Here is a 114,008-nt window from a genome sequence, read left to right as displayed (position 1 = left end):
CGCTGCACCAGAAAGGAAGTCTCCATGGGAACCCTTGAAGGAAAAGTTGCATTCATTACCGGAGCCGCACGGGGCCAGGGACGCAGCCACGCGCTGCGACTGGCCCGGGAAGGCGCCGACATCATCGCCGTCGACCTCTGCGGGCCGGTGGACAGCGTCACCGACTTCTATCCGCCGTCCACACCGGAGGACCTCAAAGAAACCGTCCGGATGGTCGAGGCCTTGGATCGCCGGATTGTGGCAGTGGAGGCGGATGTCCGGGATATCGGCGCGTTGACGACGGCCGTGAATCAGGGGGTGGCGCAGCTGGGGCGGCTGGACATCGTGGTGGCCAATGCCGGGATCTTCACCTTCGGCTCCGATACCCATCAGATCGACGGGCAATCCTGGCAGGACCTGATGGACATCAACGTCACGGGCGTCTGGCACACCTACAAGGCGGCAGCCGAGCACCTGATTGCCTCGGGAGCGGGAGGATCAGTGATCATCATTTCCTCCCTGGCCGGTTTCAAGGGACTGGCCAACGTTGCGGCCTACACCACGACGAAGCATGCAATCGTGGGCCTGATGAAGGTGCTGGCCAATGAACTCGGTCCACTGGGCATCAGGGTGAACACCATTCATCCCAACTCCATCGACACCCCAATGGTGAAGAACACCCATACCTATAAGTTGTTCCGCCCCGAACTGGACGATCCGCAGGCCGACGACGCCGAACCGGCCTTCGCCGGCCTGAACCCGATGGGCAAGGCCTGGATCGAGCCGGAGCACGTCTCGAATGCGGTGGCCTGGCTGGCCTCGGACCAGTCGTACTACGTCTCCGGGGGCCAGATCCCGGTGGACGCGGCCGCGGCCGTCCACTGACCGGGTTGGGCGGAAAGGAACCCCTGTGCACACCACTGATCTAACGGAGACCCGGACCCGGATCGCCGCGAAGCTGGTCGGCCGCGAGCGGGAGCTGGAACTGACCCTCGCGGCCGTCGCCGCCGGCCGGGACATTGTCCTGGAAGGCCCTCCGGGCACCAGCAAGACCACCATGCTCCGTGCCATCACCGATGAGTGGGGCATTCCGCTGCTCTTCGTCGAAGGCAACGCGGACCTCACGCCCGCGAAGCTGGTGGGCCACCACAATCCGGCCCGGGTGTTGCGCGAGGACTACAGCGCGGACAATTTCGTCGCCGGACCGCTGGTCGAGGCCATGCAAACCGGCGGTTTCCTCTACATCGAGGAGTTCAACCGCGCCCCGGAAGACACCCTCAATACCCTGCTCGCCGCCATGGCCGACCGTTCCATCGCCGTGCCCCGGGTGGGCAGCATCGCCGCGCAGCCCACCTTCCGGGTCATTGCGTCGATGAACCCGTACGACAACATGGGCACCACGCGGCTCTCCACCTCCGTACACGACCGGCTGAACCGGCTCGCCATCGGCTACCAGGACGACGACGCCGAACGCGGCATTGTCACCCTGCGCACCGACGCGGACGGACCGTTGGGCCGGGACCTCACCGTCGACGCCGTCGCGCTCACCCGTGCCACGCGGGAGCATCCGGATGTGCGGCAGGGATCCAGCGTCCGCGGTGCCATTGACTGTGTGCTGGTCGGCCTGCAGCTGGCAGGCCTGCGCGGGGTGCGGGACGCCGGCGATCCGGGCTATCCCGCCCTGGTCTACGACGCCATGGTGGTCTCCCTCTCCGGACGCATCCATCTGGACGAAGCTGCCGAAACCACGCCCGAACGGGTACTGCGGGAAATCTGGGAGGACCGGTTCATCCTCAACCCTGCCGCGGCGGCCCCCGGATGAAGAGAAGTCCCAGCCGATTCACCGCTGGAACGGCGGAGCAGCCGTACGCCAGCGGCGCGGGCCCCGCTGCGCCGTACGCCGAAGCAGCTCACCGAGGAACCCACGGTGTTTGAACCGGTGCCCGGATCCGGCGGCGCGGTCATTCAGCCGCTGTCCGCCGGCCGGCGGCCACCGGCAGGCGCCCGTCCGCCAGGGGTGTCGCGGCCTGGTTTTACCGATGAGCCCGCCGAGCTGACTGACGCCGGCATCTCCGCAGCGCCGGTGGACCCGGCGGTGCAGGCCCGGATGCGGCAGATCGCTGCCCGCCTGGCCATGCCTCGTCCGCGCCGGGATTCCACTGCCCGCCGCGGCAGCGGTGCACTGGACAGCCTCCCCTACCGAGGGGGAAGCGATGACATCGATCTGGACCGGACACTGGAGGTCCTGGCTGAACGCCCCGTTCCGGAGGACGAGGACATTGTGGTGCGGGACCGGATCCGCACCCGGCGTTCCGTGGTGCTGGCCGTTGACGTCTCCGGATCCATGAAGGGGGAACGCCTCCAGACCGCGGCGGCCGCCGTCGGGGCGCTGGCCGCCGAACTCCACCAGGACGCACTGGCCGTCATCGCCTTCTGGTCCGATGCGGCCCTGCTGCTGCCCCTGGGAGGTGAGCTGAAACCGATGGAGCTGTTGGACACGCTGCTGCGGATGCCGGCACGCGGACTCACCAACATCAGCTTCCCGCTGGAACTTGCCCACCGCCAGCTGGCCCGGATCCCGGTCCGGGACGCCCGGGTGCTGCTGCTCTCGGACTGCGTCCACAATGCCGGCCCCGATCCCCGGGTAGCGGCTGCCCGGCTGCCCCGTCTGGATGTCCTGATCGATACGAGCGCCGAGACCGACGTCGACCTCGGCCGTGAGCTGGCCCGGTCCGGCCGCGGCACCGCCCGGACGATCCGCACCTACCGGGATGTCGCCCCGGCCGTCAGCGCGGTCTTCAGCACATGAGCAGCCGGCCGACCCACTTTTCCAGTCTCACCGAACTCTCCAGTCTCACCCAAGAAAGGCAGTGCCATGTTCAGGAACCCGTGGTTTGAAACCGTTGCCGAGGCGCAGCGCAGGGCCAAGCAGAAACTCCCCAAGTCCGTGTACGGCGCCCTCGTGGCCGGATCCGAGCGCGGTGTGACCGTGGAGGACAACATCACTGCCTTCTCCGAGCTGGGCTTCGCCCCGCATGTGGTCGGCCAGACCGAGAAACGGGATCTTTCCACCACGGTCATGGGACAGCAGATTTCCCTGCCCGTCATCATCTCCCCCACCGGAGTGCAGGCGGTCCATCCGGACGGCGAGGTGGCGGTGGCGCGGGCAGCGGCCGCCCGGGGCACCGTCATGAGCCTGAGCTCGTTCGCCAGTAAACCGGTGGAAGAGGTGGCTGCCGCCGGCGCGCCGCTGTTTTTCCAGATGTACTGGAGCGGATCCAGGGAAGCGATGCTGCAGCGGATGGACCGGGCCCGGTCGGCCGGTGCCACCGGCCTGATTTCCACCCTGGACTGGTCCTTTTCCAACGGGCGCGATTGGGGCAGCCCGGTCATTCCGGAGAAAATGACGGTCAAGGCCATGGCCCGCCTGGCTCCGGAGGTGATTCCGCATCCGCGGTGGCTGCTGGACTTCGCCAAGTCGGGCCGGATCCCCGACCTGACCGCACCGAACCTCACTCCGCCGGGCGGAGAAGCCCCCACCTTTTTCGGGGCCTATGGGGAGTGGATGCAGACTCCTCCTCCGACCTGGGAGGATGTTGCCTGGCTGCGCGAAGCCTGGGGTGGGCCGTTCATGCTCAAGGGCGTCTCGCGGGTCGATGACGCGCGGCGCGCGGTGGACATCGGCGTCACCGCCCTTTCCGTGTCGAACCACGGCGGGAACAACCTCGACGGCACACCGGCAACCATCCGGATCCTGCCGTCGGTGGCCGAAGCGGTGGGCGACCAGGTGGAAGTCCTGCTCGACGGCGGCATCCGGCGCGGGTCCGACGTCGCCAAGGCCCTGGCGCTGGGTGCACGGGCGGTGCTGATTGGCCGGGCCTATCTGTGGGGGCTGGCAGCGAACGGCCAGATCGGCGTGGAGAACGTGCTGGACATCCTGCACGGGGGGCTGGACTCTGCGCTGCGTGGCCTGGGCCGTTCCTCCATCCACGAGCTGGTGCCCGAGGACCTGGTGATCCCTCCGGGGTTCACCCGGACGCTGGGCAATCCCCTGCCGGTCCGGGAGTACTGAGTGCTGTCGGAACTTTCGGCCTTGTCCTGGCCGGAGGTCCCCGGTGGTGCCACGGTGCTGGTGCCGACCGGTTCCACCGAACAGCACGGACCGCATCTGCCGCTGGACACCGACACAGTGATAGCCGTGGCCGTCGCCCGGGCGGTAGCAGCCGAGCTGGCAGGGCTCGGCGGGGAGGACGGGGCCGCCGTCGTCGTTGCCCCCGCACTGCCCTACGGCGCCAGCGGCGAGCACCAGCATTTTCCGGGAACGGTCTCGCTCGGAAGTGAAGCCCTGCACGCGGTGCTGGTGGAGCTGGTGCGGTCGCTGTCCACCTGGGCCCGGCGCATTGTGTTTGTGAACGCGCACGGCGGGAACGTTGCGCCGCTGGCCCGTGCCGTCATGCAGATGAACCGGGAGGGTCACCGGACGGCGTGGGTGCCGTGTGTGGCCGGGGCCGCGGATGCGCACGCCGGGCGCACCGAGACGTCGCTGATGCTGCACCTGGCGCCGGACACTGTGGAGCTGAGCCGCGCCGTCTGCGGCAACACCACCCCGGTGGCCGAGCTGATGCCCGCCATGACGGCCGGCGGGGTGGCTGCAGTGTCGGTCTCGGGGATCCTGGGTGACCCCGCGGGGGCCGCTGCCGCCGAGGGCGAAGCGCTGCTGCGCGCTGCCGTATTTTCGGTGCTGGGCCGGCTGGACGGCACCCCCGACAGGCATGGCTGCCTGCAGCCGCGTGCCGTGGTGTCATGACGGTGGCGTCATGAGTCTGCTGCCGATCGGGTTCCGGGTGCGGCTGGCACCGGATGTGCGGGTCAGCGGCGGCGGAACAGTGCTGACCGGAGGCGCTCCGCTGCGGGTGCTGTTTCCCGGAGCGGCGGCACGGGCACTGCTTGAAAACCGGGAATTCTCCGTGACGGACCGCCGGTCCCGTGCCCTGGCGGACAAACTGCTTGGCTACGGCATAGCCGAGCCGGTGACCGCATCGTTGCCGCCGGTGTCTCCTGCACAGGTGACCTATGTGGTGCCGGTGCGGGACCGGCCCGCGGCGCTGGAACGGCTCCTGCACAGCATCGGCTCGGGCAAGGCGGTGGTCGTGGTCGACGACGCCTCCCAGGACCCGGACACCATTGCCGAAGTGGCGGCTCGCCACGGGGCGGACTATCTTCCCCTGGCCGAAAACGTCGGTCCTGCCGGTGCCCGCAACGCCGGGCTGTCCCGGGTCCTGACACCCTTTGTGGTGTTTGCGGACTCGGATATGGTGCTGGATCCGGAGACGGTTCCGCAGCTGCTGCACCATTTCGCGGACCCGCTGGTGGCCCTGGCGGCACCGCGCATCCTGGGCTGGAATCCGGGCGCGGATCGGGGCTGGATCTTCCGGTACGAGGATTCACGTTCCTCGTTGGATTTGGGTGCCCGGTCGTCGCTGGTGCATCCCCGGGCGAAGGTGTCCTGGCTGCCGGCCGCCTGCCTGGTGGGCCGGGTCGAGGCCCTCGGCAGCGGGTTCAGCCCCGAACTTCGGGTCGCAGAGGACGTTGACCTGGTCTGGGCCCTGGTCCGCGACGGGTGGCGGGTCAGGTACGACGCGTCGGTGGCCGCGCGGCATGAGCACCGCCGGGAACTGGTGCCGTGGCTGGGCCGGAAGGCGTTTTATGGAACCGGAGCCTACGAACTGGCGCTGCGCCACGGCAGTAATGTGGCTCCGGCCGTGTTGTCTCCGTGGAGCGCGGCAGCCATGCTCGCGCTGCTGGCGCAGCGGCGCTGGTCGGTCCCCGCCGCGGCGGCCTTGGCCGGGTGGACCACGCTGCGCCTGGCCAGCCGGCTCCGGCGCGGCCCGCAGCCGGTGGTGCTGGCAGCTTCACTGACGGGCCAGGGGATGCTCGCCGCACTGGGCCAGACCTCGGCCCTGCTGCTGCGGCACTGGTGGCCGCTGACCGCCGTCGGCGTTTGTGTCTCGCGGCGGATCCGGCGGGCGGCGCTGGCAGCCGCGCTGGCCGACGTCGTGGTGGAATACGTGCGGACCGGAACCGAGCTCGATATTGTGCGGTTTGCCGTGGCCCGCCGCCTGGATGACCTGGCCTACGGGGCCGGGGTGTGGCTGGGAGCGGTCCGCGGCCGGTCACTCCGGGCACTGATACCCGAAATCACCGGCCGCCGGACCTGAATATTCGCCCGGCCGCGTGGCCAGCGAAGACCGCATTAGTGAATGACGACGCCTTCGGGCAGCTCATTCGTAGGGCGGCGGACCAGGAGCGAGGCCGCCACCGCCACCAGCGAGATGACCGCACCCCAGAAGAAGGCGGTGTGCACCCCTGAGGCGGCAGCCTCAATGGCGCCCGCGCCGTCGTTCAGGGCCGCGGTGGTGCCGGTGGTCATCAGGGTGATGAACACGGCTGTTCCGGCGGCACCGGCCAGCTGCTGCAGGGTATTGATGATGGCACTGCCGTGGGAGTACAGCGACTTGTCCAGGGACCCCAGCGCCGAGGTGAAGAGCGGGGTGAAGATGAAGCCCAGGCCGGCGTTGAGCAGGCAGTGCATCAGGATCACGAGGCCCACCGGGGTTTCATCCGTCAGCAGGGTCATGCCCCACAGGGCGGCGCTGAGCACCACGGCGCCGGGAATCACCAGCGGGCGGGGACCGAACCGGTCAAACAGGTTGCCCACGATCGGCGACAGGATGGCCATCACGGCGCCGCCTGGAAGCAGCAGCAGCCCGGTGTGCAGTGTGTCCAGGCCCAGCACGTTCTGCAGGTACAGGGGAAGGACGATCAGGCAGCCGAACAGGGCCATCATGGAGACCAGGACCAAAACGATCGCCACCACGAACGGCCTGCTGGTGAACGTGCGCAGGTCCATCAGGGCACTGTCAGTGCGCTGGAGCACCAGCTGGCGCAGGACGAAGCCGGCCATGGCAACGACGCCGGCAGAGAGCGGGATCCACAGCGGCATCAGTTCCTTGCCCTGCGCGGCCTCGCCGATGCTGCTGAGGCCGAAGATGAGTCCGCCGAAGGCAAAGGTGGACAGCACGATGGAGAGCACGTCGAAGGGAACGCGCTTGGTTTCGGTGAGGTTCTGAACCTTCATTGCACCCACAGCCAGTGACAGCAGGGCAATCGGGAGCACCAGCCAGAACATCCAGCGCCAGTCGAGCGCGTTGAGGATGATGCCGGAGACCGTGGGGCCGATTGCCGGTGCCACCGCAATGACGATGGAAATGGTGCCCATCATCTGGCCGCGCCGGTGCGCAGGAACCGCGTTCAGGACCGTGGTCATCAGCAGCGGGAGCATGATGGCGGTACCGCCGGCCTGGATGATCCGTCCGCCGAGCAGCGTGCCGAATCCCGGGGCCAGCGCTGCCAGCAGCGTACCGGCGCTGAACAGTGACATGGCGGTCATGAACAGCCCGCGCATGGAGAAGCGCTGCAGCAGATACCCGGTGGCGGGAATGACCACGGCCATGGTCAGCATGAAGCCGGTGGTCAGCCACTGCGCGGTTCCGGCGGTGATATTCAGGTCCGCCATCAGCCGTGGCAGGGCCACGCTCATGATGGTTTCGTTCAGAATGACAACGAAGGAGGAGACCAGCAGTAGGCCGATCACGGTCTTCGTGCGTGGGTCCAGTGCATCGGAAGCGGGTGCGACGGGACGCGCGGTTGGGCTGGTTGAGGGGCGTTCGGCGGGACGGTCAATACTCAAAAGGGAATAATCCTGTTCGCGTGGGGTGGGTCTGTAATCCTATGCGGTGGCCCTCGGGGAGGAGGAATCAGCCCCGGCCTTCCCTCACCCCGTCCGCACCGGCCGCAGCGCGGCGTGCGTCGCCACGGCCACCGAGCCCAGGCCCAGGACCGCCGCCGTTCCGGCAATCACCGCGTAGACCAGCGGCACGACGGTCGGGACCGGCTGTCCGGACACGCTGAACGCGATACCCGCCAGCGGCGGCAGCGCCAGGACTGTTCCAAGCACCACGGCAGCGAGCACCATCAGCCCCGACTCCACGCCTGTCATCCGCCGCAGCTGCCGGTCCGAGGCTCCCAGCGCCCGCAGCAGCTCCAGCTCCGGACGGCGCCGGGCTGTCGCCATGACCAGGGTGTTCACCACCGACAATCCCACGTAGCCCAGCAGGACCAGCAGGGCGACAACGTTGATCCAGGACTGCGCGTTTCGTTCCTGCGCTCCGGCGGCGCCCATTCCCTCACGGTCCAGCAGTGTCAGGCCCAGGGCGGCGACGGCGTCGGACAGCTCTCTCGGATCCTCCTGCGATGACACCAGCAGGTAATCGTTCAGGCCGGTGGAGGTGTGCTCGCGCAGGGTGTCGTTGGCGACGGTCACGTCACCGAATCCCAGCCCGCGCTCATAGACGGCGACGACGACGGCAGTCGCCTCGGTGCCGTCGCCGAAGTGGAATCCGAAGTCCTTCCCTACATCCGCACCGGACTGCCGGGCAAGGTCTTCGCTCAGGGCAACGGTCCCGGGTTCGGCCAGCCGCTCCAGCGACCCCCGGCTTACGCCCAGGTCAAGGGCCCGGTCCACACCCTGCGGTTCGACCCCCTGCACCGCGTAGGCTTCCACGGCGTCATCCATGCCCAGGACTCGGGTTCCAGCCAGCACCGCCGACCGCACCACCGGCGTGACGCCGTCGACGCCGGGCAGTTCGGCGACCCGGGCGGCCAGGTCGGCCGAGATCCCCGAAGCGGGGGCGCTGACCAGGTATCCGGCAACCATGCCGTCGCGGGACTGCCGTCCGGCTTCGGTCTCGATGGTGGCCGGCATGAACAGCTGCACCGATCCCAGGGCCACGGCCAGGGCCAGGGGGACGATTCCGGCGGCCAGCCGGCGCGGAAAGGCCGACGCGTTGGCCCCCGCCAGGACCATCGACGCCGAGGGGCTGCGGCGCAACACCGGTCCGGCGAGCCGCAGAGTCCCGGTCACGATCCACGGACCCAGGACGCCGGCGGCGATGATCAGCAGCAGCGCGCTGGCTGCAGCGGCGGTCAGGCCGGCGAGGCCAGGCACGGCAAGCGGGGCGAGGGCAGACACTAATCCCGTTCCCAGCAGCACCAGGCCGGTCATGACCCGGCGCCTGCCCAGGCGTGGAGACTCGGTGGCTGCCTCCCGCAGTGCCGTGGTCGGTGCCGTCCGGACAGTGCCGCGGGCGCAGAAGAGCGAGGCGCCCACGGCACTCCCCACACCCAGGAGTACGGCTGCGAGCGCCGGAAGCGGACTGTAGGCCAGGGCGAAGTCCTCGGGGAGGATGCCGCCGGCAGCGAACTGCCGCGCCAGCAGATGCGCCAGCCCGTACCCGGGCGCCGCGCCCAGCACCGCTGCGCCCCCGGCAACCAGCGCCACCTCCCGGGCCACCAGGCCCAGGGTCTGTCCGGATCCTGCTCCCACCGCACGCAGCAGCGCAAACTCGCGCCGGCGCTGCAGGATGGAGAGCGACAGCGTGCCTGCCGTAACAAACACCGCGGTCATCAGGGCTACCCCGGCCAGCGAACTGCTCAGCAGCAGGAGCATGGACCGGGCTGCCGATCCCCCCAGCGACTCCACATCGCCGCGCGCGTTGCCGGTATAGCCCACGACGCCGGCCACCTGGCCTTCGATCGCGGCGGACAGCTCCTCCGCAGCGACCCCGGGCTCGGCCAGTACGCCCACGGCAGCAACCGTGCCCCCGTGGGGCCAGAGCGCAGCTGCGCCGGCGGAGCTCAGGAAGACAGCGGGGTGGGCTGGGGAGTTGTTCGCTGGGGAGTTCTCCGTGGCGGCGATACCGGAGACCGTGTACGAGGCAGGTACTCCCCCATGTGAGAGTTCAACTCTGTCGCCCGGGGCGACCCCAAAGGATTCATCCACGACGACTTCCGCTTCCACGCGCGGTTCCCGGCCCGAAACCAGACCATACGGTGCCAGTTCCGCAGTTTCCCAGGCGGATGCGTCAACGCTCTGGCCGGTCCCGGTGAGCAGGGGAAGGCTGTACGTGCCGACCGCCCGCTGCACGCCGGACACGGCCGCTATCTCGTCCACCACGGTTTCGGGCAACAGGACCCGTTCGGGAAAGGGCGCCGCCACATCTTCGGGAACGGGCATCGACTGCGGGGCGCCCACGACGACGTCGGCTCCCCGCAGCCGCTGGACCTCCGTGCCGCCGCGCAGCCCGGATTCGATCAGCACACCCATGCCGGTCATCAGGGCGGCGCAGAGGAACACGGCCACAAACACTCCGGCGAACCCGCCGCGGTTGTGCCGGATTGAAGCTTTGGCGAGGGTCCACATATCAGCGCTCTCCCAGATAGGCCACGCGTTCGGTGACATCCCGGACGCTGGCGTTGGCCATGCTGCCGTCCAGGTGCCCGTCGGCGAGGAAAATAATGTTGTCTGCCGCGCAGGCGGCCACCGGATCATGAGTCACCATGACTACGGTCTGTCCCAGTTCCGATACCGTGTGGCGCAGCAGGTCCAGGACCTGGCGGGCGGTGGCGGAGTCGAGTGCTCCGGTGGGTTCATCGGCGAAGACTGCCTCCGGGCGGGTAATCAGTGCCCGGGCGATTGCCGCCCGCTGCTGCTGGCCGCCGGAGAGTTCCTGAGGCTTGCGCTCCCCCAGTCCGCCCAGTCCCACGGCCTCCAGGACGTACCCGAGCCATGCCGGGTCGGGGGCGCGGCCGGCCAGCAGCAGCGGCAGGGTGACGTTCCGGGCCACCGACAGCTGGGGCAGGAGGTTGTAGGACTGGAAGACGAAACCCACGTGGTCGCGGCGGAACCGGGTCAGGGCCTTGCTGCGCAGCCGGGAAATCTCGGTGTTGCCCAGCAATACCTGACCGCTGTCCGGGGCATCCAGGCCGGCGGCACACTGCAGCAGCGTGCTTTTGCCGGATCCGGAGGGGCCCATGACCGCGGTGAAAGTGGCGGGCGGGACGGTCAGGGTCACGTCGCGGAGGGCCGGCACAACGGTGGTGCCGGAGCGGTAGCTTTTGGACACTCGGTGCAGCTGGAGGGCAGGGGCTGCGGGGTAGGCGGTGGTATCGGAAGGTGCGGTGGTATCGGAAACCATCGGGTTCGTCCTTGGGTCGGTGGTGGGCTCTTAGTTCGGTGGCGAAAGCGGCGGACTGCCGGTGCCGGTTCTGCCTTCGACGCTACGGATCCGCGGCAGCGGTTCCGATACAGCCACCGCCCGGGTTCTTGGTATAGCTGGCTATACCAAGGCCCGCCCCGGTCTCCGGCATAATCAGGCAGGTGAGATTCCCCGACCGTTCCGCGCTGGACGCCCGCCTCCAGGCCCTGGCCTTCCTCCTGCGGGAGGGCAGGGCCTGGTTGGCGTCCCTGGGGATGATGCTGGCGGCCCTGGTGCTGCTGCCGTTTCTCCCGCTGGGGGTCGGCCTCTATGGGGTACCGCGCCTGCTTCAGGTCCTGAACCAGCTGGCAGCCCGGGCCCAGGGGCGGGCCGCCGGGTTCGCCGGCGCCGTCATTCCCTTTGACCGCCGCCGCCTGTCCGGCCGGCATTCCTTTGGAGAGCTGGCTGCCCTGGTGAGCGCCGCCGAAACCCGGCGCGACGTTTCCTGGCTGCTGTTCCACTGTGCTTTTGCCCTGGTGGCAGGCGTCCTTGCCGTGGGCCTGCCTGCAGCTGCCCTTCTTAATGTGGCGGCAGCGCCGTTCTGGATGCTGTTTCCGGCGGACGCTCCGCTGGACCTGGCGTTCCCGGTCACCAGCTGGGCGTCCGCGGGAATGACGGTGTTGTTGGGCCTGGCCTACGGCGTTGCCGCCTGGCTGTTGCTGCCGTGGATGGCGCGGCGCCTCGGGGACGGGACGCTGGCCATCCTGTCGCCGCGGCGGTACGCCGAGCTGTCCCGCCGGATCTCCGACCTTTCCGCCGCCCGGGCCAGCGCGCTCACCGCCCACGCTGCCGAGCTGCGCCGGATTGAGCGGGAACTGCACGACGGCGCGCAGAACCGGCTGGTCGGCGTCGTCATGATGCTCGGACTGGCCCAGCGCGCGGCCGAGACCGACCCCGCAGCCGCCGTGCCTTTCATGGCCCGCGCCCAGGACGCCGCCACCGAGGCCCTGGCCGGCCTGCGCGAAGCCGTTCATGACATCTATCCGCCCATCCTGGACGAGCTGGGACTGGACGGGGCTGCCTCGGCACTGACCAGCCGGTCACCGGTTCCGGCCGCGCTGGACGCCCGCGGGCTGCGGCGGGCTCCGGCCGCCGTGGAATCGGCAGCGTACTTTGTCCTGGCCGAAGCCCTCACGAACGCCGCGAAACACTCGGGCGCCTCACAGATTGAGGTTCTCCTGCACACCGATTCGACGCAGCGGGAGGATGTCCTGGTGGTCCAGGTCAAGGACGACGGGCGCGGCGGCGCCGCAGTGCCGGCCGGGGATGGCGCCGTCGTCCCGGTCCGGGGTGCGCGGAACGGCCGGGGCACCGGACTGGACGGCATCGCCCGCCGGGCCGCTGCCTTTGGCGGCAAACTAATCCTGGCCAGCCCCGAGGGCGGACCGACTGTAGTAAGGGTGGAACTGCCATGCGCCTTCTGATCGCCGAGGATGATGCCCTGCTGCGCGCCGGGCTGGAACTGCTGCTGCAGGGTGAGGGCTTTGAGGTGGTCGGCTCCGCGGACAACGCCGAGGACCTGCTGGCGGCCTTTGAGCCCGGCAGCGCCGACGGCGCGGTCCTGGATGTCCGGATGCCGCCGTCGTTCACCAATGAGGGGCTGCGCGCCGCACTGGAACTGCGGTCCCTGGTGCCGGACTTCCCGGTGCTCGTCCTCTCCGCCTATGTGGAGGACCGCTATGCGAGCCGGTTGCTGGCCTCCGGAGCCCAGGGCGTGGGGTACCTGCTGAAGGAACGCGTGGGCAACGTGGGGGAATTCGTGGATGGCTTGCGGCGCGTGCTGGCCGGCGGCACCGTGATGGACCCGGAAGTTATCGCGCAGCTGTTCAGTCGGCGCAGCACCCGGGATCCGGTCCGGTCGCTGACGCCGCGGGAGTTCGAGGTGCTGGGGCTCGTGGCCGAAGGCCTGGGCAATACCGAGATCGCCCGGACCATTTCGGTATCCGAGACAGCGGTCAGCAAACACATCGGCAACATCTTCGCGAAGCTGGGCCTTTCCCCCTCGGACACCGGCCACCGCCGGGTGCTGGCCACGCTGGCGTACCTGCGGTCCTAGCCTGGGCCGGCCTCACACTGCCAGAGGTCCTCGCCGTCAGCGTCACGGATTCCGGTCCGCAGTAGTCCCAACCGTTCCGCAACACCCGCCGAGGCCCCGTTGCCGGGATGGATGCTCGCGGCAAAACGGGCCACCCCGCACCGGGTCAGGGCAATTACCATGGCCTGTGCTGCCTCGGTGGCATAGCCTCGTCCCTGATGCTTCCGACCCACTACCCACGCCAGTTCCGCCGTTGTTTCGTTGTCCGTTTTTCCGCCGCGGCGAACTGTGGCCTGGACAAAGCCCGCAGCCAGCGCCGTGTTACGGGTCCTGATGATCCAGTTCAGCCAGATTTCGGGTTCGTCCAGCGGCTCGGGCTTCTGTGTACTGCCGTCGGTTGCCCGTGATCTGCTGCCCGGCCCGAGTGATTGAAGGAGATAGCGGTGAGTGAGTTCTTCCACTGTCGGGGCCCGTCCACCGGTGAATTCATACAGCGCGGGATGCGCGAGCACCGGAACCATTTCGACGGCGTGCCCCGGCACCAGGGGTTCCAAAATGAGCCGTGGTGTTTCCAGGACGGATGTTCGGCGATTTCCAGCCTCCATCACACCGCCATTCCCTTGGGACTACCCGTTGTGTCTGTTGATGTTTCATCATGGTGTGCCGATGACGACGATTGGCTCAGGCTGGCGCGCAACAAGGACGTGTCGCCGGATTGCGCCTGCCGTTTGCGGCGGACAAACACAGGTACGCTAAGAGTTCTCCCGGGTTCAGCCGATAAACGCGCTGCCCGGCAAGATGACGAAGGAAGAGAAAGTTATGCCAGTGCCTAAGCGGAGCGACCCTGACAGCATTCGACATGATTTTGGATTCCTTACTGTTGCGGAAGTGCTCCAGCTTTGTTCCAGCCAGCAGATTCTCGACCCGTCATCGACCCTGATTTCCCGAAAGGCCCAGCTGGGCGAGGGAAATGTCTTTTACCCGGGTGTTGTTATCCAGGTCGACACGCAGAGTTCCTGCGTCATTGGATCTAAGAACGTCTTCTACCCGTCCACGTTCCTCTCCGCCCAGGACGGCGGAATGATCCTCCTGGGGTCGGGAATCCTCATCGGGCCCGGAGGGGTGCGGATTGAAGCCGGCCGCGCCGATGCCGTGGCAGTGGGCGACGGCGCCCGGCTGGGCAATGGTCCGCTGATCACCGGACGGTCGGTGCTGGGATCCGGATCGCAGATCCTGGGCGCCGTGCAGGCCGAGTCCGTGGTCCTGGCCGACGGCGGCGACTACGCCTCAGCGGACCCCGACAAGCGCGGTGCCGTGCTGAACGGCTCCGGTTTGGCCCGCGGGCTCCGGCTCGCGCCGGGCGACCTGGTGCAGACCTTCGGCGACTTTGCCAAAGCCCCCGTCCAGCGCCAGGCCGACGTCTCGGCCTGGTCGGACCGGTAGCGCCGAGCGCCCCAGTCCGCGGGCAAAGGCCCCCCCATTAGCAGAGAGCGGCGCCACTCACACCCATCTGCGAGCTTCGTTACTAAATAGTTATCCTTCCGTAATGGTCTTGTAGCTTTGAACCTGTGCCGCTGATTGAAGCGGTTCCCTCGGGCTTGTTACCTAACTCTGCCGCAGACCTGAGGTCCTCACGAATCACCACTTCGGCAGAGGCGGGGGAACCAATTACGGGTTCCTTTTGAATCCTTGGGGTTAAGTCAGCCGAAGGTTTCTTCGGCTGACCGGGTGTCTCCCATCCGCATCCGACAGCTCACCTCGCAGGTATCGGGAGAGGTAACTCAATGTCTTTCAGCAATACTTGTGGACGCCACCGTGCCGATTCAGGACTGTGGGCCACACTCACCAGCGGTAAAGCGCGCACCATCGGCACCACTGCTGCCGTTGTCGCCGCCGGCTCCGGCCTGATGCTCGGCCTCGCGGCCCCCGCTTCTGCCGGCGTCACCGCCAACGACTCGGCCGAGTCCTACAGTGCCCCCGCCGTGGCAGCAGCACCGGCCGCAGCTTCTGAGGCCGCAGCCGCATCCACCCACGTAGTCGTCTCCGGCGACACGCTCAGCGCCATTGCCGCCACCTACGGCGTCACGCTGGACGACGTCCTCGCGCTGAACGGCCTGGCGCTGGAATCCGTCATCTACCCCGGTGATGTCATCACCTACGCCGGCGGTGCCGCTGTTGCCGTTGCCGCCGCCGCACCGGCCGCGGCCTATGCCGCACCGGCTGCTGTTGAGCCTGCCGCTGCAGACTTCAGCAACATCAGCACCCAGGCCTCTTCCGTTACCCCTGCCGCCGCATCCGGCGCAGCTGTCACCGGAACCAACCAGATCATGCTGAACTCCGCGTACTCCCAGCTGGGTGCCGCTCAGGACTGCACCGTCCTGGTTGAGGTTGCGCTCCGCGCAGCAGGCCACTCGGTCGGCGATCTGGCACCCGCACAGCTCGCTGCCTACGGAACCCAGGTTTCGGACCCCCAGCCCGGCGACATGATCTACTACGCCGACGGCGGCATGGGCCTGGCCCACATCGCCATCTACACCGGCAACGGCCAGGCCATCCACAGCGGATGGAACGGCAACCAGACTGTCGAGCAGAGCGCCAACGTCGGATCCGGCCCTGTCTACTACCGCGTAGCGTAATTCCTGCCGCGCCGGCGCGTCGGGTCTGACCCGACGGGAAGAACGGCTCGTTCTCGGGCACGACGCGCGGACGGCATGGATTTATAAAAGGAACGCCCGGCCATTGGCCGGGCGTTCCTTTGTGCAACGGGGTCCATCCTGCGGCAGCGTCTCTGCTGCGGCAGCTGAGTTACACGGCAGCTGAGTTACACAGCGCCTTCGTCCTGCCCGGGGCCGCCGTCCTCCTCGTCGTGATGGTCGCCGTCGTCGTGGTGGTCACCGTCCATCGGGTGCCCGCCGGGATGGCCGGGGCGCCCGTCGCGGTCCGGCTTCGTTCCCTTGTCCGCTTTGGTTCCCTGATCCGGCTTCGCGCCCCGATCCGAGTCTTCGGATTCCGGCCCGGATTCGGCGCCGTCTTCGGCGTCCTGGTTCCGGGTGTCCTCCTGCTGCTCGGTCACTGAAGCCTGTTCCTGGTCCACGGACGTGTCAGCGGCTGCCATGCCGGCGAAAAAGGACCCGAGCAGCAGCGCCAAACCGCCGACGACGCCCAGGATCCAGCCCAGTGGCCCCCTGACCTTGTCGCGGAAAGCCATAGTGGTTTTCACCTCCCGATAGTGATTACTTACGGTTCCATTTTCGGATCGGTTTCTTCGAGGATTCTTAGAGCTGGGCCTGCTTCCCCGCCAGCGGAAGGCGGACCTCCAGCCGGGCGCCCCGGCCCTCCGACGCCGTCGCGGCCCGCACTGTACCGCCGTACCGGGCGGCGATTTCCGCCACCAGGGCCAGTCCCAGCCCGTAGTGCCGGGGTGCTGCAGCGGATTCGTTTCCGGTGCCACTCTCGGAGTCTCGGGCAGAGGCAAACCGGTCGAACGCATGGCTGCTGAACCCGGGCGGAAAGCCGGGGCCGTCGTCCTCCACCGCGATCACCGCCTCCCGGCCGCTGCGGCCCACGGAAACCCGAACCCGCGTCCGGGCGTAGTCCATGGCATTGTCGCCCAGGGCGGTGAAGATCCGTTGCAGGGCGGCCTGTCCTCCACGCACGGTCACGTCGGAGGCCGGTGCCTCCAGCTCCAGGGCCAGCCCGCGCCGCTCGGCCTCCGGTTGCAGGAGCCCGACGGCGCCGCGGGCCACGGCGGTCAGGTTCACCGTTTCGGTGCTTGCCGGCTGCCGCGGATCGGCGGCTACCAGCAGGTCTTCCAGGATGCCGGTCAGGACCTTGGTGTCGGTGACGACGTCGTCAGCGGCTTTGATCGCTGCCTCTTGCTTGGCTGCCTCGTCGGCAGCTGATCCGGATTCCTGGCCGCGGGGGTCGGCCAGCCGGCGGCGCAGCAGCTGGGCCCGGGTGCTGAGCAGGGTCAGGGGTGTGCGCAGTTCATGGCTGGCGTCGGCGACGAACCGCCGCTGCAGGGCCAGCGACTCCGCCAGCGGCCGCATCGCGGCCCGTGCCGCAACGGCCGAAACGGCGCCGGCCAGGATTCCGGCCGTCAGCACGGACACCACCAGGGACCATGCCAGCCGGCGAAGCTGCTCTGCGGCCTCGTTGGTGTCCACCGCGGCCTGCACCACATCGGGGCCGCGGCGGGCGGTCAGCACTTCATAGGTCCGGCCGCCGACTGAGACCGTTCCGCGGCGGGAAGTCCCGTCACGGGCCACCTCGGCCAGGGCCTGCTCGTCCGGAAGGCCGGCGGGCATGTCGCGCGAGACGGCGAGCCGGCCGTCGTCGTACACCGCCAGGAAAACGTCCAGCGGGACATCGCGCGGGGAGTCGTTCCGGACGGCGGATTCCAGTGTCTGCTCCGCCGCCTGGCGGGTCTGGGTAGCCACGATGCCGTAGACCAGCAGCCCGCCCAGTCCCAGCAGTCCCACCATCAGGGCGGTAAACAGGGCGGCCAGGCGCAGGGACGCCCGGCGCAGCTCGGCCTCCTCCCGGCTGCCGCGGGGACGAGGGAATCCGCTCATCAGCTCACGCCGAGCCGGTAGCCGAGGCCGCGGACGGTCAGGACCGACTGCCGTCCCAGCTTGCGTCGCAGGTAGTGCACATAGGTGTCCACCACGCCGTCGTCGTCGGCGTCGGGGAACACGGTGTCCAGAAGCTCTCCGCGGGTGAACACCTGCGCGGGCCGCCGGGCGAGATGTTCCAGCAGGGCACCCTCACGGTCGGACAGGACCACCACCTCCCCGTCCCCGGTGGTGACGGTGCGCCCGGTAGTGTCCAGCGTGCCGCCGGGCACGGGCAGTACCGGAGTGCGGCTGATGTTCCGGCGGCGCAGCGCCCTCAGGCGGGCCAGCAGCTCGTCAATGTCGAAGGGCTTGCCCAGGTAGTCCTCGGCGCCGCGGTCCAGCCCCTCGACGCGGTCGGCGGGATTCCCCAGGGCGGAGAGGATCAGCGCCGGAGCCAGCACCCCCTTGCTGCGGAGCCGGGCCAGGACATCCAGGCCCTCGATCGCGGGCAGTCCCCGGTCCAGGAGCAGGACGTCAAAGGGGCGGGTCAGCCCTTCATGCAGCGCCCGCCGTCCGTCGAAGGCCAGCGTGACCTGGTAGCCCTCGGACTCCAGCAGATCAGCGAGCATCCGGGCAAGGCTTCGGTCATCTTCAACGACCAGGATCCGGGGCTGCTCGGCCATGGAAAAAGTCTAGCGGCGCAGCACGTTCACCGGCTGGGTGCCGGCGGCTTCGGAGCGGTTTTTCGGTGTAGTCAGCAGGACGACCGCGACGGCCACCACCGCCCCGATGGTCGCCTCAAGCGCCCGGTCCAGGGTCAGCTCCCAGACGGGTTGTTCGGAGATAAATCCGGTCATCAGCAGGGCCACCGGGGTCAGGAACACCATGGCAAGGGCATAGTGCCGGATCACGTAGACCTCTCCGGCGAATTGGAGCAGCGTCAGCAGCACTGCCAGCTGCACCGGGGTCCAGTCCGGCTGCAGCAGCAGCGCCGACAGCAGCACCCCGGCGTAGGTGCCGAGGATAAAGTGGCCCGCCCGCACCCGGGCATTGGCCGCGTCAGCGGCGGCCAGCGGGGCGCAGGCGGCGAGCATCGCCCAGTAGCTGTGTCCCGTGCCCAGTGCCACGGCCAGGGAACCCGCCGCCGCGACGGCCGCAATATAGCGGCCGGAGTGCTGCAGGATCCGCCCCCAATCCGCGGGCTGGGACGGCGGCCGCGGCAGCACAGGGGTGTGCCGGCGGGCATGCACCCGGCCGGCTATGCCAAGCACCAGGGCGGTTAGGACGCTGCCCGCGACAGTCAGCGATGCCTCGGCCAGGGAGCCGGTAAAGGGGGCAGCGGAGGTGGCGGTGAACGCGAAGATATAGGTGAACGGTCCGGCGGGACGGACCCGGAGGTAGTCTGCGGCTACGGAGATGCAGCCGGCGATAAGCGTCGCTGCCGCCACGATCTCCCAATCGGAGCGCCCGGCCATCGACATCGCATCGCCGAGGACCACGGTCAGGCACATCAGGGCGCCGGACTGGGCCTGGTGCCGCAACCGGCGCCAGTGCGGTTCCGACCGGCCGAACACTCCGGTCAGCGAGCCGAAGATGGCGCACATGGTCAGGTCCGGGCGGTCGAGCAGGAGGAGCACGATCAGGGGTATCAGCAGCCCGGCGGCAACCCGGACGGCGGGCGTCCGGTGTCCGCGCCCGGCAGGGACAGCGAGGAATTCACGGAGGTGGTGCATCAATGCGGTTACATCCGCGCTTTCGTCTTGGCTGTTGCCTTCGCCGACCAGGGGTCCTCCGGCCAGGGGTGTTTGGGATATTTGCCCCGCATCTGCGCCCGGACCTGCAGATAGGGTCCGGACCAGAAGGAAGCCAGGTCATCGGTTACAGCCAGCGGGGCCCGGGCCGGGGAGAGCAGATGGAAGAGCACGGGCACCCTCCCCTGCACCAGCCGCGGCGACTCGGCCCAGCCGAAGCACTCCTGCAGCTTGACTGCGACGACCGGGCGGCCGCCGTCGTCGTCCACCTCCGGATACGTGATCCGCACCTGCGAACCGCTGGGCACGGCCAGCCGTTCCGGGGCCAGCTCTCCCAGTTTGGCGGCGTCGGGCCAGGGCAGCAGCCGGCGCAGCGGCTCGGTCAGGTCGATCCCGTTCACCGAAGCCCCGCCCGCCAGGGCCTGCAGCTCGGGCGACAGCCAGTCCTCCAGGCGGGCCAGCAGTGCCGGCTCGGAAACATCGGGCCACGGAGCGCCCAGTTCGCGGTGCAGCAGCGCCATCCGGCGGCGCAGGGAGTCAGCGGCAGGCGAGAACCCGATGACGCCGAGCCCTTCAGCGGCGAGCGCACGGGACACAGCTGCGCGGCCCTCGGCTGCGCTCGGACCAACCGGTGTGGAGGACAACACGATGGCGCCCATCCGGCGTTCGCGGCGGGCAGTGACGCGTCCGGCGCTGCTAAATGAGGCCTCGACCGTATCGGTGAGCAGGTGCCCCGCGGCTGCCTCGGCGGTGTCTTCGCTCAGCGGTGCGGCCGAGCGGATCACGGCTCCGGTTCCCGCGGCGTCGCGGCCTTGCGCCCGGGACACCTCGGCAACCGCCAGCCACTCGTATCCGCTCAGGGAGCTGCCGGCCGGAAGCCCCGCCCGGGTACCCGATGAGAGCAGGTAGCGGTCGCCTCCCGATGCCGGCCCGTCGCCTGGCACGCGGCGGGCAATGCGGTCCGGAAAGGCCAGGGCGACGACGAAGCCGGTTGCCTCGGGTCCGGGAACCGCAGCGGGCGATCCGGCTGGGGTGGCCGGGGTGGCTGCTCCGGATTCCCGGCGGACGAGGGACTGCATCCGCCGGACGTCCTCGGACCAGCGCCGCTCCCCCGGATCCCGTCCTGACCGCAGGCCGGTCAGCAGCCGGGAAAGATCAGCCCCGGGAGCCCGGTGGTCTCCGGCCACCAGTGCCACGGTTTCAGCGGCCGTGCGGGCACCGACAACAGCGGAACCGTCCAGCAGGGCGCGGGCAAGCCGCGGATCGGCAGGAATCCGGGCCAGGGTTTTGCCCAGCCGTGTCACTGCCCCGGCTGCATCCACCGCGCCGAGGTCCCGCAACACGGCCTGCGCATCGGCCATGGCGGCGGCAGGAGGCGCGTCGGGCAACGCCAGACCGGCTCCGCCGGGCGCACCCCAACAGGCCAGGACCAGTGCCGCGGCGGTCAGGTCCGCTACGGCGATCTCGGGTGTCTGGTGGGCCGGGGCGGCGCCGAAGGTGCGTTCGTCGTAGCAGCGGACCACGCGGCCCGCTCCTTGGCGGGCCGCCCGGCCGGCCCGCTGCACGGCCGAGGCCCGCGAGCAGGAAACCGTCACCAGGCCCGACATGCCGCGGGCTGCATCCCGGCGCGGTTCCCGGGCCAGGCCGGAGTCGATGACCAGACGCACCCCGGGAACAGTCAGTGAGGACTCCGCGAGACTGGTGGACACGATGATCCGGGGCGGATCCTTCGGGCCGCGGCCGGAGACGGCCCGGTCCTGCTCCCGCGGCTCCACCTGGCCGTGCAGTTCGAGGACTTCGGTCCCGGTCCCGACCTGGTTGCGGATCCGGGAGGCCACAAAGGACACTTCCCAGGCACCGGGGACAAAGACCAGGGCATCAGCCTCCGGATTGGCGGCGACCAGTTTGGTGTGCGCGGCCGCGGCTGTGTCGGCAACGTGGGTGAGGAAGTTCCGGGTCACCCCGTGTTCATCCAGCCGCAGCGAGGGTGGCGGTGCCCATGCCACCTCCAGCGGGTGCAGCGCGGACGGGCAGCCCACCACTGGAGCCGGAATGCCGTCGTCGCCGATCAGTGCGGCGAACCGCGGCGCGTCCAGCGTGGCGGACATAGCCACCAAGGTGAGGTCTCCGCGCAGCTGGCGGACTTCGGCGAGCATACCCAGCAGCAGATCGGTCTCCAGGCCGCGCTCGTGTACTTCGTCCAGGACGACGGCGGCGGTGCCATCCAGTCCGGGGTCGGCGAGCAGGCGGCGCAGCAGGATCCCCGGGGTGACGAATTCAATGACGGTATCCGGGCTGGTATGGCTCTCGCCCCGGACCGTGTAACCCACACGGTCACCCAGCCGGGAGCCATCAAGACTGGCCAGCCGGCGGGCCGCGGACCGGGCGGCGACGCGGCGCGGCTGGGTCACGACTATGCGCGGAGGCCTCTGGACGTTGCTAAGTGGTGGATTCGCGAGGATCAGGTTGGCGAGCAACGGCGGGACAAGGGTCGTCTTTCCGGTGCCCGGTGGAGCTTGGACGACGGCGGCGCTTGCCGTGTCGGTGCTCTTGGCCGGTGCCAATGCGGCGGCCAGGTCCGGCAGCGCCTCGGCAAAGACCAGCCCGGCACCGATGGTCTCCAGATCAAATGCACCCGCGATGGAGGCTGCATCCGCGCTAGGGGACATCGGGTTGAGGCCAGGGATCCGGGGTCCATTCGATGTGCTCACCGTTCCATTGTCCCGCCCATGACGAGGCGCAATGTCCCACTCATCGTCGCAGTACCGGACGTGGCGGCGGCGGAGCCGTGGATCGGTAGACGTGACCGGTGGGGGTGGTGGTCTCCACCGTGTGCCGGTCGGCCGGAACATCCCGCGAGCTCCAGCCCGGCGCTTCCTTGGCCTGGTTGCAGGCCTCGCACAGGCCCTGGATGTTCTCCGCACTGGTTTGTCCGCCCTCGCGGAACGGTTTGATGTGGTCGTAATGCCGGATTGGCGCCCCGCACCACGGCATCCGGCAGATCTGGTCCCGCGCCGCGATGAACCGGGCCAAACCATCCGGCACCAGCCGTGCCCGGGAATCCATGGCCGTCAGCCGGCCGGTATCCGGTGCCGTGTACAGGCGGCGCAACCAGACCCGTGTGCGTGGATCCGGCCGGATATTGCCGCTTTCGCTTCCCCGCCCGTTCTGGTTGTCCTGCCTGTTGGGCTCGCTACCGGCGCCTGCGCCTTGAAAACCCCTGTTATCGGAACCTGTGCCGGTGGAGCCGGCATTGCGGATCAGGTCCCTCGCCCACTGCGCGGGCACGATCCCGTAGCCGGCCAGCACCGCAGGCTCGGCACCAGGAGGGACCCATGGGACCAACACATCAGAAGCGGCGGTCGCGGCAGGGTCGCCCGAAACGCCCGGATTGGCGGGTGCTTCCCGGCCGCCTGCGCTTGCACCGCCGGGCTCGGACAGGATGCCGTGGAGCAGGGTCTGATCCGTCATGATCAGTTGCACCTCAACGCGCACATCCTCCGCCCGCGCCTGACCCGTGACCCGCTCCACCAGCGTGTCGGCCATGATCTGCCCCCTGGAGCGGGAATCCCCCGCAGCCCGCAACCGGTCCGCTTCCCGCGTCAGTGCGGCAAACACCCCCACCCCCTGGGTCACCGGCAGCAACCCGGTCACATACGTCATGGTGTCCGGCGCCGGGCGACAGGACACATACCTGTCAGCTACTGCTTTCGAAGACCGATTCACCACGCTATGCGGATCCAACCCATACGAGAGCTTCTTGATCTTTGCGGTCAGCTTCCTGTCCCCGAGCTGTTCCAACCCGGCCAGGTCCCCGGCCACCACCTCATCCACCCGCGCCCTATCCTCCCGGGACAGGCAGGCTGTTTCCTTTACCAGGATTGTGGCCCGCCATTCATTGATCACCCCGGTACTGAGCGCGTGCAGGGTATGGGGCATCTCCGTACTCAGGATCCGAGCCAGCCCCAGCAGCCGGGCACCGGCATGCGGTGACACCCTTCGCGCCAACGCAACCTGCCCGGCAACACCCCGCCCCAACTCATCCTGCTTCACACCCGCCCGGGCCTGCGCCTTCCGGGTCGAGACATCAAAGGCTGCAGCAGCCCGGGCCTGCGCGGCAGCGGCTGCGCACTTCAACTCCTCCAGGCCCCGGATCTCATCTATCAACCGTGCCCGCTCCTCAGCCTCACCGTCGAAGTCGGCAGTATCGACGGAGAGATCAGCTGTATCGACAGACAGGTCAGCCGTCCTGTCGGCCGGGCCCGCACCCGGTCCAGGGACCCCGTTGCTCTCATCACCAACACTTGAGTAGTACATATCTTCGATTTTAGTGAGGAAGGCCACCATGTGAGGCTTTTCTAGCTACGGGAGGTTTACGCGGAAAAAGTACCTGCCAACCACGGCCGGCGGCCACCCCTCCTGCCCAAGCCCTCGCAGGATCTCCTCGGGGCCTGGACCGGCAGCGACGCCCCACCGGACATCCGTTGGACGGAGCCCTAAGCACTCTCGGCTGGCACGGAAAGCGGCTTGAAGGCCCGTCCGCTGCGCACCCACTGGTCTTCGAGAGCACCACCGAAGGTCGATGCGGCCACCGTGCCGGGGGCCATGGACATTCGGGGCAGGCGGCAGCCCTTCATGTTTGCCCTACACCGCGAGGGGGCGAGCAGGGTATTGCCGCACGGCCGATAGTCCTGTGACATGTGATGGTGTACCCCAACCCCCTTGAAGAATCGCTTGCGCTCCGGCTCCGCACCGCCGGCAGTGTGTTCGCAGAGGCCGAAGCCCGCCTGCTGGCAGCTGAAGCCTGGAACTCCGCAGCCCTGGAGAGCATGGTGTCCCGCCGGACCGCCGGAGAGCCGTTGGAACAGGTCCTGGGATGGGCGGAATTCTTCGGCCTCCGGGTGGCGGTCGCGCCCGGTGTCTTCGTGCCGCGGCGGCGCACCGAGCTCCTCGCCGCCCGCACCATCGCCCTGCTGGCAGCCGGCACCGACCCGCTGGCCCTGCCGGCAGGCAGCCCCAATCAGGTGGTGGCCGAGCTGTGCTGCGGATCGGCCGCCGTCAGCATGGCCATAACCCGGCACGCCCCGACAGCCTCGCTCTTCGCAGTCGATATCGACCCCGCCGCAGTCCGCTGCGCCCGCCGAAACCTGGACGAGCCGGCCGTCGTCCTGCAGGGTGATTTATACGAGGCGCTGCCGGCTCACCTTCGCGGCGGGATCGACGTCGTCGTCGCGAACGCTCCCTATGTTCCCTCTGCGCAGCTCGGCACCATGCCGCCCGAAGCACGCGATCACGAACCCGCCCTGACCCTGGACGGCGGCGTGGACGGGCTGGACATCCAACGCCGCATCATCGACGAAGCACCGGTCTGGCTCCGTCCGGGCGGAACCCTGCTGCTGGAGTGCAGCGAGCGGCAGGCGCCAATGGTCGGGCAGCTCATGACGGCGGCAGGATTCGTCCCGGAAATCCTGCACTGGGAGGATCCGGATGCCACGGCTGCGTCGGGCCGCTGGAGTCCGTGTACGGCGCGGACGCCAGGATAGGGAAGACTGGAAGCTCGCAATCTCTAAAGGTGGAACCACTTGATCAATCTTCAGCAGGACAACGACGGCTTTGTCCGCATGCCCCGGCACTTCCCCCAGTCGGCCTCGGTGAGCATCACGTTCACCGACGGAACCACCGAAGTCCTCACCGGCGCCCGGATCAATAAGGCGTACGACGACGCCCTGGCCGACTTCCGCGCCAAGAACCACCTGGACGCGAAGGGCTTCCCCCGTCACCCGAAGGTCTTCCCCGGCGGCGGCAACAAGATCGACTTCGTGCCGGTTCACCCCGGTATGGGCGAGTAACACCCGCCGAAACCTATGGCTTGGCACCGGGCATTTGGCGGACTGATCCCAGATGCCCGGTGACGAGCCGCAGCAGTTCCGGCACCACGGCCGGATGGAAATAATGCCCCATGCCCGGGATCGTCACGTGACGGGACCCGGCTATGGCGGCGGCCGTCGCCGCTCCCCCGCTCGGGTGCACAATCGGATCCCGGTCACCGTGGATCACCAGCGTGGGTGCGGTAATTCCAGCCAGGTCAGCCGTACGGTCCTGAGAGGCGTTGATGGCGCCAAGCTGCCGCGACCGTCCCGTCCCGCCGTCGGGAAAAGCGCCCCGGTCCCAGGCCGCACCGGCCAACTCCTCCTCCACGGCAGCATCCGCGGGATAGGTCCGGCCGGCCAAATGCTGCATCATGCCCACACGCGCGCGGACAAATTCCTCCCGGGTCCGGGCCGGCCGGGCCGCCAAGCGACGCTTCGTCGAAAGTGCCGCAGCACCCGCTTCCCGGGCACCGGTGGTGGAAATCAGCGACGTCAGGCTCAGCGTGCGGTCCGGATGATGGGCGGCCACCGACTGGGCGATCATCCCGCCCAGGGACATCCCCATAATGTGCGCCCGCTCCAGGCCCAGGTGATCCAGGAGCCCGACGACGTCGTCCGCCATGTCCTCGATCCGATAGGCACCCGGCACCGGCCGCCCCAGGGCCTGCATCAGAAGGGAAGGTGTGGGCGTCTGCATCCGGCTGGACCGGCCGGAGTCCCGGTTGTCCGGCCGGATCACCCGGTAGCCCTGCGCCGCCAGGCCCTCCGTGAACTGGGCCGGCCAAGACGTCAGGTCCATACCGAGCCCGGACAGCAGGACCACCGGTTCGCCGTCGTCGGGCCCGTCCTCCCGGTAGCAAAGCCGCACCCCGTTGGCCAGGGTGGTGAAGCGGTCCGGGACCCCGTTTAGCGGCGTCAACCCGTCTGGCCCGTGAAAATGCAGGTGCTCGTCGACCAGCGCGCCCTTCTGCAGGTCCTTGCGGTCGGCGAGGAAGTTCATGGTCATCAGCCACGGTGCGTGCGTTCCCTGCCGCGGCAGCGCGTCCAGGCTGCGTTGGACGTAGCCGGCGCCGAAGTCCAGCAGCGGCCGGGTCGGCAGATCCGCCGGCGTCACCGGGACCGCCGGCGTCACCGGGACCGCCGCCGTGTAACCATGCCGGTCCATATGCGTCAGCAACCGCGAGAACCATTGGGTCAGCAGCCCGATCTTGAGGGTCCAGGACGCGTTGGTGTAGCCGATGGCGAAGGCCATATTGGGCACACCGCTGAGCATCACACCCCGATACGCGACAGTCTGCGGCAGCTGCACCGCCGCGCCGTCCACCCGTAGTTCCATCCCGCCCAGCACCTGGATGGTGAATCCGGTGGCGGTCACGACGACGTCGGCCTCCACCTCAGCGCCAGACGCCAGCCGGATGCCGCGTTCGGTAAACGCGGTGGTCTGACCAGTCACCATCTGCGCCCGGCCGGAGCGCAGGGCGGCAAAGAAGTCGCCGTCGGGCACCGCGCACAGCCGCTGGTCCCACGGTCCGTACGGCGGATTCAGATGGGTTTCCAGATCAAATCCCGCAGGCACCGCCCGGCGCTGGATGGCGCGGATCACCGAGCGGGCGGCTCGGGGCCAGCGTTGGCAGAGCGACCAGATGGCGCGTTGCCGGCGGGCGCTCACTTCCGCCATGATCCGCCCGGTACGTTTGGGGCCGACGACGCCGCGCAGCCGGCGGGCGATCGGATCCTCCGCGGGAATCGGGAGGATGTAGGTGGGGGTGCGCTGGACCATGGTTACTTCAGCGCCCAGCTCGGCCAGCGCGGGAACAAGGGTGACGGCAGTGGCGCCGCTGCCGATGACCGCGACCCGCTTGCCCTCCACGGCCAGGTCTTCGGGCCAGTGCTGCGGATGCACCACCCGGCCGGCAAAGCGTTCCGTTCCGGGAAGTTCCGGAGCATAGCCCTGGTCGTAGCGGTAGTAGCCGGCGGCGTTGAAGATCCAGCCGGCAGTGAGGTCCAGGAACTCACCGGTTCCCACCGGTTCCGGCACTGACCCGTCCGGCGCCGGCACGGCCTGCCGGGTCCGTTCCACCCGCACCTTCCAATGGGACTCCTGGCTGGAGAAGTCCGCTGACACCACCCGCTGGTGATAGCGGATCAGGGCATCCACGCCGTACTCTGCCGCGGTGTCTTCGAGGTAGCGCAGGATGCCCGGCCCATCGGCGATGGCCTTCTCCTCGCGCCACGGCCGGAAGTCGTAGCCAAAGGTATAGAGATCGGAGTCGGAACGGATCCCCGGATACCGGAAGAGATCCCAGGTGCCGCCCGCCCGTCCCCGGCTCTCCAGCAGGGCGATGGTGCGGCCGGGGTGATCCTTGCGCAGGCGGCAGGCCGCACCGATCCCGCTAAGCCCGGCGCCGACAATCAGCACGTCCAGGTGTTCCACGGCCTGCTTGGATTCCATGACTCCCCGTTTCATCCGCCGGCACGTCCTTATGCCGCTGAAGTTTCGCCCTTGGAAGCGACCCTATCGAACCCCTCGGACATTTTCGCCTGCGGGAAGTCTTCCAGGTGCACGGCCATGCGCCTGACGCCGCGGTACCGGTGGCTCGGCCAGCGGCTCTACTCCTCGGATTATCAGACCTGGTGCACGGCGGAGGGAACCGAGCTGGCCTGCGAGCCGGAAAAGTGATTAAACGGGAGGTTCGGGGTCGTACTGGATGCCGCGCCGGACCTCCCGGGCCCGCTGAACCCCGGCCAGCCGCCGGACCAGGTGCAGGGCCATGTCGATGCCGGCACTGACCCCGGCGCTGCTGACGACGTCGCCGTCGTCGACCCAGCGATCGTCAGGACGGACCTGGATGCTGGGATCGAGTTCGGCCAGGGTGTCCAGGGCGTCCCAGTAAGTCGTGGCCGGGCGGCCCTGGAGCAGTCCCGCCGCCGCGTACACCAGGCTGCCGGTACAGACACTGGTCATCAGCGGGACCTGGGCGCGCAGTGTGCGCATCCAATCCAGATGCCCGTCGTTCCGTGCCAGCGTGCGGGTGCCGTGCCCGCCCGGATGCAGGAAGACCTCGAATCGCGGCGCCTCAGCGCGGGAGGTATGCGGTGTCAGCAGCAGCCCCTTGGCCGCCATGACGGGCAAGCCGTCCCCGGACAGCATGACGACGTCGTACCCGTCTTCCGGGTAGTTCCGGGTCCAGTAGGCCAGGACCTCCCAAGGTCCCACGGCGTCGAGTTCCTCCAGGCCGTCAAAGAGCAGGATGCCGATGTGTTTGGGGCCCTGATCCTGTGACATTTCCGGATCCTGGGACGTTCGCTCATCCTGTGTCATGCCCTGATCCTTCCAGTGCCGCAGCGCAGCGGCAACGAACGTCATTTCCGTGTCCCAATGCTGTATTCGGAGGCAGCCGGCGAAGGCTTGCGATCCTGCTGCTCCACGGCGGATTCTGCTCGCTGGAATCCCTGCGGGCTCAGTCTGATGCGCTGGTGGCGGAGCGCCGGGTGTATGCCTTCGAACGTCCCGGCCATGGACGGTCGGCGGATATCGACGGCGGCTACAGCTATGAACGCAGCATCGCCGACACGCTGGCCTACGCGGATCTGGTCCTGGCGAAGCTGGTCCGGCTCTGGACCGAGGAGCCGCGGATCAACCCCGCGGTCCTCTCCGCCATCACCGCCCCCACTCTGGTGATGTCCGGGGACCGCGACACCATCCGGACCACAGCCTGCTGATCGCCGCTTCCATTCCCGGTGCCCAGTTGTGCATTGTGCACGGCGCCACCCACGGACTCGTGGCTGAAAGCCCGGAGCTGATCAGCGCGGTCGTGCGGGAATGGCCTAAGTAACGAATCGAGTCGATGCCGGTGCCCGTATTCGCCTTCGCCTGCATTTAGCTGGCCTGATACGGTTTTTGTGGCTGAATTCGGCCCTTACCTAGTCCCCCGCTCCCCCCAGCAGTGAGATGTGAGAACGCACCATGAACAAAGAAACAGCAGTATCAGAGCATCCGGGAACGGTCCCGAACCCCGAGCGCACCGTGACGGTCTGGGATGACGGTGTGCAGCTGGACTTCACCTTCGCGGACTGCATGAAGTACCACGGTCCGGGATTCCCGGGTGGCGTCGCGCATGCCTTCGCGGTGCTTGGCCGCGCGCTGCCCGAGCTCGCGGCCCGCACTCCGGGCGGCCGGGTGGAACGCCGCGGGCTTAGGATCCGCACCCCCTTTGGCGGCCCGGGCGCCCGGGATGCCTTCGAACTGGTGACCCGCGCGGTCACCGGAGACCGCTACGCCGTCCTGCCCGAACTGGCCCGCCCCGAGCGCGGAAACACCCTCGCCCGCTATGTCTTTGAGCTGGCCACAGACGCCGCGAGCGTTACCTGCATCATCCGCGACGACGGCATCGTTGCGGAGGAGTTCATCAACCTCACCGCGAAGCCCGACAAGACCGCGGAAGAGCTCTCGCATCTGGAGGACCTGAAGGTCGAAATGCGCGACCGGATCCTCAGCCGCGACCCGGCCAGCGTTTATGACCTGGAGGGCTAAACCCTGGGACGGGTTTTTGGCCGCTGTCGGGTAGGTTGTCCCGAGAGCGGCCACCGGGCCGGCAACTCCTCCTCGTGGAAGGGCCTTGAGACCATGCCTGTGAGATTCAGCGGTGCAGACCGATGAGGCATAACCCCGTGTACGCGCTGGAGGAGATCGCGGCCATTAAGGACCTGATTCGCGCCAATCCGTGGTGCACGTTCATTACGCATGTTCCCGGCAGCGGCCTGGTTGCCTCGCACTATCCGGTGCTGCTGGATGAAGATGCCGAGGGCATTGTCCTGCTCAGCCATATGGGCCGCCCGGACGAAGAACGGCACCGGCTGGGTACGGAGGAGATGCTGGTTATCATCCAGGGACCGCATGGGTACATTTCCCCTGGCTGGTACGGCTACCGTCCGAATGTTCCCACCTGGAATTTCACCACGGCCCACCTTTGGGGCACCCCCGAGGTTTTGTCGGATGCAGAGAATCTCGACGTCCTGGACCGTTTGGTGACGCATTTCGAATCGGCGCTGCCTGATCCCCATCTGCTGCATGCCACCAGCGGCAACAGCGAGTACGCCCACCGCATTGTCAAAGGAACGGTGGGGTTCCGTTTGCCTGTTGTCCGGATGGAGGGCAAGGAAAAAATGAACCAGGACAAAGCGCCGGAGACCATCCGCAGCATCATTGACCATTTGGAGTTGCCGGGACCGTATTCCAACCCGGCCCTGGCCGCCCGGATGCGGCAGGCCAATGCTTCGGTCTTGAACGACGTCTTGGATGAGTCGGGCCTGGACGGGTAGGACCAGCCTGAACTGCTTGTGCTGCTTCCCCTCGACGAACAGGAACACCCGGTGCCGGATAATCTCCTCCTAAAAAATGCCTCGCTCCCGAATACTGGCGGGCGATTCGATGTCCTGCTGAGCGGCGGGATCATTGCTGCGCTGGTGCCGGCCGGAAGCCCTTTGCCCGACGGCCCGTGCCTGCGCGACCACGGAGGCACCGCCGTCGTCGGCCCTGGAACGCAAACGCATGACCTTGACGGCCGCTATGTGATTCCGGGGCTGTGGGACAACCACGTCCATTTCGGCCAGTGGGTCACCCGGCAACAGCGGCTGGACCTAAGCGCTACCGCCAGCGCCGCTGACGTGCTGGACATCGTCCGGTCGGCTGCCGGGGGCCGTGCGGAGATGCTGGTGGGGTTTGGGTTCCGTGACGCGCTCTGGCCGGACTCCCCCACGCTGGCAGCGCTCGATTCCGTGTCCGGGTCAACGCCCGTCGTCCTGATCTCTGGCGATCTGCATTGCCTATGGGTCAATTCGGCGGCGCTGGGCATCCTGGGACTGCCCGGCGCGCGCGACGGCGGGAACGACGATGGCGGGAACGACGATGGCGGGAACGACGACGGCGGTGTCGGCGCGGACGGCAGCGGCCTGCTCCGCGAAGGTGCCTGTTTTGAGGCGCTGGAAAAACTGCAGGATCCCACCCAGCTTTCACACGCCGCCTATGCCCGGGCGGCTGAAGCCGCGGCACGACGCGGCGTCGTCGGCATTGTGGACTTTGAGAATACGGACAACGTTTCGCAGTGGCCCGAGCGCGTCCGTCACGGCATGGACTCGCTGCGGGTTGAGGTTTCGGTGTGGCCGGACCGCCTCGACGCTGCCATCCGCAGCGGCGTGAAGACCGGCGATGTGTTGGACAGCCGCGGCCTGGTGACCATGGGTCCCTTGAAGGTCATCGTGGACGGGTCGCTGAATACGCGCACGGCCTGGTGCTGGGATCCGTATCCCGGCCTGCCGGCAGCCCATCCGCACTCCTGCGGGGTGGAGAGCGTGCCGCTGGCGGAACTGCAGGGACTCATGGCAGCGGCACACAGTGCCGGGCTGGGCGCAGCGATCCACGCGATCGGCGACCGGGCCAACACCGCTGTGCTGGATGCGTTCGAAGCGCTGGGCATGCCGGGCGTCATTGAACACGCACAATTGGTCAGCGAACAGGACTTTGCCCGGTTCAAGGCGCTGGGCCTGGCAGCGAGCGTGCAGCCCGAACATGCCATGGATGACCGGGATGTTGCTGATGCCTTCTGGGCAGGGCGGACCGGACGAGCGTTTGCCCTGGCCTCGCTGCACCGTGCCGGAGCTGAACTGCGGCTGGGCTCCGACGCGCCGGTGGCTCCACTGGATCCCTGGTTTGCGATCGCGTCGGCGGTTGGGCGGAGCCGCGACGGACGTGCTCCGTGGCATCCGGAACAGTGCATCCCTGCTGCTGCGGCGCTCACGGCGAGCACGCGCGGTCGCTCCGCCGTGCGCGTCGGGGACGTGGCCGACGTCGTCGTCGTTGAGAAGGATCCGCTCACCGTTCCGGCGGACCAACTGCGGACCATGCCCGTTTCCGCGACCCTTCTGGGCGGGCGGTTCACCTGGTCCGATCTCTGACCTCCGCGGCGGCGTCAGCGAAAGAGGCTGCGCAGGCCGCCCACCGGTCAGCGGCTAGTCGTGCAGGAGCACTTGGTAGAGGTTGTGGTCCTGCCAGCTGCCGGCGATCTTCAAGTAGCGCGGCGCCATCCCGATCTGCTGGAAGCCGGCCTTCAAGAGCACGCGTTGGGAGCCGATGTTGTGCAGGAGCGTGCTTGCTTCAATGCGGTGCAGCCCGAGTTCATCGCGTGCCGCTTCCACAATCGCCAGCACCGCGGCTGATGCCAGGCCTCGGCCCGCGTACTGGCCATCAACCCAGTAGCCCAGCCCTGCGCTTTGGAAGGGGCCACGAACTATTCCGGCCAGATTGAACCGGCCGACGATGCGGTCTCCGGCAAACAGCCCAAGGGAGAAGCCCTCGCCTGCTTCGGCTGCTGCAAAGCGTTTGTTGATATCTGCCCGCTGCCACGCCTCTGAGTAGTATTCATCGGCACGCACCGGTTCCCACGAGGAAAGGTAGTCACGGTTGCGGATGTAGGCAGATGCCAGTGCCGGAGCATCGCCCCGACGCAGCACCCGCATGCTGACTTCATCAGTGAGGTGGCAGGGTTTGAGCATCAGGCAAGATTACCCATGATCTTGATTAGCCGGTCATTTGGGGGCAGGAAATCCGGCGGTCAATAGTCGCTGGGACAAAAGCCGCTGCCCGGAAATAGATGTTCGGTACTGTGTAAGGCATGGGGAAATACGAACAGAGACGAGAATCCGCTGCTTGCCTGCGGAATGGCTGGCGGCCTGCCGATTGCGTGGGGCGCGGCATGGGGGCGGCAGATGTCTGAAGAACTCGGGGGTCTGATCTCCCTGTCCTTCGCCCTTGTCCTGCTTCCGGGCATCTGCATTGCCGTTACCCGCCAGGCAGCCGAAGGCCTCGTCGGCATAAACGGTTCCTTCGGGATTCGGACGCGTTATACCCGGGCATCCGATGATGCCTGGGTGGCCGGGCACCGGGCCGCTCTCCCAGTGGTGAAGGCGATGTGGCCTGTTGCCGGCGTTGGGCTGGCAGCCGCCGTTATCGTGCACATTTCCTTTGGTGGTTCCGCGGGTACAGGTGTGGCTTTCCTGGCGCTCATGGCTGAGGTCGCAGTCGTCTTACGTTCCGCCGCGGTCGCTAACCGTGCTGCACGCTCCACTCCGGCCGCTCCGGACCAATAGAATCCGGCCCATTAGATGGCTGTTGCGGCACCCGCGAAAGCCAATCCTCAGGGTGCCGAACGCGCGCAGGTATTCCCGTGCTTTCCCAAGTAATTGGTGCGAAAAAGACGGGTATTTGTAGGACCTGAAAAGGGGCTGTTTGAGCCTGTTTCGGGCTCTTTTTGAGCCGGAAATGTCAGAGGCAGGTGAAAGCCTGAAGACATGGATCAAGACAGGAATGTTCCCGGCACCGAGGCCGGCGACGACGGCGGCGGTGGGGTTGGCGCGACCACTGCCGCGGCCGCGGTGGAGCGCAGCCGGGTGGTTTTCGACGCGGGTCTGGGAGCTTTCACCGGGTCGCTGGTCCTGCAGGGTGTCGAGGTCCTGGATGAGGAGCAGGCCGGGGTGGTGTTGACCCGGCTGGATCAGCTGGGCCGGTGGGTGCAGGCGCAGCAAGCGAAAGTCCTGCACCGGATCGAGGGTATCTTCCGGGACGAGATGTTCTTTGCATCAGGGAAACTCGAGCCCGGTTTGGCGTTCAGCCTCGCTGCCGAGGAAGCCGCGACCATCCTGGGGATTCCCACGGGCACTGCGGCGATGCGGATGAGCGAAGCCGGAACACTCTGTGACACGCACGCGGCCACGCTGGCGAAGCTCGAGTCCGGGGCGCTGAGTTACGGGCACGTGCAGACGGTGCTGGATCAGTCGCAGAACATTCCCGCCGGCGAGCTGCCGGGGTTTGAAGCGGAGCTGTTGGACGTGGCTGTTACGGGGCTGACGGGTTCCCAGTTCCGGGTCAAGGCCCGGCGGCTGCGGGAGAACAAATATCCGGAGACGATTCAGAAGCGGCAGCGCACGGCGTTTGAGAAGCGCCGCGTGGTGCTGGACCCGGATTGTGACGGGATGTCCTGGCTTTCGGCGTTGTTGCCTGCAGAGAAGGCGCAAGCGATCTTCACTCAGCTTTCGAAGGCCGCCCGGGGTGAGCGGTCCGCCGGAGACCCGCGGATGGTGGATCAGTTGCGGGCGGACATCCTTGAGGACCTACTGCTGGACCATGATGATCAGCAGGCCAGCTTCAATGCAGAGAAGGGCGACGCAACCGACTGTGGCGGGAACCCGGGTGATAAAGCGGCTGGCGGCAAGACCCGTGGCCGGGCAAGGGCAAGGGCCCGCGCCCGGACCGAGATCCTGGTGCTGATTAACGCGGAAACCCTCTTCGGTGCCGACGAGCAGCCGGCCGAACTGCACGGTTACGGACCCATCAGCCCGGAAACCGCCCGCCGGATGGCTCGGGAAGCAGCGAAATGGACTCCGGTCGAGCGGGATCCGGAGACTGAGGAAATCCTGCGGGTGGGCCGAAGGCGGAAAGTCCCCGCCGGGCTGCAGCGATGGCTGCGTGCCAGGGATGGAACCTGCCGTTTCCCGGGGTGCCGCTCCAATGCCGTGATTTCCGAGATTGACCACACCCGGCCGTGGGCGCAGGGCGGGAAAACCGACCACGACAACCTCGAACACCTCTGCCGGCGGCACCACATGTTCAAAACCGAAGGGTTCTGGAAGGCCTGCCAACCGGCAGCCGGAATTATCGAGTGGACCTCACCGGGCGGACGGACTTATCGGACCGAACCCCATCTGGCTCTGCTGACCTCGCCGGTCGTGCCGGTGCCAGTCGATTTGCGATTGCCAGCCGATGTGGACGACCTGCCTGAAGCCGACGCGGATCCCCCGCCCTTCTGATCCGGGACGGATCCCCGCACGACTGCCGCGACGGATCCTAGGAACGCTTCACCCTTGCTCGGACAGACACCCCGGCGCAGGCGATCACCGCAGCACCTCCCAACACCGTTGGCCAGGTGAGCTGTTCATGCAGCAGCAATGCCGCCCAGCAGATGCTCAACACCGGCTGGACCAGCTGGACCTGGCTGACCTGAGCCATCGGGCCAATGGCCAATCCCCGGTACCAGGCGAAAAACCCGAGGAACATACTCACAACCCCAAGATAGGCGAGCGCACCCCACTCGGCCGCGGTACCCGTCTGCGGCTGGCGAACCGCCGCGACAACCGTCAGGGCGACCATCAGCGGAGATGCGAGAACCAGGGCCCAGGAAACGGTCTGCCACGCACCAAGCTCCCGCGCCAGCAGTCCTCCTTCCGCGTACCCTATGGCTCCTGCAACCACGGCTCCGAAGAGCAACAGATCCGACCAGTGCAGCCCGCCCAACCCGCCGCCGTGAAGGGATGCAAACAGCACTACTGCGACTGCCCCCGCAGAAGCCATAACCCAGAACAGCAACGGCGGGCGCTCATGGCCGCGCAGCACAGCAGCTATGGCGGTGGCAGCCGGCAACAGCCCCACGACAACGGCACCGTGATTGGCCGGAGCTGTTGTGAGTGCGAAGGAGGTCAGAAGGGGGAACCCGAGGACCACACCGCCGGCAACCGCTGCCAGCCGGACCCACTGCCGGCCGTGCGGAAGAATCTGTTTGGTGAACGCGAGCGCCGCCGCGGCCAGTACTGCCGCAATTACTGCCCGGGCCGAGCCGATGAACAGCGGGGAGAGCCCTCCGTCCTCCACCGCCATCCGGGTGACCGGCAGGGTCACGGAAAAGGCGGCAACCCCCAGCAGCCCCCAGCCGAGGCCGGAGCGAAGGCTGGGTACGCGCTGAACGCCGGATCCAGAGCGAAGGTCGTGTCCGCGCAGAAGACCGGGACTGGAGCTACGGCTGGAGCCTAGGCCGTTACCGGATAGCGGTGGTGTACTAGGAGGAGTAGCGCTATTATGCTGTGACATGTCTCACGATAGCAGTAGTGCCCGGATTGTTGCAGGTCTTCGCGCCTGGATTTCGACTGCGTCACCTGGGGCCATGCTTCCCTCCAGCCGGGCCCTGGTCGCCCAGTACGCAGCCAGCCCGGTCACCGTACAAACGGCCCTGCGCACGCTCACGGCCCAGGGCCAGATCGAGACCCGTCCCGGCGTCGGAACCTTTGTCCGGGCTGTCCGCCTGGCCCGCCCCCGCGACTACGGCTGGCAGACGGCGGCACTGGGATCCCCGCCGGCACGTTTTCCACAGCTCTCAGCCGCCCTGCGGATGGCACCGAACGATGTCATCGACCTGCACTCGGGCTACCCGGACCGCGAGCTCCTCCCCGAACGGCTGCTCCGCACCGCTTTTTCGCGCACCGCCCGCAGTAATTCCGTGGTGAGCCGCTCCCCCGCGGCGGGCCTGCCCGAGTTGCAGGCCTGGTTCGCAGCGGAACTCGAAGCAGCCGCCCCCGCTGGAATCATGCCCCCGGCGCCCAGCGACGTCGTCGTCCTCCCCGGGAGCCAAAGCGGCCTCAGTACCGCCTTCCGCGCACTCGTGGGCGCTGGACGCCCCCTGCTCATGGAATCCCCCACCTATTGGGGCGCCATTCTCGCTGCCGCGCAGGCCGGCGTGGAGGTGATTCCCATCCCCAGCGGCGCCAACGGTCCCGACCCGCAGGAGCTGATCCGTGCGTTTGAACTGACCGGAGCACGGGCGTTCTATGCCCAGCCGACCTTCGCCAATCCCACGGGTATCCAGTGGTCGCCGGGTCTGGCCGGCGAGGTGCTCGACGTCGTCCGGCGGTTTGGGGCGTTCCTGATCGAGGATGATTGGGCGCACGACTTCGGCATCACCGAGGATCCCTCACCGCTGGCGGCACGTGATGACAGCGGGCACGTGGTGTACCTGCGGTCGCTGACCAAGAGCGTCTCGCCGGCCGTCCGGGTTGCCGGCATTGTTGCGCGTGGCCCGGCGCGCGAACGGATTCTGGCCGATACGCACGCACAGTCGATGTATGTCAGCGGCCTGCTGCAGGCGGTAGCGCTCGACGTCGTCACGCAACCGGGGTGGAAAACCCACCTGCGGGGCGTGCGCCAGCAGTTGGCCGGGCGCCGCGACCTGCTCGCCGCCGCCCTGCGGGAGCACGTGCCCGACGCCGAACTGGAGGTGCTGCCGCGAGGCGGCCTGAACCTCTGGCTCCGGCTGCCCGATGCGACCGACCTGCCGCGGCTCGTTCGGGACTGCGAGAACGGCGGCGTCCTGGTCGCCGCCGGGAATGAATGGTTCCCGGCCGAATCGACCGGCCCCTATCTGCGCCTGAACTACTCCGGACCGAATCCGGGCGCGTTTCCCGAAGGAGCAAGTACTATCGGCCAGGCGCTGGCAGCGCAGCAGCAGTAGCCGATCCCATGGGCTGCAGGCCGCCCATCTAGACTTGCAGGCATGGCATTACCGTCGGCGGATCACCGCTCCCAGCACCAGCAGCCCCGCCGTGCCCCCACTTCTACACCACCCGGATCCAGCCGACTCCGGACCCGGACAAGCGCACTCTGGCTCGGTTTGGGGCTCCCCGCCGCGCTGGTGCTGGTGGTCCTCGGAGCGCAGATCCACGGCCTGGACTTCACCGTCTACCGCGAGGGCGCCCGGGCGTTCCTGGGCATGGGCGAGCACCGGCTCTACGATCCGGCCCTGGTCCAGACCGACACGCGCGGCCTGCCCTTCACCTATCCGCCGTTTGCCGCACTCCTGCTGACACCGTTCGCCGTGCTGCCCGAGGCCGTGGGGCTGGTGCTGGTCACGGCGACGTCGTGCCTGTGCCTGGTGCTGACCGCCATCCTGGTCGCCCGGTATCTGCGCGATAACACCGTGCTGCCGGAACGGATAACCGCAGCGCTCGGCGGCTCCGCCGGCGTCGTCGTGCTGGCAACGCTGCTGATCGGCGTGCTGGGACCATGGCGCGAAGGCCTGGGCTTCGGGCAGATCAATCCGATGCTCATGGTGCTGATCGTGGCGGACCTGATCCGCCCCGCCGGCCGCGTTCCGCGCGGGATCCTGATCGGTCTGGCTGCCGGCATCAAGCTCACGCCGCTGGCCTTCGGCCTGGTTTTCCTGGTCCGCCGGGACTGGCGGGCCATCCTCACCATGGGCCTCACGTTTGCCACCACTGTGGCCGCGGGCTGGCTGGCGTCACCGGAACAGTCGCGCATCTTCTGGCTCAGTGCGCTCTCCGATGCCAGCCGGGTCGGCGACACCACTGACATGTACAACGTGTCGCTGAACTCGCTTCTCGCGCATCTGGGCACCCCGGAGGCGCTGCAGCGTCCGCTGTGGCTGCTGGCCTGCGCCGCCGTCGTCGTCCTCGGTTTCCTGGCGATTCGCCGGTCCGATGCGCGCGGCGACATGCTGGCAGCGATCAGCGCGAACGCCGTGGTCATGCTCGCGATCTCGCCGATTTCCTGGTTCCATCACTGGGTCTGGATCGCCCTGGTCCTGCCTGCCCTGTGGGTCAGCGTACGACGACGCCGGGCCGGGGCCCGTGGCCCGGGCATCGCCTTGGGGGTGGTCATGGTGCCGGTGTTCATGCTCTCCTCGGTCACCATCACCATGATGCTGACCGGCGTGGTGAGCGGGCATGGGCCGGCGGCACTGGAACTGTTCACCAGTCTTGGCGTGATCCTGCCGGTCGCTGCGTTGGGTTTCTGGGCAACAGCTCCGCTGGGGCCATCCGTCAAAGAGCAGCAGCGCGCCTAGTCCAGCACCACCGAAACGTGCCGGAGCCAGCGGGCGACGACGGCCAGTTCCTCGGCGCTGAAGCCGTCGGTGATCTTCCCGTTCAACTCGTTCAAGGCGGACTGTACGACGCCGAGCGCAGCCTTCCCCTCAATGGTCAGGTTCACGCGGATGGTGCGGCGGTCCACCGCATCCGGCGCCCGGGTGATGAGCCCTGCCTTCTCCAGCCTGGAGAGCAGCCCACTCAGCCCGGCAGGAGAGGCATCCACGGCTTCAGCCACCTCGCCGGTGCTTGCCCCCGGATGCCCCATCAGATGCAGCAGTACTCCGGCGGCCGACGCACTGATGCCTCGATCGCCGCCCCGGGAGCTGATCCAGCGGCGCAGCCGGCGCTCCGCGGTGAGTGTCAGGAAGATCAGTCGTGGAGCCCGCTTCCGGCCGCCACCACTCCCAACACCGGCGGGCACGCCCGGCCCGTTCCGGGCCCCGCGGCTTCCATCGCTCATGGCCGGGCCGCGATCCGGCCCTCCAGCCAATCGAAGACCTCCGGCCAGAGCTTCTCACGGGCCCCGCGCCGGAAGAAGCCCATGTGCCCGATCGTTGCCATCCCGCCGTCGTCGGGCGTGTAGGTGCGCCGCTGCACCCCGGCGTTGGGAAGACGCCCGTAGATCGCGTCGATCTGCTGCGGGGTGGCCCACGGGTCGTCAGTGAAGCCGATCGACAGCACCTCGGTCTCCACCTTGGCGGCGCAGACGGCGGCATCCATGCTCGGGTCGTCGAAGAAGTAGTTCGGACGCCGGGACCAGCGGCTCCATTCCAGCATGGCGCCGCCCGGCATGTCCTCGCCCAGCCCGATTTTCCGCCCGGGCACCATGCCCAGCACCCGGCCGGTAAGCGGCCCGAGGACCCGCAGCACCAGACCGACCCGCAGCCGTTCCTTCGGATCAATGATGGTCTTGGTGACGCCGGCATGAGAGGCCACGGCGACGAAGCCCAGCAGCCCGTCCGAACCGTTGTTCAGCGCCATGGCATGGCCGCCCAGGCTGTGCCCGACGGCGAGCTGCGGCACCTCGGGGAACCGGCCGGCCATCCAGGACGCGGCGGCCGGAACATCCTGCTGCATCCAGTCGCGTATCCGCAGCCTGCGGTTGGCCCGCGGATCGCCCGAGGCGCCGGTGCCGCGGTAGTCATAAGTGAGGACGGCATATCCGTGCTCCGCCAGGTACTCCGAAAAGCCGGTGTAGAGCCGCTCGGCCACCGCGGTGGCGGGATGGACGACGACGGCGGCGCGGGGCGCGTCGTCGGCCGGAAGGCGCAGCGTGCCGGCGATGGCACCCCCGGCAGGGACGGGAATACTGACTCGTTCGGATGTGACCGCTGCCACGCTGTTATTTCGCATGCGAAGTAATCTACACGGGACTGTGCGTTCGGGATACCCCTCGGCCAAGCGAGGATCGAAGGATCAGTCCGTCATGCGGCCAACAATCGAAATCTTGCCCAGGTCATCAGACCGGGCCAGGTCTCCGGTGCGGAACCAGCCGTCCGAAACAGCCTGGCTACCAACCCACAACCGGAAAAGGGGTCAGTAGCTGGCTCCACCCGGGCGACCGGAAGCTAACATGAACATCACTGTCCATATTGGGAGGTACACGGGATGTCCGATACTCGGGCCACGCGCGGAACGGCCAGTGATGCCGCACCCGCCGCCGGCAAACGGGCGGATGCGCGCCGCAACGTCGAGGCCATTGTGCAGGCTGCCACCCGCCTGCTGGCCGCTGATCCGGATGCCAGCGTCAACGACATCGCCAAGGCCGCCGGGGTTGGCAGGGTCACCCTGTACGGCCATTTCGACTCCCGGACGACGCTGGTGCGCGAGGTGGCGGACCGCGCCATCCGGCACACGGATCTGGTGCTTTCCGGAGAGAATTTCGACGGCGACGCGCGGGAAGCGCTCGGTCGGCTGCTGGAGATGACCTGGCACCTGACCCACGAATTCGGTGCGCTGGTGGTGGCAGCCACGGGCACGCTGCCGCCGGAGGAGATCCGCCGCGTGCACGAGGAACCGGCCGCGCGGGTGCGGATGCTGCTCGAACGCGGACGGGCAGCCGGCCAGTTCTCGGACAGTGTGCCCATTGAATGGCAGGTCAGCCTGATCCAGGCGATCCTGCATGCCGCCTCTGCCTCCGTGCAGCGTAGTGAAATCACGGCCGACGACGCCCCGGGCCTGGTGCGGACCACCGTCCTTGCGGCCCTGGCCGGCTGATCCTGCCGGCTTCTTCGCCGCTGTTCCGGGAACTCGAACACCTATGTTCGAAAAACTCTTGTTGTACACCGGTGTACGAGTTACGTTGGGCGAGCATCATCTTCCAACGCACTGAGAGGGGTGTTTGGGATGCAGGATTTCGACAACTCGAAACCGGGAAAGACCAATCCACAGCCTGAGGCGGCAGAGGCGCACCTGCCAGACCCGCCACCCGGGACGACGCCGCCCGGGACGACAGAGTCACAGCCGCAGACCGCGGCGGTGAAGCCGGATGCCCGCCGCTGGCGAACCCTCTGGCTGCTGGGCGTCGCCCAGCTGATGCTGGTCGTGGATGTCACTGTGGTGGCCATCGCGCTGCCGGACATGCAGGCCGATCTGGGACTCGACCGGGCCGGACTGGCCTGGACCGCAAGCGTTTACGCCCTGGCATTCGGCGGACTGATGCTGCTGGGCGGGAAAGCCGCCGACATCCTCGGGCCGCGCCGGGTGGTGCTCTTCGGACTCGGCCTGTTCATCGCCACTTCACTGCTGGCAGGCCTGGCGACCGGACCGGTGCTGCTGCTGCTGGCGCGGGCCCTGCAGGGGGTGGGTGCGGCAGCAATGTCGCCGGCCGCCCTCTCGGTGATCGCACGGACCTTCACCGGCGATGACCTGTCCCGCGCACTCGGGGTCTGGTCCGGACTCGGCGGTGCCGGCGCGGCAATCGGCGTGCTCCTGGGCGGCGCACTCACGTCCGGGCCGGGCTGGCCATGGGTGTTCTATGTCAATGTGCCGGTGGGGCTGCTCCTGCTGGCCGGGCTGCTGCGGTGGGTCCGCCCCCTGCCGGGCTCGGGCGGACGGCTCGATGTCCTCGGTGCGGCCCTGGTTACGGCGTCGACGTCGGCGGTGGTGTACGGCCTGGTCTCCGCCGGAGATTACGGCTGGATCAGTGCACCCACGCTGATCGCCGGCGCGGCCGGGGTCCTGGGCTACGTGCTGTTCTGGCGGCGGATCCGCACTGCCGGCGCACCGCTGGTGGATCCGGCAATGCTGCAGCGCAAGCCGGTGCTCCTCGGGCTGGGCCTGATTTTCATTGCCACGGCACTGATGATCTCGGTGTTCTTCCTCGGCTCGTTCACCCTGCAGGAGCTGCACGGCTTCAGCGCCCTGGAAACCGGGCTCTCCTTCCTGCCGGTCGCGGTCGGCACGATCGTCGGTTCCAACCTGGCCGGCCGGGTGGTTCCAAGCTGGGGTGTCCGGGCCGTCTACGCGACAGGCCTGTTGATTGCGGCCGCCGGGCTGGCAGCGGCCGCCGGAATTTTCTCCATGACCGTGCTGGTTATCGGCATCACCGTATCCGGGTTCGGTATCGGCGCGGTGTTCGTCGCTGCGGCAGGTAGCCTGTTCTCCGCAGTCCAGCCGCAGGAAGCCGGCGTCGCATCTGCCGCACTGAGCACCTTCCACGAGTTCGGTGCTGCTGCGGGCGTCTCGACGGTCTCCAGCATCGCGGCGGCTGCATTGCTGGTTCCCGGCTTCGCGGCGTTCGCCCCGGGCTACTGGTTCGCCGCCGCTGTCGCCGTGGCAGCCTGCCTCGGTTCACTCGCCTGGCCGCGGAATCCGGCGGCTGCACAGGCCGGCTAAGTACAGCTAGCTGTCATCAGCCCCGTCACCGCCGGCGGGGCTGATGACGGCGTCCGGCCAGCACCGGCGGTGGTATCAGCGCCGGCGCCGGCTACCAGTGGGCGCGCGCGCTACTCCGCCGCTTCCAGTGCCCGCACCCGGGTCCGGAAGCGCAGGGGCGACTCCCCCACGCTGCGCTTGAACGCGGTACTGAAGGCACTCTCAGAGGAGAAACCCAGCTCCAGTGCCAGCGACCGGATCCGGGCATCACCGGAGCGGAGTTCCCGCTGCGCCACGAGCATGCGCCAGTTATTCAGATAGGACCGCGGCGGAGTGCCGGCAACCTCGCGGAACCGTTCGGCGAAAGCGGTGCGGGACATGGCGGCCGCGCCAGCCAGCTCCTCCAGGCTCGGAGGCCTGGCTCCCTGGGTGTGGATCAGCGTGAGCGCGGGCCGGAGCCGTTCGTCCGCGAGCAGTTTCAACCAGCCCCGCGGCAGTTCCGCACTGACCATGAAGGCCCGGAGCACCTGAAGCAACAACAGCTGTCCGTATTGGCGTGCCGCGAAGTCGGACCCGATCCGCCGTCCGGAAACCTCCTCGAACAGCGCCTTGATGAGGCCGTGCAGGTGCGGCGCGGCGTCGGTACCGGAGCGGATGTGCGCCACGGGCGGCAGGGCCTGCAGGAGCAGTTCCCTGCCGGTGGCATTCACGGCCACGCGTCCGCCGATCACGATGTCCTCGGTGCCCGGAGCGCCTTCCCCCACCTTGACGAACGTTCCGCTGGCCGGCGGTTCCAAACGCAGCGGCGCGGCGTCGCCGGTGCCGCCTTCCAGCTTGAGCCAGCGGCGGCCGTTGAGGAGCGCGACGTCGCCGGCGTCCAGGAGCAGTGGCGTGTCCGAACCATCCGTCGACAGACGCATCCTGCCCTGTACAACCGCGAAAAACTTCAGATCCTCATCGAGACTGCTCTCGGTCTTCCACCGGCCGGACACCGCAGTGCTGCCCGAAATAATGCTCCTGACCTCGATGAGGTCGAGCACTTCCGATAGCCGGTCAGTTGTCATGTTTGTACTCTAGGGCAAGAAGTACGGACTTTTCATTATTCCAAGTACAACCAGTGGCGGGCAGACTGAAAGTGCCTTCCCGGTCGGGTCGGCTGCATTTAGCTGCATTTTCTGTAGGAGACCCATGAATGAGCACATGATTGCCCTCGTCACCGGCGCCAACAAAGGCATCGGCCGCCAGATCGCCGGACAGCTGGCCGGGCTCGGCCACACTGTGGTGGTGGCGGCACGGAACGCCGACGCCGGTGAACGGGCTGCGGCGGAACTGCGCGCCGACGGCGGCACCGCCGTCGCCGTCGTCCTCGACGTCACCGACCCCGCCTCGGTGGCAGCGGCTGCTGACGCGGTGAAACGCCAATTTGGGCGGTTGGATGCCTTGGTGAACAACGCCGGGATTGTGGCCACGCCGGGTGTCAGCTTTGCTGCCCAGCAGCCGGGATCGGCCGAGGTGGACGAGATCCGTTCCGTCTTTGAGACCAACTTCTTCGGGGTCATTTCCGTGACGGCGGCCTTCCTGCCCCTGCTGCGCCTCTCCGAGACACCCCGGATCGTCAACGTGTCCAGTGTTGCCGGGTCGCTGGCTGCGGTTTCCGATCCGGCCGCGACAGACCCGATCGCCGCCGGGTACGCGCCTTCCAAAACTGCCCTGACCTCGCTGACACTGCAGTATGCCAAGGGGCTGGCGCCGGAGGGCATCCTGGTCAACGCGGTCTGCCCGGGCTTCGTGGCCACGGACCTGAACGGGTTCCGGGGCACCCGCACTCCGGCCGAGGGAGCCACTGCCGCAGTGCGGATGGCCACCATCGGTGCAGACGGTCCCACCGGCACCTTCACCGACGAGGACGGTCCCCTGCCCTGGTAGCAGCCGGGGCCGTGGTAGCAGCCGGGCGACCGGCCTGCGGCAGATCCGCCCCGGTATCCAGCCGGCGGCGTCTCGGGTTTCAAACCCGCAGCGTCTTCTAGCCGGGGCCGCAGGCTCCTATCCTTTGTGCCATGCCGCATCTGCCGCGTCCGCCCCTTTCCGCTGCACGCATCTCGGATGAAACGCACCGGGTCACCACCTTCGAGCTGTTCTTTGACCTGGTGTTTGTGTTCGCCTTCACCCAGGTCACCGAATTCATGGTGCATGAGCATTCCTTCCTGGGGGTGCTGCAGGGAATGGTCATCCTGGTTCTGCTCTGGTGGTCCTGGGCGCCCTTCTCCTGGCTGGCAAACCAGGCACACGCCGATGAAGGGCTGATGCGCTTCGGGCTGTCCGTCGTCATGGTGGCGGTCTTCATGGCTGCGCTGGCCATTCCGGAAGCCTTCAACGACCTCGACGGCGGCCTCCACGGTCCGCTGGTGCTTGCCCTGATGTACGCTGCGGTCCGCGTCCTGCACCTCCTCCTGTATGTGTATGCGGCCGGGAACGATCAGCCGCTGCGGCGCCAGATCGCCAAGCTGACCGTCGTCGCCGTTCTGGGAGCGGCGCTGGTCATCACCGGCGCGCTGCTGGGCGGAACCGCGCAGACCTGGTTCTGGCTGGCCGGGATGGTGCTGGACACCACCATCACCTTCCTGATCTCGCGGCACGGGAACTGGCGGATCCACTCCGCTGTTCACTGGACCGAACGGTACGGGCTGGTGGTGATCCTGGCACTGGGCGAATCGATCGTGGCCATCGGTGTCGGCGCTTCCCAGGTACCCGTTAGTGTTCCGGTGCTGGCCGGGGCTGCGGCAGGCATCTGTCTCTCCATTGGCCTGTGGTGGCTCTATTTCGATGTCACGGCGATCGCGGCCGAGCACCGCTTTGCGGCGCTGCGCGGAACCGCCCGGTCTTCTGCCGCCGTGGAGGCCTACACCTACCTGCACCTGCCGCTGGTCGCCGGGATCATCCTGGCGGCGCTGGGCGTGGAAGAGGCCCTGGCGCATGTGGAGGAGAACAAGCCCCTGGGGCAGCTCGGGTCTTTCGCCCTGTTTGCCGGCCCCGCCCTGTACGTGCTGAGCAGTACCGCGTTCTGGCGGCGGATGGGCGGCCGGTGGAAGAAATGGCGTCTCGGAACCGGGGCGCTGCTGCTCGTCCTGCTGGCCGTCCGTCCTCCGCTGACTTCCCTGGCGGCCCTGATCCTTGTCGCCGTCGTCATAGCCGTAGTGGTTGGCCTGGAAAGCGTGCGCTACGCCGTGGCGAGGGGCCGCATCCGGGGCATGAACGCGGCAGGATCTGCGGAGTAGGCGTGGTTGACCATGACTAATAATGCGGACCGGACCGTGGCGGTGTCCCTGCCCTTCACCGGCAAATGGAAAGTCGAGAACAGTCCGCTGCGGCGCGTGCCCAGCCACGGCACGCATCTGCTCGCGACCACCTATGCCATCGATTTTGTGGGGGTCGACGACGACGGCCGGACGGCTCCGCGCGTCAGCTGGCGGACGGCGTTCGCCACCGAGGCGCCGGAACTGTTCTTCGCCTTCGGCCGTCCGATCCTGGCGCCGGTCACCGGGAAAGTCGTGGCGGTGCACGACGGCGAACCGGACCATGAGGCCCGACGGTCCCAGCTGGCCCTGGTCCCCTACCTGCTGGGGCAGCAGGAGCGGCTGCGTCAGGGAACCGGGGCAATCGCCGGGAACCACATCCTCATCGCTGCGGACGACGGCGGCGCGGTAGTGGGCGTGATGCACCTGCGGGCCGGTTCGCTCCGGGTGGGCGCCGGCCGGCATGTGAGCGAGGGCGAACATATCGGAGACTGCGGGAACTCCGGGAATTCTACCCAGCCCCACGTGCATGTTCAGGCCATGGACGGCAGGGATCCGTGGACCGCCCGCGGGCTGCCGCTGGTTTTCCGGTCCTTCGGCGAGAAGCCCGCCCGCGGCAGCACGTTCATCACACGTGCGAACATGCTGCCGCAGGAAGGCTCCATCGTGGAGGCGCAGTGAGGACCGGATCTAGCTCCGGGGCTCCGCGTACACGGCGTCATCGGTGGAGACTGCGTCATCCGTGGAAACTCCGCGGCGCTTGTCGAAGATCGTTGCTCCGACCTCCTGCTCCGCCTGGTTCCGGATCGACAGGTCGATGCCCGGACGGTCGCGCAGCATCATGGTTGCGGATGCGGCGAGGATGACCATCAGCAGCAGGTAACCGGACACCGCCGTCGTCGAACCCGTGGCCGCCACCAGTGCCTGCGCAATGGTCGGGGCGAAGGCCCCGCCAATGATGGCGCCGAGGGCGTAGGAGACCGAGACGCCGGAGAAGCGGATCGAGGCCGGGAAGATTTCGCTGTACCAGGCGGCCTGCGGGCCGTAGGTCAGGCCGAGGCCGACGGTGAACAGGGCCATGCCGAGGAACAGCATGCCGAGGTCGCCGGTGTTGATCAGCCAGAACAGCGGGTAGACGGTCAGTGCCAGGCAGGCGAACCCGATCAGGTACGTCTTTTTGCGGCCGATCCTATCTGCCATGAACCCGCTGACCAGGGTGAAGACGAACCACAGGGCGGCCGAGCCCGAGACGGCCAGCAGCACATCGGTGCGGTCCAGGGCCACGACTCCGTCGGGATTGGTGGAGTAGTTCAGGATGAACCCGCCGGTGGTCATGTAGCCGGCGGCGCTGTTGCCCGCGAACACCAGAGCGGCCAGGATAACCAGCTTCCAGTGGTTCTTCATCAGCTCCACGATGGGCATCTGCGTCTGCTTCTTCTTCTCGGCGATTTCCTCGAAGACCGGGCTTTCGCTCACGGACATCCGGACCAGGAAACCGACCACGATCAGCACGATGCTCAGCAGGAACGGCAGGCGCCAGCCCCACTCGATGAACTCGTCGCCCGGCGAGATAACGCCGGTCATCAGCGCGGTGACGCCCGAGGCCAGCAGCATGCCCAGCGGCACACCCAGCTGCGGGAAGGAGCCGAAGAGGCCGCGCTTGTTCCGCGGGGCATGCTCCACGGACATCAGCACCGCGCCGCCCCATTCGCCGCCGGCGGAAATGCCCTGGATGATGCGCAGCAGCACCAGCAGGATGGGCGCCCAGATGCCGGCGGTGGCGTGGGTGGGCAGCACGCCGATGAGCGTGGTGGCCCCGCCCATCAGGAGCAGGGTCAGTACAAGCATGGCCTTGCGGCCGATCTTGTCGCCGTAGTGCCCGGCCAGGAACGCGCCGAGCGGGCGGAACAGGAAGCTCAGGCCCACTGAAGCGAAGGTGACCAGGGTGGCGAATTCCTCGCCGGCGGGCTTGAAGAAGAGCTGGGAGAAGACCAGCCCGGCAGCCGTGGCGTAGATGAAGAAGTCGTACCACTCAACGGTGGTGCCGATCAGGGTGGCCACGGCCACCTTGCGGGTGTCGTTCGGTTTGGAGCGCGGTTTGGTGCCAGGGGTTGAGTGCGGGGTGGAGTGGGGGGTTCCGGGAACGGATGCCATGAAAATCCTTGTTAGTAACTCGCGCGGACGTCGTCGTCCGCGGTGGGGATGTATTTCGCGGCCAGGGCTTCGCTGCCGCGGGCCAGGAGGGCGACGTCGGCGCCGACCAGGATGAAGTCCACGCCTGCCTCGAGGTAGCGGCGGGCGGTGGCCTCGGCAAACGCGTTGACGCCTACCGGTTTGCCGGCGGCCTTCACGGCACGGATGCAGTGCTCGACGGAGGCAACCACCTCCGGATGGTCCTGCTGGCCGAGGTGGCCCATGGACGCGGCCAGGTCGGAGGGGCCGATGAAGAGCCCGTCCACGCCGTCGACGGCGGCAATGGCCGAGACGTTCTCCACCGCTGCGGCGGTTTCGATCTGGACCAGGAGCGTCACGGTCTGCGCGGCGTTCTCCAGGTATCCTTCGATCCGGTTCCAGCGCGAGGCCCGGGCCAGGGCGCTGCCCACGCCGCGGATGCCCTGCGGCGGATACCGTACGGCGCGGACCAGTTCGGCGGCCTGTTCCGGAGTGTCCACCATCGGGATCAGCAGGTTCTGCGCGCCCAGGTCCAGGTACTGCTTGAGCAACACCGGATCGCCCGACGGCGGACGGACCACCGGCATGGCCGGATAGCCGTGGATCGCCTGCAGCTGGGCGAGCAGGGATTCCAGCCCGTTGGGGCTGTGCTCGGCGTCGATGAGCAGCCAGTCCAGGCCGGAGCCGGCACAGATTTCGGCCACCAGCGGGCTGCCGGAGCAGACCCACATGCCGGCCTGCTGCCGGGCGCTGCCGGCAGAGTTGCCGTCACCGTCAGCTCGTCCGGCGGCCAGGCGTGCGCCGAAGGTTTCAGCGGCTTCTACTCGAATCGGCATGTGATGCTCCCCAACGGTCCGTAGTCTGCGTGCACGGTATCCCCCTTGTAGACCCACATGGGGCGGGTGAAGGATCCGGCCAGGATGATTTCTCCGGCTTCCAGCGAGGTGCCGTGGGCGGAGAGTTTGTTTGCGAGCCAGTAGACGCCGGCGGCCGGGTGGTTGAGGACGCCGGCGGCGACACCGGTCTCCTCGATGCCCTGGTTGCGGTAGAGCAGGGCCGAGACCCAGCGCAGGTCCACATCGGCGGGCCGCACCGGGTTTCCGCCCACCACCATGGCGCCCATTGCGGCGTTGTCGGAGATGGTGTCCACGATGGTGCGCCCCTCCATCTGGATCCGCGAATCCAGGATCTCCAGCGCCGGCACCACGTAGTCGGTGGCGTCCAGGACGTCGAAGATGGTGCAGCCCGGCCCGGAGAGCGGCTTGCCCAGCACAAAGGCCAGTTCCACCTCCACCCGCGGGTGGGTGTAGGCATCCCATTCCAGGGTGGCGCCGTTTTCCAGCACCATGTCATCGAGGATGACGCCGTAGTCGGGCTCGGAGATGCCGGTGGCTGCCTGCATCGCCTTGGAGGTCAGGCCGATCTTGTGGCCGGCCAGCCGGCGGCCGGAGCCGAGCATCCGGTCCCGCCACACGTTCTGCACCGCGTAGGAGTCCTCGATGGTCATCTCCGGATAGCGGGCGGTGAGCAGCGGCACCGGTGTCCGGGTCCGCCTGGCTTCGAGCAGTTCATCGGCCACCGCTTCGATGGTCTGGGTATCAAGCATGGTTCTGCTTCCTTGCTGTCCGTGTGGAACTCGTCCTGTTGGAAGGTGTCCTGGTGGAACCGGTGCGACGACGGCGCTCCCCCGGCGCCGTCGTCGTACCGGTTTTAGAGCTGCGAACCGACCTTGAACCCCTTTTCCCCACCCTTTTCGCCGGGCTCGCGGGTGTAGGAGAAGCCGTCGGCGCCGATGGTGACCTCCATTTCGGAGCTGTCCGTCCGCTTGGTCAGCGGCTGCGGGTTGCCGTCCAGGTCCAGGACCAGCGAGGCCTCGGTGTACCAGGAGGGAACAACGGCGTTGCCCCACCAGTCGCGGCGCTGGTTGTCGTGCACGTCCCAGGTGACGGTGGGGTTGTCCGGATCGCCGGTGTAGTAGTCCTGGGTGTAGATCTCGATGCGGTGGTCATCCGGATCCAGGATGTAGAGGTAGAACGCGTTGGAAACGCCGTGCCGGCCGGGGCCGCGCTCGATCCGGTCCGAGATGCGCAGGGCGCCCATCTTGTCGCAGATCTGGATGATGTTGTGCTTTTCGTGGGTAGCGAAGGCCACGTGGTGCATCCGCGGGCCGTCGCCGCCGGTGAGGGCGGTGTCATGCACGGTCTGCTTGCGGTGCATCCAGGCCGCGTAGGTCACGCCGTCGGAATCCTTGATGTCCTCGGAAACGCGGAAGCCCAGGTCCTCCAGGTAGGCGCGGCCGCGGGGAACATCGGGGGTGACCTGGTTGAAGTGGTCCAGGCGCACCAGCTCGCCGGCGGAGTAGAGGTCGTAGCGCTGGGTCAGTCGCTCCACATGGTCCACGTGGTAGAAGAACTCGTACGGGAAGCCCAGCGGATCCTCGACCCGGACCGAGTCGCCCACGCCCTTGGTGAAGCCGCCGGAGCGGCGTTCGGTGCGGCAGCCCATTTCCTTGTAGTAGGCCTCGGCCACGTCCACATCCTCGGGGGTGCGCACGCGGTAGGCGAAGGAGGCGACGGCGGCGATGGGGCCCTTGCGCAGCACCAGGTTGTGGTGGATGAACTCCTCGAAGGAGCGCAGGTAGATGGCGTCGTCGTCCTCTTCGGTGATGTGCAGGCCCAGGACATCCACGTAGAACGCGCGGGACTTGGCCAGGTCGGTGACGATCAGTTCCATGTAGGCGCAGCGGACAATGTCCGGCGGCGCGATGGACGGAGTGGGGGCCGGGTTGGGATTGATGGCTGAAACGCTCATGGGGTTGCTCCTTTGCAAACTGCGGGAAAGAACTGCGGGTTGGGGAAAGCCGGGTTAGCCGTCAACCTTGGCGGCGTCGTCGGTCCCGAACTTGGGGGTGTGGACCTTGCCCAGGGTGATGTGCACGGCCTGCTGGTCGGTGTAGAAGTCGATGGAGCGGTAGCCGCCCTCATGGCCCAGGCCGGAGGACTTCACGCCGCCGAAGGGGGTGCGCAGGTCGCGGACGTTGTGGCTGTTCAGCCACACCATTCCGGCCTCCGTGTTCTGCGCGAAGTTGTGCGCGCGGGTGAGGTCCTGCGTCCAGATGTAGGCGGCCAGGCCGTACTTGGTGTTGTTGGCCAGTTCCAGGGCTTCGGCTTCGGTGTCGAAGGGAGTGATGGCGACGACGGGGCCGAAGATTTCCTCCTGGAAGATCCGGGCGTCGGGGGCGACGTCGGCGAAGACGGTGGGGGCAATGTAGTTGCCCTCTTCCAGGCCTTCGGGGCGTCCGCCGCCGGCGAGCAGGCGGCCTTCGGTCTTGCCGATCTCCACGTAGGAGGCAACCTTCTTGAAGTGCTCGGGGTGCACCAGGGCGCCCACCTGGGTCTTCGGGTCATGCGGGTCGCCGACGACGATGGTCTTGGCGCGGGCGGCGAAGCGCTCGCAGAACTGGTCGTACACCGGGCGTTCCACCAGGATGCGGGAGCCGGCGGTGCAGCGTTCGCCGTTGAGCGAGAACACGCCGAACAGGGCGGAATCGAGGGCGGCGTCCAGGTCCGCGTCGGCGAAGATCACGCAGGGGCTCTTGCCGCCGAGCTCCATCGACATGCCCTTGAGGTTCTCTGCGGCGTTGCGGAAGATCGTCTTGCCGGTGGTGGTCTCGCCGGTGAAGGAGATTAGCGGCACGTCCGGGTGCTTGACCAGCGCGTCGCCGGCTTCCTCGCCGAGGCCATTGACCAGGTTGAAGACACCGGCTGGGACGCCGGCTTCGGTGAAGATGTCGGCCCAGAGCGAGGCGGACAGCGGGGTGAATTCGGCCGGCTTGAGCACCACGGTGTTGCCGGTGGCCAGGGCCGGGGCGAGCTTCCAGGACTCGAGCATGAACGGGGTGTTCCACGGCGTGATGAGCCCGGCGACGCCGATCGGCTTGCGGTTCACGTAGTTGATCTGGGCGCCGGGGACCTTCATGGCGTCGTCGAACTGGGCCACGATCAGGTCGGCGAAGAAGCGGAAGTTCTCCGCCGCCCGCAGGGCCTGGCCCTTGGCCTGGGTGATGGGCAGGCCGGTGTCGAAGGTTTCCATTTCGGCCAGGCGTTCTTCCTGGGCTTCCACGGCGTCGGCGATCTTGTTGAGGATGCGGGCGCGCTCACGCGGCTTCATCTTCGGCCACGGACCGTTGACGAAGGCCTCGCGGGCGGCAACGACGGCGGCGTCGATGTCTTCCTTCTGGCCTGCGGCGGCGGTGGCGTAGGTCTTGTTCGTAACCGGATCCAGGACCTCGAACGTGGCGCCGTTCACGGAGTCCACGAACTTGCCGTTGATGAAGTGCTGGATATGGGTCGGGAGGTTCTCGGGAATGAAGTGTTCAGCCATGGGATTTCCTCTTTCTTGGTGACTTCTTGGTGCGTGGGAGGTTTTGCGGTTCCGGGGTCTTAGATCGGTGACGGGGGCTGGTTGCTCTGGGCCAGGAACGCATTCAGGGTGTTGGTGCGGTGCGCGCGGGCAGCGTGCTCGACGTCGGGCGCCGGGGCACCTGCTTCGATCAGCTCCAGCAGCGCGTCGTGTTCGGCCACCGAAGCGTGCGCCCGGCCGGGTACGTACCGGAAGGTGGACGTGCGCATGCTGCTGAGGCGGAACCAGCCGCGGTGCACCAGGTCCAAGATGTGCGGATTGGGGCACCGGGCGTAGAGCAGGGCGTGGAACTCGGTGTTCAGGGCGGTGAAGCGGACCGGGTCGAAGTCCGCCAGGACCCCGCGCATCTGCTCATTCAGCTCCCGGGCTTTCGCCAGTTCCCCGCTGCTGATCCCGGGCGCCGCCAGGGCGGTGGCTGCGCCTTCGATGATGCTCAGCGTCTGCATAGTGTGCAGGTACAGGTCCGGATCGATGCCGGCCACGGTGGCGCCGACGTTGCGTTCGAAGTGCACCAGTCCCTCGGCTTCGAGCCGGCGGATGGCTTCCCGGACCGGAACCACGCTGAACCCCATGTCGTTGGCGATGCTGCTCAGGACCAGGCGGTAGCCCGAACCCATGTCGCCGCCAAGGATCTGCCGCTTGAGCCGGACGTAGGCCTGCTCCGATTTAGAGCCGGCTTCGGCCCCGCTCATGGAGCCAGTGCTGCCGGAGCCGGCTTCGGCGGCGCTCATGCCTGTTCCGCCGCCCAGGCCTCGTACTTTTCCTTCCAGGCTGCGTTCATCGGGTACAGGCCGTCGACGCTGTGGCCGGCCTTGACCATTTCGGCGATGAACTCCTCCTGGTGTTCCTGGACGATGCAGGCCTGGACCAGTTCCTCGGCGATGGCCGGCGGGATGACCACAATGCCGTCGTCGTCGGCCACAATAATGTCCCCGGGCTGGATGGTGGCGCCGCCGCAGGCAATGGTGATGTCGGTGTCCCAGGGGATGTGCTTGCGGCCGAGCACGGCGGGGTGCGGGTTGGCGCAGTAGACGGGCAGGTCAAAGCTGGCGACGGTGGAGTAGTCGCGGACGCCGCCGTCGGTGATGATGCCGGCGGCGCCGTTGTGCAGGGCGCGCAGGGCAAGGATGTCGCCCAGGGTGCCGGTGCCCTTTTCGCCGCGGGCTTCCATGACCAGAATCTCGCCATCGCGGACGGAGTCGATGGCGCGCTTCTGGGCGTTGTAGCCGCCGCCGTGGGACTTGAAGAGGTCCTCGCGGTTGGGCACGAAACGCAGGGTGCGGGCGGTGCCCACCACCTTGCGGCCGGCCTTGGTGCCGCTGAGGCCATCGATGGAGACGTTGTTCAGCCCGCGGGCGCGCATCTGCGAGGACAGGGTTGCCGTGGCCACCGATTCCAGCTTGGCCTTCAGCTCGGGGGTGAGGGCCGACGCCGGTTCCTGGCTGTCCTGCGGGGCGAGGCCGGCCTTTTCGGCGGAGCCCCAGGCTTCTTCGCGCTGCTTGTCGTCAATCTTGGGCTGCGCGCCGAAGGTGGCCAGCGCCGTCGTGCCCTCGGTGACGGTGGTGGTGAGACGGCCTGTAGTTGCTCCGGTGGCGGGGACGTCCACTTCGATTTCCAGGACGTCGCCGGGGACGGCCACTGAGGCGCCGGCGGGCGTGCCGGTGAGGATCATGTCGCCCGGCTCCAGGGTGAGCAGCTGGGAGAGGTCGGCGACCAGCTGCGCGAAGGGGAAGAGCAGGTCGGCGGTGGTGTCATCCTGGGCGAGGGCGCCGTTGATCCAGGTGCGGACGCGCAGTGCTGCGGGATCGACGTCTGCGGCGTTCAGGATGGCCGGGCCGACCGGAGTGAAGCCGTCGCCGCCCTTGGAACGGAGGTTGGAGCCCTTGTCGGCCCAGCGCAGGTCGTACACGCCGAGGTCATTGCTGGCGGTCACTCCCCCGACGTAGCTCCAGGCGTCCTCGATGCTCACGCGGCGGGCGGTCTTGCCGATGATCAGGGCAATCTCGCCTTCGAAGCCGAGCAGTTCACAGCCGGCGGGGCGTTCCACGCTGCCGCCGGTCAGGGCCAGCGAGGAGCCGGGCTTCAGGAAGTAGGAGGGCTGTTCCGGGGTGCGTCCGCGTTCTGCTGCCCGCGAGGGGTAGTTGATGTGGACGGCAATGACCTTGCCGGCCTGCTTCAGCGTGTCCGTGGTGGCTACGTTGCTCGGGGACATGTCTCTCCTGAATGAAGTACGAAATCGTATATTATCTAGAGTGCCATGTGGTCCGGGTCACGTCAAGGAGCTAGGTTCGCGCTGCCCCTGCTCTTCGGGCAGTCACGGTAGTACTAACCCGCACATCGCGAAATTAGTGGCAAGCGGAGGGCGGAGCTATGCTTCTCCTGCCGAGTGCGCCGCGGAACTGCGGCACCGACCTTCTGGGGGAGATTGCAATGAGTTACCGAAACAAGACCTACGTAGCGTTCGCCAGCGAAGATATCTCGTCATACAGGCTTATGGAAGCTTGGCGGGAAAACAAAAACATTGATTTCAACTTCTACGATGCTCATGATCTTTATGTTTCGCGTGACACCAGCCGTCCAGAAACCATCAAGAGGAACCTCCGGGAACGAATGAAGAATGCAAAACAGCTGGTTCTCCTGGGGAGCACGGCAGCCAAAACCAAAGGTGGAAACGGGATCTCTTTTCTGGCCTATGAGCTTCAGGTGGCCCTGGAGTTCAACCTCCCCATCGTCGTCTCCCACCTTGATGGCTCGCGCAAAGGCAACAGCGCCAATTACCCAAGGCCTCTGTCCGCCGCAAACTACCACACGATCTCAGTCTCCTTCCAACCGAAGATCATCAAATACGCGCTCGACAACTATGCCGCCACGTACGCCAGCAGCGCCACTAAAGGTGAAAGAATCTACAACGCAGACGTCTACTCATCCTTGGGATTGTAAAATACACTTATGAACATAACTTTACCAAGGCGAGCTAAAACTTGGGGCAAAAACTTCTTAGCCGCACTTGGCGTTAGTGCGATCCCGATCGGCATCCTAGCGCCCTTGGCCCCGAGGTGGTTGGAGGGAGCCTGGTGGCTAATCCTTGTAGTAGTTGGAGCGGCCGCAATTTGGGCCTGCTGGAGTTTGCGGGCACGACCTATTCAGCAAATCTATCCAGAGAATGTCACTATCCGACTAGTTATAGGCGACTTGTTCGATCAAAACGCCAGCGCTGTAGTCGGGATGACCACCACTTTCGACACCGCCGTGCCTGACGTTATCGCAAGGAGCAGTGTTCAAGGAAGTTTCTTACACCATGTATACGCCGGATCGCAGCACACGCTAGACAACGACCTTGAAAAGGCACTGCGCTCTGTAGAACCGATAGGGAGCATCAACAAACTAGGGAAGCAAACCATCTATCCCGTTGGCACAGTTGCTACCCTCAGCCCGCCGGGGGGAATTCGCTACTACTGTGCGGCATATTCAAGCATGGACGGGCAGAACAAGGCCACGGGTACAATCCGAGGCATTCTCGATAGCCTGGACGAATGTTGGGAGCAGGCGGACATCCATGGTAACGGTGCCCCAATCTGTGTTCCCCTAATCGGGCAAGGACAGTCGCGAATTTCGGAGCTGACGCCGGAAATTGCTGTTCGATTGATAGCCTTTTCGTTCTTACTGTGCACCAAGCGAGCTCGGTTTTCAAGTGAGCTCCGAATCGTTATTCACGAGGACGAGGAGAGTAAAATAAACATGCCGGAATTCCAAGCATTTTTATCCTCGTTGGTGGCCTAATGACTGAGTCAAACCTCGATCTCCCTGAGGACAACCCCTGCGCCTTCTGTGATTACCTCAGCGGCAGAAGACCCTTCACCATTCTTTGTCGATCAACCTTAGTGGCGGTCCTCGTAACTAGGGACCAAAGGGGCATTGGCCATCTCCTCGTCATTCCCACTCGGCACTACCCAACACTACTGGAAGCAACCGCGGAGGAACGACATGCCCTCATAGACACTCTTGCTGCTGCTGCCGCCGCAATCGACGACAGGTACGAGCGTCCAGGGATTGCCATTTGGCAGAATAATGGAACCGCTGCGCACCAAGCCATCGGACATCTTCACTTCCACGTTGCGGGCACTTTGCCCGGCGGGGGTACGGACTTCGGAGAAGTGCCCGAGCTCAGCATCGCTCAAACGGATCAGATCGCCCGTGAACTTTCAGAGTCCCATAAATTACCGATCTGCGAACGCTGACTCGTTGCTGGCGGCGTCAAGCCAGACAACCAACCGATTCAAGCAGCGCAAACGATGCGACGGCGTCTTGTCGATCCTAGTAACCGATCACGCTGTGACGTCTCCCGCGATTTTGGACTCATAATCAAGGAGATCCTTTATTGCGACTCCGTAACTGGAAAGCGTGTCACTGAGCCTTCTCGTCAGATTGGCATATTGTTTTTCCAGCCGAGCGAGGCGCGTAGGCGATACTTCACCATTGGCTGATATTGCGTCTTCACCTTCGTCCCATTGGTCCTTAACGCCAAAACTGATACCTAAGCCCAGCGCACACTCTTCCAGAGTTGACGTCTTAAGGATAACGCCAGGGGTTGGCTTGCCGCCCATGAACCGCAGGTCGGCTACGACCGAAGATTGCAGCATGTCCTGAAGCAACTTTACGTACAGCCGATCTTCGGAGGTACCAACGGTTCGAAGGATTTGTTCTGCGATTACCTCTACCCGCTCATTGACTTCCTTCAGGACCTCCAAGGTGTCCACGACTTCCGCCTCCGTAGCATCCTTTGTCAGGTATCCATGCATCATCGAAGCCCACTGGTTCCGCAAATACCTTTCGATATCCGCTGCTGAGCTGAATGCAACCAGTGCGTTGTTGGCAGCTCGCCCCTGAACGGATTCTATGAATTCAAAAATCTTGGGGCTGTCTGCGTTCGGGAATAGCATCTGTTCAATAACGGCCGGCTTGTCGGCGTTCACTCTATAGAGCTGATAATCGTTATATGTCCCCTGTTCCACGAGCGCAAATACCGGGATCTGTTTTTCAACAGCCGCTTGAAACTCACCATTTGTCACAGATTCACCCGTGTTGGGGACTTCATGTCCGAACCGTCCGCCGATCAGGAGTACAAGTATGTCTGCGTTCACTACTTGCCTTAGGCAAGATTCCGCAGCGCTTACCTTTGGGTCATAAAACACCGTCCCTTCCTCACTGAGCACGGGTGAATATCCCAGGTCGGTGACGAATCTTTTCAGCGCTTCTCGCGCATATTTTAGGTCGTAAAATGTGGAACTGATAAAAACGGTGGGTACGGCCATGCCTTGTTGCCTTCGGATCTCGAGGAGTCATTCATCTTACAGATTTAGAGCACATTACGTTCTAGAGCGTTAGGGCGACGAGGTGGGCCGCCGACCTGGCCCTGCGGCCGGGGTATGCCACTAGCCTGCCCGCTAATTCGCGGATGAGTCGTTCCGTCCGCTACTTAACGGAGGCCTGATTTCTTGGGTAGTGAACGGCATGCCGCGTGGAGGCCAAAGATGTAATGATCCTCGGCTTCTGTGGGCGGTGCTCTCCCCCGTCATTCTTGGATATACATTACCGCCAGAATTCGGTCTTTCAAAAAAACCTGTTGTAACGATGGGTAGTTCCCGGTCGTAAAAGCACTAAGCTTGCCGCACCAGCGAAATGCAACTACAACGAGCAGACACCAATACGCTTCGCTGATATCAGAGGAACGGCCAAACGCGTTCATCATGGGCGGGGTCCCGATTGTGTACTGGTGGACCCTTGATGTGTCCCCGTTACCTTTTTCATAGCCCGTTCCTGATGCAGGATATGGGTGTGTTGGCCGGTCGCTTCCGGCATGGTTTTTGCCCCCAGTCACCCATGATCCGGGGGTTGTTGCCACCGGAACCGACATGGCGGCCGGTGGATCGCTAATAGAGGCACGACGACGGGTCCTTCGTAACGTGGATGCGACTTCTGCCGCCCCTGACCAGCCAACGCGTCAGTCTCAGCACGAGCTACCGGGGGTAATCATGATCTTGGAGCAAGAGAGCATCGACGTTCTCGTAGGCCTGGACGTCGGAAAAACAGGGCACGATGCCGTGGCACCGAACCGGGCCGGGAAGAAGCTCTACGACAAGGCCCTGCCGCAGGACGAAACCAAAATCCGGGACGTCCTCACCAAACTCACCGGCCACGGGAAAGTCCTGGTTGTCGTGGATCAGCCAGCGACCATCGGTGCGCTGCCCGTCGCGGGAGCTCAGGCCGCCGGAGCAGCCGTGGGCTACCTGCCGGGCCTAGCGATGCGCAGGATTGCTGACCTGCATCCGGGCCAGGCGAAGACCGATGCCCGCGGTGCGGCGATCATCGCTGAAGCCGCCCGGGTCCATGCCGCATACGCTGCGCCCGGTGGAACTGGACGATGAAACCCTGGCCGAACTCGGAGTGCTCTGCGGGTTCGATGACCTCCTCGCCGGACAAATCACCGCCACCAACCGGATCCGCGGACTGCTCACCCAAATCCATCCCGCGCTGGAACGGGCACTGGGACCGCACCTGGACCATCCGGCCGTGGCTGACCTGCTCACCCGCTATCCGACCCCTGCGGCGTTGAAGACCGCCGGCCGCGGGACACGTCAAAAGCACGGCTGAAGAAACACGCACCCAGGGCCGCCGAACGCCTTACCGAGTCCGTGTTTACCGCTCTTGGCGAGCAGACGGTCGTGGTCGTAGGCACCGGCGCAGCGGGGATCGTGCTGCCCAAACTGGCCGCGCAGCTACTGGCCCTGCGCCGGCAGCGCGACGAGATCGCCGCCCAGGTCGAAGCACTCGTGGAGGCCCACCCTCTTTACGAGGTCCTGACCTCGATGCCCGGCATTGGCGTCAGGACCTGCGCACGGATCCTCACCGAAGTCACCGGCAAGCACTTCGCGTCCGCCGCCCATCTGGCGTCCTACGCTGGAATCGCCCCGGTTACCCGCCGCTCGGGATCCTCGATCCGGGGTGAGCATCCGAGCCGGCGGGGCAACAAGAAACTCAAACGCGCGCTGTTCCACTCGGCCTTCGCCGCGCCCTGCATCATCCACCGGCCAGGGCGTATTACGACCGCAAACGCGCCGAAGGCAAAAGCCACAGCCAAGCAATAATTGCCCTCGTCCGGCGCCGTTCCGATGTCCTTTTCGCGATGCTCCGCGACGGAACCCTCTACGCGGACCCCGCGCCTAAGAATCTTTCCTCAGCCGCTTGACGAAAACCATAGAGGCACCCCCCCCTAATCGCGGACGAACGACGACGGCAGGACTGTCGTCCCTTTTACGGCGTAAGTTATCCAAGGGAACTAACAAAAGTAGGCAGCTGTTGGAAAATGCCCTCAAGGAACAACGATTCCGTTTGTCATATCACTCTTCGTCAGTCAGCGGAGGAAGACGCCGGGCAAGATCGTTTGCTCGTGCGCGAATTTCATCGGCATAGCTATCGTCGCCTATCGCCCGGAGGCCGCTTTCAAGCTCAGTGAGCACTTCCATCAGCAGTGGTCCGAGATCGTCTGGCCGAAGTTCGGTGGGCAACTGGAGATGGTTGGCTGCTCGATTCAAAACGCTGACAACGTCGAGGTCACGGTCAAGTTCACTCAAGGATGCCGCGAGCATGTAAAGAGCGTACGCGATGCTAACTTGAAGTCCGAGATTGCTGGGCTCCTCATCCAGCAGTTCTTGCCAAGCTCCGACTGACTGCTCGGCGAATGACGCTGACTCTGAAGCGCTTCCTCCCTGATTGAAATAGACGTATGCGAGGTTGAAGAGCGCCCCTGCCAGGGCCTCCCCATCTTGGGTATCTGCAGGGGGCATCGTTCGGTAAATCGCAATCGCATCGATGAGCGGTTGGACCGCTTCGTTCCACCTGCGTGTTTTCATAAGGGCAAGCCATTGTTTCTCTAGCGCCTTAGTGAAAGAAATAGCTGTGTTCGAGGCGGGCGCCCTTTCATATGCAGCCTGCCAGATGCGCACTTGGTACGTGAAACTGGCAATGGCTTCGTCCGCGTCCCCTTTTTCAAGATAGGCCAATCCGAGAACTGAGAGTGCGTCACTGAGGTCTTGGCGGGCTTCCTCAGAATCTAATTGACTCAGGATTTCGACAGCGCGACGGGCATGATTCGCTGCAGATTCCGGAGAACCGGTGTCTTGAGTAGTCGTGGCCAGCCAGTAGAGTGACTGCCCATACTTCAGCTGAAGGTCTTCTGTGCGACTTATTTGGATCAGCATCTCAAGTATGTCGGCGCTGCTCGTGAAATGCGTAATAGCTGTATCAAGTCGTACGGCCGACCGAGAAGCCACCCCTGCCGTGAAATATGCCTGGGCCAGTTTTTGCGGGTCTTCACCTGGGTTCAAATCGTGGCGAGCACGAGTCAGCTCAAGGCAAACTGTCGCCAGATCGGCAGCCTCCTCCCATCGCCCGTGGCCCATGGCCTTCTGCACTAGAGAATAGAGCGTAGGCACAACAGAATTCTCGACCATCTCACGGATGAGGGCATCGATGCTCGGCTCTCGCTGAGTCACAGCTTCAGAGCTTCTGGCTGCTTGGGCAAGGGTTGCCCTTGCATCACTACTTCGCCCTTGGCGCAGCAGAACGCTAGCAAGGGGTACTGGGTTGCTCTCGCTTCTCAGAAACCATTCTTCAGCTTCGGTCCATTTGCCGGCTCGAGCGCAAATGTATCCCAGCTCTGTGGCGATTTGCTTGAAGCGAACAGTTCGACCAAACTTCGTTGTCTCGTACAGTTCTGCCGCACGGCGCATGTGCTCTTCGGCCTCCGCGAGGCGTCCCGCCGATGTCAACCGACGAGCGAGCCCTGCATACGTTGATGCATCTGCGTCGGGGTCGGCGGATTCCTGGCCATCCCAGAGCGACAGCGCCCGGTCAAGGGCGGCTTTTGTTCCCTGCGGGTCTGATAGCTTCTCGTATAAATCAGCTAGCGCGAGCTGATTAGCTATGGACTTGACCTTCATCACTTCGCTTGATTTGAAACGCTCACGAAGCCTTGCAGCGTTCGTCCGGTTGTTGTGGGCTTGGTCGGGTCGGTTCAATTCGGCGTCTATTTCTGCTAGGGCCTCGAAATGACCGGCGCGGAGGTCATCGGGGAGATCCGGGGTGTCGATCAAACGACGGTAGATGGCGGCAGCTTCTGCAAGGTTTCTTTGGGCATCCACATGGCGACCGAGGGCCTGTTCGTCCAGTCCGACGTCGGCAAGGCGCAGCGCGAACGCAGCCTGGCCGATGGCTCCTCCCTGTGAGAGATGCGGCCTCAATAGTTCCAGCTCGAAGTGATCTGAGCCAAGGACCTGTTCGGATGATGATGGTTGAGAGAAATTCAGCAGAGCGGTGGCGGTGTTTCTTGCCGATGAGGAGAGATAGGGTATCGCCGCGACGGGGGCGACACCTGCCCGGATTTCCTTGGACTGTGTGTTGGCCGGCTTTAGCGTCAATTCAAGCAACCACTGGTCAGCGAGGAGTGCGCCGAGTTCGGCCAGTGTCTCAGGGGCGGCGGATTCGCGGATGGCTCTGGCCGCCAGTTGATGGATCGTGATGCGACCGTCAGGCCAGTCGCCGACGAGCCGAATGATGCCGTAGTCGACAAGTCTTTTGATGCCGGGGTGCATTCTCCCCCTGTTCCAGGGAAGATCCGCACCACCGGCAACCCATTCTCTGACAGGGTCACGTTGCCACAGCCATGTTGGGTGGCCATCTGGATCTTGGAGGGCGGCGACCATGGCTGCCCGTTGCACCACCCCCTCTGGCATACGCCGAGAAGCTCTGTCCAGCGCGAGCTGCCATGTTGCACCAACGAGCCTCGGGTAGCCACCCACGTCCGCGAAATCGGCTGCCTCGTCCATGCGTCTTGCATGTTCGAATTCCTCGATCCAGGCTGTGACCGTCATACCGTTTGCTGCTATTGTCGACGCCGCAATAGATAGTGCGAGCGGGTGGTGCCTCACAATCTTGCTTAACCCAGCCCTGTCGTCCTCGGACGTCTCGGGTAGACGGTTTTTGATGAAATCCTCGGCCTCGCCCCGCGAGAATAGCTCCGCTTCAACATGACGACCAGCGCCCACGATCCTGTGGGAGCCACTCAAGGTCGTGATTAGGACCCGTCCCCTTGGGTTTGTCCCAGTAGGGACTAGGTTGTTCTCGATAAGACCTTCGGCATCCGCGTCGTCTAGCACGATAAGCCAGCGCTCGTCGGTTGTTCTCAGATGCTCGAGCAGTGAACGGGTAAGTAGGTCAGCCCTATCCGCAGCGTCCGTTGACACGGAGTCCCCGAGGTCGAGGCGTTCCGCTGCGCGTGAGAATTCTCTGGTTACGGTCACTGAATCGGCGGAGTTCACCCAAATCAGCAAGTCGTGACGGTTGTCGTCAACACGGCCTAGGGCGCTCTGCATGACCTTTCGAGCTGCGTAAGATTTCCCCAGACCGGGCCCCCCACACAACCACACGCGGCGATCCCCACCGTCTTCCCACACTCGGGTGATTTCATCATCAAATCCCCTCCGTTGATAGCGATCCCCCACCTCGGCAAAGTCGCCGACAAGAACTGGGCCGATCCGGCCTGTCCTAGGCACGGCAGATAGCCCCAGTGCTTTGGAATCAGCCGGGAGAAAACCCGTACTGGCGATCGTCGGCTCTTGGGCTGAACCTGCGGCCCAGACGATCCGTTGTGTCCCCTTAGCACCGTCGACCAAGGATGCTTCGCCAATTTCTGGCGTTGGCGGAGTACCCGCATCAAGGAGCCACTTCGCCGCCAATACAGCGAGGCGCGCTGCCTGGCTACCGAAGCTGGCGCCCGATGATTTACCGGGGACGCCTGTCAGATTTCTGCGCTCTGTCCAGCGCATCGTCGCAAAGTCCAGGTCACGCTTTGGGACGGGAATATCGAGTGTGAATGGCTTGCCGTTTCGCCGGATTGGCCGGGGTCCGAGAGGTAGCCTTCGGCGTCGTTCGTTCTGCTCCAAGTTCCAAGCGATTTGTCCCAACATGAGCACCTCAGTATCTGAGAGCCTGTTGCTCTTATTTATCCTTCTGCGGATATTCGCATCAGCCGACATTGATGCGAACACTCCGTAGATGAAGTTTCGCAGCGAGTCCATATCGGCACTCCCAGGGATGAACTGGTCAATAAATCTTCTTGCATCGTCTGCAATTGGAGGCAGTTCGACCTTGTCCGCATCTAGATGCTGAGTGTCGGTCAATCCGTAGCCGTCCTTCAGGGAATACAGGTAAGCCGCAAGCACAACCATGGGACTGACAGCTGTCGGCGCCTCTCCCCAGACTTCCGTAAGTGCATCGAAAAGTGTTTTGTCGATGTCTAGCTCCCCGTTTTTTCCCATGTCCGCATCATGCCAGCAATTCCCTCACAGTGAGGCTAGGCACTGCTCGGCATAGCACCGGTTGATGCCTAGCCATGCCGCATCGGACTGTGGATTAAGCGTCATCAGACGCACATGGAACGAAAGGAAGGCAACGGACATGCATGCAATTATCTCGTGGCTGCTTATCGGAACAGCCATTCTCGCGGCTGTCACCCTCTGGCTATTCACTAAAATGCGAAGCCAGCGCACGCCCCAGCCCCGATTGGCTGTACCTCCCACCTACACAAACCACGCAAGGGAGCGGATGCTCCAACGCCAGGTGCGGCAGCATCAAATCGAGCAGGTGATTGCCAAGCCCAGTCGGTCAGTACCGGACCGTGAAAACGGCAGCGTGCGCCTCGAGCGTGAGCTCGACGGCCGGGTCCTCAAGGTGTGGGTAGTGGCAGAACCATGGGAAACAGCAAAGACGGCCACAGTCAAAACGACGGCATGGGCTGACCGCATCCAGACCTTCGAGATTCCACCAGGCCGAATAGGGCTCGTCATCGGCCTGGGCGGCTCCACCGTTCGCCGGCTCGAGGTGGCAACTGACTGCCGGATAAGTATCGACAGGACGGGGTTGGTGCGGATCTCTGCCTGCTCTATGGCGACGCTTGAATCGGCCAAACAAAGAATCCTCAAAATCATCGCTGACGCCGACGACGCCACCGGCAACCGCTACCGCGCAGCCTGAGAGCTGTCTCCACCGAGACCATAAAAACACGAGAGGAGGTGATCAAGATGGCCAGCAACACTTCCAAAGGTGCCGGCAAAGCCAACACCACGCCACGTACAGTCTCACCTGCCCGTCTGGAGCAGAAATCCGGTAAGGCTAATGCGTTCGGCGGGTACGAAAAGGTGAAGCACTCAAGCGGAACCTTCAGCATGCGCAAGACGGGGAAGTGATTTGACCTAGGCAAGCGCCACGGCCGGGCAGACCACTAGTGGCAGGCCCGGGCGGGGTGCTTTCTCCTTCTGAGCACGGGCACCGGAAGCGGATGAACGGCGGACAATCTGTCTCCGGAAGCACGCCGGCAGACTTCCCGCACAATTGCCCGGACGGATGCAGCGGAATCTAAGCGCTGCGCCAGGAACCGCGCAGAGCCTCAACGCCGTCCAGCAGGAGATCGAGCCCGACGGTGAATTCGGCGTCATAGTCATAGCCTTCCTTGGCCAGCTCGGCCACCACTTCGAGCAAATACGGGTACCGGGCCGCTGTCTCTGCGGATTCAGCATCGTGCGTTGCTGCGGCAGACGCGGCCGACTCCTCCGGAGTCTCGAAGGAGAGCGTCTTCTGCTGCAGAGCAAACCCGTACACGTAGGCATCCAGCAGGCTCATAACGTGGACGGTGGTGCGGAACGAAAACCCGCCCTGCCGCAGACATCCCAGCATCGCGTTGTGCTGCCGCAGGTTCTCTGGTCCCGGGCGTCCCGCTGCCTCCATCAGACCCACTGCCCACCGGTGCCGGATGAGAGCGTCGCGGAGAGAGACGGAACGATCACGCACTCCCTGCTTCCAGCCGCGCCCGGCGTCAGGCTCCGTGACCTCGTTCCAGACAAGATCCACCATGCCCTCGAGCAGTTCCTGCTTGTTGGCCACGTGCTTGTACAGCGCCATGGGAACCACACCGAGCTCCTGGGAGAGGGTGCGCATGGTGAAACCCTCGATACCCACCTGGTCGGCCAGTTCGACGCCGGCGCGGAGTACGGTCTCCCGGTTCAGGCGCGGTCGGGGCACGGACCGCTGCTGCCGGTCCTTGGGTACCTGTGCCAAGCCGCCACCTTCCTGGGAATTGATGCTTGACAGAGTGTACGTCATACACCTACGTTCATCGCACGTGGTGTACGAAGTACACCTTTGGCCGACAGGAAGCGCCATGCAAGCCTCCAACCGGACCGCCCGGACCGCCGGGATCATATTCCTTCTCACCTTCGTCTCGGCCATCGCCGGGGCCGCACTCTACGCACCACTGCTCACCGACCCGGACTACATCACCGGCCCCGGTGCGGACACCCGGATCCTCCTCGGTGCCGTCTGCGAACTGGTACTGATAATCACGAACATCGGCACCGCCGTCGTACTCTTTCCCGTGCTGCGCAGGCACAGCGAGAGCGCTGCGGTCGGCTATCTCGCAGCCCGGATTGTGGAATGCACGTTCATCGCCGTCGGTATCCTCAGCATCCTGGCGGTGGTGACGCTGCGGCAGACCGCCGGTGCCGACGCCGCGGAGTATCTGCCCGTTGCCCGTGCCCTGGTTGCGGTGCATGGCTGGACATTCCTGCTGGGCCCGGGGTTTGTGGTCGGCATCGGGAATGGACTGCTGCTCGGGTTCCTGATGTACCGCGCGCATCTGGTGCCGCGGCCGATGGCACTGTTCGGCCTGATTGGCGGCCCACTGATGTCGCTGTCCGGTATTGCCGTGCTCTTCGGAGCCTACGGACAGACCTCGGTTCCTTCAGCCCTGGCCACCCTGCCGGAGATCATCTGGGAGTTCTCACTGGGGATCTATCTGACGTTCGTTGGCTTCCGCCGGCCGCGGAGCACCAGGACCACCGCAGCAGCTCTCAAAGATTCTCCGGCGACGGGCGCCACTTCCAAAAAGCGCCATGCGGCACGTGGCTGAAGTTGTTCGCCGCCGAGCACAGTGATGCACCGCCGATCTACCTGCGGACCTCAATCCTCAGCGGCGAGCAGAGCCGGGTCAGCCAATCGGCGTCATCCGGCAGCGCGAACGCCCGCCCGTAGGCCGGGTCCACTGCGAAATCATCCTCACGCACGCGGTCGCCGAAGAACACATAAGCCTTCTCCGTGTCGCACTGGCGACTCATCCATGCGATGCCCTCAAAGCCCGCCGCGTGCGCAGCCTCCGCCCACAGAACAGTCTCCGCGTAGCGGCTGGCCGGCGTCCGCGTTACGTCCTCAGCGGAGGCCCCCATTGTCCTGAATCCTGTCCCCATGAAGGAGGCCAAGCGGAGCGGGCGCTGCGCTGTCAACCGGCCCATCACCTTGTTCTGGTAGTCCCCCGGCAGCAGTGCCCCGCCATCAGCAGGAACGTCGTGCAGCAGGGTCTCGGATATTGCAGCGATCTCTGATTCTCCGGCGTAGAGGACCGGGATGGCCGGGTCTCCGAAGAATGCAAAGCGGGTCGGAGTCCCGAAGCCGGGGTTGAAGGTGCCCGCATGCCTGTCCGGCCTGTTGGTGAAAATCCGGTACAGGTGCGCCCCTTCGTCCAGTATGTGTGTGTCAGCGGTGAGTGGTCCGGAAGGGCCAGCGGTCACCACTCGACCCCGAAGTGCCCTTGCGCAGCCGCCAGGACAGCGTCAGCGTCCTGCAATCGATCCACGGGACGGTCCCCGTCGAGGTAGCCGGACGGGAGGCAGATCCACTGGGCAAGGTCCTCGTCGCTGCGGCGGGCGCGGTGGGCCAGCTGAATCAGGGCGGTGATCACCTTATGGACGCCCCCGTACTTGTCGAACTGGAACCCCGGGTAGAGGACGGCGTTACCGCGGCGGACGCCGAGCAGCTGCCCGCTCTCGCGCCGGTCGTGGGCGAGGGTGCTGCGGCCTTTGGCCCGGGACCCCAGGGCCCTGGATGCATCTTGAGCCTTGAGTAGCCCAAACTCCTGCTCCATGGCGCGCCAGGCGTTCTCCGTGGCCATGGCACCTTGAGCCAGTTCAGGTGTAACAACGGCGGGGAGGGATGCCAGTGCGGGGCGGAGGGCATCGAGGCTGCGCTGCGCGTTGACGACGGCGGCCAGGGCAGGCGCCAGAGCCTGTGATCGGCGCACAAGCACTTCGACCAGCAGATCGACGCCGACATCCTGCGCTTCGATCATCTGGAGGGCTTTGTCGAGTGCGTCTTGACGGCTATCCGGATGGCTGGAGGATTGTTTCCGGGCGTGCGTGGGATGGAGTGTCATGTGGCTCTCTCGCGGCGGGTTTCCGACGTTTCCTACGTTTTATTCTAGCGTCGGTAGTGTTGGCTGGGGAGTCTACACGACTAGGCAACGGCATGGCGCCCGAACGGCGGCTGACTAGGGGGTCAGCAGCACTTTGATGGCACGGCGCTCGTCCATGGCCCGGTACCCCTCAGCGGCGTCGGCCAGCGGAAGCGTGAGGTCGAAAACCCGGCCCGGGTCGATCTTCCGGTCCCAGATCCGCTGAATGAGGTCGGGCAGAAAGCGGCGCACGGGAGCGGGGCCGCCGAGCATGTGGATCTCGGCGAAGAACAACTCCAGCCCGGGAAGAGCAACGTCATGGGAGACGCCCACAAAGCCCATGTGACCGCCCGGCCGGGTGGAACGCACAGCCTGCATCATTGACTCCTGCGTACCCACGGCCTCCACCACCGAATGGGCGCCGAGCCCGTTGGTCAGGTCCTTGAGTGCGGCCACCCCCGCATCACCGCGTTCGGCGATGATATCGGTGGCTCCGAATTCACGGGCGAGCTGCTGGCGTTCGGGGTGCCGGCTAAACGCGATTATCCGCTCGGCACCGAGCTGTCGTGCGGCCAGGACGGCCAAAACGCCGACAGCGCCGTCCCCCACCACGGCGACGGTTTTGCCGGGGCCCGCCTCAGCAGCCACGGCGCCGAACCAGCCGGTGCCCAGTACATCAGAGGCCGCCATCAGTGAGGGCAGCAGGTCCGCCGGCGGGGATTCCGGCGTGGCCACCAGGGTGCCGTCGGCCAGCGGAATCCGGGCGAACTGCGCCTGGGTGCCCATCCTGCCCATCGGCACGGCATTGACGCACCGGCTCTGGTAGCCCGCCCGGCAGATTTCACACGTGTTGTCGGACGCCCAGAAGGAGCCGACGACGAAGTCCCCGACTTTGATGGTCCGCACCTCGGGTCCAACCTCCTCCACCCAGCCGATGTACTCATGTCCCATGGGTGCGTCCTGCGCATCCTCCACGCCTCGGTACGGCCACAGGTCTGACCCGCAGATGCAGGTCGCTGCCAGCCGGATGACGGCGTCGGTCGGTTCTTCAATCGCTGGATCGGCCCGGTCCTCCACGCGCACATCTCCGGGGGCATGCAGTACTACGCCACGCATGGTATCTCCTTCTGCGGTCGGATTCTCTCTGCTCCAAGGACAGCACCCGCACAGGCGCATGGGTAGGTCCGGGACCCTTGAGTTCCGGTTACGCGCGCGGAACCCTGCTGCCCGCCGGCGCCATGGAACTGCCCGACCGCCTTTGCCTGCATCTCGTCCGGCGCCAAGCAATTAAGCTGGACATCGAGGCCGCCGATGCCGCAGGAGACCAGCCAAAGGACGCTCCTTCCCGGAGGACCCCGTTGTGTCCTCACAACCAGGAGCACTGATGTCGAAGAAAACCCTCTCTACCGCCGGACCCGTTGCGAGGCCTTTGCCTCCGCGGTGGATCCATGGGTCGGAGTCCTCCAAACACAACACTGACCCGGATGTGCAGGTCTATTGGTACGACGCTGACACTGTTGTTCTTCGGCAGAACAAGGCAATCAATTACGAGGCCCCCTTTTTGTTCCTCCTCTTCGGTAGCGAGCGTGTGGTGCTGCTAGATACCGGCGCCACCGTGTCTGAACAGCATTTCCCGCTGCGCACAGTCGTCGACGACCTCATTGATTCGTGGATGAGCCGCCATCCCGGCGTCGACAATTCCTACGAACTGTTGATCCTGCATACACATTCACACGGCGACCATATGGCCGGTGATGCCCAGTTCTTCGACCGCGCCTCTACGACCCTCGTGCCAGCAGACAAGCTGTCAGCGTGGTGTTATCTCGGGTTATCCGACACATCGGACAAGACAGAGCTGGATCTTGGTGGACGGATGCTCGACATTCTTGCCACGCCTGGTCATGACGCTGCCGCTGTCACGTTCTACGATCCGTGGACCGGGATCCTTTTCACCGGTGACACGGTGTACCGCGGGCGGCTGTATATCAGTGACTGGCCGGCCTTTTCGCGGAGCATTGATCTCCTCATCGAATTCTGCCGCTCGCACCCAGTGACCTACGTCCTTGGGTGTCACATTGAGATGACCAGCACCCCGGGCCTGGACTACCCGGTGCGCACGACCTACCAACCCGATGAGCCTCCTCTTGAAATGACAGTCGAACACCTCCACAAGGTGCGCTCTGCCCTGGACGCTGCAGGTCCGGAGCCAGTGCGGGCGGTCTGTGACGAGTTCATCCTCTGGCCGAGCGCCCCTCACCGGAATACTGCGCTTCAATATCCTTACTCCAAGCGCGCGCGTACAGGCCAAAGACCCCCTGTTCCCGGAGCGGGTAGCCCAGCCGGTTGAGTGTTAGCTGGCTAGCCCCCATAGCCAGCTGCTGCGCACTGCGACTGATGCGTTGCTTATCTGCCCGGTACAGATACTCATCGATGGCCCTTACCCAGCGCTTCCGCCAAAGATCCACGGCCGGCTCCGTGGCAAGGGCGGCCATTACCCTATGTGCCGGCATAACCCGGGGTGCCATCTGGTCCATCATTGCCCTGCGCGCAGGCTCAGACTGCGAGGCGCTGGGACCTTTGCAGGCGTGCAGATGAACGTTCCAGTAGTAGTCCCAGCTAATGGTTCTGCGGTCCGGCCACACAGCGGATCGGGGGCCGCGCATCATGGTGTGGCCGGTGTCGAACAGAAGCAGGGCGGCCAGCATCGAGCGCGTGTTGGGGCCGGGAAAGCGGTTGACTGCCCACAAAGCCAGGTCCGAGGACAACTCGGAAATCCCCGCAACCAGCTCCAAGCCCTTTGGTCCACCGAACCGGGAAAATGCCGTTTCCATTACTTGGTGCACCGGCTCGCCTGATCGTGGTGGATAAGAAATGTCCGGCCACTGCGAGATCTTCACGGCACCCAGTGTGGCAGCGCTTTCGTCTGCCAGCGCGTACACGGACTTCCATAGGCCCTTAACGACGTCCTCGGGGGCACGCAAATGCAGGTGCACGGCTGGATGGGCGGATTCCACCCTGCGGTTAAAGCCAAACCTGCACTCTTCCCCGGTCCTCGTTCGGGAAATCAGCGGGGCAACAATACGGCGGACTATTTCGTCACCCGCATCCCTACGCTCCGGCTCTACAGTCAACATGGACCACAGGGCTGTGCTGGGGTGCTGCTGCACAGGACGGGTAGCCGCACCTCGATGAACAGTGGTCGATTGCATGACGTGGCTCATATCATCCCCAAAAAAAGTAAGTATGCTGACTTCACAGTGTGGTCCCGAAATGTAAATGTCCATACTGGTTCTCAGAATCCCCCCATTTGTGTTGGGGGCCTTTTCCTGCGGACGCGGAGCGACTAGGGTCTCGCGAGATTTGCGAACCAGCGACGCGCACTACACGGACCCGTGCGACACCGGCATCGACTTCATCGGCGATGAGATCCGCGTCGAGGTTCCTGCCGGGCCGCAGCGCCAGCTCAAGTGCGTCTGAAACACCTGGGCGCCGTGAAGCAACGCCGAAGGCCCCTCACGGGCTGTCCGTCAGGATCCCTTTCCCGAGGGGAACTCCAGCGCTTCGAAAACGTGGTCCGGACCATAAGCGGTTTTCATTGACCGCTGCCGCCTACGCTGTTATTTCCTACCCGGCTTTGCCGGCTGCGTCGAGCGCTCCTCACCGGAATACTGCGCTTCTATTTCCTTACTCCAGGCAGACGCGTAGAGGCCAAGGACCGCCTGCTCCCTCAACGTGAAGCCCAGCCCGTTGAGTGCCATCAGGCTAGCCCCCGTAGTCAGTTGCTGCGCACTGCGACTGATGCGTTGTTTGTCTGCCCGGTACAAATACTCATCCATGGCCCTTGCCCAGCGCTTCCGCCAGATATCCACTGCCGGCTCTGAGGCAAGGGCGGCCATCATCCTGTGTGCCGGCACAATCCGGGGTGCAATCTGGGCCCTCATGGCATTGCGCGCCTGCGCAGCGTGCGGGCCGAAAGAACCTGTACAGGCGTGCAGATGAGCGTTCCAGTAGTAGTCCCAGCTAGTGATTCTGCGGTCGGGCCACACCGCGGACCGGGGGCCGCGCATCATGGCGTGGCCGGTGTCGAAGAGAAGCAGGGCAGCCAGCATCGAGCGCGTGTTGGGGCCGGGAAAGCGGTTGACCGCCCACAAAGCCAGATCCGAGGACACGTCAGCAATCTCAGCTGCCAGGTCCAAGCCCTTTGGCCCACCGAACCGTGCAAGTGCCGCTTCCATCACCTCAGGTACCGGTTCACCCGGCCGTGGTGGATAAACGAGCCCCGGCGAGTGGAAGGTCTTCACGGTACCCAGCGTGGCAACGTTTTCCTCCGCCAGCGCGTTCGCAAACTTCCATAGGCGCTTAGCGACGTCGTCGGTGGCAAGCAAATGCAGGAGCACAGTCTGATGGCCGGATTCCAGGTTGCGTGATAACCGAAGCCGGTACCCCTCCCCGGCCCGCACTTGGGAAGACAAAGGGGCAAAAATATGGCGGAGAATGTCGTCGCCGACACCCTTACGCTCCGGCTCAATAGTCAGGATGGACCACAAGGTTGTATTGGGGTGTTGCTGCACAGGACGGGTAGCTGCACCTCGATGAACAGTGGTCGATTGCATGACGTGGCTCCTATCATCCCCGAAACTGATCGTCGTGACTTCGGTAGGTGAGTTGCCAACAGTGTGTTGCCTAAATGTGAATGTCCATACGGGCCCCACGAAATTTCCCATTTGTGCCAGGGGGGCTTTTCCTGCGCATGCAGAGCGACTATGGGGCCTTGTGAACCAGCGACGCACGCTGCATCGGTCTTTTCTGGTTGACGACGGCGCTCTCCGCGGCCTGACGACCAAGCCCTGACCCGCCGTCTGGCACGAGGACCTCAAGACGAGCAAGACGCCGGAAAAGCTCACCCTACTTGGGGTCCGAGAACATCACCACAAGAAGGCACGCCATGGAAAAGCCGGCCTGCGCGAGCAGCAGCACTCCGGGCGCATAGCCCAGGAACAGGCCCAGCAGCAGGGGAACCAACGCCAGCAGCGTGGTGTCCAGGCCACGGATCATGGCCCCGGTCTGCGCCGAGGGCACGGGGCCGAAGACGGTTTCCGTGGGCGGGGCGGTCCAGTCGGGGTCCGGCCGGTAGGCACCGCGCACAGCCGACGCGCCGAACCCCACCCCAGCCAGTGCGCCCAGGGCGATGAGCTCCGGACTTCCGGCACCCAGCAGCACGAGCACGGCCACGAACACCGCAGCCCAGGCCGCCATGAGCCCTGTGGGCAGCGCCATCCGGCTCAGCTTCACCAGGGATGCCGATACCGGCAGCAGCACGTCCAGGCCCGGCGTGATGGCGGTCCGCCGGGCCAACGCGCCCGCCGCCGGAACGGCAGCGAACACTGTCACCGCGACCAGGGCCAGCTGCAGCGGCACCGGCTGGTTCCCGCCGGTGACCAGCATCAGGGCGCACAGCATGAGCAGCACGACAGGCCGGCCCAGCCAGCCCCGGGTGCGCAGGAAAGCAGCGGTATCGGCCCGCAGCAGCGCACCAAACGGAGTCCGCGTGCCGCGGGCATACCAGCGGGCCGCGCGGGTGGAGACGACGGCACCGGAATCGCCGGACAGGGCGCGGCCCACCTCGTTGGCGTCCATTAGATACAGGGCAGCACCGGCATGTCCGGAGACACCGCCGGCCCGGATCAGGTCCTGGGCCGGGATCGTTTCCAGCCGCGGAAAGACCACCACGCCCAGCGCGACGGCGGAGGCCAGGGCCACCAGGGCTGGTCCCCACAGACCTGCTGCCGCCTGCCGCGGCACGAAACTCAGCACGGCCAGCAGCAACAGGCCCGGCAGCGGTCCGGACGCTATGCGCCCCACCAGCTCCGAACGGGGCCTGCCGGAACCAGCGAGCCCGGAACCCACCGGACCGGCACCGGCCTGCCGCAGCGCCGAGAGCAGCACGGCGTTGACGGCCGCCACTCCGAAGACCGCAGCGCCCAGGAACTGTCCGGGCCCACTGGCGTGAAGATCGGTGATAAAACCGACCGGCAGGTACAGCACGGACGCGCCGGCCCAGACCAGGGCAAGCCGGCGCAGAAGCCGTCCGGTCAGTAGCGGACGCCGCGCCACGGGCAGGGTCAGCCACCAGTAGCCTTCGGCCGTGGTCGCCGCCGCGGGCCCCAGTTTCCGGGCCAGAACCATGATCGCCGCCAGGGCGGCGAACAGCAGCGCGGTCGCTGCGGCGCCGTCGGGCAGGGCGAACGACGGCGCGGACACCAGGGTGCGGGCGCCCGGGTCTGCGTCCCAGGCCTGGGCCACCTGCTCCCGCAGGGCCAGGACCAGACCGGCAGCCATCGCCCCGATGGTTCCCACCGTCAGCACCGCCGAATACACATCAACCAGGACATCCCGCAGCCGGGTCCGGCCACGGGTGAAGGCTTTCGCGGCGTGCCGGGTGTACCGGACCGGGTTGAAGGCCGTTGCAACGGTTCCGACGGCGGCGTTTTGGGCCACGATCAGCGCCCGGCGATTTCCGCGGCGGCCCGTTCCGGCGCGATCTCGCGGACGTCGTCGTCGATGAGCAGGCAGCGTCCGGCGGTGGCCAGGAGCAGCGCCGGGTCGTGGGTCACCAGCAGCACTGTGCCGCCGTCGTCGGCATAGGATTTGATCCGCTCCCCCAGCCTCTCGCGCATGGCCGGATCCAGTCGCTGCTCCGGCTCATCCAAGATCAGCAGGGACGAGGGCCGGATCAGGGCGGAGGCAAGCAGCAGCCGCCGCCGCTGCCCGGACGAGACGGAGGCCGGAACGGCGTTGGCGCGCTCCCGCAAGGCGAAGAAGTCGAGTTCGGCTTCGACGGCGGCATCGGGATCCGGCAGGCCGTGCCCGCGGGCGATCAGCTGGAGGTGCTCGCGCAGGGACAGGGAGGGGAAGAACGCATCTTCGTCGAACAGCGCTGCGACCTGCCGGCGGAATGGAATGGCGTCTTCATAAACCGGCAGGCCGTGGACGCGGACCTCGCCGTGGAGCATGGGCTGCTTACCGGCGATCGTGCGGGCCGCGGTGGATTTTCCGGCACCGTTGAATCCCACCATGCCCAGGATTTCGCCGGCCGCTGCCTGCGCGGTGATGGGTCCGCACACCGGTGTGCCGGCGTACCCCACGGACAATTCGGACATATCGAGCACAGCCCCCACTGAAGTCATGCTGCCAATCTAGCGGACACCGGCAGGGCGGCCGGGTAGCGCGGGGTGGTCATGGGGAGGCCGGCCGGGTTGGCGGGCGCAGGAATTTTCCACGCGTCCAGGCAGGTTCAACCCAGCAACACGCGCCACACGGGCGCACCAGCGAAGGGATGAGCAATGCCGACACTTGGAATCATTGGAAGCGGTCACATCGGATCAGCGGTCGCGCGGCTCGCAGTCGCGGCAGGGATGAACGTGGTCATCGCCAACTCGCGCGGACCGGAAACCCTGCAGGACCTGATCGCGGAACTGGGGCCGCTCAGCCCACGAAGATGCAGAACGGATGGCCGGCCGGGTCCGCGTAGACGTAGAGCGGCTCGTCCGGATCATCCGTGCGGTCAAGCAGCAGCTCCGCCCCCAGGCCCAGTGCGCGGGCGTGCTGATCCGCCAGTGACTGCCGGTCCGGCACGGTGAAATCCAGATGCAGCTGCATCGGCACATCCGGGCGCGGCCAGGTGGTCCGCTCGAGCCGGTCAACCAGCTGGAACGCCAGCTGGCGCCGGCCCTGCCCATCGGTCAGCACCAGCCAGTCCGCGTCATCCGGGCCCTGCGGCGCGGGCTCATCTCCGGGCAGATACCGGAGCCCGAGAAGCTGACGGTAAAACTCGGCCAGCCCGCGGACGTCGGTGGTGTCCAGGACAGTGTTTTGCAGCTGGGGAAATCCGGTCATGGAGCGAGAGTAGCGATTCTCAGCAGGATTCCCAGCGAGGCGTCGCGAAGCGTTCGCAGGGGTGTCGGAGCCCGCAACCCCGGAATACGCTGGAAGGGCCGTATTCCAGCGAAGGAGCGTGGCCATGAGCGCACAGACCGGCAGCGGAAGCACACCCCTGGGAATCGAAGAAGTGGTGGGAGAAGTCGTGATTCCGCCCGGGGTCACGGGGCCGGATCCGCTGACAATGGACGTCCGTTCCTATGCCGTGGCCCAGCCGGCGGGCATCGTCATCATTGACACCGGAATGCCCGGCTCCGAGGCTGGCATTGCCGCGGCGGTCGAGGCGCTAGGGGGCAGCTTTGCCGACGTCCGCGACATCATCCTGACCCATCTGCACCAGGATCACATCGGCTCGCTCTTCGCCATCGCAGATAGGGCTCCGCTGGCCGCCATCTACGCGGGCGGACCCGATTCTCCCGATATTCAGTCCCCGCGGCGGATCAGGCCGATCGGCGAGGGGAATGCCATCCAGGATCTGGGAGTTTTCGCCACCCCCGGCCACACCCCCGGGCATGTGAGCCTCTTCCATGAGCCGACCGGGACGCTGTTCATCGGTGACGCCGCCGCCTCCGCCCAGGGAGATGCCGTCCGCGGGCCGGAGGTGTTCACCGCGGATGCCGGCCAGGCCGAGGAATCCCTGGCGCGGATCGCCGGCCTCGGCCCCGCCCGGATCCTGTTTGCCCATGGAGCCGAGATTGAGTCACCCGCCGACGCGCTGGGCCGCCTGATCGGCGGTCCTCCCTCTCAGGGCTGACATGTGGCCGGTGCGCAGCTGGAGGAACTGGCCGGCGCACCCGTGCCCGTACCCGTGCCCGCGCCCGCGGCCTCACCGCCTAAACCGGCCGACGGCGGGAAGCGAGGATACCGGAAGCATCACCGCCTGTCCGCAGCCCGGGGAATCCCGACACCGAATCGCCCAAAGGACCGATTGGTGCGCCCCGAGCCGGAATACAGTCTGCCGTATGCCGGAATTGGCGGGCTTCCGCCGTCACCGGCCGCCATCAACTGAAGGGCTCACAAATGTCAGATCGCAACTACATCCTGTTCGTATCGTCGTACACCGATGCAGACTCAGCGGCAGCTGATTTCACCACCATCAAGGACATGGACGACGCGGTGGTGGCCGCGGTAGTCCTATCGCGTGATGCCTCGGGACGGGTTGATGTGAAGGAGCACGGAGGCGGGCTGATTGGCGGCGGCACCACTGCCGGTGCCATCGCCGGCCTCGTGGTGGGGCTGTTCGCTCCCCCGCTCCTGCTTTCGGGTGTCATCGGCGCTGCGATCGGCGCCGGTGCAGGTGTCATCGCGAAGCGGCACGAGGAGAAGAAGATCGGCGTCGAGGCGGACGAGTGGCTGCCGCCGGCCTCCTCGGCGCTGGTTGCCGTGGTCGACGACCTCTATCTGGACCGTGTGGACAAGGCGGTCAGCAAAGCCACGAAGAGAATCAGCAAGGCTATCGACAAGAGTGACTACGACGCGGTGGTCAAGGCCATCAACGAAGGCGACGAGAAGATCGTGGAGGCCGTCGCCTCCTGATCTGACCTCCCAATCGCGTGCTTCGGTGTCCGGTCCGCCGCCCTGCGGCGGGCCGGACAGCCGTGCCGCCCCATCCCATTCCGCGTGTGACATGGGACGCTTATGGAATATCCACAGCCTGACTCCCGGTTGTCGCTGAGTAGACCAACGCCAGGACTGCTCCAGCCACTGGCGCGACCGAGAGAAAGACGCTTAGTGAACCTCTTTACCCCGCTGCCAGTCGGCGCCATGGAACTGCCCAACCGCCTCGTCATGGCCCCGATGTCCCGCGTCCGCGCCGGCCGTGACGGTGTGCCCACAGACATCATGGTCGAGCACTACCGCCAGCGCGCCTCCATGGGCCTGATCATCAGTGATGGCATCTACCCCTCCTTCACCGGCCAGGGCAACCCCCTGATGCCCGGCCTGGTCACGGAGGAGCACGTCGCGGGCTGGAAGCGCGTCACCGACGCCGTGCACGAGGCCGGCGGCCGGATCGTCGCCCAGCTGATGCACTCGGGCCGCGTCGCACACGAAAACATCAACGGCGGCCGCCAGCCGGTGGCCCCCAGCGCCATCGCGCTTGAAGGCATGGCACACACCTACGACGGCAAGCAGCCCTACCCGGTGCCGCACGCCCTCACCGAAGCCGAGCTCCCCGGCATCGTGCAGGACTTCGTTTCAGCAGCACGGAATGCGATGAAGGCAGGGTTCGACGGCGTGGAGCTGCACGGTGCCAACGGGTACCTGCTGCAGGAATTCCTTTCCCCCGTCTCCAACACGCGCACCGACAACTACGGCGGATCGCCGGAGAACCGCGCCCGCTTGGTCATCGAGGCCTTCCGGGCCGTGGCCGAGGCCATCGGCGCCGAGCACACCGGCATCCGTATCTCCCCTGAGCACAACATCCAGGGCGTGCTGGAAACCGACCGCGCCGACGTGACCGCCACCTACACCGCACTGGTGACCGGCATCGCCGACCTGTTGCCGGCTTACCTGAGCATCCTGCATGCGGATCCGGCTGACGAGCTGGTCCAGGGACTGCGCCGCCGCTTCGGCGGCCCGGTGCTGCTGAACACCGGCTTCGGCACCGTCACCACGCGCGATGACGCGATCATGCTGCTCGAGGAGGACCTGGCCGACGCCGTCGTCGTTGGCCGTCCCGCGATCGCCAACCCGGACCTGGTCCGCCGCTGGCAGGAGGACCTGCCGCTGAACGAGATCGACCAGGCCACCGTCTACACCGACGGTGCCGCCGGCTACACCGACTACCCGGAGCTGGCCCCGGTTTCCTAGCCCCAACGCACGACGACGGCAGGCCTTCCGCACAGCGGGAGGCCTGCCGTCGTTTCGTGTTTCTGTCTTAGTGCTTTGCCGGCTGCGACGAGCGCTCCTCACCGGCATACTGCGCTTCTATTTCCTTACTCCATGCAGACGCGTAGAGGCCAAGGACCGCCTGCTCCCTCAACGTGAAGCCCAGCCCGTTGACTGCGTGCTGGCTGGCCCCCATAGCCAGATGCTGTGCACTGCGACTGACGCGTTGTTTGTCCGCCCGGTACAAATACTCATCCATGGACCTTGCCCAGCGCTTCCGCCAGATATCCACTGCCGGCTCTGAGGCAAGGGCGACCATCATCCTGTGAGCGGGCACAATCCGGGGTGCAATCCGGGCCCTCATTGCATTGCGCGCCTGCGCAGCGTGCGGGCCAAAAGAACCTGTACAGGCGTGCAGATGAGCGTTCCAGTAGTAGTCCCAGCTAGTGGTTCTGCGGTCGGGCCAAACCGCGGACCGGGGGCCGCGCATCATGGCATGGCCGGTGTCGAAGAGAATTAGGGCAGCCAGCATCGAGCGTGTGTTGAGGCTGGGAAAGCGGTTGACCGCCCACAAAGCCATATCCATGGCAACCTCGCCAATCTCAGCTGCCAGGTCCAAGCCCTTTGGCCCACCGAACCGCGCAAATGCCGATTCCACCACCTCAGGTACCGGTTCGCCCGGCCGTGGCGGATAAACGAGCCCCGGCGAGTGGAAGGTCTTCACGGTACCCAGCGTGGCAGCGTTTTCCTCCGCCAGCGCGTTCGCAAACTTCCATAGGCGCTTAGCGACGTCGTCGGTGGCAAGCAAATGCAGGAGCACAGTCTGATGGCCGGATTCCAGGTTGCGTGATAACCGAAACCGGTACCCCTCCCCGGCCCGCACTTGGGAAGACAAAGGGGCAACAATATGGCGGATAATGTCGTCGCCGACACCCTTACGCTCCGGCTCAATAGTCAGGATGGACCACAAGGTTGTATTGGGGTGTTGCTGCACAGGACGGGTAGCTGCACCTCGATGAACAGTGGTCGATTGCATTACGTGGCTCATATCATCCCCAAAAAAAAGTAAGTGTGCTGACTTCACAGTGCGGTCCCGAATTGGAATTGTCCATAGCGCCTCTCGAAAACCGTCACGCTTTAGTCAGAACTTCCTAAGTGGTGTTGGCTGGGCGGGCGTGCATTCTCGTCCTGTCGTGCCAGGCGCCAAGGACGCCGATCGTAGATGGCCAGAAGCTCTGCGCCGAGGCCAAAGAACACCATGGCAGCCCATACGACGATGTTTAGCCAGGGGATATGCAGTGCGACGATGAGGATCGCACCGCCGACGAGCGCCTTGATGACAGGATGCTGGTTGCCGCGGAAGAGGAGCCTGCCAATGTAATACGCGCTCAAGACGAATGAGGCGAGCGTGAGCGTAATCCAGACCAACAGGCCGGCAAGCGCGAGGGGCGCCCCGGGGGCGGCTTCCCAGCTCCTTGTTACCCATGTGGTTGGCTGAACCGATGGATAACTACGTAGATTCAGGTTTGTTCTGGTTCACCGTTGCCGTAGTCAATGCCGGTCTCGCTGAACAAAAGAACCGCTCCCGCTGGAACTGGTTCCTTATCTCCATCCTGCTTGGGCCAATCGCTACGGTGTTGATCGTCGTATGGCGGGCGCCCGAACCGGTTGCACCGTCCATGACGCACCGCGGCGGATGGCAGGACCCAAAGACCCTTTAGCCGCATCCCTCCTTAGGCCACGGCGCCGCCGGGGGCTGTTGGGCCGGTAGGCCAGCGCAGCAGGGCAGCGACGCCGGTGCCGCCGGGCAGCACGCCGTCGGGAACCAGCAGCAGGCTTGCATCAGTCAGGGCTGCCGCGCGCAGCAGGGCCGCCGGCGCCGGAACTCTGCCGAGGACTTCCGCGCCGAGCGCCTGCTCCTCCGCGCTGGCCACCCACGGTTCTGCACCAAGGGCCAGCAGCGGGTGGTCCGCCAGCTCGTTGTCGTTCAGGATCAGCACGTCCACTTGGGCCTGCTGGAGTGCATGGACAACAGCGCCGATACCGGCGGCTGATTCCGGATTGGCCTGGGCCTGCTGCAGGGCCAGGCGGTCCATGATCTGCTCCTGTTCGGCCGCCCACCGCAGGGCAATCAGTTCCTGGACCCTGTCCTGGAACTGATCCTGGTGGGGACCGCCGGTACGGGTCTTGGCATCGAGCATGCTCACCAGGGACCGGTGGGCCTCGGCGATCTCGTCCCGGACCAGGCTCCGGGCGCGGACATCCCCGGCGAGGACAATCAGCCGGGCGCCGCTGCTGTCGACAATACGGTCAATCTGTCCGGCAACCCCGTCGGCGTTCCGGCGCCAGCTTTCCTCAGTCCTGCGCTGCAGTTTGTTCTGGGCCCAGCCGCCGCCCCCGGGCAGCTTGCGGATATCCTCGGCCGACCCTTCAACACCCTGGATGCTGGCGGGACCGGGACGTCCGACGTACTCCAACCGGATCTCGGAATCCTCCCGCGAGACCTCCGCAACGATGTATGGGAATTCCTCGGGGCGGTGCTTGAGCAGCGGCAGCAAATCGGGAATGGGGCCCACGGAAGTTTTCTTCGGGGCAGCCAGCGGGCCGGGCAGGAGCTCGTTCAGCGCCACGGTTCCCTGCCGGACAAGGACAAAGCGCGACACCGGGGCGGGCACCCCGTAGGCAGGAGCCACCGCAACTTCCATGGCTTCCTGGTCTGCCGGCGGAGCGCCCTGCTGGGCCAGCGCCGCCCGGACGTTGCCTGGGCGGGCTTCGGCGGCTTCCGCGCCTTCCACCGTCCCGGCCCCGGCGTCGACATAGGCCAGGCACCAGGGCCCTGGCTGCCGGTACAGATCCGCGTACTTGTGGAGGTGTTCAGTCATGGCGATCTCCTGCCTGTACGGGCGCCGCCGCACATCGATTCAATCCGTGCCTCTAGCTAACACCTACGCCAGCACCAGCAGAAGGCCGGACACCGCCACGCGGGCCTCCCACCGGGACTCTAATCTGCAGCGGTCCTCCGGAGCCGCCGGTGGGACCATAGTGCAGATGACGGGACCAAGAGGCCCAGGAACGCTCTTTTGGGCCCTTGATCTGCACCATGGATTCCCGCAATACCCTTGATCCGCACCATGGATTACCGTCCAGGCCCCGTTTGGCGCGGCAGTTGCCTGACCGGCGGTTCTCCCCCGCACAGACCGGCCTGCCCCTCCTTGTGGGCGTCAAGGCTCCGGGCTCGGTCGAACAGCTCGGGGTACCCAGCCTCCTGCCGGCCGCGCTGCACGGTACTCCGCCGAAGCCAGGTCGCGGCCAGCATCGCGGCAACCAGTTCCCAGCCGATCAGGGCCAGCATCCCAAAGGGTGACCCGGCGGAGGCCGAGCCAACCGATGCGGGAAATATTCCGTCGTGCCGGTGACCGCCCCCGGCCCAGCCCGGGTACAGCAGCAGCACGCCGTGGAAGGCCACCATGCCCAGCGCGGATCCCATCATCATCCGGCCGGCAGCGGCGGAACCGGACCGCCACAACGGCTGCACGCAGGGCAGGCAGGCCAGCGCCATAACCAGCATTACCGCCGCCTGCCACCACAGGTCCGCGTGCTGCCCGGCCATGACTGCATGCAGGCCTGCGGACACCAGGGCCGCACCGGCGCAGGCCCGGGCATGGAAACCAGGACCCGCGGGACGGAACCCCGTTACCGGTGGCACTGCCCGCCGGATTCCGGCGCGGGAACGTCCAGCACCGGCGACCGGTCAAAGAACCCCTCGGGGCGCAGCTTGAATCCGGTGGTGTCCACGGGCATGATCGGCCAGTCCTCCACCCGCGGGAAATGCGTCAGGCCGAAGGTGTGCCAGACCGAAAGGTCCTGCCCGTCAATGTCCCGGTCCGCCTTGATCCACTCCGGAATGCCGCCGCCACCGGCGTGCTGGTTGACGAAGTCGCCGGTCGGGTAGCGCTGGGCCTCGTCCCGCCGCGTCACCCACAGGGCCTTGGACGCGAACGTTGCCCGGCGGTAGATCGAGGAATCCTCGTCGGCCAGCAGGGTGGGCTGGCCCTGGGGATGCAGCTTGTACGCCACGGGCTCCCCCAGCCGGTTCGTCTTTTCGGGATTGCTGACCACCCAGGTGCGCCCGACGGCGGCGGCGGCGTCGCGCGCAGCCCCCGACTCGCGTGCCAGCACGGTCCGCTTGCGGGTGAAGGCGTTGCCGCGCGGGTTCTCCGGTCCCACCGGAACGCGCACCGCGTCCTCCTCCTCAACCCGGCCGGGGCCGCCGTCGAGCGCAAAATCCAGCCGGGCACCGAACAGGTGCTGGTGGAACGGAGCGCCCAGGCCCGGCGCCATCTCGGAGGCGTACGGGTAGTCCTTGCCGGGATAGGCGCTGGTGAAGACGACGCCGGTGGCCTTGGCCTCGAACTCGATGGTGCCGTCCAGGTACAGGTACCAGTAGAAGCCGTAGTCGTAGTTGCCCACGGTGGTGAAGAAGCTGATCACCAGGCGGCGGTTGCGGCGGGTGTAGTTGATGCCGGACCACAGGTCAGAGTGCTTGGAGAGGATGGAGGCATCCTCCTCGTGCATGCAGATGCCGTTGCGGATGGTGCGCGGGTTGCCGCGGGCGTCCGAAACCGTGGGCGAGATGTAGTGGATTTCTCCCAGGCAGTCGCAGCCCAGCTCCAGGGAGTTGGCGAACTGGCCCACCAGGTATTCGCCGGTGTCGAAGTAGTTCTGCCAGGAGCGCGTGGGTGCGGGATCGCCGTACGGGACCACCATTTCGGCAATGGAGGCGCGGTTCAGGATCCGCCGTACGCTCCCGCCGTCCTCGAAGCCGATGTTGTAGAGCACCAGGCCTTCACGGACGTCAAAGCCCACGTCCAGGTGCCACTTCTCCCACTCCACGTGGTTGGTGTCGGTGACGGTGAAGCTGGGCCCCTCCGGCTGCGTGATGCTGATGGGCTTCTGCGTGGTGCGCAGCGGCCCGGTGAGGGACGGGTCGGTGTAGTTTCCGTGCTCTGCGGGCACCGGAACGGCGCCGAAGTCCAGCACCTGGTCCACGGTTCCGGCGGTGACATCCACGTAGCCCACCAGCCCGTCAATCGGGTGCGCCCAGGCCGAATCCTCCGCATGCGTCTGCAGGAACGCCAGGCCGCGCAGGATCCTGCGTCCCTTTTCCTCGGGGTATTCAAAGACACCGGCCGAGAGCGGTGCCACCCGGACCTGCGCGACGTCGAGCCCGCGCTTCTCCAGCGCCGCCAGCCAGTGGGGATCGGTGGAGAGAATCTGCTCCACCACCTCGAACTCCTCTTCCAGCACGGGCAGCTCGCCGGTAACGGAGGTATCAAGCATGACGTCGGAAACCACCGCGCGTTCGGTGGCCGAGACGACGACGTCGTGCGGCTTGCCGCCGGCGGTGTCCAGCAGGAACACGCGGAAGCGGCGGTCCGGTGTCGACTCCGCTGCCTTTGCGCGCGGCGGATCCACCAGGCCGAGGTAGGCAATCCGTGCGGTCTCGGGGAACAGCCCGGCGGCTTCCAGGACCGCGCGAACCACGGTGATTTCCTCCGGGGACGCCAAAGCGTAGGCACTCGCCGGCCCCTGGAAAGATGCTTGCGCGGTGGCCGGGACCGTCGCAGCCGTCGCCGCCGTCGCGGTTGTCTCCGCGGCACCGGAGGCGGGGGTGGGATGGCAAGCGCTCATGGAATCTCCGATTCTTCGCAAATGGTTTTTCTATGGCTGTAGACAATAACCGGGGTCACGGGTCGCCACAAGGGTATTTCGCCGGAATCAGGCCTTGCGGACAAGTCCTGCACGCAATGACAAGTTCATGGCACCTGCGGCCAAGACCCCGGCGCACGGCACGGTGGAGGCTGGCCTTGACGGCTCCTTTTCCAGGTGCCGCACACCTTCCCCACCGACCCCCACCGGAGGACTGCAAGCATGACTGTTTCCCCAACTGTCGACTTCATCGTTGTGAACGGCCCGATCTATACCAGTGATCCGCTCTGCGAATGGGCAGAAGCCATGGCAGTAGGGAATGGCCGGGTTACGGCCGTGGGCGAAACGGCTGCCATCCGGGCGATGGCCGGACCGGACGCCGCCGTCGTCGACCTGCAGGGGCGTCTGGCCATGCCGGGCCTGGTGGATGTGCACGCCCACCTCGGACTCGGCGGCCGGCAGGCGGCCTACGAACTGCCGCTGCTGCCCACCGACAGCACCGGGGAGATCTTCGCCAAAATCCGGCAGTGGGCCGAAAACCTGGCGCCGGATGAGTGGGTCATCGGCGGCATTGTGGGCTCCACCGTCATGGATGACATCACGCTGGAGGACCTGCGGCAGCTGGACGAAGCCGCCGGGGGTCGTCCGGTCCTGCTGCGTGATGACTCCATGCACAACCGCTGGGTGAACACCCGGGCCCTCGAACTGATGGGAGTCACCGCCAGTACCCCTGACCCCGAGGGCGGCACCTACAGCCGTGACGACGACGGGGCACTGACCGGCGTCCTCCAGGAACTGGCCAGCCCGGTCGGTGAAGAAGCTGCGGCAGCCTCGACCCAGGAGTCTGGCGAACGCCACGCGACTGCCTTCCGGACGGCCGTGCAGATCCTGAACAGTTTCGGCGTCACCGCCGTGCAGGAAGCGGCAACCATGGGCTACGCGCTGGAAACACTGGCGGATCTGGACCGCAGGGGTGAACTGACCGCACATGTGGTGGCCTCCATGCCGTCCCGTCCGTTCATCGAGCCGGGCATTACCGGCCCCGAGCTGTACGACATTGGCGAGCTGCACCGCACCGAACACGTGCATCCGGACTTCTCCAAGTACGTGCTGGACGGCGTGCCCATGACCCGGACCAGCGCCATGCTCAGCCCGTACCTGTGCAGCCACGGCAGCCATGACCCGGACCACACCGCCGAGCCGCTCTGGGAGCTGGGCGAGCTCACTGCCTCCCTGGAAGCCCTGGTGGACCGGGGCCTGCACGCCAAACTGCATGCGACCGGGGATGCTGCCGTGCGACTCGTCCTCGACGCCGTGGAGCAGGTGCGGGCCAGCCGGGGCGAGGCACCCATTTTCCAGATCGCCCACGTGGAGTACATCGCGCCGGCGGATGTTCCCCGTTTCACCGGGCTTGACGTCGTTCCGGACGCCTCACCCTATATCTGGTTCCCCTCGGTCATCCAGGAGAGCATCGCCAAGCAGATTCCCGCCGAGACCTTTGACAAGTCCTGGCCGCTGAAGGACCTTTTCCTCGACGGCGCGCTGGTCAGCGGCGGCTCGGACTGGCCGTGCTCTGCTCCGAGTCCGGATCCGTGGACCGGCCTGGAAACCATGATCACCCGCCGGAACCCGGATCCCGAAGTACCAGGGGACCTCAACGGCGGGCAGGCCCTCGATATCCGCCAGGCCGTGGCTGCCTTTACCCGGCATCCGGCCGCCGCGATGGGTCTGCAGGACACGGTGGGCATGCTCCGGACCGGCCTCTCGGCGGACTTCATCGTCCTGGACCGGAACATCTTCGAGGAAGATCCCTCCACGATCCATGCCACGCAGGTACTCCAAACCTACTTTGAAGGGCGGGTTGTCCACGACGCCGCTGCCGAGCACGCACCTGTGTGAGCATCCGGACCGCCATGCCTCGCTAGGATGGCAGAGGCGTGGCGGCACCCGGCCGGCGCCGGAAGGGAACCATGCCCAAGATCGTCGACCATGAGCGGCGCCGCGCCGAAATCGTGGAGACCACGTGGCGGCTCATCTCCCGCCGGGGACTCGACGGGGCAACCCTGCGCGAGGTGGCGGCCGACGCCGGTTACGCCAATGGCGCCATCAAACCGTATTTCCCCACCAAGTCCGCGCTGCTGCAGGCTACCTACCGGCACGTCTTTGATCGCACGAACGCCCGCAGCGCCGCGGCTACGCAGGCGCTGGCCGGATTAGCCGCGCTGCGGGCCTTCTGCCTCGAGGTGCTGCCGCTGGATGCTGAACGGCTGGATGAGGCCCGGGTGGTTATCGCGTTCTGGCAGCTGGCGCTCCAGGAGCCAGAACAGGCGGAGGTAAACGACGCCGCCATGCTCCATTGGCGCAGTACCATCCGCAGCTGGCTGGACCAGGCTGTCCGGGCCGGAGACGTTCCCGGGCAGCTTCCGGTGGAGACCGTAGCCGAAACGCTGCTGACCTTCCTCCTCGGAGCCCAGGTGGCTGCGGTCTTCGATGCGGCCTTCAACTCCCCGGACTTGCTCCAGACACAGCTCGATTTCCAGCTGGATCTGCTTCGCGGGTAGGAGCGCAGGCGCCGGGCGGCCATGGTAGTTCGACATATGGAGAAAAACTTCGACACGGCCGGAGAAAACGCGTAGCGTCCCCTGTGAGCTGCCTCACCGGCAGCCTAAGGAGGATCGTGGACTCAACCCTGCTCGACACCCCCGGCCAGTCCGCCGCCGCCGGACCGGTCCGCGCCACCACCTTCGCCGCCTGGAAGCGCCTGATCTCCGACTCCTTTGTCCCGCTGGAGACCATTCCGGCGCCGGGCCGCCGCCCGGACGACCACTTCGAGGGCCAGCTGCTGGGGCGCAGGCTGCGCGAAATGGCGATCGTCCGGGTTGAGGCCCAAGCCCACACCGTGGTGCGGACGCCGGAGCTGGCTGCAGCCGCCGATCAGGGCTACTACAAACTCAACCTGCAGATCTCCGGCCGCGGTGCCCTGGAACAGGCCGGTAGGGAAATCGAGCTGTCCCCCGGCGACCTGGCCATCTATGACACCCAGCAGCCGTACACCCTCCGCTTCGCAGAAGACATGACCACGCTGGTGCTGATGTTCCCCAAGCAGCTGCTGAACCTGGCAGCGGAAGACCTGTCGGACCTGACCGCCATCCGCCTGGGCGCCGGGCACCCGGTGGGAAGCGCCGTCGTTCCCTTCCTGACCAGGATTGCCGCCCTGCTGCCGGATCTGGATGGGCCGATCGGGCATCGGCTGGCCATGAATACCGTGGACCTGCTGGCCACCATGCTGGCCGCGGAGTCCTACTCGGGGCGGGTGGCGACCGGCCATGAACGCATGCTGCCCAGGATCAAGCACTTCATCGAGGGCCAGCTCGCCAACCCCGAGCTCTCCCCCGGCTATATTGCCTCCGCCCACTACATCTCCACCCGCAGCCTGCACAAGCTCTTCGAAGACAGCGGCACCACGGCCGCGGCCTGGATCCGGGAGCGCCGGCTGGACGGAGCCCGCCGGGACCTGGCCGACCCGCTGCAGGCGGACCTGCCCGTGGCAACTGTCGGCGCGCGCTGGGGGCTGCCGGACCCGGCCCACTTCAGCCGCGCGTTCCGCACCGCCTACGGCTGCCCGCCGTCGGTCTACCGCACCCGAAGCTAGGCGGGGAGGCTGCCATGCCGGGGCTCACTGCACCGTCAGACAACAACTGCACGCGCAAAGCCAAGCCGCGCACCTATGATCCGGGGCACAGTAGGGGCACCCCACAGCGGGGATGCGCCCCCATGCATCCCCGCACCCATCCGCCAGGAGGCACCCGTGAGCACTCCCCGCCAAGAACGCAGCCCCGCTCCGACCCTTGGCCGCAGGCGCCTCGGCGTGCCGGCCCTGGTCTTCATGATCATCGCCGCCTCTGCTCCCCTGACCGTGGTGGCCGGTGGTGTGACCAGCAACTACGCCGTCACCGGCCTGCTGGGCATCCCGCTGTCCTTCATTGTCCTGGGACTGGTGCTCCTGCTGTTCTCCGTCGGATACTCCGCGATGAGCCGGCACGTGCACAACGCCGGCGCGTTTTACGCCTACATTGCCCGCGGACTTGGCCGGCCCGCCGGCGTCGGCGCCGCCTGGGTCGCCCTGATCGCCTACAACGCGATGCAGGTAGGCATCTACGGCATGTTCGGTTTTGCGCTGAGTTCCTTCATTGCCGGCTTCTCCGGCGTAGCCGTTCCCTGGTGGGCCAGTGCGCTGGCGGGCTGGGTGATCGTGGGCCTGCTCGGCCTGAACAAGGTGGACCTCTCCGCCAAGGTGCTGGGCATCCTGGTGGCCCTCGAGTTCCTGGTGGTGGTGGTGTACGACGCCGCCGCCATCCGTTCCGCCCCCGAGGGCCTCAGCACCGCGTCGCTGGATCCCGGGAACCTCTTCACCACCGGCGTCGGCGCTGCCCTGGCCTTCAGCATTGCCGCGTTCATGGGCTTTGAATCCGGCGCCATCTACAACGAGGAGGTGAAGGACCCGCGGACGACGGCGCGCCGCGCCACCTTCATCGCCGTCACCGTGATCGCTGCCTTCTACGCATTCTCCGCCTGGGCCATGGCCGTGGGTGAGGGCGACAGCCAGGTGATCGGCCGTTCCGCCGAGTTCGGGCCCGATCTGCTCTTCGTTTTCCTGGGCGCCAATTCCCCGCAGTGGTTCGTGGACCTGTGCGCCCTGCTCTTCGTGACCAGCCTGCTGGCCGCCCTCGTGGCCTTCCACAATGTGGTGGCCCGGTATGTCTTCTCCCTGGGCCGGGAGGGTGTGCTGCCCCGCTCGCTCGCCGCGGTCAGCCGGCGCTCCGCGGCACCGGTGGCCGGCTCGCTGGTGCAGTCCGCCGTCGCACTGGTGCTGCTGCTGGTCTTCGCAATCGCCGGCACCAGCCACGAATACGGCCCCCTGTTCCCGGTCCTGACCCTCTTCACCTGGTTGACCAACGTGGGCGCCTTCGGACTGGTCCTGCTGATGGCCCTGACATCCTTCGCGGTCATCGGCTACCTGCGCCGCCACCGCAGCGCGTACGGCGCGTGGACCCGGATCATCGCGCCGGCCGTGGCCGGGGTGGCCCTGAGTATCCTGTTCGGCCTGATCGTGGCGAATTTCGACGTGCTGATCGGCCTGGAGGAGGCAAGCAACCTGAGCTGGATCCTGCCCGCCGTAGTGATCCTTCCCGGCCTGATCGGCGTGCTCTGGGCCCTGTATCTGCGTAGCGGCCGTCCCAGCGTCTACGCCGGCATCGGCGAGGGCGGGGAGACCGCCGATCCGGCCGGAGAGCCCGACGACGGCGGCCACTCTTCCCGCCGGCCCGCCGGCATGCTCGACTGACCCTGCCCACGCACCGCCCCTCACCCGCTAGACCCTGACCCGCTAAATACCGACCACCCTAGATACCGCGCGCAAGCAAAGGAGCTTTCACATGACCATCCAGGAATCCGCCATCACCACCTACTCCGACCTTCTGGCCGCCGTCGCAGCGACCGGAGAAGGCCGGGACATCCACGACCCGGCCACCGGCGACCTCGTTGCCGCCGCACCGGTGCACACCGTGGACGATCTGGAAAAGGCCGTCGCTGCTGCCCGAGCCGCGCAGCCTTCCTGGGCCGCCCAGGGCCACGCGGCACGCCGGGAGGTGCTGAACCGGGCCGCCGATGCCGTGGATGCCTCCGCCGAGGCCCTGGCCGAACTGCTCTCCCGCGAACAGGGCAAGCCGCTGAACGGTCCCAACGCCCGCTTCGAAGTGGGCGGCGCCGCCGCCTGGCTGCGTGCCGCCGCCGCCTTTGACCTGGAGCCGGAGGTGCTGGTGGACGACGACGGCGGCCGGGCCGAACTGCATTTCCGGCCCCTCGGCGTCGTCGGCGCCATCGGGCCCTGGAACTGGCCGATGATGATCAGCGTCTGGCAGCTGGCCCCGGCCCTGCGGATGGGCAACACCGTGGTGATGAAGCCCTCCGAATACACTCCGCTCTCGGTGCTGGCGCTGGCCGCGGTGCTCAACCAGGTCCTGCCCGCTGACGTGCTGCACGTGGTCTCCGGCGGCCGCGACGTGGGCGAAACCCTGTCCGCCCACCCGGACGTCGACAAGATCATGTTCACCGGCTCCACCGCCACCGGCAAGGCGATCATCCGCTCCTCCGCCGACACCGTGAAGCGCCTGACCCTGGAGCTCGGCGGCAACGACGCCGGCATCGTACTGCCGGACGCTGACCCGCAGGCCATCGCCGAGGACCTGTTCTGGGGCGCGTTCATCAACACCGGGCAGACCTGCGCGGCCATGAAGCGCCTGTACGTGCACACGGACATTTACGACGACGTCGTCTCCGCCCTGGCCGACGTCGCCGCCCGGATGCCCATGGGAGTGGGCCTGGATGAGTCCAACGTGCTCGGCCCGTTGCAGAACAAGGCCCAGTACAACATCGTCGCCAACCTCGTGGAGGCCGCCCGTGACGCCGGCGCCCGGATTGTCGTGGGTGGAAACCCTGAGGCCGAGCAGCCGGGGTATTTCTACCCCACCACCCTGGTTGCTGACATCGACAACGACAACCCGCTCGTGGCCCAGGAGCAGTTCGGGCCGGCGCTGCCGATCATCCGCTACTCCACTGTGGACGAGGCAGTCGCGATGGCCAACGGGCTCGACGTCGGCCTCGGCGCCTCCGTCTGGTCCTCCGACAAGGATGCCGCCCGCGAGGTGGCTGCCCGCATCCAGGCCGGCACCGTGTGGATCAACAAGCACGGCGCCGTGGACCCGCGGGTCCCCTTCGGCGGCGCCAAGCAGTCCGGCTACGGGCTGGAATTCGGCGTCGAGGGCCTCAAGCACCTCGGCGCCCCGCAGGTCATCAGCTACTGAGGCTGCGGCGCCTCCGAGACCGCGGGAGGTTAGCCGGAGCCGCTGCCACCCTGCAGCACCCGCGTGCGCAGGGTGGCAGCACCCGGACCGGACAGCGCATTCAGATAGGCTGCCCGCCCGGCGATGCTCATGACCAGAGCCAGGGTGGGTCCGGTGACCAGCAGTCCGTAACCGGTGATGAACGGGCCGTCGCTGGCCCGCAGCTGCAGGTCCCGGGCCATGGTCCGGGACGGCACGGCGAAGTCCCGGGAGGCGAAGAACTCAGCCACCGGTGTCAGTGCCTCGACGCTTGGCGTGTACGGAAGCCCCAGCGGCTGGCGGATGTCCTGCGCGTGGACCACTACTTCACCGAGGTAGGCCGCGGTGTGGTTTGAGGGCGCCGTAGTGCTGTCCACGATGGCGCGGAACCGGCCGAGGGTCTGGGCAGGGGTTCCGCCGCGGTGCAGCTCGAGCTGCCGCTGATTGTGGACGTCGGCTCGGAAACGGGCCGCGACCATGCTGCGCAGCCATCGCCGCTGGTTCAGGCTTGCCGCCGCCGTGAGGTGGGCAACCACCTGTTCCACGTTCCAGTCCCCGCACAGGGTGGGATGCTGCCATTGCTCCGGGGTGAGGGTCGCGAGATCATCGGCGAGCGCTGCCCGTTCTGCATGGGCCAGCGCCCACAAGGCGGGATTGTCGCTGTTCTTCCTGCTGCCGCTCTTCACATCGGCTCCTGGTTTTCCGCCCATAACTCCACCTTCGCAGTCTCCCTTTTACGCGGCGGCCCTCTTACGCAGCAGCGGCCCGCGCCGACAATACCGCCCTCCCGGGGCAGCCACCACCGTTTACTGCAGACCTGGGCCCAGACCGCCGCTAAACTCACCAGCCATGAACATGGAACATCTTGACCTGGAACAGTGGTGGCCGCGGTTGGGTGCCTCAACGCAGCAGTGGCTGGTAGACAACAACGGCGACGCCGTACCGGCAGAGATCCTCGAAGCCATCCTCAGCGCCGGCGGCTCGCTGGCACCGGGTGACTGGTGGGCTGAAACCGAAGAACCGTCCGGCCTGTATTTCTCCGATGCCGGGATCGACTGGATTGAGGCGGCGGCCAACAACGAGGCCCCCTGAGACCCACAGCCTGCACCCTCCATCCCTGATCGACGGGACCACCATGCGAATCGAACCGAAGCAGCCCACCGTCAAAGGTCCGGGCAACCTGTTTACCGGCGACGTCTGGTTTGACGTCATCGCCGCCCCGCAGCCCGCACCCTCCCGGATGCGGGTCAACACCGTGAGGTTCTCCCCTGGCGCGCGGACAGCGTGGCATTCGCACGCCGTCGGGCAGACCCTGCACGTCACCGAAGGGATCGGACTGGTCCAGGCGCTCGGCGGCGAGGTAATGGTGATGCTCCCCGGAGACACGGTCTACACCCCTCCGGGCGAGTGGCACTGGCACGGCGCCGGCCCGGAGTCCTTCATGACCCATCTTGCGATGTGGGAGGCCCCGGCCGAGGGGCCCGAAGCCGAATGGGGAGACCACGTCACCGACGAGGAATACGACGCCCGGCCCTGACGCCCACCCCACGCTCTGGATCCGGGATCCGGAGCGGGCCGCCACCCTCGAAGGCGGGCAACCGGCCTGAGCACTCGGCTCTCCTGCGACGTCGCCATCCACATTGACCTTGTCAACAAAGTTGCAAACAATGTGGTGACGACCGATCAAAGGAGACCCGTGTCACATCACCCGCAACCGTCCCCCCGTGCCAGAGAGCTCGTTCGCGGGTCCTATGACATTCATGTCCACATAGCCCCTGACGTCATGAAACGCCGGATCGACGATCTCGGCTTGGCGGAGCGGTGTGCGGATTTGGGCCTGGGCGGCTTCGTCATCAAGTCCCACTACACCCCCACTGCGGAGCGCGCCGAGATTGTGCGCAAGCTCTACCCCGATGTGAACGCGCTGGGCGCCATCACGCTGAATGCGTCAGTGGGCGGACTGAACCCGGTCGCGGTCGAAATTGCCGCCCGCGGTGGCGCGCAGTTCGTCTGGCTTCCCACCGTGGACAGCCACAACCAGCGGGCCTGTCTGGCCGAAGAGCCCGACGGCGCGACCCCGCCCATGTGGGCGCAGCTGCAGGCCGATCTGGAAGCCGCCGGCATGAAGGCCGAAGACGTGAACCTGTTCGACGCCGACGGTGAGCTGCTGCCCGAAGCTCGCCAGGTGCTCTCGGTCATCGCCAAACACGGCATGACCCTGGCGACCGGCCACCTGCACTCCGACGAGTCGGCGCAGCTGGTGCCGCTGGCAATCGAGGCCGGAATCAAGCGGATCGTCATCACGCATCCCGAGTTCACCTCCCAGCGCATGGTCCTGGACCGCCAGCGTGAGCTGGCACAGCAGGGGGCTTTCCTGGAACGGTGCCTGACCACCCCGTTGACCGGCAAGGTCTCCTGGGACACCTGGTTCTCCAACATCCGCGACGCCGGCCCCGAGAACTCGGTCATCAGCAGCGACCTGGGCCAGCCCTTCAATCCGCCGGTCGAGGACGGGCTGGCCATTGCGGCTGATCTGCTGCTGGAGAAGGACTTCACCGAGCAGGAAGTCAGGCTCATGACCGTCCACAACAGCCGCTGGCTGGCCGGCGCCGCTCCCCTGCCGGACGCTCCCGCCCACCAGCACGCGAAAGAAGGCGTCCCCTCATGACAGCCGTCCAGACACATCGGACCCCGTGGATATCGGCTACCTAACCCAATCGGACGCCCTCATGCCGTGGCGGGACGTGCTCAAGAACGTCCAGATGCCGCTGGAGCAGCAGAGGCCTGGTCAAGGAGGCTCCGGACTTCCCAACGTTCGTCTATTCCGCCTGATCATCCATCCAGGTGGCAGGCACCGCCGCTGCGGGTTCCTTCCTGGCCCGAGCCCGCAGCGGCGATCAGCCACCCCCAGCGTGTGTCGCTATGTTCTATTGCCCCACCAGCTCGGCCGTTAGCCCGGCCGGGGTGGAGACAACCCGACCGCCCTGGATCACTGATGAAATACTTGCCTCCGGGTCGGCAAGCACCGTGACGTCCTCCAAGGGATTCCCATTCACGATGAGAAGGTCGGCGATGGCGCCGGCGGCCACCACGCCAAGCTTCCCCTCAAACCCGATGAGCTCTGCCGCAGTGATGGTCGCCGAGAGCAGGACTTCCTGCGCGGTCTGGACCTGAGCCCGGATGCGGAACTCCTGACTCTGGTGAACCTGCATGGCACCGAGCAAATCGGTACCGAAGACGATCTTGACCCCGCCTTTGTTGGCACGGTCCAAGGCATCAACCCCGGCGTGGAGGACGGTGTCGACCTTTTCACGGCTTGCAGCTGGCAAACCCGCTGCCTCGCCGTCTGCCTTGAGCCGTTCATACGTGATGAGGGTGGGCACAAGGTAGGCGTCCTTCTCGACGAACAACTTGACGCTCTCATCGTCGATGAGGTTTCCGTGTTCAATACAGCGCACGCCCAGCCGCAGTCCGCGGTTTACGGCCCGGGCTGTGTAGGCGTGCCCACAGACATAGCGGTTGGCGCCTTCTGCCTCCTCGACGACGGCCAGGATCTCGCTTTCCGAAAACTGGGTGGAGTCCACTCTGTCCGTCGGGGAAGCAACACCGCCGGAGAGCATGATTTTAATGTGGTGGGCTCCGGTGCGCAGCTGGTCCCTCGCTGCCTTCCGAACGGCGTCGACGCCGTCGCAGACAATGCCGATGGAAGGGCAGCATTGGTGCGGGTCAATCATGTTCATGCCCATCGAGCGCATATCACCATGCCCGCCGGACTGCGACAGCGCCTTGCCGCCGAAAACCACGCGGGGCCCCTCGAAAAGGCCCTCCTCTACCGCCATGGCAACCCCGAAATCAGCGCCGGCCACGTCTCGTACAGTGGTAAAGCCGCGATGGAGCATAGCCCTCAGGTTTCGGGCAGTGTGAGCCGCCACGTAGGTGGGCGACCACGTGGCCATTTCACCCAAATCTGCGGTAGCAGCCGTTACATGAACATGGCCATCGATAAGCCCAGGCATCACATATTTTCCGGAAGCATCGACAATGTCCCACTCCCGTGAGACGTGTTCGGCGGGTATGTTGGACATCGGTCCTACCCAGGTAATCAGTCCATTCTCAATGAGAATACTGTGGCCTGATGACACAGTGCCTGCAGAAATATCCAGGACGTCAGCGTTCATGATGTGCAAATTCTGAGCTTTCGGCACGGTGCTCCTCTAATGGTGGTGTGGCTAACTCCTTCCCCCGATACTCACAATAATCAACTGAACATGCAACAGCTGTTGCAGAGATGGGACAACGTTGTTGCAGATCGCAGACTGGCTCGATGGCCTGGCTCTTGGCAGAAAAGCGAGTCCGGGCATAGAGGCAGTCCTCCACGTCCTGCACAGTGACACTGGACCGGCGTCATTCATGTCGACGCAGGACGTCGCCACCAGGGCCAACGTCAACGTGGCGACCGTCGTCCGCGCCGCTCAGTTTTTGGGATTCTCGGGGTGGTCGGCACTCAAATCTGAACTGCGTCACCGCTACCTGGCCTCCCTCACGGCGGAGAAGCTCCTGAACGAACGCCCGTTCCCTGCGTCCGGCCTTGCCGGCACCTCATTGGCCCTGGATGCCCAGAACATGGCCAGGCTGGCCGCCGGCGCCAGTGCCGAGCAGATTGCCCGGGCGGCCGCGATACTCGCATCTGCCAGCAGGACCATCGTCCTCGCGACGGGAAGCTACGCAGCTGCTGGCTTCCAACTGGCGCACATGGGGCAATGGATGGGCCGTGACATTGAACTTCACACAGCGTCTGGAACCTCCCTGGTGAACAGGTTGCGCATGATGGCCCCGGGCGACGTCCTGGTGAGCTGCAACCTGTGGCGTGCAAGTAAATTCGTTGCGGAGGTGGTCCGTGTGGCCGAACAACGGGGCGTCCGGATCCTGGCAATCGCTGACCGCCAGACCGGCATCACGGATGTGGCCGAGGAAGCACTTATCGTGCCCAGTGAAGGCGTGACCTTCATGCCGTCAACTGTGGGTGCAGTTGCCATAGTGCAGGCCCTCCTGGCTGAACTCGCCTCGATCGACCCGGCGCGGACCATGGCCGCCCTCAGGGATACCGAGGAACTCTGGTCCGAACTGGACCTCGTTGACCCAGCCTGAAAGGGTCGCTACATACCCGGCGGGCAATTCCCGTCATATACAAAGATTCTGCAACATCTATTGCATATCAAGAAGGAGGACATAAGACTGCAGTGAAGACCGGCGCGTGGCCGGGCGTCATCGAGAGGTTTCCCATGCAACCCATGCACGTTTTTATCCTCATAGGTTATGTACTGCTCATGGTCTTGATCGGGGCGTGGTTCAGCCGGGCTAAGTCAGTGGCTACCGGTGATGATTTCATGCTGGCTGGCCGGTCCCTTCCGGCGCCGGTCCTTGCCGGAACCCTGCTGGCGACTTTTGTCGGATCGGGGTCAATCATCGGGGGTGCGAGCTTTGTCTACACCTATGGACCGCTGGCGGGCATTTTCTTCTTCGGCGGTACCGTGGTCGGCATTATTTGTCTCTATTTTATGGCAACTAAAGTGCGACGGCTCTCCCATCACACCATTCCGGAGATGCTGGAGGTCCGCTTTGGTACGCCGGTGCGTGTAACTGCCACGGTGATCATCCTCGTCGCATTCGTGGGCATTACCGCCTACCAGTTCACGGGTGCCGGAGCCATCCTCAGCATTATCACGCCACTAAGCACAGCGCAGGGAACAATTGTGGCTGCGGTCCTCATCACCTTCCTTGCACTCGGCGGAGGTCTGAAGTCTGTTGCGTGGACCGACTTCGTGTCGGTGATCATCATCGTCGCCGCGCTCGTTGGCACCCTCATCGTGCTGTTCATCAATGATGTCGGCGGAATTGGCGGTTACGTCGACCGCTTAGACCCGGCCTTGATGACGCTGACCGGATCCCTCACTCCAATCCCACTCCTGGGCTATTTCCTGCCCCTGTTCCTCCTCATCCTCGGGGACCAGAACATGCACCAGCGCCTGGCCGCAGGCAAGGACGAAGGGACTGCCCGAAAGGCGACCATTGGTTTCTTCGTTGGTGCCATCCTGCTCTTGGGCACCATCATCCTGCTCGCCTCGGCATCATCGTTTCTCCTTCCGGACATCGATCCCGGCCAGGCAATCCTCGGCATCGCAGGGACAGACCTGGTACCGCTGGGGATCGGAGGGTTGTTGCTTGCCGGTGCGTTCGCGCTCATTGTCACCACAGGCTCGTCCTACCTGCTCACCGTCTCCGGGAATATTGTCTACGATCTCGTCAGGCAGCGCCGGAACGCTTCAAGCGATCCGCGGAAGGCACTGACGCTGGGGCGCTGGGCTGTCGTCGCGGTGACGGTGTTTGCGTATGTGCTGGGGCAGTTCTTCCCGAGCGTGCTCGCCCTTCAGATGTACGCATACACCATGTATGGGGTGGCCATCACACCCGTGGTCCTGGCTGCACTCTTTTGGAAGCGTGCCACGTCCTGGGGGGCCATTGCCGGAATGGTTGTCGGTGGCATCGCCACCGTTGTGTGGGAGTCGTCCGGCAGGTCCGCCGACATCAACGCGGTTATCATCGCTCTTCCCCTTGCCGTCGCCGCATTGATCGTCGTCAGCTTGGCAACGACTGGACGGACCCGCGGCGAAGCTGCAGCCCCTGAAGCTGTGGCGGCCCGCCCCGTTGAACGTGAGGGCGTCCAGTAGGCTCTCCCGCCCATTCCCTGGGAGAGTCCCCTCCTCCCACCGCCCGTTGGCGCTCAGCGCCGTCCGGAACGCACACTGTTCCGGACGGCACTGAGGCTGTCCCAGAAGAAGTCGAGGGTGTCCTGCGGTCCGCCAAGGAAACGCTGGGTGAAGAGGACGCCGACATCCCCGTCGGGATAGACCCCGGCGACCACCCCGGAACCGCCGGACCAGCCCCACATCCCCGGCTCGGACCACGATGCCCCGGGGCCGGTCTGCACCCCCGTCATGAAGCCCCACGACTCGTCCGGGCCTGCCATCTCGATAAGCCCGGCCCGCTGCGGGGAGGTCAGCTGATCCTCGGTCATCTGCTGCCGCAGCGCCGGCGGCAGCACGACGTCGTCCGCCAGCGCGGCGAGGAAGGTGAGGTAATCGGGAACGGTGGAGACCATCCCGCCGGCAAGGGATTCAAACTGCGGCGGGCCGGCCATCGCCTCGCTGTATTCCACCACTTCCCGGAGCGCTCCGTCGACCGCTTCATACGCGGCAGGAAAGCGCTCCCCGCCGGTGGGGAACCCCGTGGCGCTGAGATGGAACGGCGCGCAGATCCGCTCCTGGACCAGCTGGTCCAGCGGGGTCACCGCCGCGGCCGCGAGCAGCACCGAGAGGACGTCGGCGCTGGCGTGGTACATCCAGCGCTCCCCCGGCTGGTGGGCCAGCGGCAGCTCGCCCACCCGGGCCAGATAATCATCCGGTGCCATGTCCGGCGGATTGGGGCCCCACAGCAGGTCGCGGGTTGCCGCAGCGTACGGCGTGGAACCAAAGTCGATGCCCAGGCCAGCGGTGGAGGTGAGCAGGTGGCGCACGGTGATGGGTCCCCGTGCCGGAACAGTCATGGACAGCGGCGAGTCCGGGGTGGCCAGCACGCGCGGGTTCGCCAGCGCCGGGAGCCAGCGGGCGACGTCGTCATCCAGTCCCAGCGTGCCGTCCGCGACCAGGCTCATCGCCAGCGCACCGCCGAAGAGCTTGCTGAGGGAGGCGATGCGGAAGGGGGTGTCCTCGGCGATCGGTGCGGACTGTTCCAGGTCCAGGGTGCCGGTGGCGAAGACCTCGGTCTGTCCGTTGATCCGGACACCGGCCACCAGTCCGGGGCACCAGCCGGAGCGGACGGTTTCGGCCAGGGCATTCCAGAGGGGTGCGGCAGTCTCGGGCATGGATCCACTGTCTACTTGCCGGCAGGGCGAGTCAATGGATCCCGGGTCAGCTGCCGGAGCCTTGTGCCGTCCGGGGCAGGGATACCGTAAACACGCTTCCCTGCCCGAGGCTGCTGACAAAGGACAACTGCCCTCCGTGCGCATCGACAATGCTCTTGGTGATCACCAGTCCCAGTCCCACGCCCGGCACGGCAGAGGCAACTGCCCGGGCACCTCGGAAGAACTTGGTAAATACCATCGCCTGCTCCGCCTCGCTCATTCCGATTCCAGTGTCGGCCACCTGCAGACGGACCGCCTGCCTGTCCTGCCATAACCGGACAGCCACAGTTCCACCGTTAGGCGAGTATTTCACCGCATTCGTGAGCAGATTGTCGATGACCTGGGCCAGACGGTGTGGATCCACGTCCGCGGTCAAAGATGCGGGGATCTCCGAGGTTACGTCGACGCCCGTCAGCTCGGCCCTCAGGGCAATGGAGAGGACGCCCTCCCGGATAATCTCGGCCAGGTTCACCGGTCGGCGCTCCATTTTCTTGGTTCCGGAGGCGACGGAGAGCAGGTCCGAAACAAGAGTCAGCAGCCGTTCGGAGTTGTGCAGCGCAACGTTGAGGGCGCCGACCAGCTGCGGATGCAGCCTTTCGTCTTCCAGGACCAGATCGAGGTAACCCATGATCGAGGTCAGGGGGGTCCTCAGCTCGTGGGAGACATTGCCCACGAACTCCTCCTGCGATGCGACGGCGCGGACCAACCGGGTGACGTCGCTGAAGGCGATCACCGATCCGGAGAGTACGCCACTCGCCTTGATGGGCCGGGCCGCAACGTTCACGGCCATTTGGTTTTCGCCGATGCCGAACCACAAAAGCTGGTCCGAAAAAGTCTCACCTGCGGCGGCCCGCGGAATCGGGTTGTCCTGGCCGGCCGCAGGCGTGACCCGGTCCGCACGGAACACCAGCTGCTCGTTCAGGCCGACAGGGATATTCCCCGCTGTCCGCCGCCATGTGGACATCAGGTGGGTGTTCGTCAGCACAGTGTCGCCGTGCGTATCGACCACCAGCAGGCCAACATCTGCGGCGTTCAGCACAGTCTCCAGCAGGGCCTCGCGTTTCCTGCTCTCTTCCAGGTTCTCTTGCAGCACCCGGTCCTTGTCCTCCAGAGCCTTCTGCTTATCCCTCAGCTCCTCCTCGGCTGCGGCCCGTGCCGCTTCGGCCGCTTCGGCCTTGCGCAGGGCTGCCACCAGTTCGCGCTCAAACGTCCTGCGTTCGGAGGCATTAAAAACGGCGATCCGGTCCACCGCGACGGCGTCGTCGCCACCCTCGCCATTCTCGGAGCCGCCCTCAGAGCGGACTCCGGAAAGGAGGACCGGGATGCATCCCCCTTCCATGGAAACCAGGTCCGCCGCCATTTCGTTGAAACACCCTGCCACCGCGAGCTGGGGAACCGCGTAGGAGGTGAACAGCACCTGATCTGCCAGGGGCATGAGGTCGACGACGCTGGTCCCCAGAAGCGCGTTTCGGGATTGCCCGGTCCAGGAGACAAGCGTCTGATTGACGTCCAGGATTGTCCCGTCCGTGGTGAGGATGAGATATCCACACGCTGCCGCGTGGAAGTGCCTCTCGTAGTTTTGGGAAGCAGCCGCTGCGGCCCTGCGTATGGTCCCGGAGCAGTCTGCGTTGGTGTCCGGATGTTCGTTTTGGGTATTAGCCACGCGGAACCGCCTCAAGATGTTGGAGTATGGCCTCAGCCGTTGTCCGGGGTGAATTAATGTGCGGCATGTGGCCGTGGACCGCCAATTTGTGCACGGCGCTGTCGGGGAGATGTTCGTGCAGATACCGCGATGCCGGTCCGGGAGTCAACGGGTCGGCCTGGGTCTGCAGAATGAGGGTCGGGGCCGCCACCTTGGGGAGCAGGTGCCGGACATCGGCGGTGAAGGACATCCGCAGGAAGTCCTTCACAAAGTCCGGGTTCAGCCGGCACATTTGATCGGCCAGTTCAGTGCTGAGGTCCGAACCGGCCGGTGCCCCTGCGATGCCGGCGGCCGCCCCTGCTGCCCACAGGGGATAGTTCGATTCCACCGCCGCGAGGACACCGTCGAGGGCTTCCATGGGGAGACCGCCGGTGTACCCGTCATCGCTGAGATAGCAGGCTGAAGTGCAGACCAGCACCAGGCGGGCGATCCGGGGATTGTTGACGGCGGCAGCCAGCGCCATCATGCCGGCGACGCTGTGGCCGACGACGGCGGCATCCCGCAAGTCCAGGACCTCCAGGACCTCCTCCAGATCGGTCAGATAACCACCGAGCGAGGCGTACTTGGCCGGATCATAGGCCTCCGGGTCGGCTCCACCGGTGCCGGCATGGTCGAACAGGACCACCTTGTAGAGGTCCGTGAAGAACGGCAGGATCCGGTTCCAGATCACCTGGTCACAGCCAAAACCCTGAACCAGCAGCAGGGCCGGGCCGTCCGCCCGCCCCAGCACCCTGACGTTGTTCCGTTGGATTACCGTGCTGTTGTTCATGTCTGGCCCTGTTTCCGAGAGATTCCGGCTGATGATAAGTGTGCTGTTGGGCCCGCCGGTTTCGCCGCCGGCGGGCCCAACGTCGGTCCTTATTCGGGCTGGTTTGCCGCTGCGGTCTTTCGACGACGGACCAGCCAGAGCGCTGCGCCGACCAGGAGCAGAACGGCTACGACGGCGGGAATCATGATGATGCGGTGGTCCGGTTCTTCCACCGGTGCCTCGCCACCGCTGAAGGTCAGGTCGGCGGCGGCCTGCTCCGTGACAAGTCCGCTTTTCAGGTCCAGCTGGGCGTGCCAGGCACCTGAGGGCAGCTCCGGGGCCAGGCTGACTGTCACCGGGGCGGTTTCTCCGGGGGCGATGGTCACCGTTCCATCCAGCGAGACCGATCCGGCGGACAGGCCGCCCGGTCCATCAGTGAGGGCGAGTTCGCCCTGAATATCGAGGGCCCGGCCGCCGGTGTTGGTGACGTCGGCGGTGACTTGGGGGGCGCCGTTGCTGTGGCCGGCGGCGAGGTCGGCGATGGTGAAGGCGGCGGGCGGTCCATTGCCCGGGCCCACGGAGAGGTACACGCGGATGCCGACCCGGCTGGCAGTGATGAACTGGGTTCCGGCCGCAGGTGCTGACCGGACTTCCGCCCACAGCGCGGCGTACTGCTCACCCTCGGGCGCATCAGGGGGAACCTCGATGTGCACCATCACTTCGGCGCTTTCGCCTGCAGCCAAGTCCACGGTCGGCTTTTCCATGGCAATCCAGCCGGTCAGTTCGTTCCGCTCCCCCTTTGCAAGGCCGGTGAAGGCGTTGGCCTTGACCTCTGCAGCGGTTGCATACAATTCGATGGATTGCGGCTCGGTGGTGTTGTTCTGTACTTCTATTCGCCGGCCAATGGCCGTACCGGGGGGAACATTGTCAACAATGTAGGACCGTGCCCGAGAATCACTCTGTGCCGCCTCCGGAATGTCGACCAGGCGGATAGTGATTCCCTCCTGCGGCGCCTGCTCGGCTGCTCCGGCAGCCGCCATCGAAAAGAAGAAGAAAACAGCGGCCAACAGACCGGCACACAATAAACGCACAAACACCCCTGGCAGGATAAAATAATAGAATTACTGAAAAGAAAAGGACGCCTGCGTTATGCAGGCGGGCGGCTGACACGCGGGCTGAGTCCCGGGAGGCAGCCTCCCGGGACGGTTGCCGGCCCTAGAGGACGGAGTGCGTCAGCGTGGCCGAGTACGCGCCTGCCAGGGCGGCGTCGGGCACAATCACAGCGAGAGAGGCAGCCCAAATGGCTGTGTTGTTGCCTTCCACACCGGCAGCCGTGACGGCCTGCAGCTCTTCACCCTCGGCGGTCCAGGTAACGTCTGCGGACGTCAGATCATCGATGATTCCGGTGGGGACGAGCGAATCCGGCGTAACGGTGTACGTGGCACCGGCAGCGGTAATGGGCTTGGCATCCAGAACTTCGGTGTTGAAGTTAGTCAGTGACACGTGTGTAGCCCAGCTGGCCGTGCCTGCCCGGGTATCAGTGACGGTCACTTTGGGAAGAGCAAATGTGGCCTCTTCGCCGGGCTTCAGTTCAACCGTTGCCAGAGGCTCGCCGACGTCAATGCCGAGGGCACCGGGCTCAACCTGAATGATTGCATCGGTAACTTGTTCCATTGCCGATGCAGGAAGGGCAGACAGGGTCAGCAGAGCGGCAGAAGTGCCGAGGGCAAGAGAAATACGAGTTGCGTTACGCATGGAAGTAGAGACCTTAATTCGAGACTGATGGTAACCGGTGAGATTGCCGGTTCCAGGGTGGCGCCTGAGAAGCGCATTTGATTCCCCGTGGGAAATGTAACAGACAAAAGTCCCCGCGATGAAATCATGCAATTGCCCGATTCGGGAGCCCCAAGCCCCGCATAGGATCCCGAAATGCCTACGGTCAGGGGGTGCAGGCTTCACAGAGAGGGCTGCGTTTCTCAGGCGGAGCCCTCTCTGCGCGAGGTCGTTGTGATTAACGACACCGCAATTCCATGGGGGTCTCTACTTCCCACAGCGAATTAATGTTTGCATGCTACCCTCAAGGAAACCTCAATTTTTGCTCAAGAATCGCGCAATTTTTGAATTCTTATTCTCGGGCCCTGCATCGTTTCCCTTAGGAATAGCTCTAGCGCTGTCTCCCCTTCCGCCCGTCGGCAGCCAGCTGTCCAAGAATCCGTGCCAGCTCTCTACAGGCTTCCGCAGTGAGCCCCGAAAAGTACTCGTCGGCCTCCCGCCGTCGGGCACTGCGGATCCTCTCGAGAAGGGTGAGCCCGGCATCGCTCAGCGAGATCTGCGTGGCCCGGCGGTCGGTCGGATCCGGAGTACGCTCCACCAGCCCCTTCTCCTGCAGCTGGTCAACCACTTCCGTGGCAGACCGCGGAGCAATGCGCAGCATCGCCGGCATGGATACGAAGCAGATCCTGTTCTTCGGCCACCGGGATCCGGAGCGGGCCGCCGCCATCGGAGATCGGCGGCCGGCCTGAGGACTCGGCTCTCCTGCGACGCCGTGGCCCAGGGGATCATGCGGTTCTGCCTCGTCGTCGCCCCGGTAGGGGCTATCCCTCCGCTTTGTGACAATCCCTCCGCTGCGCAGCGGAGGGATTGTCACAAAGCGGAGGGGAATCAGCGGTGGCGGGATTGCCCTGGGTGGCGACCGGTAACAGGGAGAACGGACACAACGCCGTCGACGTCGCCCCGCCCTGCCAGGCCCGGCAGATTGCGGTGACCACACCCCCGCCGGGGAGCCGTCATCGAGCCGGGACGAGCCGGAGGAGCTGCCATATTTGCTGCTGAACATCAGCACCGGCATCTGCCGGCTTGATGCGAGCACCTTCACCGGCCTCGCGACCGTACCGCCGTTAATGGTTGCCCAACCGCCGTCCTGCAACCGGGAACCGCGATCAACCTGGATGTTGAGGGCGGCGCCCCCGATCTGTCCGGCATCTTGGTCATCGACGGCGTCAGCGTCGGCATCGGTGGTTAGGAGCTGATCTCTGCCGGCACTATCAGAAAGGCTGATCAGGTGGATGTGCTCTTCCGGACGGCGGCAAGGCTGTCCCAGAAGAAGTCGAGGGTGTCCTGTGGTCCGCCAAGGAAACGCTGGGTGAAGAGGACGCCAATATCCCCGTCGGGATAGACCCCGGCGACCACCCCGGACCCGCCGGACCAGCCCCACATTCCCGGCTCGGACCACCACACCCCGGGGCCGGCCTGCACCCTGATCCTCGGTCATCTGCTGCCGCAGCGCCGGCGGCAGCACGACGTCGTCGGCCGGTACTGCAAGGAAGGTGCGGTAGTCGGGAACGGTGGAGACCATCCCGCCGGCGAGGGATTCAAACTGCGGCGGGCCGGCCAACGCATCGCTGTATTCCACCGCCTCCCGGAGCGCGCCGTCGACCGCTTCATACGCGGCAGGAAAGCGCTCAGTGCCGGTGGGGAATCCCGTGGCGCTGAGATGGAACGGCGCGCAGATCCGCTCCTGGACCAGTCGGGCTCGCGCTCGAAAACCAGTCCCGGGGCGGCATGATCTCCACACTCGACGCCTCATGTCCGTAACTTACGGCGCGTGACCACTTATTTCGTAACAGTCGCGCCCGGCCCGACGGTGCGCTTTGCTGAACCCGTAACCATCCCGAGCGGCCGAGAGACCTGGATCGATGACGCCGCAGCAACCACCCCCGTGTAGCAGCGGGGAACGGTGCTACTGCCAGGACCGATGGAGAAGCTCACCGCTTTCGTTGGTCTGCCCGCCGCGCATAGGCGCGTCGGGGTGACTGCCGGCTGTCCTGTCTGCCCTCCATCGGGCGATGATTCAGGAGCCCCGAGTGAAACCAGCACGCATCACCACCCCTAGAGGATCAGCCGTGGCAGCGGCCGCGGCAGCAGCAATCCTCACCCTGTCCGGCTGCGGAGGCTCCGCGGCAGCCGCCGAGGACGACACCTTCGTCTTCGCCACCGGCAAGGACATTTCCTGCCTGGACCCCCACGTCAACGGCGACATGCCGCAGGCTTCCCTGGCCGCCAACTATCTCGATTCGCTGGTCTCGCAGGACAGCGAAGGCGTCATCCATCCCTGGCTGGCCACGGACTGGTCGGTGTCCGATGACGGGCTGGCCTACACCTTCACCATGCGCGACGACGTCTGGTTCACCGACGGCACGAAGCTCACCGCTGAGGCGGTCAAGGCCAACCTTGACCACATGGTGGACCCGGACACCCAATCGGGCACCGCCGGCGGGTATCTGAAGCCCTATGTCGGCACTGAAATCAGGGACGAGAGAACCGCCGTCGTCACCCTGAACCGCCCGTATGCGGCGTTCCTTGAAGTCCTGGCCCAACCCTTCCTGGGCATCGAATCCCCCGACGCCCTCACGCGGCCCCAGGCCGAGAACTGCAATGCGCCGGTGGGCACCGGCCCGTACAGGATTGTGGACTACGTTCCGCAGTCCAAGGTCAGCCTCGTGCGCAATGAGGACTACAACTCGGCACCACCCTTTGCCCGGCACAGCGGTCCGGCGCACATCGAAAAGATCGAGTGGCGCATCGTGCCGGAGGACTCCACCCGATACGGGCTGCTCCGCGCCGGACAGGTGGATGCCATCGATCTGATGCCGTCGGTGAACTTCGATGAGGCCGAGGCTGACCCCGCTGTTGAACTCATCACCCAGGACCGGCCGGGCAACCCCACCAACCTGATCCTCAACACCACCCGCGCCCCCTTCGACGATCTGAACGTGCGCAAGGCCTTCCTGCACAGCGCGTACGTGGACGCCGGCATCAACAGCGTCTACTTCGGCACCGTGACCCGGGCCGGCGGACCTCTCAGTTCCACCACCGGCTTCTACTCCCCCGATTTTGAACACGTCTACGATCCGGACCCGGCCGGGGCAGCCGCCCTGCTGGACGACGCCGGGTGGAGCGCGCGCGACGACGACGGCTACCGGGTGAAGGACGGGCAGCGCCTCACAGTGCACTTCCCCTACACTCCCGGGGCCTGGCCCACAGCGCATCAGGCGCTGGTCACCCAGATCCAGGCCACGGCGAAAAAGGCCGGTTTCGAGGTCCTGATCGAAAACGGCGACGGCGCCACCGTCAGTGAACTCGGCAACCGGTTCGAGTACGACCTGCGGGCGGACTACTGGAACACCAACACGGCCGATGTGCTGCGGATCGTCTTCGCCTCGGAGTACACCGAATCAGCAGGCTTCGTGCCCAACGGCTCGGGCTTCCGCAATCCCGGCTTGGACGCCATCCTCGACGAGGCCCTGGCCACGGATGACCCCGATGCGCGCCGCGATCTCTATCACCGGGCCCAGCAGATCGTCAGCGACAACGCCCTGCAGCTGCCGCTCTACAACCAGGCCAGCCAGCTGGCGCTGCGCGCCGACCGATACTCCGGCCTCCATCTGGAACCCAGCCTCTCCCTGCCCTACCTCTACGACGCAAGCGCGGTGAGCCCCAAATGAGCACGCAATCCCTCGATTCCCTCAGCGCAGCACCCCGCACTACGGCGACGGCCGGCCCGGCCGCGCGCGTCATCGCCACCCGTGCCGCCGGCAGCCTCTTTGTCCTCTGGGCCGCCGTGACCCTCACGTTCTTTGTCCTGCGGCTCACCCCCGGCGACCCCATCACTGCAATCCTGGGTGGCGCCGGCTCCTCACCGTCGCCCGAGACGGTCGCCGCGGTGAGGGCAGAGTACGGCCTGGACCAGCCGGTCCTGATCCAGTACCTCACCTACCTCGGCCGGCTCCTCACGGGCGACTTCGGAGTGTCCTACATTTTCAAGGTGCCGGTGCTGGAGATCATCGGCCCGCAGATCCTGCCCACCCTGCAGCTGGCCGGGCTGGCGCTTGCCTTCGCCTGGCTGATTGCCCTGGCCTTCACCCTCCTCACCGTAGGTCGGGGACGGATGCTCGACAGCGCCGGCCGCGCGGTGGAAGTCCTCTTCGCCTCCCTCCCCCAGTTTTGGGTCGGCATCATGCTCGCCGTGGTCTTCGCCGTGACCCTGGGCTGGTTTCCCGTGGCGGGTAATGACGGCTTCATCTCACTCGTCCTGCCGGCACTGTCCCTGGCCATTCCTCTCTCCGGCTTCATTGCCCAGGTCACCCGGTCATCCTTCGAGGACGCCCTGGCGCAGCCCTTTGTGCTCAGTGCCCGGGCCCGGGGCCTGAGCGACACCGCGGTACGGATCATCCATGCGCTGCGGCACGCCATCCTGCCGGGGCTGACCCTGTCCGCCTGGGCGGTGGGCTCCCTGGTCAGTTCCGCCGTCGTCGCGGAGATCATTTTCGCCCGCCCGGGGCTCGGCCGGTCCCTGGTGGACGCGATCATCAACCGCGACCTGCCCGTCACCCTCGCCGTGGTCTTCATCATCGCCGCGGTCTACATCCTCGTAAACCTTGCGGTGGACCTCCTGTACCGCGTGGTGGACCCGCGCACCAACCCGAAGGGAACGCCAGCATGAGCCTCACCCTCAAACCCGCCCCAGCGGCGGCATCCGGCACACCGGCAGCTGCCGCCCCCGCCGCCTCCCGGGCCGCCCAGCTGCTGCGGGGCACCCCGGCCGGTGTCTGGATCGCCGCTGCGCTGCTCCTCTTCCTCGTCCTGGCCGCCGTCGTGCCCTTTCTTTTCCTACGGCAGGACCCCTTCGAGATCGACCCGGCCAATGCCTTCCAGGCACCGAATCCGGCGCACCTGTTCGGCACGGACCAGAACGGGCGGGATGTCTTCTCCCGGGTCATCTCCGGTGCGGGCCAGTCCCTGCTGCTGGGCCTGGCCGCCACGGCTATCGGCCTGATCCTGGGCGGCGCCCTCGGCATCACCGCCGGGGTTGCCGGAAGGCGGGTTGACTCCCTCATCTGCCGGTTCGTGGAAATCCTCTTCGCCTTCCCCGGCCTGCTCCTGGCGCTGATCGTCATTGCGGTATCCGGAACCGGCGTGGTCACAGCGGCCATCGCGGTCGGCATCGGTTCGGCACCCGGTTACGCCCGGATGCTGCGGACGCAGACCCTGCAGGTCGTGGCATCGCCGTACGTGGAAACCGCCCTCGCCCTGGGCCGTTCCCGGCCGCACATCCTCTGGCACACCATCGTCCCCAATGTGGCGCGTCCGCTCTTCGTCCTCGTGACGCTGGGCATTGGGCAGGCCATTGTGTGGGCCTCGTCGCTGAGCTTCCTCGGCCTCGGCGCCCAACCGCCGGCCGCGGAATGGGGCGCCATGCTCGCCGACGGCCGCAATTATCTGCAGGTGGCGTGGTGGATAGCGGCTTTCCCCGGCGTCTTCATCACCCTCGCCGCTCTCACCACCACCGTTGTAGGCCACCACCTGCAGCGCCGACTCGAAGCAGAGGCCTGAGCATGACTGAACACACCCCGCAGCAGCGTCCGCTGATCGCTGTCGATAACCTGAACATCTCCTTCAGCACCCCGCGCGGCACCACCCACGTGGTGAAGGACGTATCGCTGGCCCTGGGAGCCGGCAAGGCGCTGGCCCTGGTGGGCGAATCCGGTTCCGGCAAGACCGTCACCGCGCGTGCCCTCGTGGGCCTGAACGCTTCCAACGCACGCGTCTCAGCCGACCGGCTGGAGGTCCTCGGGCACGACGCCGCCGGGCTGGGCGAGCGGGCCTGGCGGCGGCTGCGCGGCAAGGACATCGGCTACGTACTGCAGGACGCCCTGGTGTCCCTGGATCCGCTGCGCACCGTGGGCCAGGAAATTGACGAAGCCCTGCGCGCCCACGGTGTCCGCGGCCGGGCCGAGCGGCAGGAGCGGGTGTTCGCTGCCCTGCGCGACGCCGGGATTCCCGATCCGGAGCTGCGCGCCGGGCAGCGCTCCGGTGAACTCTCCGGCGGCCTGCGCCAGCGGGCCCTCATTGCCCAGGCCACGGTCCTGAACCCGCGCCTGGTGATCGCCGATGAACCGACCACGGCACTGGACGCCACGGTCCAGGCGCAGATCCTGGACCTGCTCGCCAGGCTGAAGGACCAGGGCCGGGGACTGATCCTCATCTCCCATGACCTCGCCGTGGTCAGCCGCCTCGCGGACGAGATCGCCGTCATGCAGCACGGCCGTATCGTCGAATCCGGCCGGACCGCGGAAGTCCTGGGCAACCCCCGGCATGAGTACACCCGCGCGCTGATCGATGCCGTGCCCTCTGCCGCCGGCAAGGGCACCCGGTTATCCACGGCGCCGCGGATTTCCGTGGCGTCCCGGCCGGCGCGGGCCTCCGCGGTCTCCACGGACGCTCCGGCCCTGGAAGCCCGCCACCTCTCCAAGAGCTACCGGTCCCCGGACGGCACGCGGCGTACCGTGGTCGATGACGTGTCCTTCACCCTGCCTGCCGGCAAGACGCTGGGCATTGTGGGTGAATCCGGGTCCGGAAAGTCGACCACGGCGCGGATCGCCCTGGGCCTGACGGAACCGGATGCGGGCACCGTGACGCTCGGCGGGCTGCCCTGGGTGGGACAACCGGCCGGATCCCCGGCGGCCACCGAGGACAGCCGCCGCCCGCACCGGCCTGACATCCAGCTCGTGAACCAGGATCCGCTGAGCTCCTTCGACCCGCGGTTCAGTGTGGCGCGGATCGTCACAGATGCCCTGGACGCCGGCTCCATCGGCACGCCCGGCCAGCGCCGGGACCGGGCAGCGGACCTGCTCCGCCAGGTGGGACTGGCGCCGGAGCTGCTGGACCGGCGGCCGCTGACGCTCTCCGGCGGGCAGCGCCAGCGCGTGGCCATCGCCCGCGCCCTGGCCGTGCAGCCCCGCGTCCTGCTGCTCGATGAACCGGTCTCGGCGCTGGATGTCTCCATCCAGGCCCAGGTCCTGGATCTGCTGGCCGATCTGCAGGACCAGCTTGGCCTGAGCTACCTGTTCATCAGCCATGACTTGGGCGTCATCCACCACGTCAGCGACGACGTCCTGGTCCTGAAGGACGGCCGGGTTGTCGAATCCGGGACCGCGGCATCGGTCTTCACCGCTCCGGCGCAGGAGTACACGCGTGCCCTGCTCGCCGCCGTGCCCCGGATGCCGGCCCGGATTCATGGCGTGTGACGCGCCCGGCCGGGCATCTCTACCCCGCAGAACCATCCACCCGTTCAGTCTTAGAAGGAGTCCAACCATGACAGCTGAAACCCTGACCACGCCCGTCTCCTGGAGTAGCCTCAGCGCGCGGTTCCGTCCCTTGTTCGAGGAGATCTCTGCCGGAGCGGTGCAGCGCGAAACCGAGCGCACCAACCTGCACCGCGAGGTCCGCCTGCTCGCAGACGCCGGCTTCACCGCGTTGCGCGTCCCGGTGGAACTGGGCGGCGGCGGCGTATCGGCGCCGCAGTTCTTCCGCCTGCTCATTGAACTCGCCGCCGCGGAATCAAATCTCGCCCAGGCGCTGCGCAGCCACATCACCTTTGTGGAGGAGCGGCTGTACGCGAACGACGCCGGATGGCTGCGGCGTGTTGCCGAGGGAGCGGTGCTGGGCAACGCCTGGACCGAAACCGGCCCGGTGCCCGTGGGCGGCGTGAGCACCACGATCACCCGCGACGGCGGGGACTACCTCGTCAACGGCACGAAGTACTACACAACCGGAAGTCTCTACGCTGACTGGATCATGACCGGGGCACGGACCAGCGACGGCGCAGACGTCATCGCGCTGGTCCGCCGGGATGCGCCCGGCGTCGAGGTCATTGACGACTGGGACGGCTTTGGCCAGCGCCTGACGGCCAGCGGCACCACCGTGTTCCGCAACGCCAGGGTCCCCGCCGCAGACGTCCTTGCCGACACCGAACACCCGCCGTATGACACCGGCGTCTACCAGCTCATCCATGTGGCTACCCTGGCCGGCATCGCCCGGGCGGCCGTCCGGGACGTGGCTGCCGAAGTGCGCGGACGCACGCGGACTTTCAGCCACGGCAACGGCACCAGGCCCAGCGGGGACGTCCAGGTGCAGCAGGTGGTCGGGGAAGTCTCCGCCCTGGCGTTCGCCTCCGAGGCGGCTGCACTGCGCGTGGCGGAACTGTTGGAGGACGCCTGCCAGGCGCACCGGGAGCTTTCCCAAGCGGAGGCCGACGACGCCGCGCTGGCCGTGGAGTTCGCCTCCGCCCAGGCGCAGATCGTGGTCACCGAACAGGTGCAGCGGGCCGCGTCCATCCTCTTCAACGCGCTCGGCGCCTCGGCTACCGGCCGGGGCCTCCAACTCGACCGGCACTGGCGCAATGCCCGCACCATCTCCTCCCACAATCCGGTGATCTACAAGTCCCGGATCGTCGGCGACTGGGAAATCAACGGGACGGTCCCCGCGTTCGTGTGGCGGGTCGGTGATGCCCCTGCGGCGGGCAGCAACCCCACGACAGGCGGCAACATCTCCCCTGCGCAGTAGGACCGGCAGCCGGCTCCGGCCACTGCTAGCCGGTCAGCTGGCCGAGGATCCGCTGCAGGTCCGTGCGGTCCTGGGGGCTGAGCCCGGAAAAGTACTCGTCCGCCTCGCGCCTGCGGTCGGCCAGCACTTTGTCCCGCAGCTTCGCTCCGTCTGCGGTCAGCAACAGCAGGGTGGCGCGGCGGTCGGAGGGATCAGGAGTGCGGGCCAGCAGGCCCTTGTCCTGAAGCTGGTCCACCACCTCGGTGGCTGAGCGCGGGGCAATGCGCAGCCGCTCGGCCAGGTCCTTCAACCGGACTCCCGCCACGGCGGATTCAGCGCAGCCGTCGTCGCCGGCTGTCTGCACGCTGCCGGCCGCGTCGACCCGGGCGACGGCGTTCAGCGCCCGAAACTGGTGCGGCGTCAGGTCGAACGGCGCCAGTTGGTGCATCCAGCGCCTGCGCAGACCGCGGAAGGCTGCATGCATCAGGTCGCCCAGGCCGGAGGAGTCCGCATCCAGGGCAGGGTGACGGGCGGCATGGTCTTCGCTGATCTGAGGCATGGCCTTAGTCTAACCATTTCACTGGCAGCCACATAATGAGGTAACCTCTGCATTATCCGGTGCATCCAAGGGCCGGCAGCATCAGGAGGAACATGTCTACACCCACAGGAGCGGGCCCCCGGCTGGGAGCCAATGCCGGAGCCATGGCCGGCGGAAGGCCCGACGCCGGTCCGGGCCTTGGCGGCGGCCCGGGCATGGGCGGTTTGCCCGGCGGTCCGGGCGGAGGCGGCGGCGGACGCGGTGGCCCGGCCCGGCTGAACCCCGCGGACAAAAAGCAGCTGGCCCGCCACCCGGTCAGCCTCAAGCGGATCGCCGCGCTGTTTGCCCCGCACAAGGGGACCATCGCCGTCGTCGTCGCACTGATCAGCCTCTCCTCGGTGATCAACCTGGCCCAGCCGTTCCTGGTCCGCGCCGTCATTGACGACGCACTGCCCTCCGGAAACATCCGTCTGCTTGCACTCCTGGCCGGCGCAATGGTGGCCGTGGCCGCGCTGACCTCGGTGGTGGGCGTGGTGCAGACCTGGCTGGCCACCGGAATGGGCCAGCGCGTCATGCACACCTTGCGCGTTAACCTGTTCACCCATCTGCAGGCCCAGTCGCTGGGCTTTTTCACCCGCACCCGGGGCGGTGAGGTGCAGTCCCGGCTCACGCACGACATCTCCGGCATGCAGTCCGTCGTGACCACCACGGCCACCGGCGTTGCCTCCAACCTGACCACCGCGGTGGCCACCGCCGTGGCCATGGCCGCCCTCTCCCCCGGACTGAGCCTGATTTCCCTGGTGGTGCTGCCCCCGGCAATCTGGCTGTCGCGGCGGGTGGCGCAAATCCGGCGCACCGTCACCGACGAGCGCCAGCGTGAGCTGGCCGCATTACACACGCAGGTCGAGGAAGGGTTGTCCGTCTCGGGCGTCCGGCTGGCCAAGACGCTCGGCACCATCCCGCGCGACGCCGACCGCTTCCGCAACCGCTCCGAAAAGCTGGTGGGGCTGGAGCTGCGCAGCCAGCTCGCCGGCAGCTGGCGGATGGCCACCATGCAGATTGTCTTCGCCGCCATTCCCGCGGTCATCTACCTGGCCGCAGGCTTCCCGGCGACCAGCGGCGGCATGACCGTGGGCACCCTGGTCGCGTTCACCGGCCTGCAGGCCACCATTTTCCGCCCGGTCATGGGCCTGCTGAACATCGGCGTGCAGTGGGTCACCGCGCTGGCCTTC

The 114,008-nt window shown here is 66.2% G+C and carries 102 protein-coding genes, 2 pseudogenes and 2 riboswitches (1 of these 106 running past the window's edge); of the genes and pseudogenes, 55 read left to right on the top strand and 49 right to left on the bottom strand.

Annotated elements, in window-relative coordinates; all coding sequences use genetic code 11:
• Positions 1-24: 24 nt before the first annotated feature.
• From KKR91_RS08575 to mftF, 6 genes are all read left to right on the top strand, one after another.
• Positions 25-864 carry a mycofactocin-coupled SDR family oxidoreductase gene (locus tag KKR91_RS08575; RefSeq protein WP_210228672.1) on the top strand — a complete coding sequence of 280 codons (840 nt, stop codon included), beginning with the start codon at positions 25-27 and terminating at the stop codon, positions 862-864.
• Between the two features lie 25 nt (positions 865-889).
• Positions 890-1,801 carry an AAA family ATPase gene (locus tag KKR91_RS08570; RefSeq protein WP_210228670.1) on the top strand — a complete coding sequence of 304 codons (912 nt, stop codon included), beginning with the start codon at positions 890-892 and terminating at the stop codon, positions 1,799-1,801.
• A 105-nt stretch (positions 1,802-1,906) separates the two neighbouring features.
• On the top strand, positions 1,907-2,788 hold the full coding sequence (locus KKR91_RS08565; protein WP_210228668.1) for a vWA domain-containing protein: 882 nt from the start codon (positions 1,907-1,909) through the stop codon (positions 2,786-2,788).
• Positions 2,789-2,854: 66 nt separating this feature from the next.
• The gene (mftD, locus tag KKR91_RS08560; protein ID WP_210228665.1) at positions 2,855-4,051 is read left to right on the top strand and encodes a pre-mycofactocin synthase MftD; all 1,197 of its coding nucleotides are present in this window, start codon (positions 2,855-2,857) and stop codon (positions 4,049-4,051) included.
• Entirely contained in the window at positions 4,052-4,786 is a 735-nt protein-coding gene (gene mftE, locus KKR91_RS08555) for a mycofactocin biosynthesis peptidyl-dipeptidase MftE (protein ID WP_210228663.1), read from the top strand. It abuts the gene before it with no gap.
• Between the two features lie 10 nt (positions 4,787-4,796).
• Entirely contained in the window at positions 4,797-6,197 is a 1,401-nt protein-coding gene (gene mftF, locus KKR91_RS08550; RefSeq protein WP_210228661.1) for a mycofactocin biosynthesis glycosyltransferase MftF, read from the top strand.
• A gap of 35 nt (positions 6,198-6,232) precedes the next feature.
• On the opposite strand, the gene KKR91_RS08545 is transcribed toward mftF, so the two are convergent.
• From KKR91_RS08545 to KKR91_RS08535, 3 genes are all read right to left on the bottom strand, one after another.
• A complete protein-coding gene (locus KKR91_RS08545) occupies positions 6,233-7,729 on the bottom strand; it encodes an MDR family MFS transporter (protein WP_210228659.1) in 1,497 nt (498 codons plus the stop codon).
• Positions 7,730-7,813: 84 nt separating this feature from the next.
• Complete coding sequence (locus KKR91_RS08540) at positions 7,814-10,300, bottom strand: ABC transporter permease (RefSeq protein ID WP_210228658.1); 2,487 nt, start codon at positions 10,298-10,300, stop codon at positions 7,814-7,816.
• 1 nt (position 10,301) lies between these two features.
• Complete coding sequence (locus KKR91_RS08535; protein ID WP_210228656.1) at positions 10,302-11,075, bottom strand: ABC transporter ATP-binding protein; 774 nt, start codon at positions 11,073-11,075, stop codon at positions 10,302-10,304.
• Between the two features lie 182 nt (positions 11,076-11,257).
• Here KKR91_RS08535 and KKR91_RS08530 point away from each other — a divergent pair, with 182 nt between their 5' ends.
• Both KKR91_RS08530 and KKR91_RS08525 read left to right on the top strand, forming a co-directional pair.
• Positions 11,258-12,559: a sensor histidine kinase gene (locus KKR91_RS08530; protein ID WP_210228654.1), complete on the top strand. Its 1,302-nt coding sequence runs from the start codon at positions 11,258-11,260 to the stop codon at positions 12,557-12,559.
• The gene (locus KKR91_RS08525) at positions 12,547-13,191 is read left to right on the top strand and encodes a response regulator (protein ID WP_210228652.1); all 645 of its coding nucleotides are present in this window, start codon (positions 12,547-12,549) and stop codon (positions 13,189-13,191) included. Before KKR91_RS08530 ends, KKR91_RS08525 begins: the two co-directional genes overlap by 13 nt.
• Here the strand turns inward: KKR91_RS08525 and KKR91_RS08520 are convergent.
• On the bottom strand, positions 13,188-13,775 hold the full coding sequence (locus KKR91_RS08520) for a GNAT family N-acetyltransferase (RefSeq protein WP_210228651.1): 588 nt from the start codon (positions 13,773-13,775) through the stop codon (positions 13,188-13,190). The two genes, KKR91_RS08525 and KKR91_RS08520, sit on opposite strands and share 4 nt — an antisense overlap.
• 283 nt (positions 13,776-14,058) lie before the next feature.
• Between KKR91_RS08520 and KKR91_RS08515 the strand changes: the two genes are divergently transcribed.
• On the top strand, positions 14,059-14,613 hold the full coding sequence (locus tag KKR91_RS08515) for an LbetaH domain-containing protein (protein ID WP_210228649.1): 555 nt from the start codon (positions 14,059-14,061) through the stop codon (positions 14,611-14,613).
• 186 nt (positions 14,614-14,799) lie between these two features.
• Positions 14,800-14,951, top strand: a riboswitch (cyclic di-AMP (ydaO/yuaA leader).
• A gap of 3 nt (positions 14,952-14,954) precedes the next feature.
• Complete coding sequence (locus tag KKR91_RS08510; RefSeq protein ID WP_210228647.1) at positions 14,955-15,806, top strand: LysM peptidoglycan-binding domain-containing protein; 852 nt, start codon at positions 14,955-14,957, stop codon at positions 15,804-15,806.
• Positions 15,807-15,991: 185 nt separating this feature from the next.
• Here the strand turns inward: KKR91_RS08510 and KKR91_RS08505 are convergent, their stop codons facing one another.
• The 6 genes from KKR91_RS08505 to KKR91_RS08480 all read right to left on the bottom strand — a co-directional run bounded on the left by KKR91_RS08505 (position 15,992) and on the right by KKR91_RS08480 (position 23,794).
• On the bottom strand, positions 15,992-16,378 hold the full coding sequence (locus KKR91_RS08505) for a hypothetical protein (protein WP_215057299.1): 387 nt from the start codon (positions 16,376-16,378) through the stop codon (positions 15,992-15,994).
• Positions 16,379-16,445: 67 nt separating this feature from the next.
• Complete coding sequence (locus KKR91_RS08500) at positions 16,446-17,744, bottom strand: sensor histidine kinase (RefSeq protein ID WP_210228643.1); 1,299 nt, start codon at positions 17,742-17,744, stop codon at positions 16,446-16,448.
• The gene (locus KKR91_RS08495; RefSeq protein WP_210228641.1) at positions 17,744-18,409 is read right to left on the bottom strand and encodes a response regulator transcription factor; all 666 of its coding nucleotides are present in this window, start codon (positions 18,407-18,409) and stop codon (positions 17,744-17,746) included. The genes KKR91_RS08500 and KKR91_RS08495 overlap by 1 nt, the downstream gene beginning before the upstream one ends.
• A 9-nt stretch (positions 18,410-18,418) precedes the next feature.
• Positions 18,419-19,459 carry an FUSC family protein gene (locus tag KKR91_RS08490; protein ID WP_210228639.1) on the bottom strand — a complete coding sequence of 347 codons (1,041 nt, stop codon included), beginning with the start codon at positions 19,457-19,459 and terminating at the stop codon, positions 18,419-18,421.
• Between the two features lie 8 nt (positions 19,460-19,467).
• Positions 19,468-22,146 carry an ATP-dependent helicase HrpB gene (gene hrpB / locus KKR91_RS08485; RefSeq protein WP_210228637.1) on the bottom strand — a complete coding sequence of 893 codons (2,679 nt, stop codon included), beginning with the start codon at positions 22,144-22,146 and terminating at the stop codon, positions 19,468-19,470.
• A gap of 82 nt (positions 22,147-22,228) precedes the next feature.
• Positions 22,229-23,794, bottom strand: a complete 1,566-nt coding sequence (locus tag KKR91_RS08480) for an HNH endonuclease (RefSeq protein ID WP_210228635.1) — start codon at positions 23,792-23,794, stop codon at positions 22,229-22,231.
• A 134-nt stretch (positions 23,795-23,928) separates the two neighbouring features.
• On the opposite strand from KKR91_RS08480, the gene KKR91_RS17115 reads away from it, so the two are divergent.
• Genes KKR91_RS17115 through KKR91_RS08465 form a run of 3 tightly spaced genes read left to right on the top strand, consistent with a single transcriptional unit; the run spans position 23,929 to position 25,326 of the window.
• The gene (locus tag KKR91_RS17115; RefSeq protein WP_210229712.1) at positions 23,929-24,174 is read left to right on the top strand and encodes a GXWXG domain-containing protein; all 246 of its coding nucleotides are present in this window, start codon (positions 23,929-23,931) and stop codon (positions 24,172-24,174) included.
• Between the two features lie 6 nt (positions 24,175-24,180).
• The gene (locus tag KKR91_RS08470; protein ID WP_210228633.1) at positions 24,181-25,020 is read left to right on the top strand and encodes a putative protein N(5)-glutamine methyltransferase; all 840 of its coding nucleotides are present in this window, start codon (positions 24,181-24,183) and stop codon (positions 25,018-25,020) included.
• A gap of 39 nt (positions 25,021-25,059) precedes the next feature.
• Positions 25,060-25,326 carry a hypothetical protein gene (locus tag KKR91_RS08465; protein WP_210228631.1) on the top strand — a complete coding sequence of 89 codons (267 nt, stop codon included), beginning with the start codon at positions 25,060-25,062 and terminating at the stop codon, positions 25,324-25,326.
• Positions 25,327-25,339: 13 nt separating this feature from the next.
• Here KKR91_RS08465 and KKR91_RS17025 read toward each other — a convergent pair whose 3' ends face one another.
• Together KKR91_RS17025 and KKR91_RS08450 are read right to left on the bottom strand one after the other, a co-directional pair.
• Positions 25,340-27,799, bottom strand: a complete 2,460-nt coding sequence (locus tag KKR91_RS17025; RefSeq protein WP_237687558.1) for an alpha/beta fold hydrolase — start codon at positions 27,797-27,799, stop codon at positions 25,340-25,342.
• A 228-nt stretch (positions 27,800-28,027) separates the two neighbouring features.
• The gene (locus KKR91_RS08450) at positions 28,028-28,669 is read right to left on the bottom strand and encodes a DJ-1/PfpI family protein (RefSeq protein WP_237687557.1); all 642 of its coding nucleotides are present in this window, start codon (positions 28,667-28,669) and stop codon (positions 28,028-28,030) included.
• 155 nt (positions 28,670-28,824) lie between these two features.
• On the opposite strand from KKR91_RS08450, the gene KKR91_RS17020 reads away from it, so the two are divergent.
• From KKR91_RS17020 to KKR91_RS08430, 4 genes are all read left to right on the top strand, one after another.
• Positions 28,825-29,070 carry an alpha/beta fold hydrolase gene (locus KKR91_RS17020; RefSeq protein WP_237687556.1) on the top strand — a complete coding sequence of 82 codons (246 nt, stop codon included), beginning with the start codon at positions 28,825-28,827 and terminating at the stop codon, positions 29,068-29,070.
• A gap of 244 nt (positions 29,071-29,314) precedes the next feature.
• Positions 29,315-29,881, top strand: coding sequence for a hypothetical protein (locus KKR91_RS08440; RefSeq protein WP_210228629.1), 567 nt, complete (start codon positions 29,315-29,317; stop codon positions 29,879-29,881).
• Positions 29,882-30,003: 122 nt separating this feature from the next.
• Positions 30,004-30,669, top strand: coding sequence for an FMN-binding negative transcriptional regulator (locus tag KKR91_RS08435; RefSeq protein WP_210228627.1), 666 nt, complete (start codon positions 30,004-30,006; stop codon positions 30,667-30,669).
• Positions 30,670-30,831: 162 nt separating this feature from the next.
• Positions 30,832-32,301: an amidohydrolase gene (locus KKR91_RS08430; RefSeq protein WP_237687555.1), complete on the top strand. Its 1,470-nt coding sequence runs from the start codon at positions 30,832-30,834 to the stop codon at positions 32,299-32,301.
• 54 nt (positions 32,302-32,355) lie between these two features.
• Here the strand turns inward: KKR91_RS08430 and KKR91_RS08425 are convergent, their stop codons facing one another.
• A complete protein-coding gene (locus KKR91_RS08425) occupies positions 32,356-32,898 on the bottom strand; it encodes a GNAT family N-acetyltransferase (protein ID WP_237687554.1) in 543 nt (180 codons plus the stop codon).
• A gap of 213 nt (positions 32,899-33,111) precedes the next feature.
• Here KKR91_RS08425 and KKR91_RS08420 point away from each other — a divergent pair, with 213 nt between their 5' ends.
• Complete coding sequence (locus KKR91_RS08420; protein ID WP_210228623.1) at positions 33,112-33,492, top strand: SdpI family protein; 381 nt, start codon at positions 33,112-33,114, stop codon at positions 33,490-33,492.
• A gap of 201 nt (positions 33,493-33,693) precedes the next feature.
• Positions 33,694-35,208 (top strand): HNH endonuclease signature motif containing protein, encoded by a 1,515-nt coding sequence (locus tag KKR91_RS08415; RefSeq protein ID WP_210228621.1) that lies wholly within the window; start codon positions 33,694-33,696, stop codon positions 35,206-35,208.
• Between the two features lie 37 nt (positions 35,209-35,245).
• Here the strand turns inward: KKR91_RS08415 and KKR91_RS08410 are convergent, their stop codons facing one another.
• A complete protein-coding gene (locus KKR91_RS08410; protein WP_273544705.1) occupies positions 35,246-36,172 on the bottom strand; it encodes a DMT family transporter in 927 nt (308 codons plus the stop codon).
• 88 nt (positions 36,173-36,260) lie between these two features.
• Between KKR91_RS08410 and KKR91_RS08405 the strand changes: the two genes are divergently transcribed.
• Positions 36,261-37,676: an aminotransferase-like domain-containing protein gene (locus KKR91_RS08405; RefSeq protein WP_210228618.1), complete on the top strand. Its 1,416-nt coding sequence runs from the start codon at positions 36,261-36,263 to the stop codon at positions 37,674-37,676.
• Between the two features lie 42 nt (positions 37,677-37,718).
• Entirely contained in the window at positions 37,719-39,026 is a 1,308-nt protein-coding gene (locus KKR91_RS08400) for a glycosyltransferase 87 family protein (protein ID WP_210228616.1), read from the top strand.
• Here KKR91_RS08400 and KKR91_RS08395 read toward each other — a convergent pair.
• Positions 39,023-39,511, bottom strand: a complete 489-nt coding sequence (locus tag KKR91_RS08395; RefSeq protein WP_210228613.1) for a MarR family winged helix-turn-helix transcriptional regulator — start codon at positions 39,509-39,511, stop codon at positions 39,023-39,025. The genes KKR91_RS08400 and KKR91_RS08395 overlap by 4 nt on opposite strands.
• Entirely contained in the window at positions 39,508-40,404 is an 897-nt protein-coding gene (locus KKR91_RS08390; RefSeq protein ID WP_210228611.1) for an alpha/beta hydrolase family protein, read from the bottom strand. Before KKR91_RS08390 ends, KKR91_RS08395 begins: the two co-directional genes overlap by 4 nt.
• A gap of 255 nt (positions 40,405-40,659) precedes the next feature.
• On the opposite strand from KKR91_RS08390, the gene KKR91_RS08385 reads away from it, so the two are divergent.
• Both KKR91_RS08385 and KKR91_RS08380 read left to right on the top strand, forming a co-directional pair.
• Positions 40,660-41,268: a TetR/AcrR family transcriptional regulator gene (locus KKR91_RS08385; RefSeq protein ID WP_210228609.1), complete on the top strand. Its 609-nt coding sequence runs from the start codon at positions 40,660-40,662 to the stop codon at positions 41,266-41,268.
• A gap of 129 nt (positions 41,269-41,397) precedes the next feature.
• Positions 41,398-42,888 (top strand): MFS transporter, encoded by a 1,491-nt coding sequence (locus KKR91_RS08380; protein ID WP_210228607.1) that lies wholly within the window; start codon positions 41,398-41,400, stop codon positions 42,886-42,888.
• Positions 42,889-42,998: 110 nt separating this feature from the next.
• Here the strand turns inward: KKR91_RS08380 and KKR91_RS08375 are convergent, their stop codons facing one another.
• Positions 42,999-43,931, bottom strand: coding sequence for an AraC family transcriptional regulator (locus tag KKR91_RS08375; RefSeq protein ID WP_210228604.1), 933 nt, complete (start codon positions 43,929-43,931; stop codon positions 42,999-43,001).
• Between the two features lie 124 nt (positions 43,932-44,055).
• Between KKR91_RS08375 and KKR91_RS08370 the strand changes: the two genes are divergently transcribed.
• The 3 genes from KKR91_RS08370 to KKR91_RS08360 all read left to right on the top strand — a co-directional run bounded on the left by KKR91_RS08370 (position 44,056) and on the right by KKR91_RS08360 (position 46,841).
• A complete protein-coding gene (locus KKR91_RS08370; RefSeq protein WP_237687552.1) occupies positions 44,056-44,793 on the top strand; it encodes an SDR family NAD(P)-dependent oxidoreductase in 738 nt (245 codons plus the stop codon).
• 131 nt (positions 44,794-44,924) lie between these two features.
• Entirely contained in the window at positions 44,925-46,142 is a 1,218-nt protein-coding gene (locus tag KKR91_RS08365) for a low temperature requirement protein A (protein WP_210228602.1), read from the top strand.
• 12 nt (positions 46,143-46,154) lie between these two features.
• Positions 46,155-46,841 (top strand): M23 family metallopeptidase, encoded by a 687-nt coding sequence (locus KKR91_RS08360; protein ID WP_210228600.1) that lies wholly within the window; start codon positions 46,155-46,157, stop codon positions 46,839-46,841.
• 9 nt (positions 46,842-46,850) lie between these two features.
• Here KKR91_RS08360 and KKR91_RS08355 read toward each other — a convergent pair whose 3' ends face one another.
• The 7 genes from KKR91_RS08355 to KKR91_RS08325 all read right to left on the bottom strand — a co-directional run bounded on the left by KKR91_RS08355 (position 46,851) and on the right by KKR91_RS08325 (position 54,966).
• Positions 46,851-48,314, bottom strand: coding sequence for an MFS transporter (locus KKR91_RS08355; RefSeq protein WP_210228597.1), 1,464 nt, complete (start codon positions 48,312-48,314; stop codon positions 46,851-46,853).
• Between the two features lie 11 nt (positions 48,315-48,325).
• Positions 48,326-49,168 carry an HpcH/HpaI aldolase family protein gene (locus KKR91_RS08350; RefSeq protein WP_210228595.1) on the bottom strand — a complete coding sequence of 281 codons (843 nt, stop codon included), beginning with the start codon at positions 49,166-49,168 and terminating at the stop codon, positions 48,326-48,328.
• Positions 49,153-49,938: a 2-oxo-hept-4-ene-1,7-dioate hydratase gene (gene hpaH / locus KKR91_RS08345; protein WP_210228593.1), complete on the bottom strand. Its 786-nt coding sequence runs from the start codon at positions 49,936-49,938 to the stop codon at positions 49,153-49,155. Before hpaH ends, KKR91_RS08350 begins: the two co-directional genes overlap by 16 nt.
• 104 nt (positions 49,939-50,042) lie before the next feature.
• Positions 50,043-51,143 (bottom strand): 3,4-dihydroxyphenylacetate 2,3-dioxygenase, encoded by a 1,101-nt coding sequence (hpaD, locus tag KKR91_RS08340; protein ID WP_210228592.1) that lies wholly within the window; start codon positions 51,141-51,143, stop codon positions 50,043-50,045.
• Positions 51,144-51,197: 54 nt separating this feature from the next.
• A complete protein-coding gene (gene hpaE / locus KKR91_RS08335; protein ID WP_210228590.1) occupies positions 51,198-52,715 on the bottom strand; it encodes a 5-carboxymethyl-2-hydroxymuconate semialdehyde dehydrogenase in 1,518 nt (505 codons plus the stop codon).
• 59 nt (positions 52,716-52,774) lie between these two features.
• Positions 52,775-53,485: a GntR family transcriptional regulator gene (locus tag KKR91_RS08330; protein ID WP_210228589.1), complete on the bottom strand. Its 711-nt coding sequence runs from the start codon at positions 53,483-53,485 to the stop codon at positions 52,775-52,777.
• On the bottom strand, positions 53,482-54,966 hold the full coding sequence (locus tag KKR91_RS08325) for a fumarylacetoacetate hydrolase family protein (RefSeq protein ID WP_210228587.1): 1,485 nt from the start codon (positions 54,964-54,966) through the stop codon (positions 53,482-53,484). Before KKR91_RS08325 ends, KKR91_RS08330 begins: the two co-directional genes overlap by 4 nt.
• A 218-nt stretch (positions 54,967-55,184) precedes the next feature.
• Here KKR91_RS08325 and KKR91_RS08320 point away from each other — a divergent pair, with 218 nt between their 5' ends.
• The 3 genes from KKR91_RS08320 to KKR91_RS08310 are packed head-to-tail and all read left to right on the top strand — an operon-like array spanning position 55,185 to position 56,992.
• A complete protein-coding gene (locus KKR91_RS08320; protein WP_210228585.1) occupies positions 55,185-55,694 on the top strand; it encodes a TIR domain-containing protein in 510 nt (169 codons plus the stop codon).
• A 9-nt stretch (positions 55,695-55,703) separates the two neighbouring features.
• Entirely contained in the window at positions 55,704-56,534 is an 831-nt protein-coding gene (locus KKR91_RS08315) for a macro domain-containing protein (RefSeq protein ID WP_210228583.1), read from the top strand.
• A complete protein-coding gene (locus tag KKR91_RS08310; protein WP_210228580.1) occupies positions 56,534-56,992 on the top strand; it encodes an HIT family protein in 459 nt (152 codons plus the stop codon). Before KKR91_RS08315 ends, KKR91_RS08310 begins: the two co-directional genes overlap by 1 nt.
• An 87-nt stretch (positions 56,993-57,079) precedes the next feature.
• Here the strand turns inward: KKR91_RS08310 and KKR91_RS08305 are convergent, their stop codons facing one another.
• Positions 57,080-58,066, bottom strand: coding sequence for a DUF4062 domain-containing protein (locus KKR91_RS08305; protein WP_210228578.1), 987 nt, complete (start codon positions 58,064-58,066; stop codon positions 57,080-57,082).
• A 720-nt stretch (positions 58,067-58,786) separates the two neighbouring features.
• Here KKR91_RS08305 and KKR91_RS08300 point away from each other — a divergent pair.
• Positions 58,787-60,000: pseudogene (locus tag KKR91_RS08300) on the top strand (IS110 family RNA-guided transposase).
• A 151-nt stretch (positions 60,001-60,151) separates the two neighbouring features.
• Here the strand turns inward: KKR91_RS08300 and KKR91_RS08295 are convergent.
• Positions 60,152-64,129, bottom strand: a complete 3,978-nt coding sequence (locus tag KKR91_RS08295; protein ID WP_210228576.1) for a tetratricopeptide repeat protein — start codon at positions 64,127-64,129, stop codon at positions 60,152-60,154.
• Positions 64,130-64,268: 139 nt separating this feature from the next.
• Between KKR91_RS08295 and KKR91_RS08290 the strand changes: the two genes are divergently transcribed.
• Both KKR91_RS08290 and KKR91_RS08285 read left to right on the top strand, forming a co-directional pair.
• On the top strand, positions 64,269-64,844 hold the full coding sequence (locus KKR91_RS08290) for a KH domain-containing protein (protein WP_210228574.1): 576 nt from the start codon (positions 64,269-64,271) through the stop codon (positions 64,842-64,844).
• Positions 64,845-64,891: 47 nt separating this feature from the next.
• The gene (locus tag KKR91_RS08285; protein WP_210228573.1) at positions 64,892-65,056 is read left to right on the top strand and encodes a hypothetical protein; all 165 of its coding nucleotides are present in this window, start codon (positions 64,892-64,894) and stop codon (positions 65,054-65,056) included.
• A gap of 169 nt (positions 65,057-65,225) precedes the next feature.
• On the opposite strand, the gene KKR91_RS08280 is transcribed toward KKR91_RS08285, so the two are convergent.
• On the bottom strand, positions 65,226-65,924 hold the full coding sequence (locus KKR91_RS08280) for a TetR/AcrR family transcriptional regulator C-terminal domain-containing protein (protein WP_237687550.1): 699 nt from the start codon (positions 65,922-65,924) through the stop codon (positions 65,226-65,228).
• A gap of 103 nt (positions 65,925-66,027) precedes the next feature.
• Here KKR91_RS08280 and KKR91_RS08275 point away from each other — a divergent pair, with 103 nt between their 5' ends.
• Complete coding sequence (locus tag KKR91_RS08275; protein WP_210228569.1) at positions 66,028-66,774, top strand: DUF4386 domain-containing protein; 747 nt, start codon at positions 66,028-66,030, stop codon at positions 66,772-66,774.
• Between the two features lie 37 nt (positions 66,775-66,811).
• Here KKR91_RS08275 and KKR91_RS08270 read toward each other — a convergent pair whose 3' ends face one another.
• The 3 genes from KKR91_RS08270 to KKR91_RS08260 all read right to left on the bottom strand — a co-directional run bounded on the left by KKR91_RS08270 (position 66,812) and on the right by KKR91_RS08260 (position 69,204).
• Entirely contained in the window at positions 66,812-67,429 is a 618-nt protein-coding gene (locus KKR91_RS08270) for an RES family NAD+ phosphorylase (protein ID WP_210228566.1), read from the bottom strand.
• Positions 67,426-67,986: a hypothetical protein gene (locus KKR91_RS08265; protein ID WP_210228564.1), complete on the bottom strand. Its 561-nt coding sequence runs from the start codon at positions 67,984-67,986 to the stop codon at positions 67,426-67,428. The genes KKR91_RS08270 and KKR91_RS08265 overlap by 4 nt, the downstream gene beginning before the upstream one ends.
• 198 nt (positions 67,987-68,184) lie before the next feature.
• The gene (locus tag KKR91_RS08260; RefSeq protein WP_210228562.1) at positions 68,185-69,204 is read right to left on the bottom strand and encodes a zinc-dependent alcohol dehydrogenase family protein; all 1,020 of its coding nucleotides are present in this window, start codon (positions 69,202-69,204) and stop codon (positions 68,185-68,187) included.
• A gap of 268 nt (positions 69,205-69,472) precedes the next feature.
• On the opposite strand from KKR91_RS08260, the gene KKR91_RS08255 reads away from it, so the two are divergent.
• Complete coding sequence (locus KKR91_RS08255; protein ID WP_210228560.1) at positions 69,473-70,435, top strand: MBL fold metallo-hydrolase; 963 nt, start codon at positions 69,473-69,475, stop codon at positions 70,433-70,435.
• Here KKR91_RS08255 and KKR91_RS17200 read toward each other — a convergent pair.
• The 4 genes from KKR91_RS17200 to KKR91_RS08240 form a co-directional block, all read right to left on the bottom strand.
• Complete coding sequence (locus tag KKR91_RS17200) at positions 70,320-71,222, bottom strand: lantibiotic dehydratase C-terminal domain-containing protein (RefSeq protein WP_420481433.1); 903 nt, start codon at positions 71,220-71,222, stop codon at positions 70,320-70,322. The genes KKR91_RS08255 and KKR91_RS17200 overlap by 116 nt on opposite strands.
• A gap of 483 nt (positions 71,223-71,705) precedes the next feature.
• A complete protein-coding gene (locus KKR91_RS08250; protein WP_210228558.1) occupies positions 71,706-72,701 on the bottom strand; it encodes a lantibiotic dehydratase C-terminal domain-containing protein in 996 nt (331 codons plus the stop codon).
• 292 nt (positions 72,702-72,993) lie between these two features.
• Positions 72,994-74,586: a DUF6297 family protein gene (locus KKR91_RS08245; RefSeq protein ID WP_210228556.1), complete on the bottom strand. Its 1,593-nt coding sequence runs from the start codon at positions 74,584-74,586 to the stop codon at positions 72,994-72,996.
• Between the two features lie 2 nt (positions 74,587-74,588).
• Positions 74,589-75,275: an ABC transporter ATP-binding protein gene (locus KKR91_RS08240; RefSeq protein ID WP_237688308.1), complete on the bottom strand. Its 687-nt coding sequence runs from the start codon at positions 75,273-75,275 to the stop codon at positions 74,589-74,591.
• Positions 75,276-75,431: 156 nt separating this feature from the next.
• Here KKR91_RS08240 and KKR91_RS08235 point away from each other — a divergent pair.
• Positions 75,432-75,572: pseudogene (locus KKR91_RS08235) on the top strand (NAD(P)-binding domain-containing protein); the annotation flags it as partial.
• A gap of 1 nt (position 75,573) precedes the next feature.
• Here the strand turns inward: KKR91_RS08235 and KKR91_RS08230 are convergent.
• Positions 75,574-75,984, bottom strand: a complete 411-nt coding sequence (locus tag KKR91_RS08230) for a VOC family protein (RefSeq protein ID WP_210228554.1) — start codon at positions 75,982-75,984, stop codon at positions 75,574-75,576.
• Positions 75,985-76,108: 124 nt separating this feature from the next.
• Between KKR91_RS08230 and KKR91_RS08225 the strand changes: the two genes are divergently transcribed.
• From KKR91_RS08225 to KKR91_RS08215, 3 genes are all read left to right on the top strand, one after another.
• On the top strand, positions 76,109-76,780 hold the full coding sequence (locus tag KKR91_RS08225) for an MBL fold metallo-hydrolase (protein WP_210228552.1): 672 nt from the start codon (positions 76,109-76,111) through the stop codon (positions 76,778-76,780).
• A gap of 266 nt (positions 76,781-77,046) precedes the next feature.
• Positions 77,047-77,562, top strand: a complete 516-nt coding sequence (locus KKR91_RS08220; RefSeq protein ID WP_210228550.1) for a DUF1269 domain-containing protein — start codon at positions 77,047-77,049, stop codon at positions 77,560-77,562.
• 195 nt (positions 77,563-77,757) lie between these two features.
• A complete protein-coding gene (locus KKR91_RS08215; protein WP_273544949.1) occupies positions 77,758-78,837 on the top strand; it encodes an alkene reductase in 1,080 nt (359 codons plus the stop codon).
• Positions 78,838-78,904: 67 nt separating this feature from the next.
• Here KKR91_RS08215 and KKR91_RS08210 read toward each other — a convergent pair whose 3' ends face one another.
• Together KKR91_RS08210 and KKR91_RS08205 are read right to left on the bottom strand one after the other, a co-directional pair.
• The gene (locus tag KKR91_RS08210; protein WP_210228546.1) at positions 78,905-79,891 is read right to left on the bottom strand and encodes a hypothetical protein; all 987 of its coding nucleotides are present in this window, start codon (positions 79,889-79,891) and stop codon (positions 78,905-78,907) included.
• Between the two features lie 101 nt (positions 79,892-79,992).
• Complete coding sequence (locus KKR91_RS08205) at positions 79,993-80,247, bottom strand: hypothetical protein (RefSeq protein ID WP_210228544.1); 255 nt, start codon at positions 80,245-80,247, stop codon at positions 79,993-79,995.
• Positions 80,248-80,357: 110 nt separating this feature from the next.
• Between KKR91_RS08205 and KKR91_RS08200 the strand changes: the two genes are divergently transcribed.
• On the top strand, positions 80,358-80,576 hold the full coding sequence (locus tag KKR91_RS08200; RefSeq protein WP_210228542.1) for a hypothetical protein: 219 nt from the start codon (positions 80,358-80,360) through the stop codon (positions 80,574-80,576).
• Positions 80,577-80,588: 12 nt separating this feature from the next.
• Here KKR91_RS08200 and KKR91_RS08195 read toward each other — a convergent pair whose 3' ends face one another.
• The 3 genes from KKR91_RS08195 to KKR91_RS08185 all read right to left on the bottom strand — a co-directional run bounded on the left by KKR91_RS08195 (position 80,589) and on the right by KKR91_RS08185 (position 84,546).
• Positions 80,589-81,737: a baeRF2 domain-containing protein gene (locus tag KKR91_RS08195; protein ID WP_210228540.1), complete on the bottom strand. Its 1,149-nt coding sequence runs from the start codon at positions 81,735-81,737 to the stop codon at positions 80,589-80,591.
• Between the two features lie 254 nt (positions 81,738-81,991).
• A complete protein-coding gene (locus tag KKR91_RS08190; protein WP_210228538.1) occupies positions 81,992-82,561 on the bottom strand; it encodes a hypothetical protein in 570 nt (189 codons plus the stop codon).
• Positions 82,549-84,546: a primary-amine oxidase gene (locus KKR91_RS08185; protein WP_210228535.1), complete on the bottom strand. Its 1,998-nt coding sequence runs from the start codon at positions 84,544-84,546 to the stop codon at positions 82,549-82,551. The genes KKR91_RS08190 and KKR91_RS08185 overlap by 13 nt, the downstream gene beginning before the upstream one ends.
• 240 nt (positions 84,547-84,786) lie before the next feature.
• Between KKR91_RS08185 and KKR91_RS08180 the strand changes: the two genes are divergently transcribed.
• The 5 genes from KKR91_RS08180 to KKR91_RS08160 all read left to right on the top strand — a co-directional run bounded on the left by KKR91_RS08180 (position 84,787) and on the right by KKR91_RS08160 (position 91,427).
• Positions 84,787-86,463 (top strand): amidohydrolase, encoded by a 1,677-nt coding sequence (locus KKR91_RS08180; RefSeq protein ID WP_210228533.1) that lies wholly within the window; start codon positions 84,787-84,789, stop codon positions 86,461-86,463.
• 38 nt (positions 86,464-86,501) lie between these two features.
• Positions 86,502-87,125: a TetR/AcrR family transcriptional regulator gene (locus KKR91_RS08175; RefSeq protein WP_237687549.1), complete on the top strand. Its 624-nt coding sequence runs from the start codon at positions 86,502-86,504 to the stop codon at positions 87,123-87,125.
• Between the two features lie 116 nt (positions 87,126-87,241).
• The gene (locus tag KKR91_RS08170; protein WP_237687548.1) at positions 87,242-88,216 is read left to right on the top strand and encodes an AraC-like ligand-binding domain-containing protein; all 975 of its coding nucleotides are present in this window, start codon (positions 87,242-87,244) and stop codon (positions 88,214-88,216) included.
• Positions 88,217-88,372: 156 nt separating this feature from the next.
• Entirely contained in the window at positions 88,373-89,908 is a 1,536-nt protein-coding gene (locus tag KKR91_RS08165; RefSeq protein WP_337925359.1) for an APC family permease, read from the top strand.
• Between the two features lie 112 nt (positions 89,909-90,020).
• Positions 90,021-91,427, top strand: coding sequence for an aldehyde dehydrogenase family protein (locus tag KKR91_RS08160; RefSeq protein WP_210229698.1), 1,407 nt, complete (start codon positions 90,021-90,023; stop codon positions 91,425-91,427).
• A gap of 29 nt (positions 91,428-91,456) precedes the next feature.
• Here the strand turns inward: KKR91_RS08160 and KKR91_RS08155 are convergent, their stop codons facing one another.
• Complete coding sequence (locus KKR91_RS08155) at positions 91,457-92,155, bottom strand: maleylpyruvate isomerase family mycothiol-dependent enzyme (RefSeq protein WP_210228527.1); 699 nt, start codon at positions 92,153-92,155, stop codon at positions 91,457-91,459.
• A gap of 139 nt (positions 92,156-92,294) precedes the next feature.
• Here KKR91_RS08155 and KKR91_RS08150 point away from each other — a divergent pair, with 139 nt between their 5' ends.
• From KKR91_RS08150 to KKR91_RS08140, 3 genes are all read left to right on the top strand, one after another.
• Positions 92,295-92,537, top strand: coding sequence for a hypothetical protein (locus tag KKR91_RS08150; RefSeq protein WP_237686364.1), 243 nt, complete (start codon positions 92,295-92,297; stop codon positions 92,535-92,537).
• 43 nt (positions 92,538-92,580) lie between these two features.
• Positions 92,581-92,982 (top strand): (R)-mandelonitrile lyase, encoded by a 402-nt coding sequence (locus tag KKR91_RS08145; RefSeq protein WP_210228525.1) that lies wholly within the window; start codon positions 92,581-92,583, stop codon positions 92,980-92,982.
• Positions 92,983-93,114: 132 nt separating this feature from the next.
• The gene (locus tag KKR91_RS08140) at positions 93,115-94,113 is read left to right on the top strand and encodes a DUF6282 family protein (RefSeq protein ID WP_337925358.1); all 999 of its coding nucleotides are present in this window, start codon (positions 93,115-93,117) and stop codon (positions 94,111-94,113) included.
• A gap of 259 nt (positions 94,114-94,372) precedes the next feature.
• Here KKR91_RS08140 and KKR91_RS08135 read toward each other — a convergent pair whose 3' ends face one another.
• On the bottom strand, positions 94,373-95,530 hold the full coding sequence (locus KKR91_RS08135; protein ID WP_273544701.1) for a metal-dependent hydrolase family protein: 1,158 nt from the start codon (positions 95,528-95,530) through the stop codon (positions 94,373-94,375).
• A gap of 214 nt (positions 95,531-95,744) precedes the next feature.
• On the opposite strand from KKR91_RS08135, the gene KKR91_RS08130 reads away from it, so the two are divergent.
• Positions 95,745-96,593, top strand: a complete 849-nt coding sequence (locus KKR91_RS08130; RefSeq protein ID WP_210228521.1) for a MurR/RpiR family transcriptional regulator — start codon at positions 95,745-95,747, stop codon at positions 96,591-96,593.
• A 92-nt stretch (positions 96,594-96,685) separates the two neighbouring features.
• Positions 96,686-98,173 (top strand): sodium:solute symporter family protein, encoded by a 1,488-nt coding sequence (locus KKR91_RS08125; RefSeq protein ID WP_237687545.1) that lies wholly within the window; start codon positions 96,686-96,688, stop codon positions 98,171-98,173.
• A gap of 53 nt (positions 98,174-98,226) precedes the next feature.
• Here KKR91_RS08125 and KKR91_RS08120 read toward each other — a convergent pair whose 3' ends face one another.
• The 6 genes from KKR91_RS08120 to KKR91_RS17195 form a co-directional block, all read right to left on the bottom strand.
• Positions 98,227-99,366 carry a serine hydrolase domain-containing protein gene (locus KKR91_RS08120; protein ID WP_210228519.1) on the bottom strand — a complete coding sequence of 380 codons (1,140 nt, stop codon included), beginning with the start codon at positions 99,364-99,366 and terminating at the stop codon, positions 98,227-98,229.
• 46 nt (positions 99,367-99,412) lie between these two features.
• Positions 99,413-101,068: an ATP-binding protein gene (locus KKR91_RS08115; protein WP_210228517.1), complete on the bottom strand. Its 1,656-nt coding sequence runs from the start codon at positions 101,066-101,068 to the stop codon at positions 99,413-99,415.
• On the bottom strand, positions 101,061-101,876 hold the full coding sequence (locus tag KKR91_RS08110) for an alpha/beta fold hydrolase (RefSeq protein ID WP_210228515.1): 816 nt from the start codon (positions 101,874-101,876) through the stop codon (positions 101,061-101,063). Before KKR91_RS08110 ends, KKR91_RS08115 begins: the two co-directional genes overlap by 8 nt.
• Positions 101,877-101,965: 89 nt before the next feature.
• The gene (locus KKR91_RS08105) at positions 101,966-102,922 is read right to left on the bottom strand and encodes a COG1361 family protein (RefSeq protein WP_210228513.1); all 957 of its coding nucleotides are present in this window, start codon (positions 102,920-102,922) and stop codon (positions 101,966-101,968) included.
• A gap of 148 nt (positions 102,923-103,070) precedes the next feature.
• Positions 103,071-103,529: a hypothetical protein gene (locus KKR91_RS08100; protein ID WP_215057297.1), complete on the bottom strand. Its 459-nt coding sequence runs from the start codon at positions 103,527-103,529 to the stop codon at positions 103,071-103,073.
• Positions 103,530-104,019: 490 nt separating this feature from the next.
• Positions 104,020-105,441, bottom strand: a complete 1,422-nt coding sequence (locus tag KKR91_RS17195; RefSeq protein WP_210228509.1) for a MarR family transcriptional regulator — start codon at positions 105,439-105,441, stop codon at positions 104,020-104,022.
• A gap of 76 nt (positions 105,442-105,517) precedes the next feature.
• Positions 105,518-105,616, top strand: a riboswitch (SAM riboswitch).
• A gap of 102 nt (positions 105,617-105,718) precedes the next feature.
• Between KKR91_RS17195 and KKR91_RS08090 the strand changes: the two genes are divergently transcribed.
• The 5 genes from KKR91_RS08090 to KKR91_RS08070 all read left to right on the top strand — a co-directional run bounded on the left by KKR91_RS08090 (position 105,719) and on the right by KKR91_RS08070 (position 112,259).
• Positions 105,719-107,359 carry an ABC transporter substrate-binding protein gene (locus KKR91_RS08090; RefSeq protein ID WP_237687543.1) on the top strand — a complete coding sequence of 547 codons (1,641 nt, stop codon included), beginning with the start codon at positions 105,719-105,721 and terminating at the stop codon, positions 107,357-107,359.
• Positions 107,356-108,357: an ABC transporter permease gene (locus KKR91_RS08085; protein WP_210228505.1), complete on the top strand. Its 1,002-nt coding sequence runs from the start codon at positions 107,356-107,358 to the stop codon at positions 108,355-108,357. Before KKR91_RS08090 ends, KKR91_RS08085 begins: the two co-directional genes overlap by 4 nt.
• Positions 108,354-109,247, top strand: coding sequence for an ABC transporter permease (locus tag KKR91_RS08080; protein WP_210228503.1), 894 nt, complete (start codon positions 108,354-108,356; stop codon positions 109,245-109,247). The genes KKR91_RS08085 and KKR91_RS08080 overlap by 4 nt, the downstream gene beginning before the upstream one ends.
• Positions 109,248-109,249: 2 nt before the next feature.
• A complete protein-coding gene (locus KKR91_RS08075) occupies positions 109,250-110,941 on the top strand; it encodes a dipeptide ABC transporter ATP-binding protein (protein WP_210228501.1) in 1,692 nt (563 codons plus the stop codon).
• Between the two features lie 67 nt (positions 110,942-111,008).
• Entirely contained in the window at positions 111,009-112,259 is a 1,251-nt protein-coding gene (locus KKR91_RS08070; protein WP_210228499.1) for an acyl-CoA dehydrogenase family protein, read from the top strand.
• A gap of 25 nt (positions 112,260-112,284) precedes the next feature.
• On the opposite strand, the gene KKR91_RS08065 is transcribed toward KKR91_RS08070, so the two are convergent.
• Complete coding sequence (locus KKR91_RS08065; RefSeq protein WP_210228497.1) at positions 112,285-112,797, bottom strand: MarR family winged helix-turn-helix transcriptional regulator; 513 nt, start codon at positions 112,795-112,797, stop codon at positions 112,285-112,287.
• 194 nt (positions 112,798-112,991) lie between these two features.
• On the opposite strand from KKR91_RS08065, the gene KKR91_RS08060 reads away from it, so the two are divergent.
• On the top strand, positions 112,992-114,008 hold the 5' portion of the coding sequence (locus tag KKR91_RS08060; RefSeq protein WP_210229691.1) for an ABC transporter ATP-binding protein. It continues 864 nt past the right edge of the window; only the first 1,017 of its 1,881 coding nucleotides appear in the window; its start codon is at positions 112,992-112,994; the stop codon falls past the right edge of the window.

This window comes from Arthrobacter jiangjiafuii, assembly GCF_018622995.1.
Classification (GTDB): Bacteria; Actinomycetota; Actinomycetes; order Actinomycetales; family Micrococcaceae; genus Arthrobacter_B; species Arthrobacter_B jiangjiafuii.
Note: the sequence above shows the minus strand (reverse complement) of the source record. Positions and strands in the feature narration are given on the sequence as shown.

What these genes read in the sequence shown, in the direction of transcription:
- KKR91_RS17025 (WP_237687558.1), bottom strand. Translation starts at nt 27,799, where the DNA reads ATGGAATCCAAGCAGGCCGTGGAACACCTGGACGTGCTGATTGTCGGC.
- KKR91_RS08395 (WP_210228613.1), bottom strand. Translation starts at nt 39,511, where the DNA reads ATGAGCGATGGAAGCCGCGGGGCCCGGAACGGGCCGGGCGTGCCCGCC.
- KKR91_RS08135 (WP_273544701.1), bottom strand. Translation starts at nt 95,530, where the DNA reads ATGTCCAACATACCCGCCGAACACGTCTCACGGGAGTGGGACATTGTC.
- KKR91_RS08275 (WP_210228569.1), top strand. Translation starts at nt 66,028, where the DNA reads ATGCAAGCCTCCAACCGGACCGCCCGGACCGCCGGGATCATATTCCTT.
- KKR91_RS08185 (WP_210228535.1), bottom strand. Translation starts at nt 84,546, where the DNA reads ATGAGCGCTTGCCATCCCACCCCCGCCTCCGGTGCCGCGGAGACAACC.
- KKR91_RS08385 (WP_210228609.1), top strand. Translation starts at nt 40,660, where the DNA reads ATGTCCGATACTCGGGCCACGCGCGGAACGGCCAGTGATGCCGCACCC.
- KKR91_RS08120 (WP_210228519.1), bottom strand. Translation starts at nt 99,366, where the DNA reads ATGCCCGAGACTGCCGCACCCCTCTGGAATGCCCTGGCCGAAACCGTC.
- KKR91_RS08145 (WP_210228525.1), top strand. Translation starts at nt 92,581, where the DNA reads ATGCGAATCGAACCGAAGCAGCCCACCGTCAAAGGTCCGGGCAACCTG.
- KKR91_RS08425 (WP_237687554.1), bottom strand. Translation starts at nt 32,898, where the DNA reads ATGCTCAAACCCTGCCACCTCACTGATGAAGTCAGCATGCGGGTGCTG.
- KKR91_RS08265 (WP_210228564.1), bottom strand. Translation starts at nt 67,986, where the DNA reads ATGATCGAAGCGCAGGATGTCGGCGTCGATCTGCTGGTCGAAGTGCTT.
- KKR91_RS08220 (WP_210228550.1), top strand. Translation starts at nt 77,047, where the DNA reads ATGTCAGATCGCAACTACATCCTGTTCGTATCGTCGTACACCGATGCA.
- hpaH (WP_210228593.1), bottom strand. Translation starts at nt 49,938, where the DNA reads ATGCTTGATACCCAGACCATCGAAGCGGTGGCCGATGAACTGCTCGAA.
- KKR91_RS08155 (WP_210228527.1), bottom strand. Translation starts at nt 92,155, where the DNA reads ATGGGCGGAAAACCAGGAGCCGATGTGAAGAGCGGCAGCAGGAAGAAC.
- KKR91_RS08505 (WP_215057299.1), bottom strand. Translation starts at nt 16,378, where the DNA reads ATGGCTTTCCGCGACAAGGTCAGGGGGCCACTGGGCTGGATCCTGGGC.
- KKR91_RS08535 (WP_210228656.1), bottom strand. Translation starts at nt 11,075, where the DNA reads ATGGTTTCCGATACCACCGCACCTTCCGATACCACCGCCTACCCCGCA.
- KKR91_RS08375 (WP_210228604.1), bottom strand. Translation starts at nt 43,931, where the DNA reads ATGACAACTGACCGGCTATCGGAAGTGCTCGACCTCATCGAGGTCAGG.
- KKR91_RS08240 (WP_237688308.1), bottom strand. Translation starts at nt 75,275, where the DNA reads ATGACTTCAGTGGGGGCTGTGCTCGATATGTCCGAATTGTCCGTGGGG.
- hpaD (WP_210228592.1), bottom strand. Translation starts at nt 51,143, where the DNA reads ATGAGCGTTTCAGCCATCAATCCCAACCCGGCCCCCACTCCGTCCATC.
- KKR91_RS08085 (WP_210228505.1), top strand. Translation starts at nt 107,356, where the DNA reads ATGAGCACGCAATCCCTCGATTCCCTCAGCGCAGCACCCCGCACTACG.
- mftF (WP_210228661.1), top strand. Translation starts at nt 4,797, where the DNA reads ATGAGTCTGCTGCCGATCGGGTTCCGGGTGCGGCTGGCACCGGATGTG.
- KKR91_RS08365 (WP_210228602.1), top strand. Translation starts at nt 44,925, where the DNA reads ATGCCGCATCTGCCGCGTCCGCCCCTTTCCGCTGCACGCATCTCGGAT.
- KKR91_RS08320 (WP_210228585.1), top strand. Translation starts at nt 55,185, where the DNA reads ATGAGTTACCGAAACAAGACCTACGTAGCGTTCGCCAGCGAAGATATC.
- KKR91_RS08325 (WP_210228587.1), bottom strand. Translation starts at nt 54,966, where the DNA reads ATGTCCCCGAGCAACGTAGCCACCACGGACACGCTGAAGCAGGCCGGC.
- KKR91_RS08330 (WP_210228589.1), bottom strand. Translation starts at nt 53,485, where the DNA reads ATGAGCGCCGCCGAAGCCGGCTCCGGCAGCACTGGCTCCATGAGCGGG.
- KKR91_RS08075 (WP_210228501.1), top strand. Translation starts at nt 109,250, where the DNA reads ATGACTGAACACACCCCGCAGCAGCGTCCGCTGATCGCTGTCGATAAC.
- KKR91_RS08260 (WP_210228562.1), bottom strand. Translation starts at nt 69,204, where the DNA reads ATGCGTGGCGTAGTACTGCATGCCCCCGGAGATGTGCGCGTGGAGGAC.
- KKR91_RS08500 (WP_210228643.1), bottom strand. Translation starts at nt 17,744, where the DNA reads ATGAGCGGATTCCCTCGTCCCCGCGGCAGCCGGGAGGAGGCCGAGCTG.
- KKR91_RS08350 (WP_210228595.1), bottom strand. Translation starts at nt 49,168, where the DNA reads ATGCCGATTCGAGTAGAAGCCGCTGAAACCTTCGGCGCACGCCTGGCC.
- KKR91_RS08295 (WP_210228576.1), bottom strand. Translation starts at nt 64,129, where the DNA reads ATGGGAAAAAACGGGGAGCTAGACATCGACAAAACACTTTTCGATGCA.
- KKR91_RS08525 (WP_210228652.1), top strand. Translation starts at nt 12,547, where the DNA reads ATGCGCCTTCTGATCGCCGAGGATGATGCCCTGCTGCGCGCCGGGCTG.
- KKR91_RS08380 (WP_210228607.1), top strand. Translation starts at nt 41,398, where the DNA reads ATGCAGGATTTCGACAACTCGAAACCGGGAAAGACCAATCCACAGCCT.
- KKR91_RS08100 (WP_215057297.1), bottom strand. Translation starts at nt 103,529, where the DNA reads ATGGAACAAGTTACCGATGCAATCATTCAGGTTGAGCCCGGTGCCCTC.
- hpaE (WP_210228590.1), bottom strand. Translation starts at nt 52,715, where the DNA reads ATGGCTGAACACTTCATTCCCGAGAACCTCCCGACCCATATCCAGCAC.
- KKR91_RS08255 (WP_210228560.1), top strand. Translation starts at nt 69,473, where the DNA reads ATGTCGAAGAAAACCCTCTCTACCGCCGGACCCGTTGCGAGGCCTTTG.
- KKR91_RS08180 (WP_210228533.1), top strand. Translation starts at nt 84,787, where the DNA reads ATGACTGTTTCCCCAACTGTCGACTTCATCGTTGTGAACGGCCCGATC.
- KKR91_RS08080 (WP_210228503.1), top strand. Translation starts at nt 108,354, where the DNA reads ATGAGCCTCACCCTCAAACCCGCCCCAGCGGCGGCATCCGGCACACCG.
- KKR91_RS08415 (WP_210228621.1), top strand. Translation starts at nt 33,694, where the DNA reads ATGGATCAAGACAGGAATGTTCCCGGCACCGAGGCCGGCGACGACGGC.
- KKR91_RS08230 (WP_210228554.1), bottom strand. Translation starts at nt 75,984, where the DNA reads ATGACCGGATTTCCCCAGCTGCAAAACACTGTCCTGGACACCACCGAC.
- KKR91_RS08495 (WP_210228641.1), bottom strand. Translation starts at nt 18,409, where the DNA reads ATGGCCGAGCAGCCCCGGATCCTGGTCGTTGAAGATGACCGAAGCCTT.
- KKR91_RS08150 (WP_237686364.1), top strand. Translation starts at nt 92,295, where the DNA reads ATGAACATGGAACATCTTGACCTGGAACAGTGGTGGCCGCGGTTGGGT.
- KKR91_RS08355 (WP_210228597.1), bottom strand. Translation starts at nt 48,314, where the DNA reads ATGGCATCCGTTCCCGGAACCCCCCACTCCACCCCGCACTCAACCCCT.
- KKR91_RS08305 (WP_210228578.1), bottom strand. Translation starts at nt 58,066, where the DNA reads ATGGCCGTACCCACCGTTTTTATCAGTTCCACATTTTACGACCTAAAA.
- KKR91_RS08390 (WP_210228611.1), bottom strand. Translation starts at nt 40,404, where the DNA reads ATGCGAAATAACAGCGTGGCAGCGGTCACATCCGAACGAGTCAGTATT.
- KKR91_RS08440 (WP_210228629.1), top strand. Translation starts at nt 29,315, where the DNA reads ATGAACAAAGAAACAGCAGTATCAGAGCATCCGGGAACGGTCCCGAAC.
- KKR91_RS08450 (WP_237687557.1), bottom strand. Translation starts at nt 28,669, where the DNA reads ATGACACAGGATGAGCGAACGTCCCAGGATCCGGAAATGTCACAGGAT.
- KKR91_RS08195 (WP_210228540.1), bottom strand. Translation starts at nt 81,737, where the DNA reads ATGACTGAACACCTCCACAAGTACGCGGATCTGTACCGGCAGCCAGGG.
- KKR91_RS08470 (WP_210228633.1), top strand. Translation starts at nt 24,181, where the DNA reads ATGGTGTACCCCAACCCCCTTGAAGAATCGCTTGCGCTCCGGCTCCGC.
- KKR91_RS08540 (WP_210228658.1), bottom strand. Translation starts at nt 10,300, where the DNA reads ATGTGGACCCTCGCCAAAGCTTCAATCCGGCACAACCGCGGCGGGTTC.
- KKR91_RS08490 (WP_210228639.1), bottom strand. Translation starts at nt 19,459, where the DNA reads ATGCACCACCTCCGTGAATTCCTCGCTGTCCCTGCCGGGCGCGGACAC.
- KKR91_RS08210 (WP_210228546.1), bottom strand. Translation starts at nt 79,891, where the DNA reads ATGCAATCGACCACTGTTCATCGAGGTGCAGCTACCCGTCCTGTGCAG.
- KKR91_RS08405 (WP_210228618.1), top strand. Translation starts at nt 36,261, where the DNA reads ATGTCTCACGATAGCAGTAGTGCCCGGATTGTTGCAGGTCTTCGCGCC.
- KKR91_RS08510 (WP_210228647.1), top strand. Translation starts at nt 14,955, where the DNA reads ATGTCTTTCAGCAATACTTGTGGACGCCACCGTGCCGATTCAGGACTG.
- KKR91_RS17200 (WP_420481433.1), bottom strand. Translation starts at nt 71,222, where the DNA reads ATGTTGACTGTAGAGCCGGAGCGTAGGGATGCGGGTGACGAAATAGTC.
- KKR91_RS08065 (WP_210228497.1), bottom strand. Translation starts at nt 112,797, where the DNA reads ATGCCTCAGATCAGCGAAGACCATGCCGCCCGTCACCCTGCCCTGGAT.
- KKR91_RS08110 (WP_210228515.1), bottom strand. Translation starts at nt 101,876, where the DNA reads ATGAACAACAGCACGGTAATCCAACGGAACAACGTCAGGGTGCTGGGG.
- hrpB (WP_210228637.1), bottom strand. Translation starts at nt 22,146, where the DNA reads ATGTCCCCTAGCGCGGATGCAGCCTCCATCGCGGGTGCATTTGATCTG.
- KKR91_RS08435 (WP_210228627.1), top strand. Translation starts at nt 30,004, where the DNA reads ATGAGGCATAACCCCGTGTACGCGCTGGAGGAGATCGCGGCCATTAAG.
- KKR91_RS08315 (WP_210228583.1), top strand. Translation starts at nt 55,704, where the DNA reads ATGAACATAACTTTACCAAGGCGAGCTAAAACTTGGGGCAAAAACTTC.
- KKR91_RS08400 (WP_210228616.1), top strand. Translation starts at nt 37,719, where the DNA reads ATGGCATTACCGTCGGCGGATCACCGCTCCCAGCACCAGCAGCCCCGC.
- KKR91_RS08225 (WP_210228552.1), top strand. Translation starts at nt 76,109, where the DNA reads ATGAGCGCACAGACCGGCAGCGGAAGCACACCCCTGGGAATCGAAGAA.
- KKR91_RS08520 (WP_210228651.1), bottom strand. Translation starts at nt 13,775, where the DNA reads ATGGAGGCTGGAAATCGCCGAACATCCGTCCTGGAAACACCACGGCTC.
- KKR91_RS08420 (WP_210228623.1), top strand. Translation starts at nt 33,112, where the DNA reads ATGTCTGAAGAACTCGGGGGTCTGATCTCCCTGTCCTTCGCCCTTGTC.
- KKR91_RS08285 (WP_210228573.1), top strand. Translation starts at nt 64,892, where the DNA reads ATGGCCAGCAACACTTCCAAAGGTGCCGGCAAAGCCAACACCACGCCA.
- KKR91_RS08200 (WP_210228542.1), top strand. Translation starts at nt 80,358, where the DNA reads ATGGATAACTACGTAGATTCAGGTTTGTTCTGGTTCACCGTTGCCGTA.
- KKR91_RS08250 (WP_210228558.1), bottom strand. Translation starts at nt 72,701, where the DNA reads ATGCAATCGACCACTGTTCATCGAGGTGCAGCTACCCGTCCTGTGCAG.
- KKR91_RS08480 (WP_210228635.1), bottom strand. Translation starts at nt 23,794, where the DNA reads ATGTACTACTCAAGTGTTGGTGATGAGAGCAACGGGGTCCCTGGACCG.
- KKR91_RS08310 (WP_210228580.1), top strand. Translation starts at nt 56,534, where the DNA reads ATGACTGAGTCAAACCTCGATCTCCCTGAGGACAACCCCTGCGCCTTC.
- KKR91_RS08575 (WP_210228672.1), top strand. Translation starts at nt 25, where the DNA reads ATGGGAACCCTTGAAGGAAAAGTTGCATTCATTACCGGAGCCGCACGG.
- KKR91_RS08360 (WP_210228600.1), top strand. Translation starts at nt 46,155, where the DNA reads ATGACTAATAATGCGGACCGGACCGTGGCGGTGTCCCTGCCCTTCACC.
- KKR91_RS08370 (WP_237687552.1), top strand. Translation starts at nt 44,056, where the DNA reads ATGAATGAGCACATGATTGCCCTCGTCACCGGCGCCAACAAAGGCATC.
- mftD (WP_210228665.1), top strand. Translation starts at nt 2,855, where the DNA reads ATGTTCAGGAACCCGTGGTTTGAAACCGTTGCCGAGGCGCAGCGCAGG.
- KKR91_RS08070 (WP_210228499.1), top strand. Translation starts at nt 111,009, where the DNA reads ATGACAGCTGAAACCCTGACCACGCCCGTCTCCTGGAGTAGCCTCAGC.
- KKR91_RS17195 (WP_210228509.1), bottom strand. Translation starts at nt 105,441, where the DNA reads ATGAGGCGTCGAGTGTGGAGATCATGCCGCCCCGGGACTGGTTTTCGA.
- KKR91_RS08290 (WP_210228574.1), top strand. Translation starts at nt 64,269, where the DNA reads ATGCATGCAATTATCTCGTGGCTGCTTATCGGAACAGCCATTCTCGCG.